Below are 85958 nucleotides of genomic sequence, written 5' to 3' on the forward strand. Positions count from 1 at the left end.
GAATTGGTTGCGGGGGCCGGATTCGAACCGACGACCTTCGGGTTATGAGCCCGACGAGCTACCAGGCTGCTCCACCCCGCGTCCGTGGATGCGCACTATACTCCTGGCGCGCCGCGATGCAACCTCTTTTTGCCATAAGGTCCTAAATTTACAGCCAGTTGATGAATAAAAGCGCCATCGGGCGATTAATTGTACAGATGTGAGCGCGGTAACCTGTGGCGGATTTCATTCTTTCCGTCCGTTTGCTATCGTCGCGGGGCCAACAAGCGATAAAAAGAGAAAGTGATGAAAGGACATTGGGCGAAGTATGCACTGACTGGCGCGTTTCTCGCGCTGTTAGCAGGTTGTAGTTCTAAACCGACCGATCGGGGTCAGCAATATATAGATGGTAAGCTGGAGCAACCGCTCGGGCTGGTCAATGAACCCAATGCCAAAGGGCGTCCGGTCAACGGCAGAGACTTTGGCGTGCAGATTCAGCAGATTCAGAGCGCATCATCAGGCCTCTACAGCCGCAATACCAGTACCTACAGCGCGATTCAAAACTGGCTGCTTTCCGGTGCCGACACCCGTCAGCTCAGTCAGTTCGGTTTAAATGCCTATCAAATGGAAGGCACCGATAATTATGGCAACGTGCAGTTCACCGGTTACTACACCCCGGTGGTAGAAGCGCGTTATACCCGTCAGGGCGAATTCCAGTATCCGATTTATCGCATGCCGCCGCGTCCGCGTGGGCAGAAATTGCCAAGCCGCGCTTCTATATATAGTGGAGCACTTGATGAGCGCTATGTGATTGCCTGGAGCAACTCGCTGATCGATAACTTCATGATGGATGTGCAGGGCAGCGGCTATGTCGATTTCGGCGACGGTCGTCCACTGCGTTTCTTTGGCTACGGCGGCAAAAATGGCTGGGCGTATCATAGCGTAGGTAAAGAGCTGATCGATCGCGGTGAAGTGAAGCGTGAAGATATGTCGATGCAGGCGATTCGCCAGTGGGCGCAGGAGCACTCTCCTGAGGAGGTGCGTAATGTGCTGGAAACCAATCAATCCTTCGTGTTCTTCAAGCCAGAAGATTACGTGCCGGTGCGTGGGGCCAGTGCGGTACCACTGATTGCTAAGGCGTCGGTGGCATCGGATCGTTCATTGATCCCGGCAGGTACCGCGCTGTTGGCGGAAGTGCCGCAGTTGAACGAGAAAGGCAAGTTCAATGGCAAATATGAAATGCGCCTGATGGTGGCGCTGGATGTGGGCGGGGCGATCAAAGGGCAGCACTTCGATATCTATCAGGGTGTAGGGCCTGATGCCGCGCACCTTGCTGGTTTTTATAACCACTATGGCCGTGTCTGGGTGTTAAAAGCTGCGCCTGGTGCAGGACAGCCGCTGTTTAGCAATCCGCAGAATGGCAATAATGGTTCACTGATTATCGGTGCAAATTGATATTGTTGCGTTCGGTGAATGTGTCGAAAAGTGCAACATCACTATTTTTGGTCGCCATAAATGGCGACCCTACATATTCCATGATTTTTTTGTAGGGTACGCATTTACGCGCACCGCAGTACCGTCATTATTTTCCAGGGTGTGTAATCCTGCGCACCGCAATGAAAGGTTTGATATGAAAGTAGTCAGCGATGCCTGGCGGCAGCGTTTTGGTGGCACGGGACGTTTGTACGGGCAGGATGCACTGCAGCGTTTTGCCGATGCCCATTTCTGTGTCATTGGCATTGGCGGCGTGGGATCGTGGTCGGCTGAGGCACTGGCACGCACGGGCATTGGTAAAATCACCCTGATCGATATGGATGATGTCTGTATCACCAACACCAATCGCCAGATCCATGCGCTGCAGGGCAAAGTCGGGCAGGCAAAAACCGAAGTGATGGCTGAGCGTATCCGGGCGATCAATCCTGAATGCGAAGTGATCTGCATTGATGATTTCATCACGCCCGATAATACCGCTGAACTATTGTCGGCTGGCTTCGACTATGTGATTGATGCCATCGACAGCATACGCCCCAAAGCCGCGCTGATTGCGTGGTGTCGTCGCAATAAAATCCCGTTCATCACCACGGGTGGGGCGGGTGGTCAAATCGATCCTACGCAGATCCAGGTCAGCGATCTGGCGAAAACCATCCAGGACCCTTTAGCGGCGAAGCTGCGCGAGCGGCTGAAAAGCGACTTCAAGATTGTGAAGAACAGCAAAGGCAAGTTAGGGATTGATTGCGTCTTCTCGACCGAAGCATTGGTGTATCCGCAGCTGGATGGCAGCGTCTGTACCTCGAAAAGTACCGCTGAAGGTCCAAAACGCATGGATTGTGCGGCGGGGTTCGGTGCGGCGACGATGGTAACCGCGACCTTTGGTTTTATTGCCGTTTCACATGCGCTGAAAAAATTCCTCGCCCGTGCAGCGCGTCAGGCAGATTGATGAGCGCGCGCGGCACGTAGCACGGCGTCCGCCAGCGCTTGTAAACCGCTGCTGCGTGAAGCACTGAGCTGTGCGCGCAAGCCTAAGGTATCAAACAACGCCAGTGGATCCTGTGCTAACAGATCCGCTGGCGTTTTGCCCTCCACTGCGGTTAGCAGAACGGCGAGTAAACCGCGCACGATACGGCCTTCACTGTCACCATAAAAATGCAGCGTGCCGTTGGGCAGCAACTGGCTGCTGAGCCACACGCGGTTTTCGCATCCGCTGAGTTCAATTTCGGCGGTTTTTACCGCTTCTGGCAGCGCGGGCAGCTGGCGGCTGAGTTGAATCAACTGGCGGTAGCGGTCTTCCCACTGGTGAAAATGGGTAAACTTTTCAGTCAGGCTGGCTGCAGTAATCACGTCGCCAAAAGGATGCGAGCCAATCAAGGTTGTCATAGCGTTATTCACTCAGCAATTCCACGGTATGAAGCATAGCGCGCACCAGCGCATCCACGTCCTGCAAATTATTATAGGGGGCGAAGGAGACGCGTAATGTGCCGCTGACACCCAGCGCGGTCATTAGGGGTTGCGCACAATGCTGTCCTGCACGCAGCGCGATGCCCTGTTCTGCCAACAGCGTCACAATATCACTGTGATGGATGCCCTCAATATCAAACGACAGCAGGCTGGCATGACCACAACGGAAACTGCGGAAACCGGGGATCTCGCTCAACTGCTCTTCAGCCAGACTGGCAAGCTGCTGGCTCCACATCTCGGCCTTCTCCGCGTGATGCTGAGAAAGCCACTCTAACGCCGCACTCAATCCGACAACGCCGGCAACATTAGGTGTACCTGCCTCAAAGCGCCAGGGGACCGGTTGTGGAGTGAAGCCATTGAAGTCGACCTGAGTTAACATCTTGCCGCCACCTTGCCAGGCATCCATCTCTTCCAACAGCTCTGCTTTGCCGTACAGCACGCCAATACCCATCGGGCCATAAAGCTTGTGGGCGGAAAAGGCGTAGAAGTCGATATCCAATGCCTGAACATCCGGCGGGGTGTGCACCACGCCCTGTGCGCCATCCACCATCACTTTTGCACCAACGGTATGTGCCAGCGAAATGGCCTGCGCTAAATCGGGGCAGCCGCCGGTTACGTTCGACATCTGCCCAATGGCCAGGAGTTTAGTGCGTGAGTTTAATAGCTCGGGCAACAGATTAATGTCCGGGAGACGATCTTCGCCAATCGGCCACTTCACCACTTTTGCCCCCTTGGCTTGCGCCAGCATTAACCACGGCACCAGGTTCGCGTGATGCTCAGCTTCACTCACGACTATTTCATCACCCGGTTGCAGGCGAGGAGCCAGCCAGCTGTTGGCCACCAGATTGATGGCTTCTGTGGTGCCACGCGTCCAGACAATCTGGCGGTCGTCGGCGGCATGGATCCAGCGGGCCACCAGTCCACGTGCATTTTCGTACTGCTCTGTCAGCACGCGAGCCGCTTTAAACTGGCTACGATGTACGGTGCCTGCACTGAGCGAATAGAACTGAGAGGTGGCGTCAACCACCGCTTGTGGCTTCAGGGCGGTCGCGGCGCTGTCGAGATAGACACCGGCATCACTCAGCGCGGGAAACTGCTGGCGAAAGGCGGTTGGAGAAAAAATGGTCATACTCAGCCCACTGTATTGAATGTTAGGACCAGGCTGAAAGCCGGTCTGTTACCTGGCAAAGCTGGAAAAGCGCGTTATGCTAATTATTGCAAGGTTTGAACCGAAACCCGCATAAAGAATTGACCTTAACCAGTCGATTTCACTTTAGCTGCCTTTGTTCAGCGTGCGGATGGTTTAATGCAATCAATCTGCAAGGAGATAGAAGATGAAAAAACTTACCGCAGTGCTGGCCGTGTGTACGATGGCCTTTACCCTGGCTGCTTGTTCCAGCAATTACGTGATGCATACCAACGATGGTCGCACCATTGTTGCGAGCGGCAAACCGAAAGTTGACGATGAAACCGGTATGATCAGCTATAAAGATGCCAATGGCAACAAGCAGCAGATTAACCGTACAGATGTCAAAGAGATGGCAGAGATGGGACAGTAAATTTTGGGTAAAAAAAAGCACCGCAATTTGCGGTGCTACTTAAAATCACTTGGACAGACAGGGTAAATCTACAGGAATTAAAAGCTTGATCTGCAATCGTCAGATCAAAATGCAAACACAACATCACGACCACAAGCCAAAAGCTCTCCAAAAGTCTGCGATCTCTCGCACGTTTCCAGAAATCTTTTCGTTCCGGCTCAGGAAGTGCGGCAACTATAGGTATTTGCTGGAGCTTCCTCAACGGACAAATTATAATGTCTCGGATTAAAAAAACTAATACGTAGCGACTTTGTATAAGTTGGACTATTACCTTGTAAATCCGTAGACGGAAAACCATGTCAAAACGCCTTCCCCCGCTCAATGCATTGCGTGTTTTCGACGCAGCGGCCCGCCATCTGAGCTTTACTAAAGCGGCTGAAGAGCTGTTTGTTACCCAGGCAGCTGTTAGCCATCAGATTAAATCTCTGGAAGATTTCCTTGGTCTTAAGCTATTTCGGCGGAGGAATCGTTCGCTTTTACTGACTGAAGATGGGCAAAGCTACTATCTGGACATTAAAGAGATTTTCTCTGCCATCAATGATGCCACGCGCAAACTTCAGGCGCGCAGTGCGAAGGGAGCGTTGACCGTCAGCCTGCTGCCCAGTTTTGCTATTCAGTGGCTGGTTCCGCGTCTTTCAAGCTTTAATATGGCTTATCCGGGCATTGATGTGCGGATCCAGGCTGTAGACCGGGATGAAGAGAAACTGGCCGACGATGTCGACGTCGCTATTTTCTATGGTCGTGGCAATTGGCCAGGACTGCGGGTAGAAAAACTGTATGCCGAATATCTGTTGCCGGTCTGTTCTCCGATGTTGCTGACGGGTGAGCATCCGCTTAAAACCCCTGCTGATTTAGCCCATTTTACGTTACTGCATGATGCCTCACGGCGTGACTGGCAATCCTATATTCGCCAGCTAGGCTTGCAGCACATCAACGTGCAGCAGGGACCGATTTTCAGCCACAGTGCCATGGTATTACAGGCGGCGATCCATGGTCAGGGCGTGGCGCTGGCCAACAACGTGATGGCACAGAGTGAGATTGAGGCTGGGCGTTTGGTCTGCCCATTTAATGATGTGTTAGTGAGTAAAAACGCTTTTTATCTGGTTTGTCATGACAGTCAGGCAGAACTGGGTAAAATAGCCGCCTTTCGTCAGTGGATTCTGGAAAAAGCGGCCCATGAACAAGAAAAATTCCGCTTTCGCTACGATCACTAATACGTTGATTACTGCACAGTGATGTGCGGTTTCATCTTTGAGGATTACTGAATGTCCAGTCGTGCCATGTTTGTGTTTGCGGCCATCAGCGGGTTTCTGTTGGTGGCATTTGGTGCTTTTGGGGCGCATGTGCTGAGCAAGTCGCTTGGCCCAGCCGAAATGGCGTGGATTCATACCGGTCTTGAATATCAGGCGTATCATACGCTGGCGGTGATTGGTCTGGGGGCGGCGATGCTGCGTCGCGCCAACATCTGGTTCTACTGGAGCAGCGCGCTACTGGCGCTCGGCACCGTGTTATTCAGCGGCAGTCTCTACTGTTTAGCGCTGTCGCATATGAAGTTTTGGGTTTTTGTCACGCCAGTAGGAGGTTTGTGCTTCCTGATTGGTTGGTTCTTGATGTTGATTGGCGCGCTGCGTCTGAAACGAAAGGCAGATCGCCATGAATAAAGTTTTACTCTATTGCCGTCCAGGATTTGAAAAAGAGTGTGCGGCGGAAATCAGTGCCAAAGCCGCAGAGCGTGAAATCTACGGTTTCCCACGCGTAAAGGATGACTCCGGCTATGTGCTGTTTGAATGTTACCAGCAAGAAGATGCGGAAAAGCTGATTAAAAACTTGCCGTTTGCCGAGCTTATTTTTGCGCGACAAATGCTAGTGGTCGGTGAGTTGCTGCGTGACTTACCGCCGGAAGATCGCATTACGCCGATTGTCGGCATGCTGACAGGTGTGGTGGAGAAGGGCGGCGAGCTGCGTGTTGAAGTACCGGACACCAACGAAGCCAAAGAACTCACTAAGTTCTGCCGCAAGTTGACCGTGCCACTGCGCGCCAGCCTGCGCGAGAGCAAGATTCTGCTGAATTACGAATCGCCGAAGCGCCCGGTGGTGCACGTGTTCTTTATTGCACCGGGCACCTGCTATGTCGGTTATTCGCTGTCTGACAACAACTCACCGTTCTATATGGGTATTCCGCGCCTCAAGTTCCCATCCGATGCACCAAGCCGATCAACCCTGAAGCTGGAAGAGGCGTTTCATGTGTTTATCCCGGCTGATGAGTGGGATGAGCGCCTGGCGAGCGGTATGTATGCGGTGGATCTCGGGGCCTGCCCAGGTGGCTGGACCTATCAGTTAGTGAAGCGCAGCATGTGGGTTTATTCTGTCGATAACGGTCCGATGGCGCCAAGCCTGATGGATACCGGACAGGTTACGCATTGCCGTGAAGATGGCTTCAAATACCGTCCGACACGCAACAACATCAGCTGGTTGGTGTGCGATATGGTAGAGAAACCGGTGCGTGTCGCGAGTCTAATGACCGAGTGGTTGGTCAACGGCTGGTGCCGCGAGGCGATCTTCAACCTCAAGCTGCCGATGAAAAAGCGTTATGAGGAAGTGACGCAGAATCTGGCGATGATCGATGCTGCGCTGAAAGAGAAGGGCGTGAATGCGCAAATTCAGGCGCGCCAGCTGTATCACGATCGCGAAGAGATTACCGTTCACGTAAGAAGGTTGTGGGCGGCGGTCGGTGGCCGTCGCGACGAACGCTAATCCTGCTGCATACTTTGCACTACAGCGGCGTTGGCTACGCTTGCTCACCCCGGTCACATACTTGTGTATGCTCCCGGGGACTCCCAAGCTTGCCGCCTTGCTGTAGCACAAATTATTTGCAGGATAATTTCCCGTCATACTTCGCGCTGCAGGTGCGTTGGCTGCGCCTGCTCGCCACTACAATTCTGTACTTACGCCTTATACCGCAACGTATTCAAATTACCCTGCAACACCAAATCGCGTTTCAATGTCGAGACCTGGCGGCAAATTTCTGCCATGTGTTGATGATCCCGCAACTTCTTCTGCCACTTATCGGGCACCTGATCGAGCTGCTGGTAGAGGGCTTCCAGCGTGCCGAATTGCATCAGTAACTCACGGGCGCTTTTGGGGCCTATGCCTGTCACGCCGGGAATTTTACTGCTACTGATGCCACATAATCCCCAGTAATCAGGCAACTGAAGGGGGGAAACACCAAACTCCTGCTCAATGAAAGGCACATCTAACCAGCGTTTTTGGAAATAATCGCGGATACGGATGTTCGGTGCCAGCAACTGACAATAACCTTTGTCGGTAGACACGATGGTGGCCTGATGTCCGGCATCGGCCATTTTCACTGCCAGGGTGGCGGCGAGATCGTCTGCTTCGTCCAGATTGGCCACCCAACAGCTGACGCCCACGGACTCAAACGCTTGCTGAATGGCGGGCATCTCCAGCTGCAAATCGTCTGGCATCGGTGGGCGACCAGCTTTGTAATCGGGCAACAGCTGATGTCGCCAGCCGGGATGGCGGTCCTGGCTGTCAAATACTGCTACCACATGTGTCGGCTGTGTGTGGCCTAACAGCTGATGCAGTGCCGCGACACAGGTATCGCGGCAAGGCGTGCCTTGCACGGCATGCAGGCGGCGGATCAGGTTTAGCGCATCAATAATGAGAAGATGAAACGACATAATGATAGCGGCAGCCCGCGGGCTGCCTTCCTGATGGGTTATTTAATGATTTCGTAGCACGGGATGTAGGCACTACCTGGCAGCTTCATTCGCTGCTGGGCCACGAAGCCCTGCAGCAGTTCGTCCATGCGATGCATCAAATCGGCATCCCCGTGCAGTTTGTACGGACCTTTCTCGCGAATTTCACGGATGCCCACTTCTTTAACGTTTCCGGCAACGATGCCAGAGAAGGCACGACGCAGGTCAGCAGCCAGTTTCTCTGCTGGTTGGTTCGGGAACAGTTTCAGGTTGGCCATGTTTTCATGGGTTGGCATGAAAGGAACCTGCAGCTCAGGGGCGATACGAATCGACCAGTTAAAGCTGTAAGCATCACCGGTTTCACGACGGTACTCTTTCACCTGCGGCATGGCTTTCTTCATCAGACGCGCCACTTCTGCTGCGTCATCAATGATGATTTTGTAGTGCTTGCGCGCGGTTTCGCCCAAGGTGTTAACGATGAAATCATCCAGTACACGGAAGTAATCTGCGCTCTCTTTTGGCCCGGTCAGGATTAAAGGCAATACCTGATCGATGTTGTGCGGGTTCATCAAAATGCCCAGCAGATACAGTAGCTCTTCCGCAGTACCGACCCCGCCTGGGAAGATCACGATGCCATGTGCAATACGCACAAAGGCTTCGAGGCGCTTTTCGATATCCGGCATGATGATCAGTTCATTGACCAACGGGTTCGGGGGCTCTGCCGCAATAATGGATGGCTCTGTCAGGCCGATAAAACGGCTGTCGTGGTAGCGCTGCTGTGCATGGCCGACGGCGGCCCCTTTCATTGGCGCTTCCATTACGCCAGGCCCGCAACCGGTGCAAATGTTCAGTTCACGCAGACCCATTTGGGTCCCTACGTTACGGCAATACTGATACTCCACTGCATTAATGGAGTGGCCACCCCAACACACCACGGTATTGGGATACTCGCCGATGTGCAGCGCGCGGGCATTACGCAGAATAGAAAACACCTGGTTGGTGATGTGCGCGGAATCATCGGCATTTTGTTGATCGCTGCGCTCAAGTTGGCCATTCACAAACAGAATGTCGCGCAGCACGGCAAACAGGTTGGCTTGCAGCGAGCGGATAATTCGCCCATCGACAAACGCCTCTTCCGGCGGATTAATCAGCTCAAGTTTTACCCCGCGCTCACGGCGTAACACATTGATATCAAAGTTTTCAAAGCGGGAAAGCAGTTCCTGACTACTGTCGGTCTGGCTGCCGGAATTCAGCACCGCCAGCGAGCAGTTACGAAACAGTTGGTAAAGGTCGCTACTGGCGGTTTGCTTCAGCATGTCGACTTCCAACTGGGAGAGCAGATCCATTGAGCCAAGAGGGCTAATATGTGTAATCAAGAGAACTCCTTTACACGCAAAGGCGTGACTGATGACGCTGCGCTTAACTGACTGAACGCAGTGACGAAAATCCTTGGAACGCAGGTTTTACTCCTCGCGCCTTTGACAGAGTAACGTTGTCCGCGGTGAATGCTCAAGTGGATCCGCGCATCCGTGCAGCGGCCTGCGAGGTGCCTCGCAATCTGTTACTGGCGAACCAAGCGGGAGAAAGTGGGAGAGAAGGGCACATTGCTACGCCAGGGATTGATATCCAACCCACCACGGCGCGTGTAACGTGCGTAAACAGTGAGGCATTCTGGCTGGCAAAAGCGCTGAATGTCGTTAAAAATGCGCTCAACGCACTGCTCATGGAATTCATTGTGTTGACGGAAAGAGATCAAATAGCGCAGCAGAGCTTCACGATCAATGCGTGGGCCTTTGTAGCGAATCATCACTGAACCCCAATCGGGCTGATGTGTAATCAGGCAGTTCGATTTCAGCAAATGGCTCACCAGGGTTTCTTCAACCACTTCGCTTCCCGCTGCCCGCGCTAGATAGTCGGCATTGAAAGCATAGTCTTGGATTTCGATATCCTGCTCGTCAATCACTTCGCCGTTGAAATGGCCAATCGGCTGACCTTCGACTTCACTCAGGCGAAAGAGCGCAACGCCAACTTCACCGTTGGCGCAGGCACGTAAGTCGCGTTCCAGCGTTTGGCGCACTTCACCCCAGTCGGCGAAAACCGTCTGGTTAAAACTGTTAAGATAAAGCTTGAAGCTCTTGGACTCGATCAGGTTTTCGCTATCGGCGCGGAGTACGACTTCGCCCACTGCTACCTGCGGCACGCCTTTGCTGTTCAGCCAGGAGAGTTCGTACAGTGTCCAGATATCGGCGCCCTGGAATGGCAAATTATCCGGGTAAAGCCCAAGCGGTTCACGATTCAGGCTGCGCGGCACGGATTGCAACAGCGTGTTATCGTAGCGATCAACATAAGCCGTGGGCTTACCTAAGGTCAGGCCGCTTAATGCCTGATCGCGGTTTTCAGAAGACATATCGGTTACCACTAAATTCCATCAAAGTGGCTAAGTGTAACCGATCATAAGCGAGAAGATGAATGATGCAGCAAACCGCAGACGCCCTGCGTGAATTTACCGCCCGTTATGTTCAGCTATGGCAACAACAATCCGGCCACCTGCCTGCCAGTGCCGATCTGTTAGGTGTGCCTTCACCCTGCATTGTAAGCACACTGGAAGATCGCGTGTTATGGCAGCCACAACCCTTTACGCTGCCAGCGACGCTGGAAGCGGTTGAGCGCGCGCTGGATATTCAGTTGCAACCAGAGATCACTGCCTTCTACACGTCACAATTTGCCGGTGATATGACGGCCAGCTTTGAGCAGCGGCCAATTACGCTATTACAGGTGTGGAGTGAATCAGACTTTACCCGCTTGCAGGAAAACCTGATTGGGCATTTGGTGATGAAGCGCCGCCTGAAACAGAGTCCAACATTGTTTATTGCTACAACTGAATCAGAACAGGATGTGATTGCCGTCTGCAACTTAACCGGCGAAGTTATTCTGGAACAGCCTGGTAGTAAAAATCGTCAGGTTCTGGCGGCGGATGTTCAGATATTTCTTAATGCTTTACAACCGCTTACTGCCTGATTAGCAGAGTTAAGATATCTGTTTTGTAAGAGATCTCTCACATCGTGTGTGAGAGATCGCTAGATCATTTTGCAGCCTTCTGGAAGGCTTCGATGTAAAAATATTGTGAATCATGAGCTTATAGCGTTTCTCCTAAAGAGATAATCTGACTCAATCTATTAACGCCTCTTACTAGCTTGTTATTGCGATGGTTTCTGACAGAATAGTCACCACTGGCAGGAAGCCAGGGATGAAGAGACGTTCAGGAGAATGTCAGCCAGGCGGCAGGAGCGTAACGGAGCTTACGACACACGGAAGGCTTCATGATGAAGCAGGACACTCAGGATTGAGTTAAGGACACCTCCAGGATGGAGAATGAGAGCCACGTTGGATGTGGTGGGCCAGGATGCTAAGGACAAATGTCATGATGACAGGCAATGGAAAGCGCAGGAACAGTTGTCATGGATGAGCAGGGAGCACAGCGGTGGCGGGAATGCTGCAAACGAAACCGGGAGCACTGTAATCACAGTGCTCCCTTTTTTTATGGCTTTTTTGCGCATTGACTGACTAGTGATATGCTTGCCGCCCAATTTTCTCTGGAGGTGGCGTATGTCGTCGCAAATGATTATTCAACGGCTGCAGCAGGTCGAAGCGGTGATGCGCGAACATGACCACTGGCAGACCCAGCCCCCTGAAGCGGAAGCCTTCGCCAGCAGCGAGCCTTTTTGTCTCGATACACTTGAGCCGCTGGAATGGCTGCAGTGGGTGCTTATCCCTCGTTTTCACGCCTTGATTGAAGCGGGTGCACCGCTGCCACAAAATTTCGCCGTCACGCCTTATTATGAAGTTTCACTGGCAGACAGCACGCCAGGTCACGCTGCGCTGCTACTGGCACTGGGCCAGTTTGACGCACTGTTTCAGGACCCGACTGCCTGATGCTGGAAATCCTCTACCAAGATGAATGGCTGGTTGCCGTCAATAAACCGTCCGGTTGGCTGGTGCACCGCAGTTGGCTGGATCGCGACGAAAAAGTGGTGGTGATGCAAACGGTGCGCGATCAAATTGGTCAGCACGTTTTCACCGTTCATCGTCTCGATCGCCCGACCTCAGGTGTGTTGTTGATGGCCTTGTCCAGCGAAGTGGCCCATCTGTTATCACAGCAGTTCGAGCAGCATCAAATGCAGAAAACCTATCACGCGGTGCTGCGCGGCTGGCTCGACGGCAGCGCGACACTCGATTATCCGCTGATGGAAGAGCTGGATAAGATAGCCGATAAGTTTGCCAACCAGGAACGTACTGCTCAGGATGCCGTGACGGATTATCGCTCACTGGCGCAGGTGGAAATGCCCGTCGCCATTAGCCGCTACAACAGTGCCCGCTACACCCTGGTAGAGATGTCTCCGCATACCGGTCGTAAACATCAGCTGCGTCGCCATATGGTGCATTTGCGCCATCCAATCATTGGCGACAGCGCCCACGGCGATCTGCGTCAAAATCGTGGTGCTGCTGAGCATTTCGGGATGAATCGTTTGATGCTGCACGCCAGCAGCCTCAGCCTTACTCATCCGGTTACCGGTGAGCCGCTGGTGATTCGTGCAGGCCTGGATCGCGTCTGGCAGCAAATGCTGCAACACTTTGGCTGGCAGGATCAGATCCCTGAGGTTCCCAGGGTTGAGTTTGCCGACGAGGCAGTCCAGGATAAGCCAACAGAATAAAGGAGCGGCAAGATGGCAAAGATTGGCATTTTTACAGGTACGGTTTACGGCAACGCGCTGCTGGTGGCTGAAGAGTCTCAGCCGGTGCTGGAAGAGCAAGGCCATGAAGTGAAGGTGTTTGAAGATGCAACGCTGGCCGACTGGCAGGCTTACAGCAAAGACGTGATTCTCATCGTGACCTCAACCACCGGTCAGGGGGATTTCCCCGACAATATCGCGCGTTTATATGTGAAAGTTCGCGATGAGTTGGGCTATCAGCCAGAGCTGCGCTATGGCGTGATCGCGCTGGGTGACAGCAGCTATGACAATTTCTGCGGCGCAGGTAAAACCTTCGATGCCACCTTGCAAGAGCAGAGCGCGCAACGTATTGGCGAAGTGCTGCTGGTGGATGCAACAGAAGACCCAGAGCCAGAATCGGTGACCACGCCTTGGGTGGAGAGCTGGGGTAAATTGTTGTAATTGATGAAATAGATGTTGCCCTCTCCCGCAAGCGGGAGAGGGGGCACTCTGTGCGGCTCTGGCAGTAAAGGTGGGACTGTTTTGCTTCAGAATGTTCGGTCGGTTTCCTCTCCCGCTTGCGGGAGAGGGTTAAGGTGAGGGGAAAGGTTACGTCACCGGCGCCGGATTAAACACCGCCAGCTGATTACGAATCCCCCAGCGATCGGACCATGTCTGCTTACGGCCGCTGGCGATCTCCAGAATCAACTCAAACAACCGCCAGCCGACCTGCTCAATGCTCTCTTCGCCGGTCGCTATGGTGCCTGCATTAATATCCATCAAATCATGCCAACGCTCAGCCAGCGCATTACGCGTGGCCATCTTGATCACCGGAATAGCGGCTAAACCATAGGGCGTGCCGCGACCTGTGGTAAACACCTGCAAGGTGATGCCAGAGGCCATCTGTTGAGTGCCGCAGACAAAGTCACTGGCTGGCGTGGCGGCATAGATCAAGCCACGTTGGGTCGGACGCTGACCGGGTGACAGCACTTCCACAATCGGGCTGCGACCCGACTTCGCAATTGAACCGAGCGCTTTTTCCACCACGTTGGCCAGGCCGCCTTTTTTATTGCCCGGTGAAGGGTTAGCGCTGCGATCAGTCTGCCCCTGGCTGAGGTAGTCGTCATACCACGCCATCTCTTCCAGCAGGCGTTTGCCCACGCTTTCATCTACTACTCGGGGTGTCAGCAGATGAATGGCATCACGCACTTCGGTAACCTCGGAAAACATCACCGTTGCCCCACAGCGCACCAGCAAATCCGAGGCGAAACCCACGGCGGGATTGGCAGTCACACCTGAGAAGGCGTCACTGCCACCGCACTGAGTGCCGATCACTAACGCTGACGCCGGGCAGGTTTCACGCTGGCGCTGGTTCAGCTTTTTCAAATGGCGCTCGGCCACCTGTAGAATTTCATCCACCATCGCGCCGAAGCCGACATGCCGTTCGTCTTGCAAACGCACAATGTCATGGTCATCCAGCGAAATTGCCTGCACGTCGGGTGTGCCGGTGAGCAATCGCTCGGGTTGCAGCTTCTCGCAACCGAGGCTGACGATCATCACTTCGCCACCGAAATTAGGATTGAGCGCAAGGTTATGAATGGTGCGGATCGGCACCACAGCCGCAGGGGCGTTGATCGCCACACCACAACCATAGAGATGATTTAAGGCGACAACGCCATCAACGTTGGGATAGCGCGGCAGTAAATCGCGTTCAATCATCTGCACAACGTAATCCACAACCCCAGCGACGCAGTGCACGCTGGTGGTGATGCCTAACAGATTGCGGGTGCCGACACTGCCATCAGCGTTGCGATAGCCTTCAAAAGTGTAGCCTTCCAGCGGGGGCAGTGCCGGAGGCACATTGTTGGCCAATGGCAGGCTGTTTAGCGGTGGCGCTTCGGGTAACGCCACCAGAGATTCTTCAATCCAGCTGCCTTGGGCGATGGGGCGCAGGGCGGTGCCAATCACTTCGCCATAGCGCAGAATCGCACCGTTTTCAGGGATATCAACCAGCGCCACTTTATGCCCTTGCGGGACATGCTCTGTGAGCTGCAGGCCATCGTCAAAGCGCGTGCCAGCAGGTAGACCCTGATTATTAACCACGATCGCCACGTTATCGGCGTCATGTACTTTTATATAAAGCGGTTTTTCTGTAAGCGGTCGGTTCATTGCTCACCTTCCAGTTCGTCGCACTGTACATGGCAGCGCGGTGTAAATGCTTCCATCACGACATCATTTTTTGCCAGCCTCAGTATATGCAGGGGTATTGGGCGGCGCATTGTGCAACTGACTGGCATTAAGCACTTTTATTGGCTGAGTTTGGGACGTTTTGCCAAACGCAAGTGAAGAGACTCACAAAGTGCGCACCCATAGTCTGCTTTTTAATCAATTTGACCATGCGTGATGTGGTTCCGTGAGCCATGCCGCAGCGTTATGTGCAGATGCCATAAATTCTTTGCTAATTGACCTGCATTGTCGGGCGTCCTTCCAGTGTTTCGCCTCCATGCTGTTCCTATACTGATTCTCGTTCTTCAAACGTTTGGTTATTTGTCACGACGCATCATCGTTTTGCCACAATAACAATCGCCGTGTTTAACCCGACATCATTCTGATACCCAACGCGATGTGTATGCAGTCAGAGTGAATGTAGCGTTCGCTATATTTCAGGAGTGCAGCATGAATAGTTTCAGCCAGACAGCGGAAGCCGTGCAAAAACGCACCAATGCCCGTTACTGGATTGTGGTGATGTTATTTATCGTCACGTCGTTCAACTACGGTGACCGCGCAACCATCTCGATTGCCGGTTCTGCCATGTCTAAAGATATCGGCCTCGACTCGGTCGGTCTCGGATATATCTTCTCCGCCTTCTCATGGGCTTACGTGATTGGGCAAATTCCTGGCGGCTGGCTGCTCGACCGCTTTGGTTCAAAACGCGTCTACTTCTGGAGCATTTTCTTGTGGTCGCTGTTTACTTTGCTGCAAGGTTTCGTTGACCTGTTCAGTGGCTTTGGCATCGTCATTTCACTGTTCCTGTTGCGCTTCCTGGTTGGCCTGGCGGAGGCACCTTCGTTCCCCGGCAACAGCCGCATTGTGGCAGCCTGGTTCCCGGCACAAGAGCGCGGCACTGCCGTGGCGATATTCAACTCGGCACAGTATTTCGCCACGGTGATTTTCGCCCCAATCATGGGCTGGCTGGTGGCGGAAGTGGGCTGGGCGCATGTGTTCTGGTTCATGGGCGGACTGGGCATCATCCTCAGCTTCGTCTGGCTGAAGTTTATGCATGATCCGAATAACCACCCTGGCGTGAACAAAGCCGAGTTGGAGTACATGGAGCAAGGCGGCGCACTGATCAATATGGATGCCAAAAAATCAGAGCGCAAAGTGAGCTGGGATGAAAAGTGGTATCAAATCAAGCAGCTACTCTCGACCCGCATGATGTGGGGCATCTATCTCGGCCAGTATTGCGTTAACGCACTGACCTACTTCTTTATCACCTGGTTCCCGGTGTATCTGGTGCAGGCACGCGGCATGTCAATCCTGAAAGCAGGCATGATCGCCTCGATTCCGGCTATCTGTGGCTTCCTGGGCGGGGTGTTGGGAGGTGTGATTTCCGACTACCTGATGCGTAAAACCGGTTCACTGAATATTGCGCGTAAAACCCCGATTGTGGTTGGCATGCTGCTCTCTATCAGCATGGTGATGTGTAACTACACCGAAACAGAGTGGGTCGTGGTGCTGTTTATGGCGCTGGCCTTCTTCGGTAAAGGCATTGGTGCGTTGGGCTGGGCGGTGATGGCGGATACCGCACCGAAAGAGATCAGCGGGTTAAGCGGCGGTTTGTTCAACATGTTTGGCAACTTCTCCGGCATCGTCACGCCGATTGCCATTGGCTACATCATCGCGGCATCCGGTTCTTTCGAGGGTGCGCTGATTTATGTCGGCATTCACGCCTTTGTTGCTGCGTTTAGCTTCCTGTTCATTACGGGCGATATCAAACGCATCGAACTCAAACATCGGGCATAAGGACTGAGTATGAACACGCAAAGTACCCCGGTGATCACCGATATGCAGGTGATCCCGGTTGCCGGTTACGACAGCATGCTGCTGAACATTGGCGGCGCACACAGCGCCAGTTTTACCCGCAATATCGTGGTGTTAACCGATAGCGCTGGCCATACCGGCGTGGGTGAAGCGCCAGGTGGTGAGACCATCTATCAAACGCTGGTCGAAGCGATTCCACAGGTTAAAGGCCAGCAGGTGGCTCGCATGAATCGCCTGGTGCAGCAGGTGCACAAAGGCAACCAGTCTGCGGATTTCGACACCTTTGGCAAAGGTGCCTGGACGTTTGAACTGCGCGTCAATGCCGTGGCTGCGCTGGAAGCAGCACTGCTCGACCTGTTGGGTCAGTGTCTTGGCGTGCCGGTGGCAGAATTGCTTGGCCCCGGTCAACAGCGCGATGAAGTCACGGTGCTGGGCTATCTGTTTTACCTTGGCGATCGTCGCAAAACCGATTTGCCGTATCTGACCGGCGAAGGCGCCAGTCACGACTGGTATCACCTGCGTCATCAGGAAGCGTTGACACCGGAGGAGGTGGTTCGTCTGGCAGAAGCGGCACAGGACAAATACGGCTTCAAAGATTTCAAACTCAAGGGCGGTGTATTGCCGGGCGAGCAGGAAATTGAATCGGCGGCCGCGCTGAAGAAGCGCTTCCCGGATGCTCGTATCACAGTCGATCCCAACGGAGCCTGGACACTCGATGAAGCGATTCGCTTGTGCAAAGGCATGGGTGATGTGCTGACTTACGCCGAAGATCCGTGCGGTGCTGAACAAGGTTATTCCGGGCGTGAAGTGATGGCCGAATTCCGTCGCGCCACCGGGTTGCCGGTCGCCACCAATATGATCGCCACCAACTGGCGTGAGATGAATCATGCGGTGATGCTCAACTCCGTGGATATCCCACTGGCGGATCCACATTTCTGGACGCTAAGTGGCGCGGTGCGAGTCGCGCAGCTGTGTGACGACTGGGGCCTGACCTGGGGTTGCCACTCTAACAACCACTTCGACATTTCTCTGGCAATGTTTACCCACGTTGGCGCTGCTGCACCGGGTAAACCCACGGCGATTGATACCCACTGGATTTGGCAGGAGGGCGATCAGCGCCTGACCAAAGAGCCACTGCAAATCCGCAACGGCAAAATTGCCGTGCCGGACAAACCAGGGCTGGGTGTTGAGCTGGATTGGGACCGTATCCACCAAGCCAATGCCCTCTACAAATCCCTGCCGGCGGGCGCACGTAATGACGCCACGGCAATGCAGTATCTGGTTCCCGGTTGGTCATTCGACCGCAAGCGCCCGGCCTTCGGTCGCAGTCATGCATAAGGAGCAGGAAATGAGTCAGACCCCGAAAATTACCTCGTTGCAGGTCATTCCAGTGGCCGGTCACGACAGTATGTTGCTCAACCTGAGTGGCGCCCATTCGCCGTTCTTCACTCGCAACATCGTCATCATCAAAGATAACGCCGGCCACACCGGCGTGGGTGAAATTCCTGGCGGCGAGAAGATTCGTCAGACGCTGGAAGACGCGGCGGCGCTGGTGGTGCAGAAAACCGTCGGCGAATATAAAAACATTCTCAACCTGGTGCGCAGTACCTTTGCCGATCGCGACTCTGCCGGACGCGGCAACCAGACCTTTGACCTGCGTACCACCATTCATGTGGTCACCGGCATCGAAGCCGCGTTGCTGGATCTGCTCGGCCAGCATCTTGGTGTCAATGTGGCGTCGCTGCTCGGTGATGGTCAGCAGCGTGACCGCGTCGAAATGCTCGGTTACCTGTTCTACGTTGGCGATCGGAAGAAAACCTCGCTGGCGTATCAGAGCCAGGAAAATGATAAATGCGACTGGTATCGCCTGCGCCATGAAGAAGCACTGACGCCGGAAACCGTGGTGCGTCTGGCGGAAGCGGCGTATGAGAAATACGGTTTCAACGATTTCAAACTCAAAGGCGGTGTGCTGCGCGGCGGTGAAGAAGCGGAAGCGGTCACGGCGCTGGCGAAGCGTTTCCCGCAGGCGCGAGTGACACTCGATCCCAACGGCGCATGGTCTTTAAATGAGGCAATTCTGCTCGGTAAGCAACTGAAAGGTGTGCTGGCGTATGCGGAAGATCCTTGTGGTGCAGAGCAGGGCTATTCCGGTCGTGAAGTGATGGCGGAATTCCGCCGTGCTACCGGCCTGCCGACGGCGACAAATATGATTGCCACCGACTGGCGTCAAATGGGCCACACGCTGTCACTGCAGTCCGTGGACATCCCGCTGGCCGATCCTCACTTCTGGACCATGCAAGGTTCGGTGCGGGTGGCGCAGATGTGTCACGACTTTGGCCTGACCTGGGGTTCACACTCTAACAATCACTTCGACATTTCACTGGCGATGTTCACCCATGTTGCCGCTGCCGCGCCGGGCGCCATCACCGCCATCGATACCCACTGGATCTGGCAGGAAGGCAATCAGCGTCTGACCAAAGAGCCGTTCCAGATCAAAGGCGGCATGGTGCAGGTCCCACAAAAACCGGGGCTGGGCGTGGAGCTGGATATGGATCAGGTGATGCAAGCCAACGCGCTGTATCAGAAACACGGTTTAGGTGCGCGCGATGATGCGCAGGCTATGCAGTTCCTCGTACCGAACTGGACCTTTGATAACAAACGTCCGTGCCTGGTGCGCTAACGATTCCGGCACCTCGTGCGGGTGCCTGCTGTAACCGACAGGAGTAACGACAATGAGCAATGCCTGGCCGAACCATTTTCGTCGCCGTTTACTGGCAGGGGAAACTCTGATTGGTAGCTGGTGTGCACTTGCCAGCCCGATTTCAACTGAAGTATTGGGACTGGCGGGCTTTGACTGGCTGGTACTGGATGGCGAACATGCGCCAAACGACATTACCACTTTCATTCCGCAGTTGATGGCGTTGAAAGGCAGCCACAGTGCGCCGGTGGTGCGTCCGCCATGCAATGAACCGATCATTATTAAGCGTTTGCTGGATATCGGTTTCTACAACTTCCTGGTGCCGTTTGTGGAAACCGAGGAAGAGGCGATTCGCGCCGTGGCATCTACACGCTATCCGCCGGTGGGGATCCGCGGCGTATCCGTTTCGCATCGTAGCAATATGTACGGCACGCTGCCGGAATACAACGCTACCATCAATGACAACATCACGGTGCTGGTGCAGATCGAAACGCAGCAGGCAGTCGACAACATCGATGCGATTGCCGCAGTTGAAGGCGTGGATGGCATTTTTGTCGGTCCGGGTGACTTGTCTGCCGCGCTCGGCTATCTCGGTCAGCCTGCGCATCCTGAAGTATTGAAAGTGATTAAGCACATCTTTGAGCGTGCCAAAGCCGCGGGCAAACCGAGCGGCATTCTTGCCCCGGTGGAAGCGGACGCGCGCCGTTATCTGGAATGGGGTGCCACTTTTGTTGCGGTGGGCAGCGATTTGGGTGTGTTCCGTAACGCCACGCAGGCGTTGTGCGACAAATTTAAGAAATAACTGACATAGGGGAAAGGCAATGAAAATTGGATTTATCGGCCTCGGTATTATGGGCAAACCGATGAGTAAAAACCTGGTGAAAGCCGGTTATTCACTGGTAGTACGTGACCACAATGTCAGCAACGAAGCCGAACTGGTGGAGCTGGGTGCAACCGTGGCGAAAACGCCAAAAGAGGTGGCTGAACAGGTGGATGTGGTGATCACCATGGTGCCCAATTCACCTCAGGTTAAAGAAGTCTGCCTGGGCACCAATGGCATTATCGAAGGGGCCAAACCGGGGCTGATCGTCATCGATATGAGTTCCATCGCGCCATTAGCCAGCCGCGAAGTGCACGATGCGTTGGCAGAAAAAGGCATCAAGATGCTTGATGCGCCGGTGAGCGGTGGCGAGCCTAAAGCGATTGAAGGCACCTTGTCAGTGATGGTCGGTGGTGATAAAGCGGTGTTTGACCAGTGCTACGACATCATGAAAGCGATGGCGGGTTCGGTGGTGCATACCGGAGATATCGGTGCAGGCAACGTCACTAAGCTGGCAAACCAGGTGATTGTGGCGCTTAACATCGCTGCCATGTCAGAAGCCCTGTCGCTGGCGACCAAAGCGGGCGTGAATCCTGAACTGGTTTATCAGGCCATTCGCGGCGGACTGGCGGGCAGCACGGTGCTGGACGCCAAAGCGCCAATGGTGCTGGATCGTAACTTCAAGCCAGGTTTCCGCATTGATCTGCATATCAAAGACTTAGCCAATGCACTGGATACTTCACATGGCATTGGCGCCCATCTGCCATTGACTGCCGCGGTGATGGAGATGATGCAGGCGCTGAAGGTGGATGGCAAAGGCACTTCCGACCATAGCGCGCTGGCTTGCTATTATGAAAAATTAGCTCAGGTAGAGATCACCCGGTAGTTTGCACGTCCGGTGTCTGAGGATGCCGGACCGCTTACTGCATTAGCCGGACGGAAAACCGTCATTCACCGCGCTCGGATTGCCTATGAAAATTGTCATCGCACCGGATTCATATAAAGAGAGTTTGTCTGCCCTGGAAGTGGCTTCGGCAATAGAAGCGGGATTTAGCGAAATCTTTCCCGAAGCCGAATACGTAAAAATACCGGTCGCCGACGGGGGGGAAGGCACGGTAGAAGCGATGGTGGCCGCCACACAAGGTAGCCTTGTCAGGTTGAATGTCACTGGACCGTTGGGCGCGCCAGTGGAGGCCTTTTATGGCTTATCCGGCGATGCGCGCACGGCATTTATCGAAATGGCTGCCGCGAGTGGATTGGAGTTGGTGCCGCCCGCACAGCGCGATCCGCTGATGACCAACTCTTTCGGTACCGGCGAGTTGATTAAAAACGCACTCGACCGTGGCGTGGACCATATCATCATCGGCATTGGTGGCAGCGCCACCAACGATGGCGGATCCGGCATGATGCAGGCGCTCGGCGCGCGCTTGCTGGATAAGCAGGGCAATGAGATTGCTTTCGGCGGTGGGGCATTACCGCAGCTGGCACGGATTGAGATCGATCAGCTGGATGCCCGCCTGCAGCGGTGTCGCATTGAAGTCGCCTGCGATGTGACCAACCCCCTAACCGGTGAAGATGGCGCTTCGGCGATTTTCGGCCCGCAAAAGGGCGCCACGCCGGAACTGGTGAAGCAGTTGGATCAGGCGCTGGAACATTACGCGGGCATTATTCATCGCGATCTGGATATTGATGTGCTGCACATTGCTGGTGGGGGTGCCGCCGGTGGCATGGGTGCGGCGCTGCATGCATTTTGCCAGGCTGAGTTGCGCCGAGGCATTGAAATTGTCACCGAAGCGTTGGGGTTAGCCGAGCAGGTGAAAGATGCCGATTTGGTGATCACTGGCGAAGGACGGATTGATAGCCAGACGATTAACGGCAAAGTGCCGATTGGCGTGGCAAAGGTCGCCAAACAATTCAATAAACCGGTGATTGGCATTGCGGGCAGCTTGACGGCGGACGTCGGCGTGGTGCATCAGCACGGGCTGGATGCGGTGTTTAGCGTGCTGTTCAGCATTGGCTCACTGGAAGATGCGCTGGCCAATGCGGCACAGAATGTGCGGCTCACGGCGCGCAATGTCGCCGCGACCATTAAGGCAGGGCAAGGGTTGTAAGACGACGGTAGGGCGTGCTTCGGCGCGCCCGCAGCCCATCACGGGCGGCCTAAATGCCGTGCCCTACGTTTTGATGGCCAACACTTTCCGCGCTTCCCTTGCCACGTTCGCCATCTCGTCACTTAACTCCAGCAGTTCAGGCTCCAGCGCTGCGATATCGCTCTCCTGATGCAAACTCTTCTCCAACTGCTGGCACAGCTGTTTCAGGCGAGGCACGCCGCTGTAGCTGGCGCTGCCGTGCAGCTTATGGATAATTTCGCGCAACCCCGCCACATCATTGCTCGCCATATCATGTTCCACGCGCGCTTCCACTTCAGGCAGAAAATCCAGCAGCATTTGCAGTAAGTCGCGCGCCAAATCCGGCTTGTTGGCTGCCTGGCGCAAGGCCAGCGTCCAGTCGAGTGACGGTGCGACGTTTGGCTGCGTTGGCTGAGCCGGGACGCTATTCGGTGCATAACGTTGCAGCAGTTGGTTCAGCTTGTTTTCATCGATGGGCTTCGCCAGATAGTCGTTCATGCCTGCGCCAATCAGCTGCTCGCGCTCACCATCCAAAGCATGTGCGGTGACGGCCACAATCGGCGTATTGGCGTGCAGCGGCAGGCTACGGATGATTTCACTGGCACGGATCCCATCGATATCGGGCATCTGAATGTCCATCAGGATTACATCCAGCTTGTGCAACCGCGCCTGGCGGATCGCCTGTTCCGCGTTGTCGCACAGTATGATGTGCTGCACCTGCTCCTCCAGCAGTGCGCCAATCAGTTTCAGGTTGGCAGGGTTGTCGTCCACCGCCATCACCGTCAGCGGTTGGCGAGCACTGCGCGCGGGCACATCGCTGTCTCGACTGTGCAAATCCAGCAGCATCGGCAGCAGGCGCGTCAGAGAGATGGGTTTAGCAATGCATCCCGCAATGCCACGCGCACGAAGATCGTCCGCAAACAGCATCATTTCGCTCGGCAGCGCCAGCAGCACCGAATCGGCGCGTGACCGCAGGCGCTCAATCAATGCATCAGACAGGGTCGAGGGATGGGGTTCATTAACCGGTAATCCCATTAGCAGTAGCGGGAAATCTGCGTCGGGCATCTCTTCCAGCGTGGCGAAATGCTGTACCTGCAACGGCGTAATGCTGAGCATCTCCTGCACCGCTTTGGCGACTGCGGCGTGGGGTTCAATGTAGGCGAGCGGGACGGGGCGCAAATCATCCAGCATACGAGGAATTGGCGGTGCATTAGGATTGAGATCGAGATGGATATGCACCCAGAAGGTCGAGCCCTGATTATGACGGCTGTGGAAGGCGATCTCGCCACCCATCTCACTCACCAGTTTCTGGGTAATCACCAGACCTAATCCCGTGCCGCCATGGCGACGCGAGATACTGGCATCCGCCTGACGGAATGCCTGGAAAAGCTGCGACTGCTGCTGCTCTGAGATACCAATGCCAGTGTCATGAACCTGCAGTTCCAGCTCCACCCGTGTTGTGCTGATACTGCGCAGTTCTACGCGTAAATCGATGTGGCCGCGTTCGGTGAACTTGATCGCGTTACCCAGCAGATTGATCAGGATTTGCTGCAAGCGTAACGGGTCACCAATCACATTGTCTGGTACCTGTTTCTCCAGACAAACGGTGATCTCCAGACCTTTTTCATGGGCCGAAGGTGCCAACAGCACCAGGGTTTCATCCAGCGTGGCGCGCAGCGGGAAGGGGATCGACTCCAGCACCAGCTTGCCCGCTTCCAGCTTCGAGAAGTCGAGCACATCATTAATAATGCTCAGTAGGTTGTTGGCGGAACGTTCGATGGTGCTCATGTAATCGCGTTGGTTGGTACTGAGGCCGGTTTTCAGCATCTGACGCGTAAAGCCAATCACGCCATTTAGCGGCGTACGCAACTCGTGGGACATGTTGGCGAGGAATTCTGATTTGATACGCGCCGCTTCCTGGGCGCGCTTTTTCGCCAGATCCAGCTCGACGTTTTGAATCTCCAGCTGTTCCAGCGTTTCGCGTAAATCGTAGGTCGCCTGATCGATATTTTGCTGCATCTCTTCGTGATAGGCGGTCAGCGACATCGCCATCGCGTTGATGCCATTTTTCAGGATACTCAGCTCCCCCAGCATGTACCCATCCACCCGGCTGTCGAGCTGGCCACGGCGGATACGGTCAACCGTGGAGACCATATTGCGAATCGGCCCCGTGACATCGCGCATCAGGCGATAGGCAAACAGCATGGCGATACACAAGCAGAACAGCAGCAGCAGAGTGGCGACGAACACCTCTTTATACTGCTCCAGCCGCACGGATTGCAGATCCAGTTCGATGGCGACATAGCCGAGTGGATTGCCCGCCGGTTTGGCATCTTCGCCCGGCAGCTCATCCACGGAGTAGCGTTCAGAGATAATCGGCGTGCGCAGCACCATTACACTGCCGTGACGCTCAACGGAGACGCCATCCTCCAGCGTCGAGATATCCTCTTTTTGCAGCAGCGCGAGATTTTGATTGTTGTTTGAGGTGACGTAGATGTGATTGTTGTTGTCGAAAATGGTAATGGCACGGACAATATCCGAATGACGACGATGCAACAGGCTGACCAACTCGCGAATCGCATCGCGGTTGTGCCAGGTCATGCCATATTCGCTCGATACCGCCAGCGGCTCGATGATGTTCGAGCCCGCGTCGCGTACCTGATGCTGTAATTCGTTATAGCGGTGAACCACGAAGAAGGTACTGAGCAGCAGGCCAATCATTAGCGTTGGCGCCAGTATCAAAATCATCATTCGCGCCCGCAGGCTGTATTTGGTCATAATTGTGGCCTGGCGACTCCTGGCATTTTTATCCCTGTGCTCGTTCCGGTAGCGGCGGCACACCCAATTAATATAGAGAATTCACAACACTATGGCGCAATTTTACTCCGCAAAACAGCGCGTGACGACTAAGCAACGTATTACCGTCACCATTGAAGACCTTGATCCCTTCGGACAAGGTGTTGCGCGCCATAAAGGTAAGGCGATGTTTGTCAGCGGTGCGCTGCCGGGTGAACAGGCCGAGGTCACGGTGCTGGAGGACAAACGTCAGTACGCGCGAGCCAAAGCCAATAAGATCACCAACCCAAGTGCGCAGCGTGAGAAACCGCGCTGTGTGCATTTCGGCGTGTGCGGCGGCTGCCAGCAGCAACATGCGGCGGTTGAACTGCAGGAGGAAAGTAAAGCGCGCGCGCTCAGCCGCATGCTCAGCCGGGATACGCCCTTGCCGGTGCGTGTGGATGAAATCATCAGCGGTGCCCCTTGGGGCTATCGCCGTCGTGCGCGTTTGGGGTTGCAGTGGCAACCAAAACAGCAACGTTTGCAGATGGGATTCCGTCAGGCGGCGAGTAATGATCTGGTGGCGTTAACTCAGTGCCCCGTTTTGGTGCCCGAGCTTGAGGCATTATTGCAACCCTTGCACCGCTGCCTCAGCAGCTTAAATGCGGTCAGGCGTTTGGGCCACCTGGAGCTGGTACTGGCCGATAATGGGCCGCTGATGGTGCTGCGTCATCTTGATGCATTGTCCGCTGGCGATCGTGCAAAACTGGAACGTTTTTCGCATGAGCACAAGCTGATGTGTTATCTGGCCGACGGCAGTGACAGCTTGCAGCCGCTGGGTGAATACGCACCTTTCTACCAATCTTATGATTTAAAACTGACTTTTAGCCCGCAAGATTTTATTCAGGTTAATGACGGCGTGAATCAGCAGATGGTGGCGAAAGCCATTGAATGGCTGGATCTGCAGCCAGACGATCGGGTGCTGGATCTGTTTTGCGGTATGGGTAACTTCACATTGCCGGTAGGAAAGTTCGTACAAAATGCCGTGGGTGTGGAGGGTGTTGCAGCATTAGTCCGCCAGGCAGCGTATAATGCTGAACTGAATAATCTTAAAAATGTCCGCTTTTTCCAGCACAACCTGGAGGAAGATGTTGCCCACCAGCCTTGGGCAGCGCAGGGTTTCAACAAGGTGTTACTGGATCCAGCACGCGCTGGCGCCGCCGGTGTGATGTCGCATGTGGTTAAACTTGCGCCGCAACGTGTGGTCTATGTTTCCTGTAACCCCACAACACTTGCGCGCGACAGTCAGGCATTACTGTCGGCGGGCTACCATTTGGAAAGGGTCGCGATGCTGGATATGTTCCCACATACCAGCCATCTCGAATCCATGGTGCTGTTTAGCAAAACATAAGCGGCGTTTTCGTCGTTATGGCAGGAGAGGATATGGTTGCGGTTAGAAGTGCGCATTTAAATACGGAAGGGGAATTTGCCCTTGACCAGTGGATCGCCAGTTTAAATATTAATAATCCGCAATCCTGCCAGAAACTGGCGGATGCGTGGCGCTACTGTGAAGCCGAAACGCACGACCATCCAGATCAGGCTCTGCTGCTGTGGCGCGGTATTGAGATGGTGGAAATCCTCACCATGCTCAGTATGGACAACGACAGCTTACGCGCCGCGCTGCTGTTCCCGCTGGCAAATGCCGATGTGGTGAGCGAAGAAGAACTGGAAAAGTCCTTCGGTAAGGGCATTGTGTCGTTGGTTCATGGCGTGCGCGACATGGATGCCATTCGCCAGCTGAAAGCGATCCATAATGATTCCATGGCCTCAGAGCAGGTGGATAACGTCCGCCGTATGTTGCTGGCAATGGTGGAAGACTTCCGCTGCGTGGTCATTAAACTGGCCGAACGTATTGCCCATCTGCGCGAAATGAAAGATGCGCCAGAAGATGAGCGCGTGCTCGCGGCGAAAGAGAGCACCAACATCTATGCGCCGCTGGCCAACCGTCTGGGCATCGGCCAGCTCAAATGGGAGCTGGAAGATTACTGCTTCCGCTACCTGCATCCTGACGAATACAAGCGCATTGCCAAACTGCTGCACGAGCGTCGTATTGATCGCGAAAGTTATATCGATGACTTCGTCGATAATTTGCGTAAAGAGATGCAGAAAGAGGGCGTGCGTGCCGAAGTCTATGGCCGCCCGAAACACATCTACAGCATCTGGCGCAAGATGCAGAAGAAGTCGCTGGCGTTCGATGAACTGTTTGATGTTCGCGCGGTGCGTATCGTGGCGGAACGTTTGCAGGATTGTTACGGCGCTTTAGGAACCGTGCACACGCTGTTCCGCCACCTGCCAAGTGAGTTTGACGATTACGTCGCCAATCCCAAGCCCAACGGCTATCAATCGATTCATACCGTGGTGCTGGGTCCACAAGGCAAAACGGTGGAAATCCAGATTCGTACCCGCCAGATGCATGAAGATGCCGAGCTGGGTGTGGCGGCGCACTGGAAATACAAAGAAGGCCCAACCGCCGCCAATGCGCGTGGCGCAGCGGGTCATGAAGGCCGGATTGCCTGGCTGCGTAAACTGATCACCTGGCAAGAAGAGATGGCTGATTCTGGCGAAATGCTGGAAGAGGTGCGCAGCCAGGTGTTTGATGATCGCGTGTATGTGTTTACGCCTAAAGGCGATGTGGTGGATCTGCCATCCGGGTCGACGCCGCTGGACTTCGCTTACCACATTCACAGCGATATCGGGCATCGTTGTATCGGTGCCAAAATCAGCGGGCGCATTGTGCCCTTTACCTATCAGTTGCAGATGGGCGATCAGATTGAAGTCATCACCCAGAAGCAGCCGAACCCGAGCCGCGACTGGCTGAATCCTAACCTCGGCTACATCACCACCAGCCGTGGGCGTTCAAAGATTCACAACTGGTTCCGTAAGCAGGATCGTGACAAGAACATTCTGGCAGGTCGTCAGATTCTTGAGAGTGAATTGAGCCAGCTGGATATCAGTTTCCGCGAGGCGGAAAAAATTCTGCTGCCGCGCTACAACGTCAGTTCGCAGGACGAGTTGCTGGCGATGATTGGCGGCGGTGATATTCGCCTCAATCAGATGGTGAATTTCCTGCAGGCCAAACTCCACAAGCCGAGCGCCGAAGAGGAAGACCGTGAAGCGCTGCGTCAGCTGACGCAAAAAGCTTATACGCCAGCGCCGCGCAAAGAGGGCGGTCGTGTGGTGGTGGAGGGCGTCGGCAATCTGCTGCATCACATCGCACGCTGCTGCCAGCCGATTCCGGGCGACGATATCGTGGGCTTTATTACCCAAGGCCGGGGTATTTCCATCCACCGCGCTGATTGTGATCAGCTTAATGAGCTGATCTCACACGCCCCGGAACGTATTGTTGATGCGGTATGGGGTGAGGATTATTCCAGTGGTTATTCGCTGGTGGTGCGCGTTACGGCCAACGATCGCAGCGGTTTACTGCGTGATATCACCACCATTCTGGCGAATGAAAAAGTGAACGTACTGGGTGTTTCCAGCCGCAGCGACACCAAAAAACAGCTCGCTACCATTGATATGGATATCGAGATTTACAACCAGCAGGTGCTGGGCCGCGTGCTGGCTCGCCTCAATCAGGTGCCGGATATTATTGACGCGCGCCGCTTGAACTGATGTTTGCCAGGTCGGCATAAATGCCGACCCTACATTCATTCGGTGCGTCGTAGGGTCGCCATTTATGGCGACCTTTTCCATTTTTAACCGCTAAGGATCTCCCTCATGACAGCCCTCAACCGCTTGCTCACTATCATGCAAACCCTGCGCGACCCGAAGCATGGCTGCCCTTGGGATCGTCAACAGACGTTCGCTTCCATTGCCCCATACACGCTGGAAGAAACCTATGAAGTGATCGATGCCATCCAGCGCGAGGATTTTGACGATCTGCGCGGTGAATTAGGCGATCTGCTGTTCCAGGTGGTGTTCTACGCACAAATGGCGGATGAACAGCAGCGTTTCAACTTTGATGACATCTGCAATGCCATCAGCGACAAACTGGAGCGCCGCCATCCGCATATCTTCGCCAATGTGCAGGCAGACACCACTCAGGAAGTACTCAAAAACTGGGAAGCGATTAAGCATCAAGAGCGAGCTGAAAAGTCGCAACATTCGGCGCTGGATGATATTCCAAAAGCACTGCCTGCCCTGATGCGCGCGCATAAAATTCAAAAGCGCTGCAGCACGGTGGGCTTTGACTGGAACACGCTGGGCCCGGTACTCGACAAAGTGTATGAAGAGATTGATGAGGTGATGCACGAAGCGCAGCAGGCGGTCATCGACAGCGACAAACTGGAAGAGGAGATAGGCGATCTGCTGTTCGCGACGGTGAATCTTTCACGCCATTTAGGTAGCAAAGCAGAAACGGCGTTGCAGAAAGCCAACGACAAATTTGAACGTCGCTTCCGCCAGGTTGAAAGCATTATCACGGAACAGGGGCTGGCAATGAACGACGCCACGCTGGAGCAGATGGAAGAGGCCTGGCAACAGGTGAAAGCCTGTGAGAACAAAGACTCAGCGATTATTCCATAAATTGCCGATTATTCCTCCTTTGAGCATAATTTAGCCGCTTAAGCTTACTCGATTCAGCCTTGCGGCAACTTTGTGACGTACGTCAACATTTCACCCGCCTCTATCCGCTATGTTGTCGGCTGCAATGCGCGGGGATGGTGTGATTGATCAATTGTGGCTTAGGACGACTTCGGGTATACTATTTTCCCGTCTTGGTTATTCCATCGTCTTTAAACCTAAACTCTCAGGTTCAGCATGACAACGAATTATATTTTTGTGACCGGCGGGGTTGTTTCCTCTCTGGGCAAAGGCATTGCCGCAGCCTCCCTCGCAGCCATCCTTGAAGCACGTGGTCTGAATGTGACCATCATGAAACTCGATCCGTACATCAACGTCGATCCGGGTACCATGAGCCCGACACAGCACGGTGAAGTGTTCGTCACCGATGATGGGGCCGAAACCGATCTGGATTTAGGTCACTACGAGCGTTTCATTCGCACCAAAATGTCGCGCCGTAACAACTTTACGACCGGTCGTATCTACTCAGAAGTGCTGCGCAAAGAGCGTCGCGGTGACTATCTGGGTGCCACGATTCAGGTCATCCCGCATATCACCAATGCGATCAAAGAACGCATCATTGAAGGTGGCGAAGGCCACGATGTGGTTCTGGTTGAAATTGGCGGTACTGTTGGTGATATCGAGTCACTGCCGTTCCTCGAAGCCATTCGTCAGATGGCGGTTGATGTGGGCCGTGAACACACCATGTATATGCACCTGACGCTGGTGCCGTATATGGCGGCTGCAGGCGAAGTGAAAACCAAGCCAACCCAGCATTCAGTGAAAGAGCTGCTGTCGATCGGTATTCAGCCAGACGTGCTGATCTGCCGTTCAGACCGCGCTGTGCCGGCTAATGAACGCGCTAAAATCGCGCTGTTCTGTAACGTTCCGGAAAAAGCGGTTATTTCCCTGAAAGATGTGGATTCTATCTACAAAATCCCTGGCCTGCTGAAATCGCAGGGCCTGGATGACTATATCTGCAAGCGTTTCAACCTGAGCGCACCGGAAGCGAACCTGGCCGAATGGGAACAGGTTATTTACGAAGAAGCCAATCCGGGCGGCGAAGTCACCATCGGTATGGTCGGCAAATATGTCGAACTGCCCGATGCGTACAAATCAGTGATTGAAGCGCTGAAGCACGGTGGATTGAAAAATCGTGTGACCGTGAACATCAAGCTGATCGACTCGCAGGATGTGGAGTCACGCGGTGTCGAAATTCTGAAAGATCTCGATGCTATCCTGATCCCTGGCGGCTTCGGCTACCGTGGTGTGGAAGGCAAAATGCTCACTGCGCAGTACGCCCGTGAGAACAACATCCCTTATCTGGGCATCTGCCTGGGTATGCAGATTGCGCTGATGGAGTTCGCACGCAATGTGGCCGGGATGGAAGGCGCCAACTCAACTGAATTTGTGCCAGACTGTAAGTATCCGGTGGTTGCGCTGATCACCGAATGGCGTGATGAAGAAGGTAACGTTGAGCAGCGTAGTGAGCAGAGCGATCTGGGCGGCACCATGCGTCTGGGTAGCCAGCAGTGCCAGCTGACGTCAGGAAGCAAAGTGCGCCAGCTGTACGGTTCTGACGTGATTACTGAACGTCACCGCCATCGTTATGAAGTGAACAATCTGCTGTTGAAGCCGATTGAAGCGGCGGGTCTGCATATTGCGGGCCGTTCCGGTGATGACCAGCTGGTGGAGATCATTGAACTCCCGAATCATCCGTGGTTCGTAGCCTGTCAGTTCCACCCGGAATTTACGTCGACCCCGCGTGATGGTCATCCGCTGTTCGCTGGCTTTGTTAAAGCCGCGCAGGAGCACCAGAAGCGGTTAGCGAAGTAAGAGTTTAACGAACAGCGCGCGAACTTTTCGCGCGTTGTTTGTCTTAGGATTGACTAACTTGTACTGAGGAAAATCGAATGTCCAAAATCGTAAAAGTCATCGGTCGCGAAATCATCGACTCCCGTGGCAACCCGACTGTAGAAGCAGAAGTGCATCTGGAAGGCGGTTTCGTTGGTCTGGCTGCTGCGCCATCAGGTGCTTCAACCGGTTCTCGCGAAGCACTGGAGCTGCGTGACGGTGACAAATCTCGTTTCCTGGGCAAAGGTGTAACCAAAGCGGTTGCAGCTGTTAACGGTCCTATCGCTGCTGCGGTAACCGGTAAAGATGCCAAAGACCAGGCGAACATCGATAAGATCATGATCGAGCTGGACGGTACTGAGAACAAATCCAACTTCGGCGCTAACGCCATTCTGGCTGTTTCTCTGGCTGCGGCTAAAGCGGCTGCGGCTTCTAAAGGCCTGCCACTGTATGCGCACATCGCTGAACTGAACGGCACCCCAGGCAAATTCTCTATGCCTCTGCCAATGATGAACATCATCAACGGTGGTGAGCACGCCGACAACAACGTCGACATCCAGGAATTCATGATTCAGCCAGTTGGCGCGAAAAACGTGAAAGAAGCCATCCGTATGGGTTCTGAAGTTTTCCACAACCTGGCAAAAGTACTGAAAGCCAAAGGCATGAGCACTGCAGTGGGTGACGAAGGTGGCTACGCGCCAAACCTGGGTTCAAACGCTGAAGCTCTGGCTGTTATCGCTGAAGCGGTAAAAGCAGCCGGTTACGAGCTGGGCAAAGACATCACCCTGGCGATGGACTGTGCAGCATCTGAATTCTACAAAGACGGCAAATATGTGCTGGCTGGCGAAGGTAACAAAGCCTTCACCTCAGAAGAGTTCACGCACTTCCTGGAAGACCTGACTAAACAGTACCCAATCGTGTCTATCGAAGACGGTCTGGATGAGTCTGACTGGGCGGGCTTCGCTTACCAGACTAAAGTTCTGGGCGACAAAATCCAGCTGGTTGGTGACGACCTGTTCGTGACCAACACCAAGATCCTGAAAGAAGGTATCGATAAAGGCATCGCTAACTCCATCCTGATCAAATTCAACCAGATCGGTTCTCTGACCGAAACTCTGGCTGCAATCAAGATGGCGAAAGACGCAGGCTACACCGCGGTGATTTCACACCGTTCAGGTGAAACTGAAGATGCTACCATCGCTGACCTGGCGGTCGGTACTGCTGCAGGCCAGATCAAAACCGGTTCTATGAGCCGTTCTGACCGTGTTGCTAAGTACAACCAGCTGATTCGTATCGAAGAAGCGCTGGGTGACAAAGCCCCGTTCAACGGTCTGAAAGAAGTTAAAGGCCAGTAATGGTCTGCTGATGTGGCCTGACCGGCTGCATCATCGCTGATAAAGCCCCGCCTCGTGCGGGGCTTTTGCTTTTTGCTGCGAAGCAGCTGTGAACCGACGGCGAAAATCTGCCATAATCTGCGCCTCGAATTTTAGACGTGAGTAAAAAATGTTCTACCCGATTAACGAAATGTTCCAGACCCTGCAGGGTGAAGGTTTTTACACCGGTGTTCCGGCGCTGTTCATCCGCTTGCAAGGATGTCCGGTGGGCTGTAGCTGGTGTGATACCAAACATACCTGGGAAAAGCTGGCCGATCGGGAGACATCGCTGGGCGATATTCTGGTGAAAACCGTGGAGAGCGACGCCTGGGGCAGCGCCGATGCGGCAATGCTGATTGAGACCATTCAGCGCCAGGGTTGGACCGCGCGCCATGTGGTGATCACCGGCGGCGAACCGGCGATTTTCGATTTGCGCCCGTTAACAGAAGCGCTGGAAGCCGCAGGCTTTGACTGCCAGATTGAAACCAGTGGCACCCATGAAGTGCAGTGCTCAGAAGCCACTTGGGTGACGGTTTCACCCAAAGTGAATATGCGTGGCGGTTATGATGTGTTGCCGCAGGCGTTGCAGCGAGCCGATGAAATTAAACATCCGGTGGCGCGTGAGCGTGATGTGGAAGCGTTAGATGCGTTGCTGGCCGGTCTGCACGACGATAAAAATCGTATTGTTGCGCTGCAACCGATCAGCCGTGGTGATGCGGCGACCAAACTGTGCATTGAGACCTGTATTGCCCGCAACTGGCGCCTTTCAATGCAGACACACAAGTATTTGAATATCGCCTGATAAACCAGGTGCGCATCAATGCGCACCCTTTGAAAACTGCGCTGGATTGTCGTAGGGTTGCCATTCATGGCGACCCTGGCCATCACCGCGCTGATTCAGCCATTCATAGCGACCTTATCGCCATTATTGCTTCGCTTTATACGCGTCGAATGCCTGTTTGATTTCTGTTTTGGCTTTCGCCGCATCCTCAAATCCATTTAACTCCACTTTCTTACGACCGTCCGGCAACTGCTTGTAGACGCGGAAGAACGCCTGCAGACGCTCCTGCTCCATCTTCGGCAGATCCTTCATCTCTTTGATGTCGTCGTAAGTGGGGTCGATCTTGCTGGTGGGCACTGCGACGATCTTGTCGTCCACTTAACCCCCATCAATCATCTTCAGCACGCCAATCGGGCGCAGTTTGATCAGCGTACCCGGTTGCAGCGGCGCACGGGTATAGAAGATCACATCCAGCGGATCGCCATCACCACCCAGTGACTGGGTCAGTGAACCGTAGTTCGCTGGATAGGCTACCGGCATCGACTGAAAACGGTCGGCAACGATAAAGCCGGTTCTCGCGTCGGTTTCATATTTGATCATGCCGCCCGCAGGGATCTCAGTCACCGCATAGAACTCATCCGGGACTTTATCGGGTTGTGGGAAATCCAGCACGTTTTGCGCCTGAACGGCGGCAGAGGCGGAAATAAGCAAAGCAATAACAGAAAGGCGTTTTAGCAGGTTCATTGTTGATTCTCTTGATCTTTAATGAAGGAGACAACAACGTAGAGGGCGAGGGTTACAGAGATATGAATAAACGATAAAAAATGGAGAGACCAAATATTCCACGTTGCAGGAAGGCGGCAACTGAGCGCATCCCCAGAAGCTTACATCAGTCAGTGACTGGACTGGGTGAGGGCAGTCAACGCACCTGCAGCATGGAAGATGACGGTCTCAGCCGCGATAGACGCAGCCTGCGGTACAGGTCTCTTTAATCATCACTGCACTCAGTTCTGGCAAGATCGGCTTCATCTGATCCCAAATCCATTTCGCCAGCACTTCGCTGGTCGGGTTTTCCAGGCCAGGAATATCATTGAGATAGTGATGATCGAGACGATCATAAATCGGCTTAAACGCCGCCTTCAGCTCGGCAAAATCCATTACCCAACCGGTATGCGCATCCACTTCACCGGTGATTTCCAACCGTACCAGGAACGAATGGCCATGCAGGCGACCACACTTATGCCCTTCAGGCACATGCGGTAAGCGGTGAGCTGATTCGAACTGGAACTCTTTAAATAGCGTGGTAGACATAATGGCTCTCAGACTTAAAAACCGCCGAATTCTACCTGAATCACAGATTTTTCGCACCCGCTACGAGTGAAAAGGGCATTTTGCGGCATCGATCTCACTATGCCTAATCTAATGCATTGAATAAAAACGGGTTTATTTACCACTTTTGCCGATTAACTTTACCCAAAAAACCACTTAGTCATTTTGGTTATTTAATATGTCGAAGGCTTATTTAATCGTTAATATACAGCCCGGTAACCTACCCACTCTTCCGCCACCGATTGGTCCGGACTTCATACACTGGAATGTTTAACGCGATGACGACTCAGGCACCAGGTTCAATGCTCCCGCTTAATCCCGAGCAACTCGCGCGCTTACAGGCGGCGACCACGGATTTCAACACCACCCAGATGGCCTGGCTCTCCGGCTATTTTTGGGGCATGGTCAACCAGACACCCGGTGCCGCCGCTGCGCCAGCACCGGTTCAGGCTGAGACGCCGACCATTACGCTGATCTCCGCTTCGCAGACCGGTAACGCACGTCGCCTGGCTGAGCAACTGCGCGACGACCTGCTGGCCGCCAAGCTGAACGTCAATCTGGTCAATGCTGGCGACTACAAATTCAAACAGATCGGCCAGGAAAAATTGCTGGTGGTGGTGACCTCGACGCAAGGTGAGGGTGAGCCGCCAGAAGAAGCTGTTGCGCTGCATAAATTCCTGCTGTCGAAGAAAGCGCCGAAATGTGAAGGTACCGCTTTTGCCGTATTCGGCCTCGGCGATACCTCCTACGAATTCTTTAGTAAAGCCGGTAAAGACTTTGATGAGCGTCTGGCCGAGCTGGGCGCAGAACGCCTGCTGGCTCGCGTTGATGCCGACGTGGAATATAAAGAGCAGGCCGCTGCCTGGCGTCAGCAAATCACTGAGATTCTGAAAGCGCGTGTACCCAGTGCGCCCTCTGCCGTAGCGGCAGTGGCCTCGACAGGTGCCGTCAACGAAATCCACAGTAGCCCATACAGCAAAGAAGCGCCGCTCACGGCCAGCTTCGCCGCAAACCAAAAAATCACCGGCCGCGATTCAGATAAAGATGTACGTCATATTGAAATCGACCTTGGTGATTCCGGCCTGCGCTATCAGCCGGGTGATGCGTTGGGTGTGTGGTTTGAAAACGACCCCGAGCTGGTGCAGGAGTTGCTGCAACTGGTTTGGTTGAAAGGTGACGAACCGATTGAAGTGAACGGCGAAACCCTGCCGCTGGCGGAAGCACTGCAAAAGCATTATGAACTGACGGTGAATACTCCGCAGATCGTCGAGCAGTATGCAGCGTTGTCACGTAACGATGCGCTGCTGGCGCTGGCAGGTGATAAACCAAAGCTGCAGAGCTATGCGCAGAGTTTCCCTATTGTCGATATGGTGCGTCAGGCACCGACGGAATTGAATGCGGAACAACTGACTGGGCTGCTGCGTCCGCTCACGCCGCGCCTCTACTCTATCGCCTCGTCGCAAGCGGAAACCGACACCGAAGTGCATATCACGGTGGGGGCGGTGCGCTACGAAATTGATGGTCGTCAGCGCGGTGGTGGTGCATCAACCTGGCTGGCGGATCGCATCGAAGAGGACGGTGATATTCGTGTGTTCATTGAACACAACGACAACTTCCGCCTGCCAGCGAATCCGGAAACGCCGGTGATCATGGTCGGCCCAGGCACGGGCATCGCACCGTTCCGCTCCTTTATGCAGCAGCGTGATAACGACGGCGCGAGCGGTAAAAACTGGCTGTTCTTTGGTAACCCGCACTTCACCGATGATTTCCTGTATCAGGTGGAGTGGCAGAAATACGTTAAAGACGGCTTGCTGACTAACATTGATTTAGCGTGGTCACGCGACCAGGCTGAGAAAATATACGTACAGGATAAAATCCGCGCGAAAGGGGCGGAAGTGTGGCGCTGGATTGAAGAGGGCGCGCACCTTTACGTCTGTGGTGACGCTAATCGCATGGCGAAAGACGTCGAGCAGGCATTACTGGATGTGGTGGTCGAACACGGCGGCATGGATCGTGAAACGGCTGACGAATTTTTGAGTGAGCTGCGCATTGAGCGCCGTTATCAGCGAGACGTTTACTAATGAGCGAAAAACATCCTGGACCGCTGGTCGTTGAAGGCAAGCTAACTGACGCTGAGCGTCTGAAAAAACAGAGCAACTACCTGCGTGGCACCATCCTCGACGATCTTGATGATGGCCTGACAGGCGGCTTTACCGGCGATAACTTCCTGCTGATCCGTTTCCACGGTATGTACCAGCAGGATGACCGCGATATCCGCGCCGAACGTGCCGCACAGAAGCTGGAACCGCGTCATGCCATGATGCTGCGTTGCCGTTTGCCGGGTGGCATCATCACGCCAACTCAGTGGCTGGCGATTGATAAGTTCGCCACTGATAAAACCATTTATGGCAGCATCCGTCTGACTAACCGCCAGACCTTCCAGTTTCACGGCATTCTGAAAAAGAACGTGAAGCCGACGCATCAGATGCTGCATGAAGTCGGTCTTGACGCGCTGGCCACCGCCAACGACGTTAACCGTAACGTGTTGTGTACCTCAAACCCGGTGGAGTCTGAGCTGCATCAGGAAGCCTATGAGTGGGCGAAAAAACTCTCTGAGCATCTGCTGCCGCAAACCCGTGCTTACGCCGAGATTTGGTGGGACAAAGAGAAAGTCGCGACAACGGATAAAGAGCCGATTTTAGGTGAAACCTATCTGCCGCGTAAATTCAAAACCACGGTGGTGGTGCCGCCGCATAACGATGTTGATCTGCACGCCAACGATTTGAATTTCATCGCCATTGCGGAGAAAGGCAAACTGATTGGCTTTAACCTGTTAGTCGGTGGCGGATTGTCAATCGATCACGGTAACAAAGCGACTTATGCGCGTACCGCCAGCGAGTTTGGTTTCCTGCCGGTAGAGAAGATCCTCGATGTGGCCGCAGCCGTTGTGACGACGCAGCGTGACTGGGGCAACCGCACCGATCGTAAGAACGCGAAGACCAAGTACACGCTGGAGCGGGTGGGTGTTGAGACCTTTAAAGCGGAAGTGGAAAAACGTGCCGGTCTGACGTTTGAACCGATTCGCCCCTATGCTTTCACCACGCGCGGCGACCGTGTTGGCTGGGTGAAAGGCATCGACAAAAAATGGCATCTGACGCTGTTTATCGAAAACGGTCGTTTACTGGATTATCCCGGTCGTCCGCTTAAGCGCGGCATTGCCGAGATTGCCAAAATTCACCAGGGCGATTTCCGCCTCACCGCCAACCAGAACCTGATTGTGGCGGGCGTGCCGGAGAAGCAAAAAGCGCAGATCGAAGCCATCGCTCGTGAACACGGTTTGATGGAAGCGGTGACGCCGCAGCGCGAAAACTCCATGGCCTGCGTGGCATTCCCGACTTGCCCACTGGCGATGGCGGAAGCCGAGCGCTTCCTGCCGTCCTTCGTCACTAAAGTCGAAGAGATCATGCATAAGCATGGTGTCGGCGAAGAGCACATCGTGCTACGCGTTACCGGTTGCCCGAACGGTTGCGGCCGTGCTTTGCTGGCAGAGTTAGGTCTGGTGGGGAAAGCACCGGGCCGTTACAACTTACACATTGGCGGCAACCGCATGGGCACGCGCATTCCGCGTATGTACCGCGAGAACATCAACGAAGGCGAAATCCTGGCCAGCATCGACGAACTGGTCGCGCGCTGGGCAACCGAGCGCCAAGCTGATGAAGGCTTCGGTGACTTCGTGATTCGCGTTGGCATTATCAAAGCCGTGGTTGATCCCGCCCGTGATTTTTGGGACTCGGAGGCAGTATGACGGTACTTGATCTCGCAGCACTGAATAGCGGCAGTAAAGTTGATCGCATCATGGCGCTAGCGGAAAGCAACGTGCAGCTGGAGAAGCTCTCCGCTGAGCAGCGCGTCAGCTGGGCGCTGGAAAATCTGCCCGGTGCGTTTGTGCTCTCTTCCAGCTTTGGTATTCAGGCGGCGGTTTTGCTGCACATGGTGACGCAGCAGAAGCCGGATACACCGGTGATCCTGACCGATACCGGCTATCTGTTCCCGGAAACCTATCGCTTTATTGATGAGCTGACCGAAAAGCTCAATCTCAATTTGCAAATCTTCCGTGCTGAGACTTCTCCAGCATGGCAGGAAGCGCGCTACGGCAAACTGTGGGAGCAGGGCGTCGAGGGGATTGAGCAGTACAACCAGATCAACAAGGTCGAACCGATGAATCGCGCGCTGGAAACTTTGGGTGCGCAGACCTGGTTTGCGGGTCTACGCCGTGATCAGTCAGGCAGCCGTGCCAGTTTGCCGGTGCTGGCAGTGCAGCGTGGCGTGTTCAAGATTCTGCCGATCATTGACTGGGATAATCGCCAGGTGCATCAGTATCTGACGCAGCACGGCCTGAAATACCACCCGCTGTGGGATGAAGGCTATTTGTCGGTCGGCGATACGCACACCACGAAGAAGTGGGAACCGGGTATGGCTGAGGAAGAGACGCGCTTCTTCGGCCTGAAGCGCGAGTGCGGGTTGCACGAGGGTTGATTGATGTGGTCGGCATTAATGCCGACCTTTCAGACTCGTCGTAGGGAGCGCATTGATGCGCTCCTTTTTATTAAATCCCTTTCAACCCAGCAAACGCTTCCGCAGCACGCGTCACATTCACTTTTGTCACCTCATAATGCGCGACTGCCACAAACGGATCTTCCGCCAGAATGCTGTCTAAGCGGGCGCGATCCATATCCTTCACCAACACCATGCCGCCGGTGCGCGGATCCTTACGGCCTGCCGCAATAAAATCGCCGCTGTCAAAATAACGATCCAGCCATTCAATATGCGGTGCCAGCAGCGCATCGGCTTCTTCTGCCGGACGGAAATAGTTCAGATACACCACGTACATAGCAAATCCTTAAGTTGTTGGGTTGGCCAGCTCGGTGAGCAGTGGCAGTAAGATCTTCACGCTGTCGCGTGTGCGTTGGGTAATGCGACCCGGTAACCAGCGATCCAGATAAGTGAGATTATCCCGGTCAGTTTGATGTCGTACATTGCCATCCGGGAAGTGGCTGGAGTGCGCCCGCTGCTGTGCGCCATCTTTATTACCCAGTGCCCAGTTCGCCGCGGTGACATCCAGCAACGGCATCCCGGCTTTATCGAACGGGTTGACACCAGGATAGTCACGCGGAGCCAGGGTGTGGCTGGCGGCAGAAATGCCGTAGCGACGAGCCAGCTGCAAGGCGCGTGCACTGGTTTGCTTGCGCACCGCTGAGGGAGTGTTAGTACCACTGTTAAAGTAGAGGTGATCGCCAACGATAAGGCTGTTCAGATCAATCACTAACAGGGTGTTTTTCTTTTCCTGCACGCTCATGCGCGACAGGTAATCGTCCATGCCATGCAGCCCGGCTTCACCGGCACTCAAGGCGACAAAGCGTACGCCGTAATGCAGCGGGGTTTTACTCATCTGCTGCGCCAGTTCCAGCATCACGCCCAAGCCTGAGGCATTGTCATCGACACCTTGCAGACGCAGACCGCCAAGATTGTTATCCGCTTCGTGGCGGCTGAGCGGCGTCCAGGTATCCAGATGAGTGACGATCAGGATTTCCTGCGGCACGCTTCCCGCCCGAGCGGCAATCACCGAGGTGGCGGAGACTTTGCGCGGACGCGTCTCACCTTTGCGCTCTAACCAGTTGTAGCTGGTGTTGAACTGGCGGGTATTGCTCTTGTAGCCCAGCTCGGTGAACTGCTGTTGCAGATAATCGGCGGTCATGAGTTCGGCAGGGCTGCCGCTCATGCGGCCGGGGAAATAGGTGGCAATGTGGCGCAGTTGCTGTTCAGCAAAATGCCCTGGCGTGTAAGTGGCAGCTTGGGCAAAGAAAGGCAAACCGCCCGCGATCAGTGCAGCCAGCACGGTGCGGCGGAGAGTGGCAAACATAGTAATGGTCCTTTACTGACATCCCGTCATGCTAAAAAAATTCTGAGTTAGTATGAAACTGTGACCGCGTTTGCACAATTTGAATTGCTCCGAAACACCAGCAATATCATTTGTTAAGCACAAATTGTTATCAGCAATCCTGGGCCGTTATTCCATTCAGTAACTACTAATGCTAATTCGTAATTTCATCTGCCAGAAGGTGGGAAAGTATAGTCGCGTTAACTTATTGTAAAACTAGCAAGGTTAACGTGGATTATCTGCCTCTCTTTGCCGATCTCAAAAACCGCCCAGTGCTCGTTGTCGGCGGTGGCGAAATCGCTGCGCGTAAAATCGAACTGCTGCGTCGCGCCGGTGCGCGCGTGCGGGTAGCAGCACGCGATCTCGGCCATGAGTTGCAGGCGCTGCTGGATATTAACGCGATTGAGTGGATCGCCTCCAGCTTCGAACCAACACAACTCGACGGCGTATTTTTGGTGATCGCTGCGACCGATGACAATGCGCTTAACGCGCAGGTGTTTGATGCGGCGAATGCGCGTCACAAGCTGGTTAACGTGGTAGACGATCAGCCGAAGTGCAGCTTTATCTTCCCCTCCATTGTCGACCGCTCTCCCTTAGTGGTGGCGATCTCCTCCAGCGGAACAGCCCCGGTTTTGGCTCGCCTGTTGCGTGAAAAAATTGAGGCGCTGTTGCCCGCCAATCTCGGTCAGATGGCTGAAGTGGCAGGGCAGTGGCGCGACAAAGTGAAACAGCGCTATCGCAGCATGTCTGAACGTCGCCGCTTCTGGGAGCGGGCATTCAATGGCCTTTTCGCCAGCCAGATGTCTGCTGGCAACGTCAATGAAGCGCGCCGTACTCTGGATCGTGAGCTGGAAAACAACACCGATAACCAGGGCGAAATCACGCTGGTGGGTGCAGGGCCAGGTGACAGCGGTTTGCTGACCCTGCGCGGTTTGCAAGTGATGCAACTGGCGGATGTGGTGCTGTATGACCATCTGGTGAGTGACGAGGTGCTGGAGCTGGTACGCCGCGATGCCGATCGCATCTGCGTGGGAAAACGTGCCGGGGCGCACTCCGTTTCACAGGAAGAGACCAATGCCATGTTGGTCGAACTGGCACAGCAGGGCAAACGCGTGGTGCGTCTGAAAGGTGGCGATCCCTTTATCTTTGGCCGTGGTGGTGAAGAGTTGCAGGCGGCTAAAGCGGCAGGCATTCCTTTCCAGGTGGTGCCGGGCATTACCGCCGCCGCAGGCGCGACTGCCTATGCGGGTATCCCACTGACTCACCGCGACCACGCGCAGAGCGTGCTGTTTGTTACCGGCCATCTGCGCAGTGACAGCGCAGGCATTGACTGGCCTTCACTGGCGCGTGCGCGTCAGACGCTGGCGATTTATATGGGCACGATGAAAGCAGCGGAAATTGCGGCGGGCCTTATCGAACATGGACGCGCAGCCACCACGCCAGTGGCGGTGATCGGTTGCGGCACGCGTCAGGATCAGCAAGTGCTGACCGGAACATTAGATCAACTTGAGGCGCTGGCTGTTGCCGCGCCCACGCCAGCACTGATCGTGATTGGCGAAGTGGTGAATTTACACGGGCAACTCGCCTGGTTCCAACATTCGGCACAGCAGGGGGCTCGCGAGTCCGCCGTTGTCAATTTGGCTTGAGGAAAAATTATGGACCAAAATCGACTTACTCATCTGCGCCAACTGGAGGCAGAGAGTATCCATATCATCCGCGAGGTAGCGGCCGAGTTCAGTAATCCGGTGATGATGTACTCCATCGGTAAAGACTCTTCGGTGATGCTGCATCTGGCGCGTAAGGCCTTCTATCCGGGCACGCTGCCATTTCCGCTGCTGCATGTTGATACCGGCTGGAAATTCCGTGAAATGTACGAGTTCCGCGATCGCACGGTGAAAAACATGGGTGCCGAGCTGCTGGTTCACCGCAACCCGGAAGGTGTGGCGATGGGCATCAACCCGTTTGTGCACGGCAGCGCCAAGCATACCGATATCATGAAAACCGAAGGTCTGAAGCAGGCGCTGAACAAATACGGTTTTGATGCCGCTTTCGGCGGTGCGCGTCGTGATGAAGAGAAATCACGTGCCAAAGAACGTATCTACTCGTTCCGCGATCGTTTCCACCGCTGGGACCCTAAAAACCAGCGTCCTGAGCTGTGGCACAACTACAACGGCCAGATTAACAAAGGCGAAAGCATCCGCGTGTTCCCGCTCTCCAACTGGACCGAGCTGGATATCTGGCAGTACATCTTCCTCGAAAACATCGAAATTGTGCCGCTCTACCTTGCTGCACCGCGTCCGGTGCTGGAGCGCGACGGCATGTTAATGATGATTGATGACGATCGTATCGATCTGCAGCCAGGTGAAGTGATCAAGCAGCGCATGGTGCGTTTCCGTACCCTCGGCTGCTGGCCGCTGACCGGTGCGGTGGAGTCTGAAGCACAGACGCTGCCGGAAATTATTGAAGAGATGCTGGTCTCCACCACCAGTGAACGCCAGGGACGTGTGATTGACCGTGACCAGGCCGGTTCGATGGAAATGAAGAAACGTCAGGGTTATTTCTAAGGAGACGCAGATGAATACCGTAATTGCACAACAGATTGCCGATCAGGGCGGCGTAGAAGCCTGGCTGACCGCGCAACAACATAAAAGCCTGCTGCGTTTCCTGACCTGCGGTAGCGTGGACGACGGCAAAAGTACCTTGATTGGCCGTCTGCTGCACGATACGCGCCAGATTTATGAAGATCAGCTGTCATCACTGCATAACGACAGCAAACGTCACGGTACGCAAGGTGAGAAGCTGGATCTCGCGCTGCTGGTGGATGGCTTACAAGCCGAGCGCGAGCAGGGCATCACCATTGATGTGGCCTACCGCTACTTCTCCACCGAGAAGCGTAAGTTCATTATCGCCGACACGCCGGGACATGAGCAGTACACCCGTAATATGGCGACCGGTGCTTCGACCTGTGATTTAGCGATTCTGTTGATTGATGCGCGTAAAGGCGTGCTGGATCAAACCCGTCGTCACAGCTTTATCTCCACGCTGCTGGGGATCAAACACCTGGTGGTGGCCATCAATAAGATGGATTTGGTGGATTACAGCCAGGAGACCTACGAGCAGATTAAGCAGTCCTATCTTGATTTCGCGGAACAGCTGCCCGCCGATCTGGATATTCGCTTTGTGCCGATGTCTGCGCTGGAAGGGGATAACGTTGCGACGCCAAGCGTCACTATGCCTTGGTACAGCGGCCCAACGTTGCTTGATGTGCTGGAAACCGTTGAGCTAAACCGCGTGGTGGATCATCAACCGATGCGTTTCCCGGTGCAGTATGTAAACCGTCCGAACCTCGATTTCCGTGGCTATGCCGGGACGTTGGCCTCGGGCACGGTGCAGGTGGGCCAGCGCGTCAAAGTGCTGCCATCTGGCGTGGAATCCACCGTCTCTCGCATCGTTACTTTTGATGGCGATCTGCAGGAAGCGGCGGCTGGTGAAGCGATTACGCTGGTGCTGAAGGATGAAATCGACATTAGCCGTGGCGATCTGCTGGTCGATGCCGGTGCCGACCTGCAAGCGGTGCAATCCGCTACCGTGGATGTGGTGTGGATGGCTGAACAGCCACTGCAGCCGGGCCAGAGCTATGAAGTGAAGATCGCGGGCAAGAAAGCGCGTGGACGTATCGAGAAGATCATTCATCAGGTTGAGATCAACACGCTGGAGAAACGTGCAGTAGAAAGCCTGCCGTTGAACGGTATCGGTCTGGTGGAAATCACCTTTGATGAGCCGATGGTGCTGGATGCCTATCAGCAGAACCCGGTTACCGGTGGCATGATCTTTATCGATCGTCTGAGTAACGTGACCGTGGGGGCGGGGATGATCAACCAACCGCAGACCGAAGCGCGCGCCCAGGCTGGTCAATTCAGTGATTTTGAGCTGGAGTTGAATGCGTTGGTGCGTCGTCACTTCCCGCACTGGAACGCTCGCGACCTGCTGGGTGGCAAGTAATGGCGCAACACGACGAAAACGTGGTGTGGCATGACCATCCTGTCACGCGGGAAGAGCGTGAGCAGCAGCACGGCCATCAAGGGGTGGTGCTGTGGTTCACCGGGCTTTCGGGCTCGGGAAAATCCACGGTGGCGGGTGCGCTGGAGCAGGCGCTGCACCGCGTAGGTGTCAGTACTTATCTGCTGGATGGGGATAACGTGCGCCACGGTCTGTGCCGTGACCTTGGTTTCAGCGATGACGACCGCAAAGAGAACATCCGGCGTGTAGGTGAAGTAGCGAAACTAATGGTGGATGCCGGGTTAGTGGTGTTAACCGCCTTTATTTCGCCCCATCGCGCTGAACGCCAGATGGTGCGTGAACTGCTCGGCGCAGGGCAGTTTGTTGAGGTTTTTGTTGATACCCCGTTGGCGGTGTGCGAAGCGCGCGATCCCAAAGGTTTATACAAAAAGGCCCGCGCCGGTGAATTACGCAATTTCACCGGCATTGACAGCGTTTATGAGGCACCAGACGCGCCAGAAATCCATCTTGATGGGGAACAATTGGTTACAAAACTGACCGCCCAATTGTTAGACCTCCTGCGTCACCGCGATATCATCAGATCCTGAACCGACAGCGGCAAATCTCTTGGGGTTTGCCGCGTTTTAGCGTCAACAGGATCTCTATGCAGAACGTTACCCCCATGCTGACACGCAAAGATGAACGCACCCCGGATGAGCCGATCTCATCGTTGCCGGGTGGCGTGATTGGCTTTCTCTCGTACTGGTGCGCACTGGCGATTCCGTTCATGCTCTACGGCTCCAACACGTTATTCTTCTTCTTGTATACGTGGCCGTTCTTCCTCGCGTTGTTGCCTGTATCTGTTCTGATCGGCATCGTACTTAGCCTGATGATTCGGGGCCGTCTCATCGTGAGTGGCGTGATCACCGCCATCGTCGTCGTGTGCCTTTTCTGGCTGTTGTTCTCATTTCTCTCTGGTTGGTAACGCTCACCTGATGTGTAAACGCATCGGCAGGTTACAAAACTTTACCTGCCGTCCCGTTATTATTTGTACAGGCAACGGTCAATGCGCGGCATTTTCGCTGCGACTGTGGAGTCCTGTGCGAAGTTATGGGATGATTGGGCCGTTTTTCAGGGGGCGGGGATGGGAAAACTGACGCTACTGTTGCTCGTGCTGCTGGGATGGCTTCAATATTCTCTGTGGCTGGGTAAGAACGGTATTCATGATTATACGCGCGTCAATGAAGACGTCGCGTCACAACAGGCGAATAACGCCAAACTCAAAGCGCGTAACGATCAGCTGTTTGCCGAAATTGACGATCTCAATGGCGGTTCTGAAGCGATCGAGGAACGTGCACGCAATGAACTGGGCATGATTAAGCCCGGCGAGACTTTCTATCGCCTGGTGGCAGACCAGAACAAACGTAACGCGCAACAAGCTGCGCAAAATCAACAACGATAAACCATGAACAACCTCTCTTCCCTTGCGGATGTGATTGCCGTGGTGCCTGCCGCGGGCGTCGGCAGCCGCATGCAGGCTGCTTGCCCCAAACAGTATCTGACCATCGGTCAATTTACCCTTCTTGAACACAGCGTTGCGCGCTTACTGGCGCACCCAGCGGTGAAACAAGTGATTGTGCCCATCAGCCCGGATGACGGCTGGTTCGACTCACTACCTCTGGCGCAGGACCCGCGCGTATTGCGCGTGACCGGCGGCGACACGCGCGCTGAATCGGTACTGGCCGGATTACAGGCAATTAAACACCACGAGTGGGTGCTGGTGCATGATGCGGCGCGTCCGTGCCTGCATCCTGATGACCTGGCGCGGCTGCTGGCGATTCGTGAGCACAGTAAAGTCGGTGGAATCCTTGCGGCACCGGTGCGAGACACCATGAAGCGCGCTGAGCCGGGCAAAACAGCCATTGCCCATACCGTTGAGCGCGAAGATTTATGGCACGCGCTGACGCCGCAATTTTTCCCGCATCCACTCCTGACCGCATGCCTGACGCGCGCCCTCGATGAAGGCGCTACCATTACTGATGAAGCCTCGGCGCTGGAATACTGCGGCTATCATCCCGAGTTGGTGAGCGGACGCAGTGACAATATCAAGGTGACGCGGCCAGAAGATCTGGCGCTGGCGGCCTTCTATCTAACCCAGATTGATTTAAAGGAGCGCGCATGATGCGTATCGGTCACGGTTTTGACGTTCACGCTTTTGGCGGCGAAGGTCCGTTGGTGATTGGCGGGGTGCGAATTCCCTTCGAGCACGGTTTTATTGCCCATTCAGATGGTGATGTGGCGCTGCACGCGCTGACCGATGCCCTGCTGGGCGCGGTGGCGATGGGCGATATCGGCAAGCTCTTCCCGGATACCGATCCAGCATTCAAAGGTGCCGATAGCCGTGGCCTGCTGCGCGAAGCCTGGCGTCGTATCCAGCTGAAAGGCTATCGCATCGGCAACGTGGACGTCACCATCATCGCTCAGGCCCCGAAAATGTTGCCACATGTGCCGCAGATGCGCGTCAACATCGCCGAAGATCTGGGTTGCCATATGGATGACGTCAACGTCAAAGCGACCACCACCGAGAAGCTTGGCTTTACCGGTCGCGGTGAAGGCATTGCCTGCGAAGCTGTGGCCCTGCTGGTGAAGGCTGATTAAGGATGAGTGAGCTGCTTTACCTGCATGGCGTACCGAGCGCAACTGGCGTCATCAAAGCCAATCCCGAAGATTTTGTGGTGATTGAGGATCTCGGCTATCCCTATGATGGCGAAGGTGAGCAGGTGTTGGTGCGCATCCGTAAAATCGGCTGCAACACTCGCTTTGTGGCGGAAGCCATCGCCAAATTTCTGGGTGTGCATCAGCGCGACATGAGCTATGCCGGCATGAAAGATCGTCATGCGGTGACGGAGCAGACGCTGTGTTTCCGGGTGCCGGGCAATGGCATGCCAAATCTGGCAGGCTTCCAGTTGGAAGGTGTCGAGATCCTGCAGGTGATCCGCCACAAGCGCAAACTGCGTACGGGCGCGCTGGCGGGAAATGCATTCCGTTTGGTGGTCAGGCAGGTCTCTGACCGCGCCGAGGTGGAAGGGCGACTGCAACGTATCCAGCAAGGCGGTGTGCCTAATTATTTTGGCGAACAGCGCTTTGGGCGCGGCGGTAATAACCTGACGCAGGCCAGGCTGTGGGGGGAAGAAAAATTCCGTCCACGCGATCGCAGCATGAAAGGTATTTTGTTATCTGCGGCGCGCAGCCACTTGTTCAATCAGGTGACCAGTGTACGTTTGCAACGTGATGGCGCGCTGGATCGCGTGCAAGTGGGTGACGCACTGCAACTGGCCGGGCGTGGCAGCTGGTTTGTGGCGCAGGCAGAAGAGCTGCCTGACTTACAGCAACGCGTGGATAATCATGGGTTGCGTATTACCGCACCGTTGCCGGGTCGCGGTGATTTAGGACCTCAGGGCGAGGCGCTGGCTTTTGAACAACAAGAGCTGGCTGCGGCCACGGATCTGCTGACATTGCTCGATCGCGAAAAAGTGGATGCTGCACGCCGCGCGATGCTGGTGGTGCCGAAAGATCTGAGCTGGAACTGGTGGGATGATGTGACGCTGGAAATGCAGTTCTGGTTGCCTGCCGGGAGTTTTGCCACCAGCGTGGTGCGTGAACTGCTGAGCAATGGTGCCGCTGCGCCTATCAGTGACGAATAAGCTTTTCATCTGTTCAATAGCCCGGCTTCAACGCCGGGTTTTTTCACGCTCCAGCTGCGCATTGTTGCGGCAAACGCCGTAAGTTCCGTGATTTACGTCTACCACTTCCCGCGCCTCACCGCTAGAATGCAAACATCCTTGCCTCTCATTTAGGGCGTCAGAACGATGACGATCTGGAGAGTCAGGGACCCGTTGAATGAACAAAGGTCAGGAACCGATGCGGATATTGCTCAGCAACGACGATGGTATTCATGCTCCCGGCATTCAGACGCTGGCTCGCGCTCTGCGTGAGTTTGCGGAAGTGCAGGTTGTCGCGCCCGATCGCAATCGTAGCGGCGCATCAAATTCCCTGACGCTGGAAACACCATTGCGCACCTTCACCCATGAAAACGGGGATATCGCGGTGCAGATGGGTACACCGACTGACTGCGTGTTTCTCGGGGTCAACAAACTGATGCAACCGCGCCCGGATATTGTGGTTTCGGGGATCAATGCCGGCCCCAATCTGGGTGATGACGTGATCTATTCCGGTACCGTAGCGGCGGCGATGGAAGGCCGTCATCTCGGATTGCCCGCGCTGGCTGTCTCACTGAATGGACATCAGCATTATGCTACCGCTGCCGCCGTGACCTGTACGCTGTTGCGTGCCTTGTCGCACACGCCGCTGCGTACTGGGCGTATCCTGAATATCAATGTGCCTGACGTGCCGTTAGCCGACATTAAAGGTTTTCGCGTCACGCGCTGCGGCAGTCGCCATCCTGCCGATCAGGTGATCTGTACTGAAGACCCGCGCGGCCACACGCTTTACTGGATTGGCCCACCAGGGGAAAAGCTTGATGCAGGCCCCGATACCGATTTCGCGGCGGTGGATGCGGGTTATGTCTCACTGACTGCACTGCATGTGGATTTGACGGCACACGCGGCGCAAGAGGTATTAAGTGACTGGCTGATCCAGGCTGAGGACACTCTGGCATGGTGAACCGGCGCATCGAAACGCTGTTAGAGCAACTGCGTGCACAAGGGATTCTCGATGAGCATTTGCTGAAAGCCATCGCAGATGTCCCGCGTGAACGCTTTATCGATGAGGCGTTTGAACACAAAGCCTGGGAAAACGTTGCGCTACCGATTGGTAACGGACAGACAATTTCACAGCCCTACATGGTCGCGCGCATGACGGCCTTGTTGGAACTGAACCCGGAATCGCGCGTGTTGGAAATTGGCACCGGTTCTGGCTATCAAACTGCCATTCTGGCACATCTGGTTAATCACGTTTATTCCGTGGAACGGATCAAAGGGTTGCAGTGGCAGGCCAAGCGTCGCCTCAAACAACTCGACCTGCATAATATCTCCACGCGACACGGCGACGGCTGGCAAGGCTGGGCGGCACGTGGGCCCTTTGACGCCATTATCGTCACGGCGGCGCCCCCTGAAATTCCGACTGCGCTGATAGCGCAATTAGGTGAGGGTGGCAGAATGGTGCTGCCAGTGGGCGAAGATCAGCAGGTGTTAAAGCGTTTACGTCGTCAGGGTGATGAATTTGTTGAAGAAATCATCGAGCCCGTCCGCTTTGTGCCGTTAGTTCAAGGCGATCTGGCCTGAGCCGTCGCTACGTAATTCTTCACAACTGTTACATGGCACGGCGCAGTTGATATTGTTACTATCCTTGTTAATCAATGCGAAAGACCGTTTTCAACCTACTCAGTAGTGAAAAATGTGGTCGTCGCGGTCATACAGTTTTATCCAGGATTGCCATAACGGGGGATCAATGAGCACGGGAAGCACAGTATTTCAATTACGCCGTTTGGCGGCACTTTCACTGGTCGGTTTTTGGTTGGCGGGCTGTAGCTCTGGCGACAATACCCAGGCACCGATTAGCCAGGTTGGCGGCGGTGGTGCGGACAGCGGTATGTCTTCTGCGCCGAGTGGTGGCATGCTCTCATCCCAGAACAGCACGGTGCCTGCCATGCCACACGGAGGAATGTTAAGCGGTGGTACACCATCGGCTGCGCCCTCAGGTGGAATGGTTAGTGGCAATAATAATGTTGTCACGCAAAATGGTCGCATCGTGTACAACCGAAATTATGGGAATATTCCTAAAGGCAGTTACGGTGGTGAGACTTACACCGTTAAACGCGGTGATACCCTCTTCTACATTGCCTGGATTACCGGCAATGACTTCCGCGACCTCGCACAACGCAATAACGTCCCGGCCCCGTATGGCCTGGAAGCTGGGCAAGTTCTACAGGTTGGCAACGGTAATGGCCAGACTATCACCGGTGGTAACGCGATAACCGCAGCGGACGCCACGCAAGGCGGAGTGCCGGTTGCATCCAACCAGACGCAAATTAAATCTGCCCCTGTTGCACAGCAACCTGTTATTACGTATTCTGATGATTCGGGTTCGACAGGCGGTAAAATGCTGCCGTCGAAAGGGGCAAATAATGTGGCAACGACCACAGCTCCGGTTACCGCACCGCCCACAGTCAGCAGCACGACTAACAGCACAACGCCAGTGGGAAGCTGGCGTTGGCCGACTGATGGGAAGATCATCGATAACTTCTCCGCTGCGGAAGGCGGAAACAAAGGGATCGATATCGCCGGTTCGCGTGGACAACCTGTCGTCGCCACTGCATCGGGAAGGGTGGTATACGCAGGCAACGCGCTCCGTGGGTACGGTAATTTAATCATCATCAAACACAATGATGATTACCTGAGCGCCTACGCCCACAACGACTCTATGCTGGTCCGGGAACAACAGGAAGTTAAGGCGGGGCAAAAAATAGCTACCATGGGTAGCACCGGAACCAGTTCGGTAAGATTACATTTTGAAATTCGTTACAAGGGGAAATCCGTAAACCCGTTGCGTTATTTACCGCAGCGATAATCCGGCAGAACCTTGGTGTTCTGCCCTTGGATCACGGGTAGGAGCCGCTTATGAACCAGAATACGCTGAAAGTTAACGAGTTACATGAAGATGCGGAATTCGAGGAGAACGGAGCTGAGGTTTTTGATGAGAAGGCTCTCGTTGAGAACGAACCTGGTGATAGCGAAGTAGCTGAAGAAGAGCTGTTGTCACAGGGTGCGACGCAACGCGTTTTGGATGCGACGCAGCTTTACCTCGGTGAGATTGGTTACTCTCCTTTGTTAACGGCGGAAGAAGAAGTGTTCTTCGCTCGTCGTGCATTGCGAGGTGACATTCCTTCTCGCCGCCGCATGATAGAAAGTAATTTACGCCTGGTGGTGAAGATTGCCCGTCGTTATAGCAATCGTGGTCTGGCGCTGCTGGATCTGATTGAAGAGGGTAATCTCGGCCTCATCCGTGCCGTGGAGAAGTTTGACCCAGAACGTGGGTTCCGTTTCTCGACATACGCCACCTGGTGGATTCGTCAGACTATTGAACGGGCGATCATGAATCAAACCCGTACCATCCGTCTGCCGATCCACATCGTTAAAGAGTTAAATGTTTACCTGCGTACCGCGCGTGAACTTTCGCACAAGCTTGATCATGAGCCGAGTGCAGAAGAGATTGCTGAGCAGTTAGACAAGCCGGTTGATGACGTAAGCCGTATGCTGCGTCTCAATGAGCGTATTACCTCGGTTGACACACCGCTGGGTGGAGATTCCGAAAAAGCGCTGCTGGATATCCTGGCCGATGAGAAAGACAACGGTCCAGAAGACACCACGCAGGACGATGATATGAAACAAAGCATCGTTAAGTGGTTGTTTGAATTGAATGCCAAGCAGCGTGAAGTGCTGGCACGTCGTTTCGGCCTGTTAGGCTATGAAGCGGCGACGCTGGAAGATGTAGGCCGTGAAATCGGGTTGACCCGTGAGCGTGTCCGTCAGATTCAGGTTGAAGGTCTGCGTCGTCTGCGTGAAATCTTGCAGACTCAGGGCCTCAACATTGAAGCACTGTTTCGTGAATAAGCCGTAACCGGTAATAAAAACGGTGACCCTTGGGTCACCGTTTTTTTATGCGCGTTAGTTGGCAGGCGATTAGGCGGGTTAGCGGCGTCATAGCCTGCCGAAACCCGCTATCCACTAGACCAGGGTCTTGAGACGGTAGATCCACTCCAATGCCTGTTTCGGTGTCAGGCTATCGGGATCCAACGCTTCGAGTGCATCCACAGCAGGTGATGTCTCGGCGACCAACAACTGCATCTGCGACCCTTCCACCGTAGAAGCTGCCGAGTGACCGGACAACGCTTCCAGCTCTTTCAGTTTATTGCGCGCACGTTTAATCACGTCCTTTGGCACACCGGCCAATGCAGCCACGGCCAAACCGTAACTTTTACTGGCTGCGCCATCTTGCACGCTGTGCATAAAGGCAATGGTATCGCCGTGCTCCACCGCATCCAGATGGACGTTGACCACGCCTTCCATTTTCTCCGGTAACGTGGTGAGTTCGAAATAATGTGTGGCAAACAGCGTCATCGCTTTGATGCGATTCGCCAGGCTTTCTGCACAGGCCCACGCCAGCGAGAGGCCATCATAAGTAGAGGTGCCGCGCCCAATTTCGTCCATCAACACCAGACTGTTTTCAGTGGCGTTATGCAAGATATTGGCGGTTTCTGTCATCTCTACCATAAAGGTGGAACGCCCAGAAGCCAGGTCATCGGCAGCACCGACGCGGGTGAAGATGCGGTCAATTGGGCCAATCACGGTTTCTTCAGCAGGCACATAGCTGCCAATCCACGCCATTAGGGCGATCAAGGCAGTTTGACGCATGTAGGTACTTTTACCGCCCATATTCGGGCCGGTAATGATCAACATGCGACGCTGGGCCGATAACGATAATGGGTTGGCGATGAACGGCTCTTTGAGCACCTGTTCTACCACCGGATGACGTCCAGCGGTAATACGAATGCCAGCTTTTTCCTGCAACACCGGGCGGCAGTAATTGAGTGTCCATGCGCGTTCTGCCAGGTTCGCCAACACATCCAACTCTGCCAACGCTGCAGCGCTGAGTTGCAGTGCTTCCAGATGCGGCATTAAGCGATCCAGTAATTCCTCATAAAGCCCTTTTTCCAGCGCCAGCGCTTTTCCTTTTGAAGTGAGGACTTTGTCTTCATACTCTTTCAGTTCAGGAATGATGTAACGCTCGGCATTTTTCAATGTCTGGCGGCGCACATAGTGAATCGGTACCTGGTGACTTTGACCGCGGCTGACCTGGATGTAATAGCCATGAATAGCATTGAAGCCGACTTTCAGCGTATCCAGCCCCAGTTTTTCACGTTCCCGAATCTCAAGACGATCAAGATAATCAGTGGCACCATCCGCCAGCGCACGCCACTCATCCAGCTCGGCATTGTAACCGGGCGCGATTACGCCACCGTCACGCACCAGCACTGGCGGTGATTCAATTACAGCCTGTTCGAGCAATTCGCGAAGCTCAGCAAAATCCCCCATCTGATTACGCAGCATCGCGAGTTGCGTCGATTCAACGCCCTCAAGCAGCTGGTTGAGTTCGGGAAGTTGCTGGAATGCATGGCGCATGCGGGCCAAATCACGTGGACGGGCGGTACGAAGTGCCAGACGCGCCAGAATACGCTCCAGGTCACCCACCTGACGCAACACCGGCTGCAGTTCCTGGCTCAGTGATTGCAGTTCTGCGATCGACTCCTGACGGCAGCTAATCGTGGTGACATCCCGTAGCGGCATATGCAGCCAGCGCTTCAGCATACGGCTGCCCATGGGGGTAACGGTTTTATCTAACACTGCCGCCAGCGTATTTTCGATGCCGCCTGCCAGGTTCTGGGTAATCTCGAGATTACGACGTGTGGCGGCATCCATGATCACGCTATCCTGCTGGCGTTCCATACTGGCCGAGCGGATGTGTGGCAAAGCCGTGCGCTGGGTGTCTTTCACATACTGCAGCAAACAGCCCGCTGCACGTAGCGCTAAATGCGCCTGTTCAACACCAAAACCGCTGAGATCGCGCGTACCAAATTGCAGATTCAACTGCTGACGAGCGGTATCAATCTCATATTCCCACAGAGGACGACGGCGCAGGCCACGACGCTGATCAATCAGCATCATGGCCTGGAAATCTTCAGGGTAGAGCAGTTCGGCCGGATTGGTACGCTGCAGTTCAGCGGCCATGGTCTCCTGATCTGCGGGTTCACTCAGGCGAAAACGCCCTGAACTGATATCCAGCGTGGCATAGCCAAAACCGCGTGGGCTCTGGAATATGGCTGCCAACAGATTGTCCTGGCGCTCCTGCAACAACGCTTCATCACTGATGGTGCCTGGCGTGACAATACGTACTACTTTACGCTCAACCGGGCCTTTGCTCAGTGCCGGATCGCCAATCTGCTCACAGATCGCCACGGATTCACCGAGTTGTACCAGTTTTGCCAGATAACCTTCGACAGCATGGTAGGGCACGCCGGCCATGGGGATAGGTTCACCCGCTGATGCACCGCGTTTAGTGAGTGAGATCTCCAGTAGCTGCGATGCGCGTTTGGCATCGTCATAGAACAGCTCGTAGAAATCGCCCATCCGATAGAACAGCAGGATCTCAGGATGGTCGGCCTTCAGGCGCAGATATTGCTGCATCATGGGCGTGTGGCCAGTAAAGTCCATTTGCGCTGCTCCTTTCATCTCGTTTTCACTCAAAATTAACTCTTTTGATGTTGGCAGCTGAGTCATGTCAGCCAGGGTAACGCGTTGTCCGGTGGGCGGACAACCAAAGCGCAGATACTAGCATTTTTGCCCGGTCGCCTTCATCAGCAAGCAACGGTTTCTGGCTGCCGACCTTAACAAATTGCGCTAAGGGATAAAAAGCAAAATCGGGAGATAAAGCGAAAGTGCAGAGCGGTTTCGCAAATTTACATTGCAACCCACTGAAATGGGCGGAAAGCAGCGTAAATTTAAGATATTGCTCTGTATCCCGCATGGCTGAACGATTACCATGTGGGCTTCCGGTTTCATCTGGCTTATGGATATCTAATGCGTTTTAAGGTTGCTTTTCTTCCGCTTATTGCCTTGCTTGCTGCCTGTAGTAGTAAGCCTGCACCCCAGCAGCAATCCGCCGTTGTGCCTGCACCTAAAGGTGGTTTTTTACTGGAACCTTCACACGCCGTTCAGCCGATGTTTGGTGATTTCGCTGGCAATCCGGCGGCTGAGCAGTTTATAGATCAAATGGTGGCAAAACACGGTTTCAACCGTGACCAGTTGCATGCCGTGATTGGCCAGGCGAAGCGTCTCGACTATGTGCTGCGCCTGATGGACCAACAGGCACCGAGCTATACGCCACCGACCGGGCCAAACGGCGCCTGGATCCGTTATCGCAACAAATTCATCACGCCGGATAATGTGCAGAATGGAGTGGCGTTCTGGAATCAATATCAGGACGCATTACAGCGTGCCCAGCAGGTTTATGGTGTGCCACCTGAAATCATTGTGGGGATCATTGGGGTCGAAACGCGTTGGGGCCGGGTGATGGGTAAAACGCGTTTGCTGGATGCGCTGGCCACCTTATCCTTTAGCTATCCTCGCCGCGCGGCCTATTTCAGTAGCGAGCTGGAAACCTTCCTGCTGATGGCGCGCACGGAGCAGGATGATCCGCTGGATCTGCGTGGCTCATTTGCCGGTGCAATGGGGTATGGCCAGTTTATGCCATCTTCTTATAAACAGTATGCGGTCGACTTCAATGGTGATGGTCACATTAATCTGTGGGACCCGGTAGATGCCATCGGCAGCGTTGCGAACTACTTTAAAGAGCACGGCTGGCGTGCCGGTCAGAATGTTGCTGTTCCGGCCAGTGGCCAGGCACCTGCGTTGGAAAATGGCTTCAAAACCCTTTATCCGGTGAACACATTGATGGCAAGCGGCCTGACACCGCAGGGATCGTTGGATGGCAATAATCAGGCTAGTCTGCTGCGCCTCGATCTCGGTACCAGCTATCAATACTGGTTCGGTCTGCCAAACTTCTATGTCATTACGCGTTACAACCACAGTACGCACTATGCAATGGCCGTATGGCAACTGGGCGAAGCAGTAGCAAAAGCGCGGCAAGGCAATATGTTTTAATACTGTCCTTGTAAAGTGTAAGGGTATAAGATGGCGCCCCTTTTTGCGGTGCCATCTTCACTGCATGCTTATTTCCAAGGAACAATTATGACGACTTTACCCGCCTGCCCTGCGTGTCAGGCTGATTATACCTGGCAAGACGGTGACAACCTGAACTGCCCATCCTGTGGCCATATCTGGTCTATGTCCTCTGATGCTGCCGCGGAAGGCTTAGTGGTGCGAGATGCCAATGGCAATCTACTGGCTGATGGCGACAGTGTGACCGTGGTGAAAGATCTTAAAGTGAAAGGCAGCTCTTCAACGCTGAAGATTGGCACCAAAATCAAAAGCATTCGCCTCGTCGAGGGCGACCACAACATCGATTGCAAGATTGATGGTTTTGGTCCAATGAAGCTCAAATCAGAATTCGTGAAAAAGAATTGATAGCAGGACGGCGGATGGCCGTCCTGTGCTGTCCTCACATCAGTAAACGATCGATAGCTTCACATTGCTCAGCCGTCAGTTCACCGCCAAAATTGCGTGAGTGACTGCTCATTGAATCAAACTTGCGGGCGACTGCGGTTTTGATGGTAGTCACGAAGTCATCGCCAATGGTGTAAATCGCCATCAGTTCTCCGATACGTTGCTGGATCTGCGTCAGTTTATTTAACTCCCCCGCGCGCCAGGCTTGCATCGCCTCAGCAAATAACTCCGGCACGATATTGTTCAGCCCGGAGATCACACCTGCGCCGCCTGCCAGCAGATTAGGCAGCAAATATTCGTCATAACCCGACAGTACGGTGAAATCACTGCGCACCTTTTTAGTTTCTTCAATTAATGCCCGGTTATGAGACAAGCAATCCATTGTGTCTTTAATACCGATAAACTGCGGCAGCTCTGAAGCTAACTCTGCCACTAACGCCGGTGTCAGATCACAGCCGGTTCGGGCTGGAAAATTATAGGCAAACCACTTGCCACCCAACTGTTTATCCAGCGATTTAAAGTAACTCAGCAGCTGCTTTGGCGTCTGGCCATAATAGTAGGGCGGCAATACCATCACGGCATCATAGCCGTTTTGCCAGGCTGCCTCGGCCAGTTGTAACATATCGGGAATGCAGGTACTGGAGACATTCGCCACCATGCTCAGTGGAGACAGCGAGCGAGCCTCGCGAATCAGCTGGAGCCTTTCCTGTTGGGTCAGTGAAGCAAATTCACCGATGCTGCCCATCAGCAGCAGGGTGTCAATTCCCGATGTGCTCAGACGCGCGAAGTGGCGGCCTAACGCATCAATATCCAGTTTATTGTGTTGATCAAAAGGGGTCACTGACGGACACCAGACGCCCGCGAGTTCAGGTTGTGCAGCCATAGCGCTCTCCTTTAATTAAAAATGAAACATTGTTTTAACTTAGGGGGCCTGAACTATTTGTACCAGTGCTAAAACGTAAAAAGGTGAGACATCGCACTTTTCTCTTCTTGTTCTCAAAGGAAATAAAGCTAGTGTGAGGCACTTCAGCCTGACAGGAGCGTTGACATGCAAGACTGGAATCCACAGCTGTACCGCCAATTTGAATCGGAGCGCACGCGTCCCGCGCGTGAACTGTTAGATCGTATCCCTGATATTCACGTGCATTATGCCACCGACCTCGGTTGTGGCCCCGGCAATAGCACTGAACTGCTGGCGCAGAAATGGCCGGATGCGCAGATCACGGGCATCGATAGTTCCGCTGCAATGCTGGAACAGGCGCAGGCGCGTCTGCCCTCCAGCACTTTTTTGCAGGCGGATATTCGCACCTGGGAGGCCGCACAGCCTCAGCAAGTCATTTATGCCAATGCTTCTCTACAATGGCTGACTGACCATCAGACGCTACTGCCGCACCTGGTTAATCAACTGGATGTGGGCGGAGCATTAGCCGTACAGATGCCAGACAACCTGGAAGAGCCGTCACACCGCTTTATGCGTGAGGTTGCCGCCCGCGAACGCTGGCAGGATCTCATTTCTCCTCAGGCGGCAGATCGGAAACGCCTGTTGTCGACCGAAAACTACTTTGATTTGCTGGGAGATGCAGGTTGCCGGGTGGATATTTGGCGCACGACCTATTACCACCCGATGGCCGATGCGCAAGGCATTATCACCTGGCTAAAAGCGACCGGTTTGCGTCCTTTCCTCGCCGGGCTGGATGAAAAACAACAGGCAGATTTTCTTGATGACTATCATCAAGCGTTAATTCCTGCCTATCCCGCTCGCAGTAACGGCCAGGTTTTGCTGGCGTTCCCGCGATTGTTTATGGTTGCGGTGAAAACGCGCTGAGCAAGCTGAGATCTTCGCTGTAAAATGGCGTGGTAGTGGTTGAAAAGAGCTTCCTGCCACACCATTTATTGCTAACGTGAAGCGCCATAACAGGAGAGGGCGATGAACGACCAACAGTTACAGCAGTTGAGCCAGCGCATTGGTGAACAGCTAAAAGCGCGCCAGGCAACAGTAACAGCCGCGGAATCTTGTACCGGTGGCTGGATTGCCAAAGTCTTTACTGACATTAGCGGTAGCTCTGCCTGGTTTGAGCGTGGCTTTGTGACTTACAGCAATGAAGCCAAACAACAGATGGTGGCGGTGCAAGCCACTACGCTGGCACAGTTTGGCGCGGTGAGCGAGCAAACGGTACGCGAAATGGCGCGAGGGGCCTGCAATGCGGCCGCTGCTGAATATGGCATCGCCGTCAGTGGTATTGCCGGACCAGATGGCGGCTCGGAGGAGAAGCCAGTGGGCACGGTTTGGTTTGCGATTGCAGGGCCGGATGGCCGCGTACTGACGCAGCGGCAGAACTTTTCCGGAGACCGAGATGCAGTGCGCCGTCAGTCCGTCTGCTGGGCACTGCAAACGCTGCTTGATGAATTTCTGACAAATTAAACTTGATACTGTATGGTCATACAGTATAATTACCGGCAACAGAACGAGCAGGCACACAATGATGTCGGCTTACCCAGCATGATTAGGAGTGGAAATGGCGATTGACGAGAACAAACAGAAAGCTTTAGCAGCCGCGCTGGGCCAGATTGAGAAACAATTTGGTAAAGGCTCGATCATGCGCCTGGGTGAAGACCGCTCGATGGATGTTGAAACCATCTCAACCGGTTCACTTTCACTCGATATCGCATTGGGTGCCGGCGGTTTGCCAATGGGCCGTATCGTTGAGATTTATGGACCAGAATCTTCCGGTAAAACCACGCTGACGCTGCAGGTTATTGCCGCGGCACAGCGCAAAGGTAAAACCTGTGCCTTTATTGATGCCGAGCACGCCCTTGACCCGGTGTACGCCAAGAAACTGGGCGTAGATATCGATAACCTGCTGTGTTCACAGCCGGATACCGGTGAGCAGGCGCTGGAAATCTGTGATGCGCTGGCACGCTCGGGTGCAGTAGACGTCATCATTGTTGACTCCGTTGCTGCATTGACGCCAAAAGCTGAAATCGAAGGCGAAATCGGTGATTCGCACATGGGTCTGGCAGCTCGTATGATGAGCCAGGCGATGCGTAAACTGGCCGGTAACCTGAAACAATCCAATACGTTACTGATCTTCATCAACCAGATTCGTATGAAGATTGGTGTGATGTTCGGTAACCCAGAAACCACCACCGGTGGTAACGCGCTGAAATTCTATGCTTCTGTTCGTCTTGATATCCGCCGTATCGGTGCGATCAAAGAGGGCGATGAAGTGGTGGGGAGCGAAACCCGTGTGAAAGTGGTGAAGAATAAAATTGCTGCACCCTTTAAGCAGGCTGAATTCCAGATCATGTACGGCGAAGGCATCAACACCTTTGGTGAGTTGGTTGACCTCGGCGTAAAACACAAGCTGGTTGAGAAAGCCGGTGCATGGTACAGCTACAACGGTGAGAAGATTGGTCAAGGTAAAGCAAACTCGACTAACTTCCTGAAAGAGAATCCAGCGATTGCCAACGAGATCGACAAAAAGCTGCGTGATTTGCTGCTGACCGGTGCCACAGCAGACGCGGGTGCTGCGGACATCCCGACAGGGGATTACGAAGAAGCCAGCGAAACCAACGAAGATTTCTAACATACCGACGGGAGCAGCCATGCTCCCGTTTTGCTTTTCCCCGCTTGTGCTTCCCCTCGACTCCTTCTTGCTTTACCCTGCGCCACAGATAAACCAAGGTAAGACATATGCCATCATCATCTCCTGCGGCATCTGAGCCGACATTCTCTCGTTTACTGGATCGCGCAATGCGTATATTGGCGCAACGCGACCATAGCCGTGACGAACTGAAACGCAAGCTGCAGCTCTCTTCACAACGCGCGGCATATATGCAACAACAGGATCATGTGCCCATCGCCGATGAGTTGCTGGAGAAAGTGCTCGATTGGTGTCAGGAGAGCGGTTGGCTCAACGACCAACGCTTTACCGAACGCTTTATTCAGAGCCGTGCCCGTAAAGGCTATGGGCCACAGCGTGTACGCATGGAACTACAGCAAAAAGGCATCAGTCGCGAGGAGATCGACCAGGCATTATTTGCTACCGAAATCGACTGGAGCCAATGTGCAGCCGATCTGGCCAAGCGTAAGTTCGGTGATCCATTACCGCAAACCTGGGCTGAGAAGGGCAAAGTACAGCGCTTTTTGATGTCAAAAGGCTTTATGATGGAAGATATTCAGGCCGTTTTCAGAAATTTTGACAGCTGAAAGGCAATGGGATTTTACTTCCCACTGAAGAAAATTTATCTTATTCCCACTTTTTGTTCCTCAATCAGCGGTGAGCCTGCAGTTGCAGTTTGCCAGCGAAAGGGAACGTTCGTTAGCGTGATTCCAGGAATTATATGAGCAAGAGCACTGCTGAGATCCGTCAAGCGTTTCTCGACTTTTTTCATAGCAAGGGACATCAGGTTGTAGCCAGCAGCTCCCTCGTACCGAACAACGACCCGACGTTACTGTTTACCAACGCCGGGATGGTGCAGTTTAAAGACGTTTTCCTCGGTCAGGATAAGCGCGACTATGCACGCGCGACCACGTCTCAGCGTTGTGTACGTGCCGGTGGCAAGCACAATGACCTGGAGAACGTAGGTTACACTGCACGTCACCATACCTTCTTTGAAATGTTGGGCAATTTCAGCTTTGGCGATTACTTCAAGAAAGAAGCGATTGCTTATGCCTGGGAACTGCTGACGGGTGAGCAGTGGTTCAATCTGCCAAAAGATCGTCTGTGGGTGACCGTTTACGAAACCGACGATGAAGCCTTTGAAATCTGGGCTAACGACGTCGGCGTACCGCGCGAACGTATTATTCGCATTGGCGATAATAAAGGCAGTGCCTACGCTTCTGATAACTTCTGGCAGATGGGTGATACCGGTCCATGCGGCCCGTGCACCGAAATTTTCTACGATCATGGCGATCATATCTGGGGCGGTCCTCCGGGCAGCCCGGAAGAGGATGGCGATCGCTATATTGAGATCTGGAACATCGTCTTCATGCAGTTCAACCGTCAGGCTGACGGCACCATGCAACCCTTGCCAAAACCGTCAGTGGACACCGGCATGGGTCTGGAACGTATCGCCGCGGTACTGCAGCACGTTAACTCCAACTATGAAATCGATCTGTTTGCCAAGCTGATTAAATCTGTTGCGCAGGTAACAGGTGCAACAGATCTGAATAACAAATCGCTGCGCGTTATCGCCGACCATATTCGTTCCTGTGCTTTCCTGATTGCTGATGGTGTGATCCCATCTAATGAAAACCGTGGCTACGTGTTGCGTCGTATCATTCGTCGCGCGGTGCGTCACGGCAACATGTTAGGCGCCAAAGAAGCCTTCTTCTATAAACTGGTTGCGCCACTGATTGACGTGATGGGTGATGCAGGTGAAGACCTGAAACGCCAGCAGAAGCACGTTGAAAATGCGCTGAAAAATGAAGAAGAGCAGTTTGCTAAGACGCTGGAACGTGGTCTGGCATTGCTGGATGACGAGCTGGCCAAGCTGCAAGGCGATACGCTGGATGGCGAAACCGTGTTCCGTCTGTATGACACCTTTGGTTTCCCTGCAGACTTAACCGCAGACGTTTGCCGCGAGCGCAATCTGAAGATTGATGAAGCCGGTTTTGAAACTGCCATGGAACAGCAGCGCCAGCGTGCGCGTGAAGCCAGTGGCTTTGGTGCCGACTACAACAGCGTTATCCGTTTTGATACGGCCACCGAGTTCAAAGGCTATGATCAACTGCAGTTGGACGCGACCGTACAGGCGTTGTTCGTTGACGGCCAACAGGTTGAAGAAATCACTGCAGGTCAGGATGCGGTAGTGATTCTGAACGAAACGCCATTCTATGGTGAATCCGGCGGCCAAGTGGGCGACACCGGTGTCCTCGCTGGGCAGAATGCTGAATTTAGCGTCCAGGATACCCAGAAGTATGGCAAAGCCTTCGGTCATATCGGTAAGCTGAAACAAGGTCAATTGCGCGTGGGCGATCGCTTAAATGCGCAGGTGGATGAAGAGCGTCGTGCTCGCATCATTCTGAACCACTCAGCAACCCACCTGATGCATTCCGCGTTGCGTGAAGTGTTAGGCGATCATGTTGGGCAGAAAGGCTCACTGAATAACGACAAATATCTGCGTTTCGATTTCTCGCATACTGAAGCGATGAAGCCTGAGCAGATTCGTGCTGTTGAGGATATTGTTAACACGCAGATTCGCCGCAACCTGCTGATTCAGACCGATGTTATGGATCTGGATGAGGCGAAAACGCGCGGTGCAACAGCGCTGTTTGGCGAGAAGTATGAGCAGCGTGTTCGTGTAGTGAGCATGGGTGAATTCTCCGTCGAGTTGTGTGGTGGTACACACGCGGCACGTACCGGTGATATCGGCTTGTTCCGTATCCAATCTGAGTCAGGTACCGCTGCAGGCGTTCGTCGCATCGAAGCGCTGACCGGTGAGGGTGCGATTGCACAGCTACATGCGCAGAGTGACCAGTTGTCTGATATTGCTAATGTGGTGAAAGCCAACAGCAGTAATCTGAATGAAAAAGTTCGCGGTCTGGTTGATAACGTGCGTGCGCTTGAGAAAGAGCTGCAACAGCTGCGTGATCAGCAAGCTGCGCAGGAAAGTGCATCACTAAGCAGCAAAGCCGTGGATGTGAAAGGGACGAAGCTGCTGGTCAGTGAGCTCAGCAATGTCGAACCGAAAATGCTGCGCATCATGATGGACGATCTGAAGAATCAGCTGGGTTCTGCCATCATTGTGCTGGCTACCGTCGCAGAAGGTAAAGTTTCGCTGATTGCTGGCGTCACAAAAGACCTGACCGATCGTGTTAAGGCGGGTGAGTTGGTGGGCGAACTGGCTGCACAGGTCGGGGGTAAAGGCGGTGGGCGTCCAGATATGGCTCAGGCTGGGGGCACCAATCCTCAGGCGCTGGCTGGGGCGCTGGCTGGCGTGCCGGACTGGGTGAGTAACCGACTGTAACGAAATAAAGCGAAGCATCGTGAAGAGCGCCAGCACCCCGAGTACTGGCGCTTTTTATCGCGATGTGCACCCGTAAATGACAAAGTCCGGTTGATGTGGTGTATTTCGGCTAAACTAACTATCAGCAGAATGTATTGGCGTGGCGATGCACAATGGTGTATTTGTCATAGGCATTGTTCAGCGTTATATGATGGATATGGCCGGGAGATCGAACAGGCCCGACTCTTTTAATCTTTCAAGGAGCAAAGAATGCTTATTCTAACTCGTCGAGTTGGTGAAACCCTCATGATTGGCGATGAGGTGACTGTAACGGTGCTGGGTGTCAAAGGTAACCAGGTACGTATTGGCGTCAACGCGCCTAAAGAAGTTTCGGTGCATCGCGAAGAGATCTATCAGCGCATTCAGGCCGAAAAAACTCAGCAAACGAGTTACTAACGGATTCAGCGCCTCGCCATCGTGCGAGGCGCTACCGCTTTTCTTCACTTCCACCTCTTTTATTCCCCCTTTGTTCTCAATTTCTTTCTTCCCATTTTGTTAACTGCAGCGTGCTTTCGCTGTTGATAAATCAATCTTTTTGTTGGCAAAACATCCTAATTGCGCGTCATTTGTGCAAACAAACAGTTATCAAGAAAAAGTCGGGAAAAATTGTTTGACTTATAAGTGCGGGAAAGTAATATGTGCGCCACGCAGTGCCGATGAGCAGAAACAAAGTTCAAAAGCACAGGCAGTAAGAAAGCGTAAGGTGAGGTGGCCGAGAGGCTGAAGGCGCTCCCCTGCTAAGGGAGTATGCGGTCAAAAGCTGCATCCGGGGTTCGAATCCCCGCCTCACCGCCATTTCCGATGCATCCATAGCTCAGCTGGATAGAGTACTCGGCTACGAACCGAGCGGTCGGAGGTTCGAATCCTCCTGGATGCACCATTCGGAAAGATGAAGTAAGAGTGAACGAGCAGTTCCTTTCATGGTGAGTTGTTAGCACCCTGCGTTATACAAGAATTATTTCAATGCATCCATAGCTCAGCTGGATAGAGTACTCGGCTACGAACCGAGCGGTCGGAGGTTCGAATCCTCCTGGATGCACCATTCTTCGTATCATTCCCAGGTTGATTGCAGTAATTCCATCGTAAGAAAATATCTCAATGCATCCATAGCTCAGCTGGATAGAGTACTCGGCTACGAACCGAGCGGTCGGAGGTTCGAATCCTCCTGGATGCACCATTCTGTTTTATTCATACTTCTCTCAGTATGTTTCATCAGTAATATCAGTTAGACCCCTAATGCATCCATAGCTCAGCTGGATAGAGTACTCGGCTACGAACCGAGCGGTCGGAGGTTCGAATCCTCCTGGATGCACCATATTCTCTGTAAAATATTCAACGCCTGCTTTCTGAATTCTTCTCCGTAATCTACAGCACCAACAAAAATCCCTGATTTAACCGCCATTTATCCCCGGCATCGCATCCTGACCTTTTTCCGAAAACAAAAAATGCTAATGCTTTCAAAGCATTTGCTGTTAAGCACACCTGGCGACAACCTAAGCGCATTACGCTAAAGTAATGGCTCATTTAGTGGTACTCGATGGAGTGACAATGTACGACCAATATGACGCCCTGATTTTCGATATGGACGGCACGATTCTGGACACTGAGCCGACACATCGAAAAGCCTGGCAGCAGGTGCTGAGCCGCTATGGATTCACCATGGATGAAGCAAAAATGGTGGCATTCAATGGCGCACCCACCTGGCAACTGGCGCAGTACATTCTTGAGCACAACAATGCCACGCAGGACCCTCATCTGCTGGCCGCAGAGAAAACGGTGGCGTTGAAGGCGATGTTACTCGATGACGTGCGTCCTTTGCCGCTCATGGAGGTGGTAAAGGCCTATCATGGCCGTCGTCCTATGGCGGTGGGCACCGGCAGCGAACACAGCCTGGCGAAAGCGCTGCTTGAAGCATTAGGCGTTTACCATCTGTTTGATGCTGTGGTAGGCGCTGATGATGTTCAACGTCATAAACCGCAACCCGATACCTTTTTACGCTGCGCCGAGTTAATGGGCGTAGCGCCTGAACGTTGTGTGGTGTTTGAAGATGCTGACTTTGGCGTTCAGGCGGCACAAGCCGCGGGCATGGATGTGGTTGATGTCCGCTTACTGTGAATGAGTTTCTGACTTATGGATCGTTATTCGGCAGTAGCTTTCTAAGCGCGACCCTGCTTCCGGGAAGCTCAGAGGCTGTGCTGGTTGCTTTGCTGATCGCCCAAAAGGGGTCGGTCTACGGATTGTTATTGGCTGCATCAGTGGGAAACACCCTGGGTGGCCTGACCAACATTCTTCTTGGTCGTCTTATGCCGCCAAAAGGGCAGGGGCGATGGCACGACACAGCAATGACGTGGTTACATCGATTGGGACCTGCAGCGCTACTTTTTAGCTGGCTGCCGGTAGTGGGCGACCTGCTTTGCGTGTTAGCAGGGTGGTTGCGCTTTGCCTGGCTACCAGCGGTGCTGTTCCTCGCCATTGGTAAAACGCTGCGTTATATCGTTATCGCGACTGCCACATTACAAACAATGCAATGGTGGCATTGATTCGCACAGATTCGAGGCTACGGTTAACATTATGCTGAACAAAAATAAATTATTCGCACAGCGGGAGGTTAATGTGATCCCGGACGTATCTAAAGCGCTCTCTTGGTTGGAAGCGCATCCCGACGCGTTGAAGGGTATCGGCCGTGGCATTGAACGCGAAACATTGCGCGTCAATCCGAATGGCCACCTGGCAACCACCGGACATCCTGAATCGCTCGGTTCAGCGCTTAAGCATGATTGGATCACCACCGATTTTGCTGAAACGCTGTTGGAATTCATCACGCCTGTCGATCAGAGCATTGATCGATCGCTGGCTTTCCTGCGTGACATTCACCGCCATGTGGCGCGTGAGTTGGGGCAGGAGCGGATGTGGCCGTTCAGTATGCCGGGCTACGTCGAAGATGTGGAGAGTATTGAGCTGGCTCAATACGGCAGCTCCAACATCGGCAAAATGAAAACCCTGTATCGTCAGGGCCTGAAAAATCGCTATAGCGCGCTGATGCAGATTATTTCTGGCGTGCATTACAACTTCTCGTTGCCGTTGTCATTCTGGCAAGAGTGGGCGGATGTCAAAGATGCCGAGAGTGGCAAAGAGACGATCTCTGCCGGCTATCTGCGTTTGATCCGCAACTACTATCGTTTTGGCTGGGTGATCCCATATCTGTTTGGTTCATCACCGGCGATCTGCTCTTCCTTCCTGCAGGGACGTGAAAGCAAATTGCCGTTTGAAACCGACGGTAAAGGTACGCTATGGCTGCCGTATGCCACCTCGCTGCGTTTGAGCGATCTGGGGTATACCAACAAATCGCAAAGCGGTTTGGGTATCACCTTTAACTCCCTCGATGGTTATGTTGCTGCGCTGAAAGCAGCGATCAAAACGCCGTCGGAAGAGTATGCCGCCATGGGCACTAAAGACGCGGATGGCAACTGGCTACAGTTGAATACCAACGTGTTGCAGATTGAAAACGAGCTGTATGCACCGATTCGTCCTAAACGTGTTACTCGTTCTGGCGAAGCGCCTTCAGATGCACTGCTGCGCGGCGGGATCGAATATATCGAAGTGCGATCGTTAGATATTAACCCGTTCTCCGCAATTGGTGTCGACGCCAACCAGGCGCGTTTCCTTGATCTGTTCTTGATTTGGTGTACGTTGGCGGATGCGCCGGAGATGAGCTCCGACGAATTGCTGTGTAGCCGTAAGAACTGGAATCGCGTGGTGATGGAAGGGCGTAAGCCAGGCCAGGTAATTGGTGTCGGCTGCAGTGACACAGAACACCCACTGGTAGACGTGGGCAAAGCGCTGTTTGCTGACCTGAGTCGTGTGGCGGAAGTGCTCGACAGCAATCACGGCAGCACGCAATATCAACAGGTTTGCGATCAACTGGTAGCATCGTTTGATGATCCTGAGCTAACCTATTCGGCGCGCATTCTTCATGCGATCAAAGAAAATGGTTTAACCGGAGCAGGTGTGGCGTTAGCTGAACAGTACCGTCATCTGCTGTGTGAAGAGCCATTAGAGATTTTGACGGAAGATGACTTTAGTCGTCAGGCGTTGGAGTCGGTGCAGTCGCAGAAGAAATTAGAACAGAGTGATACGCTGGATTTCGAGAGCTATCTGGCGGGTCGCGAAGGCTAAAAAAGAAAATGGCCACATCACTGTGGCCGAAATAAACATCTCTGTTGTCAGGGATGATGATAACAAATGCGCGTCTTTCATATATTCAGACGTTGGGCGAACGGAAAAGTTTCATCGTTTTAAAAAAATTCTCAAAACAGGAGGTGACGTATGCCACTACTGGATAGTTTTACTGTTGATCACACCATCATGGGCGCACCTGCCGTGCGCGTTGCAAAAACCATGAACACTCCGCATGGCGATACCATCACCGTCTTTGATCTGCGTTTCTGCCGTCCGAATATCGATATTCTGACTGAGCGCGGCATCCACACGCTGGAGCACCTGTTTGCAGGATTCATGCGTAACCACCTTAACGGTGACGGTGTGGAAATTGTGGATATTTCCCCGATGGGCTGCCGCACGGGCTTTTACATGAGCCTGATTGGTGAACCTGATGAGCAGCGTGTGGCCAAAGCCTGGAAAGGGGCGATGGAAGACGTTCTGAAGGTGAAAGAGCAGAGCCAGATTCCAGAATTGAACGAATATCAGTGTGGTAGCTACAAGCTGCACTCACTGGATGAAGCGCAACAGATTGCACGTAACGTGTTGGCGCATGACATTGGCGTGAACCGCAATGAAGATCTGAAGCTGCCAGCAGAGAAGCTAAAAGAGCTGCACATCTAGTTGTTGCCTGATACTGATAAAAACGCCGCGATGATCGCGGCGTTTTTTTTGGCTTCAGGAACCAATGGACGATTTTAACGGATGGTGTGGGGTAATGCGTACTTGCTTCACCATGTTGTCCTGCACATCGAGAATATCAACATCGTACTTGTCGATTTTGACGCGAGTCGCCACCTGCGGAATCTCTTCCAGCGCTTCCAATAACATGCCGTTAATGGTGCGCGCCTCATCTTCAGGGAGCGTCCAGTTGAAGGCTTTATTGATTTCACGCACGTTGGCGCTGCCTTCAATCAGTACGGAACCGTCATTTTGCGGCATCACTTCTTCTGCCAGGGATGGGGACATTGAGGTGGTGAAGTCGCCGACAATCTCTTCCAGAATATCTTCGATAGTCACTAGACCTTTGATGTCACCATACTCATCCACTACTAAACCGACTTTCTTCTTATTGCGTTGGAATTTGACCAACTGCACATTGAGCGGCGTGCCTTCTGGCACATAGTAGATTTCATCGGCGGCGCGCAGCAGACGATCTTTATTAAACTCTTTCTTCTCGGTCATCATGCGCCAGGCTTCACGCACGCGCAGCATGCCAACACAGTCGTCCAGCGAATCGCGGAACAGCACGATACGACCGTGTGGCGAGTTGCTGAGCTGACGAACAATCGATTTCCAGTCGTCATTGACGTTGATACCGACGATCTCATTGCGCGGCACCATGATGTCGTCAACGCTGACTTTTTCCAGATCCAGCACGGAGAGCAGCATGTCCTGGTTACGGCGCGACATCAGCGAACGTGACTCGTACACAATGGTGCGCAGCTCTTCTTTACTCAGCGCCGAGCTGATAGAACCTTCCGTTTTAATCCCGACCATACGCATCAGAATGCGAGTAATGGTGTTAAGCAGCCACACCAATGGCAACATCACATATTGCAACGGCGCCAGCAGCACACTGCTGGGGTAGGCCACTTTTTCCGGATACAGGGCGGCGATGGTTTTCGGCAGGACTTCGGCAAACACCAACACTACGAAGGTCAGAATACCGGTGGCAATCGCCACGCCCGCATCGCCATACAGACGCATCCCGACGATAGTCCCTAATGCGGAAGCGAGAATATTAACGAGGTTATTGCCAATCAGCACCAGGCTTATGAGACGGTCTGGACGACGTAAAAGCTTTTCAACGCGACGAGCGGCACGGTTTCCGCTTTTGGCTTTGTGACGCAGTTTGTAACGGTTGAGCGTCATCATGCCGGTCTCTGAACCGGAGAAATACGCAGAGACCAGCACCATGATGACCAGCGTAATGATCAGCGTGGTGGTTGAAACATGTTCCAACGCAAAAATTCCTTTAGTGAGAAGTGAGCAGATGCTGCAGCACGCGGCTGCCGAAGTAGGCCATGGTCAGCAGCAGCGCACCGCCGCAGTTGAACCAGACGACACGGCGTCCGCGCCAGCCTTCGTGATAGTGTCCCCAGAGCAGAACGATATAGACAAACCAGGCAATGATAGAAAGGACAGCCTTGTCGACATTTTCCGCGCTAAACAGGTTGTGCATAAAGAACAAACCGGTGCACAGAACCAGCGTCAGTAACACCACACCAATTTGCGTGATGTGGAACATCTTACGTTCGATGCTCAACAGCGGCGGCATATCCTGAGTGAAAGCCAGTTTCTTATTTTTTAATTGATAGTCGATCCACGCCAGCTGCAGCGCATACAGTGCGGCAATAATCAGCGTTGCATAGGCAAACAGCGACAGGCCGATGTGAATCATCATGCCTGGCGTGGTTTCCAGATGGGTAATAAAGGCATTCGGTACAAAGGTGGCGAAAGCCAGATTGATCAGCGCAAAGCCGTAAACAATCGGCAGCAACAGCCAGCCGCGGTTACGCGACGCCACGATGGTCATGATGGCGCAAATCAGCAGACTGACCAATGAACCAATGTTCAGCAGACTGAGATTTTGTCCGTTATCGACGGCAAAAATACGTTGTTGCAGCGCCACAGCATGGGCAATCAATGCCACGCAGGCTGAAAGCACGGCAAAACGCCGCCAGCCACCGTTGCGTTTCAGCAGGCTGGGAATGATCAATGCAAGGCTGAGGGAGTAGGCGAACAGCGCCACAATCGCGAAAACGAACATAGATCCTTTCAGGTGTCGGTCAGATAAGGAAAAAACCAGTATAGCGCCAGCCGCATCAGGCTCCAAACGATCTCAAGGTCAATTGCAGAGATCGCTGTAGCTTCGTGCTATAATCCGCCGCATTGTGCCGCCTAGGCGGCCTCGCTACGGTCCTAAGTGAGAGAGCATGTTTGATAATTTAACCGATCGTTTGTCGCAATCCCTGCGCAACATCAGCGGCCGCGGAAGGCTGACCGAAGACAACATTAAAGACACCCTGCGCGAAGTGCGCATGGCATTGCTGGAAGCTGACGTTGCGCTGCCGGTGGTGCGTGAGTTTATCAACCGCGTTAAAGAAGCCGCGGTCGGGCAGGATGTCAACAAAAGCCTGACACCGGGTCAGGAGTTCATCAAAATTGTGCGCAACGAGTTGGTTGCGGCAATGGGTGCCGAAAATAATGCGCTGAACCTGAATGCTCAGCCGCCAGCCGTGGTGCTGATGGCCGGTCTGCAAGGTGCGGGTAAAACCACTAGCGTAGCGAAGTTAGGTAAATTCCTGCGCGAGAAGCACAAGAAGAAAGTGCTGGTTGTCTCTGCTGACGTGTATCGCCCTGCGGCGATCAAACAGCTGGAAACCCTGGCGGAACAAGTCGGTGTCGATTTCTGTCCTTCTGACCTGACTCAGAAACCGGTCGATATCGTGCAGAACGCGCTTAAAGAAGCCAAATTGAAATTCTACGATGTGCTGCTGGTGGATACCGCCGGCCGTTTGCACGTCGATGAAGCCATGATGGACGAAATCAAACAGGTGCACGCCGCGATCAACCCGGTGGAAACCCTGTTTGTGGTCGATGCCATGACCGGTCAGGATGCCGCGAACACGGCGAAGGCCTTCAACGAAGCGCTGCCATTAACCGGTGTGATTCTGACCAAAGTGGATGGTGATGCCCGCGGTGGTGCGGCACTGTCGATTCGTCACATTACCGGCAAGCCGATTAAATTCATGGGTATGGGTGAGAAGACAGAAGCTCTGGAAGCGTTTTATCCAGATCGTATCGCCTCACGCATTCTCGGTATGGGCGACGTACTGTCGCTGATCGAAGATATCGAAAGCAAAGTTGACCGTGAGCAAGCGGAAAAACTGGCGAAGAAACTGAAGACCGGCGATGGATTCGATCTCAACGATTTCCTTGAGCAGTTGAAGCAAATGCGCAACATGGGCGGCATGGCAAGCCTGATGGGTAAACTGCCGGGCATGGGCCAGTTGCCAGACAACGTGAAGTCGCAGATGGATGACAAAGTGCTGGTGCGTATGGAGGCCATCATTAATTCGATGACCACCAAAGAGCGGCAGAAGCCTGAAATCATCAAAGGCTCACGCAAGCGCCGCATCGCAACCGGTTCTGGCATGCAGGTGCAGGACGTCAACCGTTTACTGAAACAGTTCGACGACATGCAGCGCATGATGAAGAAAATGAAGAAGGGTGGCATGGCCAAAATGATGCGTGGCATGAAAGGCATGATGCCGCCTGGATTCCCCGGCCGCTAAGGCGACCGGCTAACAGCCAGATAATTGACACTCTCAGGTTGCTTTTTTCGCCAAAATGAGTAAAATTTTCGGGCTTTTTATATTGCGCTCGGGTTCCATCCCTCGATGGAGCCCGAGCGCTTTATTAACTAATGAGGATGTTATGGTTACAATTCGTTTGGCACGTCACGGCGCGAAAAAGCGTCCGTTCTATCAGGTCGTCGTTACTGACAGCCGCAATGCGCGTAATGGTCGTTTCATCGAGCGCGTAGGTTTCTTCAACCCGATCGCTTCTGGTCAGGCTGAAGGTCTGCGTCTGGATATGGACCGTATTGAGCACTGGGTTGGCCAGGGCGCAACGCTTTCTGATCGCGTTAACGCGCTGATCAAAGAAGCAAAGAAAGCAGCTTAATCTGTCACGGTGGTGAGCATGAGCATTAAACCTGCCGCACAGCTTCCCGTTAATCCAATTGTATTGGGTAAAATGGGTGCCGCTTACGGGATTCGGGGTTGGCTCAAAGTGTTTTCCTCCACTGAAGACGCTGAAAGTATCTTCGACTACCAACCTTGGTTTATTCAGCGCGCCGGTAAATGGCAGCATGTTGAACTGGAAGGTTGGAAGCACCACAATCAGGACCTGATCATCAAAGTCAAAGGCATTGACGATCGGGACGCTGCGGCCCAGTTAACCAATTGCGAAATTCAGGTTGACTCCACGCAGCTGCCAGCGCTGGAAGCAGGTGATTACTACTGGAAAGACCTTATGGGTTGCAAAGTAGTGAACCTCGACGGCTACGAGATGGGAAAAGTCATTGATATGATGGAAACCGGCTCGAACGACGTGCTCGTCGTTAAGGCAAACCTGAAAGATGCATTCGGTGCACAAGAGCGGTTAATTCCGTTTCTTGATGAACAGGTTATCAAGAAAGTCGATCTCTCTACTGGCACTATTGAAGTAGATTGGGATCCTGGTTTTTGATCTCCGGACAATCCGGTAACGTAACGGCGAACGCGATGTGGATTGGTGTTATTAGCCTGTTTCCAGAGATGTTTCGCGCTATTACCGAGTACGGGGTAACTGGCCGGGCAGTAAAAAATGGCCTGCTCAACATTGAAAGCTGGAGTCCTCGTGACTTCACGCATGACCGGCACCGTACCGTGGACGATCGTCCTTACGGCGGCGGACCGGGGATGTTGATGATGGTGCAACCCTTACGGGATGCTATCCACGCAGCGAAAGCAGCGGCGGGAGATGGCGCTAAGGTGATTTATCTTTCACCTCAGGGTCGCAAACTTGACCAACAAGGCGTTTGCGAACTGGCGACCAATCAGAAGTTGATTCTGGTATGCGGTCGTTATGAAGGGATTGATGAGCGCGTGATTCACACTGAGATTGATGAAGAATGGTCAATCGGTGATTACGTTCTCAGCGGTGGTGAGCTACCCGCAATGACGTTGATTGACTCAGTTGCCCGGTTTATACCCGGCGTATTGGGGAAACAAGCGTCAGCCGATGAGGATTCGTTCTCGGATGGTTTGCTGGATTGCCCACACTATACCCGACCTGAAGTGTTAGAAGGCATGGAGGTTCCGTCAGTTTTACTGTCGGGCAATCACGCTGATATTCGCCGTTGGCGCCTGAAACAGTCGCTAGGCCGTACCTGGCTAAGAAGACCTGAACTTCTGGAAAACCTGGCTCTGACTGAAGAGCAAGCACGGTTGCTAAATGAGTTCCAACGGGAACATCAGCAGCAACAAAACGATCAGGTGGAAGAGTAATCTTCCCTGACTATCAGTTTACCCAGGATATAGAGATTTAATTATGAGCAACATTATCAAGCAACTTGAACAAGAGCAGATGAAGCAGGACGTACCTTCATTCCGTCCGGGTGATTCCGTGGAAGTGAAAGTATGGGTCGTTGAAGGTTCTAAGAAGCGTCTGCAGGCATTCGAGGGCGTGGTTATCGCTATTCGTAACCGCGGTCTGCATTCTGCATTCACTGTTCGTAAGATTTCAAACGGCGAAGGCGTTGAGCGTGTCTTCCAGACTCACTCTCCGGTAATTGACAGCATCTCTGTCAAACGTCGTGGTGCTGTGCGTAAAGCCAAACTGTACTACCTGCGTGAGCGCACCGGTAAGTCAGCTCGTATCAAAGAGCGTCTTGGCGCGTAAGCGACATCTCAAAGTTAATAGCAAACAAGGGGTTGGCCTACGGGCCAGCCCCTTTTTTTATGGGCGTTTCAGGTGATAAATCGCCGAGTTAACCGGCCCACTGTCGAGCACGATTAAACCATAGCGGTAATCGATAAACTCGAATCCACTGCGCAAGGCAACCGCTCGGCTGGCGTGGTTCTCTTCTGCTGCGACAATTTCCAGCAACGGAATATCCAGATGCTGGAAGCCAAAGTTGACTAACAGTGCAACTGCTCGCGTCGCGACACCTAGCCGTTGTGCATCACTCCGCACCCAATAGCCAATGGCGTTGAAATCCCCGGGTTGCTGTGCGAAACGAATACCCGCACCGCCAAGCAGACGGCCCTCCCCATCAACGATGGCAAACTCCTCCGCTTCGCCTTTATCACGCTGCATGTGGGTGAAATTGATCCAACTTGTGGCTTCTTCTGCACGATAATCTTCATGTGCCCACGCCATCCACGGCTTCAGGCTGTTCAGCGATTGATTAACGGCCTCGGTAAAGGCTGCGGCATCCTGCAAGACAAAGGGGCGTAACGCAACGTTGGAAGTGGCCACTGAATGATCCCTAAAAAGTTAACCAAATACAGAATGTTAGTGGATCTGTCCGCATAAGGCATTTCTTTTCAAATTACCAAGTGTAAACAAATTGGTACGTTTAAGTGGTCATGCTCTTTTGGTGATTTATATTTAAATTATTGTTTTATAAAGTTTTTGTTTTTAAATTTCGCATGTCGTAATTTGCATGGTAATAAAACTGTACACTCGTGGATTGCAACCTATACATTTTGTGGTAAAGTAAGCGCCATCCTCAGTGAGGATCCAAAAACCGCATAAACGAGTAAAAAGGATCGCTATCATGCAGAAAGACGCGCTGAACAATGTGCATATCGCCGACGAACAAATTTTAATTACCCCGCAAGAGCTGAAAGCGAAGTTCCCGCTCACTGCGGCGCAGGAAGCGCAAATTGCCGCTTCTCGCCAGACCATTGCCGATATTATTGCCGGGCGCGATCCGCGCTTGCTGGTGGTCTGTGGCCCTTGTTCGATTCACGATACCGAAGCAGCGCTCGAGTATGCTCGTCAGTTACAAACTCTTTCTGCACAGTTGAAGGATCAGCTGTACATCGTTATGCGTGTTTATTTTGAAAAACCTCGTACCACCGTCGGCTGGAAAGGGTTAATCAACGATCCTTACATGAACAACTCGTTTGATATGGAAGCCGGGCTACACATTGCGCGTCAGCTGCTGGTCAACCTGGTGGAAATGGGCTTGCCGCTGGCAACGGAAGCGCTGGATCCTAACAGCCCACAATATCTCGGCGATCTATTCAGCTGGTCTGCTATTGGTGCGCGTACCACTGAATCTCAGACACACCGTGAAATGGCTTCTGGTCTGTCAATGCCTGTTGGTTTCAAAAACGGCACAGATGGCAGCTTGGGTACTGCGATTAATGCGATGCGAGCTGCTGCGATGCCACACCGCTTCGTGGGCATCAACCAGGCGGGTCAGGTTTGCCTGCTGCAAACCCAGGGTAACCCGGATGGTCACGTGATTCTGCGCGGTGGTAAAGCGCCAAACTACGGCCCAGAAGATGTTGCGCAGTGTGAAAAAGAGATGCTGAAAGCGGGACTGCGCCCAGCCTTAATGATAGATTGCAGCCATGGTAATTCTAACAAAGACTATCGTCGTCAGCCTGGCGTAGCCGAATCGGCTATCGCGCAGATTAAAGATGGAAACCGCTCCATCATTGGCCTGATGCTGGAAAGCAACATTCATGAAGGCAACCAGTCTTCTGAACAGCCGCGTAGCGAAATGAAATACGGTGTTTCTGTCACTGATGCCTGCATCAACTGGGAAACCACGGAAACCTTGCTGCGTGAAATCCATCAGGATCTGCAGGGAGTGCTGTCGGCGCGTCTGTCACACGAGGTGTAATGAGTCATGGTGGCTGAACTGACCGCGCTACGCGATCAAATTGATGAAGTAGATAAAGCTTTGCTGGGGCTCTTAGCTAAACGCCTTGAGCTGGTAGCCGAGGTGGGGGAAGTCAAAAGCCGTTACGGCTTGCCGATTTACGTGCCAGAACGTGAAGCCAGCATGTTGGCTTCACGCCGACAGGAAGCGGAAGCGTTGGGCGTGTCTCCCGATCTGATCGAAGATGTCTTGCGTCGTTTGATGCGTGAATCCTACGCGCACGAAAACGATAAAGGCTTTAAAACGCTGTGCCCGACGTTGCGTCCAGTGGTTATTGTGGGTGGCCGTGGTCAGATGGGGCGTCTGTTTGAAAAGATGCTCACGCTGTCTGGCTATCAAGTGCGCATCCTCGATAAAGGTGACTGGGATCGTTCCGAGGAGTTGCTCAAAGATGCGGGTATGGTGATGATCAGTGTGCCGATCCACCTGACTGAACAGATTATCTCTGAGCTACCAAAGTTACCGGAAGACTGCATTTTGGTCGATCTGGCATCGGTGAAGAACCGTCCGCTACAAGCGATGCTGGCTGCACATGCTGGGCCTGTACTGGGTCTGCACCCGATGTTTGGGCCAGATAGCGGCAGCCTCGCGAAGCAGGTAGTGGTCTGGTGTGATGGTCGTCAGCCGGAAGCTTACCAATGGTTCCTTGAGCAGATTCAGGTGTGGGGCGCGCGTTTGCATCGTATCAGCGCGGTTGAACACGATCAGAATATGGCCTTTATTCAGGCATTGCGCCACTTTGCCACTTTCGCCTATGGCCTGCATCTGGCGGAAGAGAATGTGAATCTGGATCAGCTATTGGCATTGTCGTCGCCTATCTATCGTCTTGAACTGGCGATGGTGGGGCGTCTGTTTGCGCAGGATCCACAGTTGTACGCAGACATTATTATGTCATCGGAGAGCAATCTGGCGTTGATTAAGCGCTACTACCAACGCTTTGGTGATGCGATTACCTTGCTGGAGCAGGGCGACAAGCAGGCATTTATCCAAAGCTTTGAGCGAGTTGCGCATTGGTTTGGTGATTACGCCCAACGTTTCCTGGTCGAGAGCCGCAGTATGCTGCGCTCGGCAAATGACAGCCGGCAATAAAAGAAAAGGCATCCGCAAGGATGCCTTTTTACTTTTACAGGCGTGGTTCCACAGGCACAACATTTTCACCTGGATAGCATCCCAACACTTTCAGTGAAAGGGTCATTTCACGCAATTCCTTCAGGGCGAGCTGCATACTTTCTGATTGCAGATTGCCCTGCACATCAATGTAAAACATCTCTTCCCACGGATTGCCGTTAATCGGACGGTTCTCCAGCTTACTCATGATCAGATTATGGTTCCGCAGTACCAGCAACGCGTCGACCAACGCACCGGCTTGCTGGCCCGTTGCCATGATCAATGTGGTTTTGGCTGGTACCTGGCTGGAGACTTCAATTGGCTTACGAGCCAGAACGATAAAGCGCGTGTGATTTTGCTGTTGATTTGCCAAATCACGTTCCAGCACCTGCAAGCCATACAATTCCCCGCCCGCTTCACTCCCCAACGCTGCAACTTTCGGTGAGTTCATGGCTGCCACTTTTTCCATGGCGGCAGCGGTGCTTTCGGTGTACTCAATTTTCCACTGCGGGAAGCGATTAATGAACTGGCTGCACTGCTGGAAAGGTTGTGGATGGCTATAAACCGTCTCAATTTGCTGCAGATCGGTATTACCGTTGATTAACACACAGTGTTCGATGGGGATGGTCAGTTCACCCACGATGGAGAGTGAGGTTTGTTGCAGCAGGTCATAAACATCATTGATTGAACCTGAGCTGGTGTTCTCAATCGGCATCACTGCGTAATCGGCCTGGCCAATCTCCACCTGATGAATGATGTCATGGAATTTCAGACAACCGATTTCAACCATTGAATCAAAATGGCGCGCCGAGTACTTACGTGCAGCAAGGTGAGAGTAAGAACCTTTCGGGCCGAGGAAGGCGATACGTGGTGCGTGTGCATGTGGATGATTGAGATTCTTTTGCAGTAGCGCTTGTTGGGTGAGAACCGAATCTTCAATGACGAGTTGGAACAAACGTGTAATGTAGTGTGCATCCAGCTGATGTTTCTTGCCCAATGTAATCAGCGTTTCCAGCAGTGCGCGCTCGCGTTCAACGTCACGAATGGGGCGATGTGTGGCCAGTTTGGCTTGGGCCACTTCAACCGCCAGCGAACGACGTTCAGCCAACAGCGTTAACAGCTTTTCATCAACGGCGCTGATTTTATCGCGTAATGCCAGCAGCGGATTTTCGGGGTTCATAGGGCTCACCTGTAAAATGTCCAATAAAAAAGCCTCCCGGTTGGGAGGCTTTGTTGTTCGTCTTCGCATTCATTTTCACATGACGAATCGCCTCCCAATCAGGGGAAGGTAAAAAAGAATGCGAAGAAGAACGGTAAATGTTTCATGTGTGTTTCCTGTAAGAAGTGAAGTGAGATTAACCGCAGTGCTCAAAAGCTGTCAATAAAAAACGCGCCCGTAGGCGCGTTACTGGAAAATGGGGGGTTATCCTGCAGGGGTGAAATCTTTCATACTGCTGGTAGCACGACGTGCTTCGGGTTTGTGTTGCGCTTTATTGAGTTGTCGTTCCAGCTTGGCAATCAGGTCATTGATGGCCGTATACATGTCTTCGTGTTTCGCGCTGGCGACCAGCGTGCCGTTTGGCGTATTGATTGTGGCATCAGCCACAAATTCTTTTGGCTCTTTCGATAACACGATATGCGGGTTAATCAGGTCAGTTTGCCATTTTTCCAGCTTGGCGAGACGGTCTTCGACATGGTTGCGGATTGCCGCAGTGATATCCATTTGTTTGCTGGTAATGTTCAGAATCATAGTTAAACCTCTCTGTCATTTCCGTCTGGGTAGGTCCAGCATACCGCGGATATTAAGAAAATATGTGATCTAGATCACATTAGGATGTCACTTTTTGTCAAGGCCAGTGAATTGTGAGAAAGGCTGAGAAAGTCACGGAAAAAGCTTGAAGCACAAAGGTGAACGGAGCAAGATTGATGAGTTAACCGCAGCGGAAAATCAGTAAGTTGGCTGATTTTTCAGCAAAAAAAAGCAGCCATTACGGCTGCTTTTTTTATGGGCAGTAAATCAAGACTGGCTATTCGCCGCGATGATTTTTGCCACCTTATCGGCTTCTGCTGTCAACTGCAGCTGGCGATAGGCATTTTCCATCAATGGCAGTGCTTTATGTGTGGCTTCGGTGTCCGGGAAATCTTTCATCATCCCTTCAACGCGGTTAACAACGGCGACATAGGCACCACGCTTGGTATAGAATTGCGCCACCGAGAGTTCATACTTCGCCAGACGCTCTTTCAGGTAGGCTAAACGTTTCTGCGCATCATCAGCATATTGGCTGTTAGGATAACTGCGCAGTAACTGAGAGAAGTCACGGAAAGCATCACGAGCGTGCGTCGGATCACGATCAGAACGATCGATACCGAAGAAGCCCTGCAGTGCAGAATCATCCAACGCCATATCCGTCAGACCTTTCATATAGATGACGTAGTCGATGTTTGGATGAGTCGGATTGAGACGCATAAAGCGTGCGATAGCGGCTTGCGCCAGTGGCAGATCGGCATTTTTGTAATACGCGTAGATCAAATCCAGCTGTACTTGCTGCGAATAAGGACCAAATGGATAGCGGTTATCCAGTGCTTCCAGTTGCTTAATCGCCGCTTTAAAGTTACCGTCCTGCAGCTTTTGCTGGGCTGTGGCGTAAATTTCAGATGGCGGGCTGTCCGGGACCGGATCCGATGAGCCGGAACAACCCACCAGAGCCAGGCTCAGGCTCAATGTGGCAGCAGCCACCAGATGTTTCATACGCGTCATGACGAAATGATTATCCTCAAAGTGTTGTAGCGGAAGCTGTCCGTTAAGCTCCCGGTTATGACCTGGTACGATAGCACATTATATTAAACGGCATCGCCGTGAAAACCCAACGTTAACGAAGAAGCTGTATATGGCACAACAAGTTCAACTCACCGCAACGGTGTCCGAAGCACAGCTTGGACAACGCTTAGATCAGACTTTGGCGGAATTGTTCCCTGATTATTCACGTTCTCGCATAAAAGAGTGGATCCTCGAGCGTCGCGTCAGCGTCAACGGCACCATCATCGACAAACCGAAAGAGAAAGTTTTCGGCGGTGAGCTGGTGTCAATCGATGCTGAAATCGAAGAAGCACAACGCTGGGAAGCGCAAGATATTCCCTTGAACATCGTCTATGAAGATGACGATATCCTGGTCATCAACAAGCCGCGTGGCCTGGTGGTGCATCCGGGGGCCGGTAACCCAGATGGTACCGTGCTGAATGCGCTGCTTTATCATTACCCGCCCATCGCCGACGTTCCGCGTGCAGGCATTGTGCACCGTCTCGATAAAGACACCACGGGATTGATGGTGGTGGCGAAGACAGTTCCGGCACAAACACACTTAGTGGAAACACTGCAACTGCGTGAAATCACCCGTGAGTATGAAGCGGTGGCGATTGGCACCATGACGGCAGGTGGCACAGTCAACGAGCCGATGGCACGTCACTCGACTAAGCGCACTCATATGGCTGTTCATCCAATGGGGAAACCCGCTACGACGCACTACCGAATCATGGAACATTTCCGTGCGCACACGCGTTTGCGTCTGCGTCTGGAAACCGGGCGTACCCACCAGATTCGTGTGCATATGGCTCATATCAACCATCCTCTGGTTGGTGATCCGCTGTACGGCGGTCGTCCGCGTCCACCTAAAGGGGCATCGGATGAATTCATCGCCGCACTGCGCGGATTCGATCGTCAGGCTCTGCATGCCACGATGCTGCGTCTCTATCATCCCATCACTGGGATTGAAATGGAGTGGCATGCGCCATTACCGCAGGACATGGTCGATCTGATCGACGCACTTAAAGCGGATACTCACGAGTTCCGCGATCAGATGGACTGGCTGTGAGTGAGTGGATCATCCCGGACTGGCCTGCTCCGCAGCGTGTCCAGGCATGTTCTACCACGCGCCACGGCGGAGTCAGCGTGGCACCCTGGGATTCTTTGAATCTTGGGGTACACGTTGGCGATAATGAAATGCATGTGCTGCAAAATCGCCAACGCTTAACCGAGGGTGTGTTACCTGCCATGCCGCAGTGGCTTAACCAGGTTCACGGACACGCGGTGGCTCGTCTACCTGCAGATGAAGCGTTGCCGAATGCTGATGCCGCTATTACGCGGGAATCGGGCGTCGTCTGTGCGGTGATGACGGCTGATTGCCTGCCAGTGCTGTTTTGTAGCAATGATGGCAGTGAAGTGGCGGCCGCGCATGCAGGCTGGCGTGGGCTGTGTAATGGTGTGCTCGAGCAGACTCTGGCGCAATTTCATTGTCCCGCCAGCGCGATTCACGCCTGGCTTGGTCCGGCAATCGGTCCTGATGCTTTTGAAGTGGGTCCAGAGGTCCGCACCGCTTTTATGGCCCATGATGCGCAAGCCGATGTGGCTTTTCGTCCGGTGGGTGATAAATATTTTGCTGATATCTGGCAATTGGCACGCCAGCGCTTACAGGCCGCAGACGTGCGTTCTGTCAGTGGTTCGCAGCGTTGCACGTTCACTGAGTCTGCTGATTTTTTCTCCTTCCGACGCAACGGAATCACCGGGCGTATGGCAACTTTGATTTGGCTGAGATAACCTTACGCCGCAAGACGATCCAGTAGCGTATTTTTTACTCACAATGCAGGTCATTAACCTTGAAAATTTGAGGGATGACCTCATTTAATCTCCAGTAGCATTTTGACCTGTATTGGAGGAATCATGCGTCTGGATCGTCTTACTAACAAATTCCAGTTGGCCCTTGCCGATGCTCAGTCCCTTGCTCTGGGACACGACAATCAATTTATTGAACCCCTTCATTTGATGAGCGCTTTGCTCAATCAGGAAGGTGGATCGGTGCGTCCATTGCTCAGTGCAGCAGGGACCGACGTCGCTGGACTTCGCTCCAGCATCGAACAAGCCATTAACCGTCTGCCTCAGGTAGAAGGCACCGATGGCGACGTGCAACCATCAGCCGATTTAATTCGCGTGCTGAACTTGTGCGACAAGCTGGCGCAAAAGCGCGGCGACAACTTTATATCATCTGAATTATTTGTTCTGGCGGCCCTCGACTCTCGCGGTTCGCTGGCGGACATCCTTAAGTCTGCTGGCGCAACCTCTGAAAAACTCGCTAAGGCCATCGAGCAATTGCGGGGAGGAGAGAACGTGAACGATCAAGGAGCTGAAGATCAGCGCCAGGCTTTGAAAAAATACACCATTGATTTAACCGAGCGCGCCGAACTCGGCAAGTTAGATCCGGTTATTGGTCGTGATGAAGAGATTCGTCGCACCATTCAGGTGTTGCAACGTCGTACCAAGAATAACCCAGTATTAATTGGTGAACCGGGTGTAGGTAAAACCGCCATTGCCGAAGGTTTAGCACAACGCATTATCAATGGTGAAGTGCCGGAAGGGCTGAAAGGCCGTCGGGTGCTGGCACTGGATATGGGCGCGCTGGTGGCGGGTGCAAAATATCGCGGCGAATTTGAAGAGCGTCTGAAAGGTGTGCTGAGCGATTTAGCGAAACAGGAAGGTAACGTCATTCTGTTTATCGACGAATTGCATACCATGGTCGGCGCCGGTAAGGCGGATGGTGCCATGGATGCCGGTAATATGCTGAAACCCGCTCTGGCTCGCGGTGAGTTGCATTGCGTGGGTGCCACGACGTTAAACGAATATCGTCAGTTCATCGAAAAAGATGCTGCGCTGGAACGTCGCTTCCAGAAAGTTTTTGTGGCAGAGCCGAGTGTGGAAGACACCATCGCTATTCTGCGTGGTTTGAAAGAGCGCTATGAGCTTCACCACCATGTGCAGATCACCGATCCAGCGATTGTGGCAGCGGCAACCCTGTCGCATCGTTATATCGCTGATCGTCAGTTGCCGGATAAGGCCATTGATCTAATTGATGAGGCTGCATCCAGCATTCGTCTGCAGATGGATTCCAAGCCCGAGTCGCTTGACCGTCTCGATCGTCGCATCATCCAGTTAAAGCTCGAACAGCAGGCGCTGAAGAAAGAGTCGGATGATGCCAGCATCAAGCGTCTGGAGATGCTGGAAACCGAACTCGATCAGAAAGAGCGTGAATACGCCGAGCTGGAAGAAGAGTGGAAAGCAGAAAAAGCCTCTTTAACCGGCACGCAAAACATTAAGGCGGAGTTGGAGCAAGCACGTTTGTCGCTTGAGCAAGCGCGACGTGTGGGCGACCTTGGCCAAATGTCGGAACTGCAATACGGCAAAATTCCTGAACTGGAAAAACAGCTAGCCGCTGCGACCCAGTCAGAAGGCAAAACCATGAAGCTGTTACGCAACCGCGTGACGGATGTGGAGATTGCCGATGTGCTGGCGCGTTGGACGGGTATTCCAGTGGCGCGCATGATGGAAGGTGAGCGTGAAAAATTACTGCGTATGGAGCAGGAACTTCATGCCCGTGTGATTGGGCAAAATGAGGCGGTGGAAGCCGTATCCAATGCTATTCGCCGTAGCCGTGCAGGTTTATCCGATCCTAATCGTCCGATTGGTTCGTTCCTGTTCCTGGGGCCAACCGGTGTCGGTAAAACCGAACTGTGTAAAGCATTGGCCAATTTCCTGTTCGACAGCGACGACGCCATGGTGCGTATTGATATGTCGGAGTTCATGGAGAAACACTCTGTCTCACGTTTAGTGGGGGCACCTCCGGGCTATGTGGGTTATGAAGAGGGGGGATATCTGACGGAAGCGGTACGTCGTCGCCCTTATTCCGTCATTTTACTGGACGAAGTTGAGAAAGCGCACCCTGACGTGTTCAACATTTTGTTGCAGGTATTGGATGATGGACGCTTAACCGATGGTCAAGGCCGGACTGTTGATTTCCGTAATACGGTGGTAATCATGACATCTAACCTTGGATCGGACTTGATTCAGGAGCGCTTCGGGTCACTGGATTATCCTGAAATGAAAGATATGGTGATGTCTGTGGTTGGGGCGCATTTCCGTCCAGAGTTCATTAACCGTATTGATGAGGTGGTGGTGTTCCATCCACTGGGAGAAAAACACATTGCCTCAATCGCGCAGATTCAGCTCCAGCGTTTGTATAAACGTCTGGAAGAACGTGGCTACCAGTTACATATCACCGATGCCGCGCTGAAGCTGCTGGGCGAGAATGGTTACGATCCAGTGTACGGTGCGCGTCCATTGAAACGTGCGATTCAACAGCAAATTGAAAACCCGTTGGCGCAGAAGATTCTTTCTGGTGCTTTCGTTCCGGGCAAAACCATTGAAATGGATGTTAAAGACGATGCCATCGTCGCACATCAGTAATTTGAACTGACCAAAACGGGCCTTCGGGCCCGTTTTTTTATGGCGCATCACAAGAAACAGGTCGGTTTTACATCGTTTGGGTTAAAAGTTGAGCTGTCGTGCAAAAACTTTAAATTAGCGCTTGTCAGCCCAAAAGAAATCCCTATACTGCGCCACCACTGAGACGGCAAAGCGGCAACGCAGACGGCTCAGCAGGGAGTGAAGTGATTCACCCCGCCGGAGAAAAGCGCTGAAAAAAGTGTTTGACTCTGAAGGAGGAAGGCGTAACATACGCCACCTCGCAACAGCAGCTTAAGGCGCTGATTGCACCGCTCTTTAACAATTTATCAGACAATCTGTGTGGGCACTCGCAGGATTGATAT

Annotated in this window: 79 protein-coding genes, 6 tRNA genes, 1 pseudogene and 1 other annotated feature; of the genes and pseudogenes, 65 read left to right on the top strand and 21 right to left on the bottom strand. The window is 53.5% G+C overall.

The window, feature by feature from the left end; all coding sequences use genetic code 11:
• Positions 1-4: 4 nt before the first annotated feature.
• Positions 5-81 (bottom strand) — tRNA-Met (locus ACPUC8_RS17560).
• A gap of 204 nt (positions 82-285) precedes the next feature.
• On the opposite strand from ACPUC8_RS17560, the gene mltA reads away from it, so the two are divergent.
• Together mltA and tcdA are read left to right on the top strand one after the other, a co-directional pair.
• Entirely contained in the window at positions 286-1434 is a 1149-nt protein-coding gene (gene mltA, locus ACPUC8_RS17565; RefSeq protein ID WP_039330682.1) for a murein transglycosylase A, read from the top strand.
• 175 nt (positions 1435-1609) lie between these two features.
• Positions 1610-2416, top strand: coding sequence for a tRNA cyclic N6-threonylcarbamoyladenosine(37) synthase TcdA (gene tcdA / locus ACPUC8_RS17570; protein ID WP_494926913.1), 807 nt, complete (start codon positions 1610-1612; stop codon positions 2414-2416).
• Here tcdA and csdE read toward each other — a convergent pair.
• Together csdE and csdA are read right to left on the bottom strand one after the other, a co-directional pair.
• Positions 2404-2853 (bottom strand): cysteine desulfurase sulfur acceptor subunit CsdE, encoded by a 450-nt coding sequence (gene csdE, locus ACPUC8_RS17575; RefSeq protein ID WP_039330830.1) that lies wholly within the window; start codon positions 2851-2853, stop codon positions 2404-2406. The genes tcdA and csdE overlap by 13 nt on opposite strands.
• A gap of 4 nt (positions 2854-2857) precedes the next feature.
• Positions 2858-4063: a cysteine desulfurase CsdA gene (csdA, locus tag ACPUC8_RS17580; RefSeq protein ID WP_494926914.1), complete on the bottom strand. Its 1206-nt coding sequence runs from the start codon at positions 4061-4063 to the stop codon at positions 2858-2860.
• Positions 4064-4268: 205 nt separating this feature from the next.
• Between csdA and ACPUC8_RS17585 the strand changes: the two genes are divergently transcribed.
• From ACPUC8_RS17585 to rlmM, 4 genes are all read left to right on the top strand, one after another.
• On the top strand, positions 4269-4493 hold the full coding sequence (locus ACPUC8_RS17585; protein WP_039330686.1) for a YgdI/YgdR family lipoprotein: 225 nt from the start codon (positions 4269-4271) through the stop codon (positions 4491-4493).
• A gap of 335 nt (positions 4494-4828) precedes the next feature.
• Positions 4829-5746, top strand: coding sequence for a transcriptional regulator GcvA (locus tag ACPUC8_RS17590; protein ID WP_058969873.1), 918 nt, complete (start codon positions 4829-4831; stop codon positions 5744-5746).
• Positions 5747-5797: 51 nt separating this feature from the next.
• Positions 5798-6193: a DUF423 domain-containing protein gene (locus ACPUC8_RS17595; protein WP_039330690.1), complete on the top strand. Its 396-nt coding sequence runs from the start codon at positions 5798-5800 to the stop codon at positions 6191-6193.
• Positions 6186-7286 (top strand): 23S rRNA (cytidine(2498)-2'-O)-methyltransferase RlmM, encoded by a 1101-nt coding sequence (gene rlmM / locus ACPUC8_RS17600; RefSeq protein ID WP_039330692.1) that lies wholly within the window; start codon positions 6186-6188, stop codon positions 7284-7286. Before ACPUC8_RS17595 ends, rlmM begins: the two co-directional genes overlap by 8 nt.
• A 191-nt stretch (positions 7287-7477) precedes the next feature.
• On the opposite strand, the gene xni is transcribed toward rlmM, so the two are convergent.
• The 3 genes from xni to queF all read right to left on the bottom strand — a co-directional run bounded on the left by xni (position 7478) and on the right by queF (position 10658).
• Positions 7478-8233: a flap endonuclease Xni gene (xni, locus tag ACPUC8_RS17605; RefSeq protein ID WP_494926915.1), complete on the bottom strand. Its 756-nt coding sequence runs from the start codon at positions 8231-8233 to the stop codon at positions 7478-7480.
• Between the two features lie 38 nt (positions 8234-8271).
• Entirely contained in the window at positions 8272-9627 is a 1356-nt protein-coding gene (ppnN, locus tag ACPUC8_RS17610; protein WP_494926916.1) for a nucleotide 5'-monophosphate nucleosidase PpnN, read from the bottom strand.
• Positions 9628-9812: 185 nt separating this feature from the next.
• Positions 9813-10658 (bottom strand): NADPH-dependent 7-cyano-7-deazaguanine reductase QueF, encoded by an 846-nt coding sequence (gene queF, locus ACPUC8_RS17615; protein WP_494926917.1) that lies wholly within the window; start codon positions 10656-10658, stop codon positions 9813-9815.
• Positions 10659-10720: 62 nt separating this feature from the next.
• On the opposite strand from queF, the gene syd reads away from it, so the two are divergent.
• The 4 genes from syd to ACPUC8_RS17635 all read left to right on the top strand — a co-directional run bounded on the left by syd (position 10721) and on the right by ACPUC8_RS17635 (position 13422).
• Entirely contained in the window at positions 10721-11269 is a 549-nt protein-coding gene (syd, locus tag ACPUC8_RS17620) for a SecY-interacting protein (RefSeq protein ID WP_494926918.1), read from the top strand.
• 588 nt (positions 11270-11857) lie between these two features.
• Positions 11858-12184: a YqcC family protein gene (locus ACPUC8_RS17625; protein ID WP_039330703.1), complete on the top strand. Its 327-nt coding sequence runs from the start codon at positions 11858-11860 to the stop codon at positions 12182-12184.
• The gene (gene truC, locus ACPUC8_RS17630; protein WP_039330705.1) at positions 12184-12963 is read left to right on the top strand and encodes a tRNA pseudouridine(65) synthase TruC; all 780 of its coding nucleotides are present in this window, start codon (positions 12184-12186) and stop codon (positions 12961-12963) included. Before ACPUC8_RS17625 ends, truC begins: the two co-directional genes overlap by 1 nt.
• 12 nt (positions 12964-12975) lie before the next feature.
• Entirely contained in the window at positions 12976-13422 is a 447-nt protein-coding gene (locus tag ACPUC8_RS17635; protein ID WP_039330706.1) for a flavodoxin, read from the top strand.
• Between the two features lie 147 nt (positions 13423-13569).
• Here the strand turns inward: ACPUC8_RS17635 and garD are convergent, their stop codons facing one another.
• Positions 13570-15129, bottom strand: coding sequence for a galactarate dehydratase (garD, locus tag ACPUC8_RS17640; RefSeq protein WP_039330709.1), 1560 nt, complete (start codon positions 15127-15129; stop codon positions 13570-13572).
• A 507-nt stretch (positions 15130-15636) separates the two neighbouring features.
• On the opposite strand from garD, the gene ACPUC8_RS17645 reads away from it, so the two are divergent.
• The 6 genes from ACPUC8_RS17645 (at position 15637) to ACPUC8_RS17670 (ending at position 22630) form a co-directional block, all read left to right on the top strand.
• Positions 15637-16983, top strand: a complete 1347-nt coding sequence (locus tag ACPUC8_RS17645; protein ID WP_039330711.1) for an MFS transporter — start codon at positions 15637-15639, stop codon at positions 16981-16983.
• 9 nt (positions 16984-16992) lie between these two features.
• Complete coding sequence (locus tag ACPUC8_RS17650) at positions 16993-18339, top strand: enolase C-terminal domain-like protein (protein WP_494926919.1); 1347 nt, start codon at positions 16993-16995, stop codon at positions 18337-18339.
• 10 nt (positions 18340-18349) lie between these two features.
• Entirely contained in the window at positions 18350-19681 is a 1332-nt protein-coding gene (gene gudD / locus ACPUC8_RS17655; RefSeq protein ID WP_039330715.1) for a glucarate dehydratase, read from the top strand.
• Between the two features lie 52 nt (positions 19682-19733).
• On the top strand, positions 19734-20501 hold the full coding sequence (garL, locus tag ACPUC8_RS17660; RefSeq protein ID WP_058969866.1) for a 2-dehydro-3-deoxyglucarate aldolase: 768 nt from the start codon (positions 19734-19736) through the stop codon (positions 20499-20501).
• A 19-nt stretch (positions 20502-20520) separates the two neighbouring features.
• Positions 20521-21405, top strand: a complete 885-nt coding sequence (gene garR / locus ACPUC8_RS17665) for a 2-hydroxy-3-oxopropionate reductase (RefSeq protein WP_039330718.1) — start codon at positions 20521-20523, stop codon at positions 21403-21405.
• An 85-nt stretch (positions 21406-21490) separates the two neighbouring features.
• Positions 21491-22630 carry a glycerate kinase gene (locus ACPUC8_RS17670; RefSeq protein WP_494926920.1) on the top strand — a complete coding sequence of 380 codons (1140 nt, stop codon included), beginning with the start codon at positions 21491-21493 and terminating at the stop codon, positions 22628-22630.
• A 63-nt stretch (positions 22631-22693) separates the two neighbouring features.
• Here ACPUC8_RS17670 and barA read toward each other — a convergent pair whose 3' ends face one another.
• A complete protein-coding gene (gene barA / locus ACPUC8_RS17675; protein ID WP_494926921.1) occupies positions 22694-25426 on the bottom strand; it encodes a two-component sensor histidine kinase BarA in 2733 nt (910 codons plus the stop codon).
• A gap of 91 nt (positions 25427-25517) precedes the next feature.
• Between barA and rlmD the strand changes: the two genes are divergently transcribed.
• From rlmD to queE, 6 genes are all read left to right on the top strand, one after another.
• Entirely contained in the window at positions 25518-26834 is a 1317-nt protein-coding gene (gene rlmD / locus ACPUC8_RS17680; protein ID WP_058973989.1) for a 23S rRNA (uracil(1939)-C(5))-methyltransferase RlmD, read from the top strand.
• A gap of 32 nt (positions 26835-26866) precedes the next feature.
• Positions 26867-29098, top strand: a complete 2232-nt coding sequence (gene relA, locus ACPUC8_RS17685) for a GTP diphosphokinase (RefSeq protein WP_039330725.1) — start codon at positions 26867-26869, stop codon at positions 29096-29098.
• Positions 29099-29203: 105 nt separating this feature from the next.
• Entirely contained in the window at positions 29204-30010 is an 807-nt protein-coding gene (mazG, locus tag ACPUC8_RS17690; protein WP_039330727.1) for a nucleoside triphosphate pyrophosphohydrolase, read from the top strand.
• A 234-nt stretch (positions 30011-30244) separates the two neighbouring features.
• Positions 30245-31882, top strand: a complete 1638-nt coding sequence (gene pyrG / locus ACPUC8_RS17695; protein WP_039330729.1) for a glutamine hydrolyzing CTP synthase — start codon at positions 30245-30247, stop codon at positions 31880-31882.
• 77 nt (positions 31883-31959) lie between these two features.
• Complete coding sequence (gene eno / locus ACPUC8_RS17700; protein ID WP_034823037.1) at positions 31960-33255, top strand: phosphopyruvate hydratase; 1296 nt, start codon at positions 31960-31962, stop codon at positions 33253-33255.
• Positions 33256-33403: 148 nt separating this feature from the next.
• A complete protein-coding gene (queE, locus tag ACPUC8_RS17705) occupies positions 33404-34075 on the top strand; it encodes a 7-carboxy-7-deazaguanine synthase QueE (RefSeq protein WP_039330731.1) in 672 nt (223 codons plus the stop codon).
• A 123-nt stretch (positions 34076-34198) separates the two neighbouring features.
• Here the strand turns inward: queE and ACPUC8_RS17710 are convergent.
• A pseudogene (locus ACPUC8_RS17710) lies at positions 34199-34798 on the bottom strand (inorganic diphosphatase).
• 207 nt (positions 34799-35005) lie between these two features.
• Positions 35006-35365, bottom strand: coding sequence for a 6-carboxytetrahydropterin synthase QueD (queD, locus tag ACPUC8_RS17715; RefSeq protein ID WP_039330734.1), 360 nt, complete (start codon positions 35363-35365; stop codon positions 35006-35008).
• Positions 35366-35661: 296 nt separating this feature from the next.
• On the opposite strand from queD, the gene cysJ reads away from it, so the two are divergent.
• From cysJ to ACPUC8_RS17730, 3 genes are read left to right on the top strand one after another with little or no spacing between them, the layout of a single operon-like run.
• Positions 35662-37464 carry an NADPH-dependent assimilatory sulfite reductase flavoprotein subunit gene (gene cysJ / locus ACPUC8_RS17720; RefSeq protein WP_494926922.1) on the top strand — a complete coding sequence of 601 codons (1803 nt, stop codon included), beginning with the start codon at positions 35662-35664 and terminating at the stop codon, positions 37462-37464.
• Positions 37464-39188, top strand: coding sequence for an assimilatory sulfite reductase (NADPH) hemoprotein subunit (cysI, locus tag ACPUC8_RS17725; RefSeq protein WP_494926923.1), 1725 nt, complete (start codon positions 37464-37466; stop codon positions 39186-39188). The genes cysJ and cysI overlap by 1 nt, the downstream gene beginning before the upstream one ends.
• Positions 39185-39919, top strand: a complete 735-nt coding sequence (locus ACPUC8_RS17730; protein WP_039330741.1) for a phosphoadenylyl-sulfate reductase — start codon at positions 39185-39187, stop codon at positions 39917-39919. The genes cysI and ACPUC8_RS17730 overlap by 4 nt, the downstream gene beginning before the upstream one ends.
• A 70-nt stretch (positions 39920-39989) precedes the next feature.
• Here ACPUC8_RS17730 and ACPUC8_RS17735 read toward each other — a convergent pair whose 3' ends face one another.
• Both ACPUC8_RS17735 and ACPUC8_RS17740 read right to left on the bottom strand, forming a co-directional pair.
• On the bottom strand, positions 39990-40274 hold the full coding sequence (locus ACPUC8_RS17735) for a YciI family protein (protein ID WP_494926924.1): 285 nt from the start codon (positions 40272-40274) through the stop codon (positions 39990-39992).
• Positions 40275-40283: 9 nt separating this feature from the next.
• On the bottom strand, positions 40284-41303 hold the full coding sequence (locus ACPUC8_RS17740) for an aminopeptidase (RefSeq protein ID WP_494926925.1): 1020 nt from the start codon (positions 41301-41303) through the stop codon (positions 40284-40286).
• Between the two features lie 248 nt (positions 41304-41551).
• On the opposite strand from ACPUC8_RS17740, the gene cysG reads away from it, so the two are divergent.
• The 13 genes from cysG to rpoS all read left to right on the top strand — a co-directional run bounded on the left by cysG (position 41552) and on the right by rpoS (position 52951).
• Complete coding sequence (gene cysG, locus ACPUC8_RS17745) at positions 41552-42967, top strand: siroheme synthase CysG (protein ID WP_039330747.1); 1416 nt, start codon at positions 41552-41554, stop codon at positions 42965-42967.
• A gap of 9 nt (positions 42968-42976) precedes the next feature.
• Positions 42977-43885: a sulfate adenylyltransferase subunit CysD gene (gene cysD, locus ACPUC8_RS17750; protein WP_034823008.1), complete on the top strand. Its 909-nt coding sequence runs from the start codon at positions 42977-42979 to the stop codon at positions 43883-43885.
• A 10-nt stretch (positions 43886-43895) separates the two neighbouring features.
• Positions 43896-45323, top strand: coding sequence for a sulfate adenylyltransferase subunit CysN (cysN, locus tag ACPUC8_RS17755; protein ID WP_058973651.1), 1428 nt, complete (start codon positions 43896-43898; stop codon positions 45321-45323).
• The gene (gene cysC, locus ACPUC8_RS17760) at positions 45323-45928 is read left to right on the top strand and encodes an adenylyl-sulfate kinase (RefSeq protein ID WP_058973650.1); all 606 of its coding nucleotides are present in this window, start codon (positions 45323-45325) and stop codon (positions 45926-45928) included. Before cysN ends, cysC begins: the two co-directional genes overlap by 1 nt.
• A gap of 56 nt (positions 45929-45984) precedes the next feature.
• Positions 45985-46305: a DUF3561 family protein gene (locus ACPUC8_RS17765; RefSeq protein WP_039330753.1), complete on the top strand. Its 321-nt coding sequence runs from the start codon at positions 45985-45987 to the stop codon at positions 46303-46305.
• Between the two features lie 159 nt (positions 46306-46464).
• A complete protein-coding gene (ftsB, locus tag ACPUC8_RS17770) occupies positions 46465-46782 on the top strand; it encodes a cell division protein FtsB (protein ID WP_039330755.1) in 318 nt (105 codons plus the stop codon).
• 3 nt (positions 46783-46785) lie between these two features.
• Positions 46786-47502, top strand: coding sequence for a 2-C-methyl-D-erythritol 4-phosphate cytidylyltransferase (ispD, locus tag ACPUC8_RS17775; RefSeq protein WP_494926926.1), 717 nt, complete (start codon positions 46786-46788; stop codon positions 47500-47502).
• Complete coding sequence (gene ispF / locus ACPUC8_RS17780) at positions 47502-47978, top strand: 2-C-methyl-D-erythritol 2,4-cyclodiphosphate synthase (RefSeq protein WP_039330832.1); 477 nt, start codon at positions 47502-47504, stop codon at positions 47976-47978. The genes ispD and ispF overlap by 1 nt, the downstream gene beginning before the upstream one ends.
• A gap of 2 nt (positions 47979-47980) precedes the next feature.
• Complete coding sequence (gene truD, locus ACPUC8_RS17785; RefSeq protein WP_494926927.1) at positions 47981-49024, top strand: tRNA pseudouridine(13) synthase TruD; 1044 nt, start codon at positions 47981-47983, stop codon at positions 49022-49024.
• A 217-nt stretch (positions 49025-49241) separates the two neighbouring features.
• Entirely contained in the window at positions 49242-50003 is a 762-nt protein-coding gene (surE, locus tag ACPUC8_RS17790) for a 5'/3'-nucleotidase SurE (protein WP_039330834.1), read from the top strand.
• Entirely contained in the window at positions 49997-50623 is a 627-nt protein-coding gene (locus ACPUC8_RS17795) for a protein-L-isoaspartate(D-aspartate) O-methyltransferase (RefSeq protein WP_039330762.1), read from the top strand. The genes surE and ACPUC8_RS17795 overlap by 7 nt, the downstream gene beginning before the upstream one ends.
• Positions 50624-50789: 166 nt before the next feature.
• Positions 50790-51908, top strand: a complete 1119-nt coding sequence (gene nlpD, locus ACPUC8_RS17800; RefSeq protein ID WP_039330764.1) for a murein hydrolase activator NlpD — start codon at positions 50790-50792, stop codon at positions 51906-51908.
• A gap of 50 nt (positions 51909-51958) precedes the next feature.
• On the top strand, positions 51959-52951 hold the full coding sequence (gene rpoS, locus ACPUC8_RS17805; RefSeq protein ID WP_039330767.1) for an RNA polymerase sigma factor RpoS: 993 nt from the start codon (positions 51959-51961) through the stop codon (positions 52949-52951).
• Between the two features lie 114 nt (positions 52952-53065).
• Here the strand turns inward: rpoS and mutS are convergent, their stop codons facing one another.
• The gene (mutS, locus tag ACPUC8_RS17810) at positions 53066-55627 is read right to left on the bottom strand and encodes a DNA mismatch repair protein MutS (RefSeq protein WP_494926928.1); all 2562 of its coding nucleotides are present in this window, start codon (positions 55625-55627) and stop codon (positions 53066-53068) included.
• A gap of 348 nt (positions 55628-55975) precedes the next feature.
• Between mutS and mltB the strand changes: the two genes are divergently transcribed.
• Positions 55976-57058 carry a lytic murein transglycosylase B gene (mltB, locus tag ACPUC8_RS17815; RefSeq protein WP_058973645.1) on the top strand — a complete coding sequence of 361 codons (1083 nt, stop codon included), beginning with the start codon at positions 55976-55978 and terminating at the stop codon, positions 57056-57058.
• Positions 57059-57145: 87 nt separating this feature from the next.
• A complete protein-coding gene (locus tag ACPUC8_RS17820; RefSeq protein WP_494926929.1) occupies positions 57146-57481 on the top strand; it encodes a zinc ribbon domain-containing protein YjdM in 336 nt (111 codons plus the stop codon).
• A 34-nt stretch (positions 57482-57515) separates the two neighbouring features.
• Here the strand turns inward: ACPUC8_RS17820 and ACPUC8_RS17825 are convergent, their stop codons facing one another.
• A complete protein-coding gene (locus tag ACPUC8_RS17825; RefSeq protein ID WP_039330777.1) occupies positions 57516-58403 on the bottom strand; it encodes a dihydrodipicolinate synthase family protein in 888 nt (295 codons plus the stop codon).
• Positions 58404-58568: 165 nt separating this feature from the next.
• On the opposite strand from ACPUC8_RS17825, the gene tam reads away from it, so the two are divergent.
• From tam to luxS, 15 genes are all read left to right on the top strand, one after another.
• The gene (gene tam / locus ACPUC8_RS17830; protein WP_039330779.1) at positions 58569-59345 is read left to right on the top strand and encodes a trans-aconitate 2-methyltransferase; all 777 of its coding nucleotides are present in this window, start codon (positions 58569-58571) and stop codon (positions 59343-59345) included.
• Between the two features lie 102 nt (positions 59346-59447).
• On the top strand, positions 59448-59942 hold the full coding sequence (gene pncC, locus ACPUC8_RS17835) for a nicotinamide-nucleotide amidase (protein WP_039330780.1): 495 nt from the start codon (positions 59448-59450) through the stop codon (positions 59940-59942).
• A 94-nt stretch (positions 59943-60036) separates the two neighbouring features.
• A complete protein-coding gene (gene recA, locus ACPUC8_RS17840; protein WP_039330782.1) occupies positions 60037-61107 on the top strand; it encodes a recombinase RecA in 1071 nt (356 codons plus the stop codon).
• 107 nt (positions 61108-61214) lie between these two features.
• Positions 61215-61730: a regulatory protein RecX gene (locus ACPUC8_RS17845; RefSeq protein ID WP_231568853.1), complete on the top strand. Its 516-nt coding sequence runs from the start codon at positions 61215-61217 to the stop codon at positions 61728-61730.
• A gap of 134 nt (positions 61731-61864) precedes the next feature.
• On the top strand, positions 61865-64492 hold the full coding sequence (gene alaS / locus ACPUC8_RS17850; protein ID WP_494926930.1) for an alanine--tRNA ligase: 2628 nt from the start codon (positions 61865-61867) through the stop codon (positions 64490-64492).
• Between the two features lie 249 nt (positions 64493-64741).
• Positions 64742-64927 (top strand): carbon storage regulator CsrA, encoded by a 186-nt coding sequence (gene csrA / locus ACPUC8_RS17855; protein WP_004155916.1) that lies wholly within the window; start codon positions 64742-64744, stop codon positions 64925-64927.
• A gap of 306 nt (positions 64928-65233) precedes the next feature.
• Positions 65234-65326, top strand: a tRNA-Ser gene (locus ACPUC8_RS17860).
• An 8-nt stretch (positions 65327-65334) separates the two neighbouring features.
• Positions 65335-65411, top strand: a tRNA-Arg gene (locus ACPUC8_RS17865).
• 85 nt (positions 65412-65496) lie between these two features.
• Positions 65497-65573: transfer RNA gene (locus ACPUC8_RS17870), tRNA-Arg, on the top strand.
• A gap of 58 nt (positions 65574-65631) precedes the next feature.
• Positions 65632-65708, top strand: a tRNA-Arg gene (locus tag ACPUC8_RS17875).
• 61 nt (positions 65709-65769) lie between these two features.
• Positions 65770-65846 (top strand) — tRNA-Arg (locus ACPUC8_RS17880).
• A gap of 233 nt (positions 65847-66079) precedes the next feature.
• Positions 66080-66646, top strand: coding sequence for a fructose-1-phosphate/6-phosphogluconate phosphatase (gene yqaB, locus ACPUC8_RS17885; RefSeq protein WP_494926931.1), 567 nt, complete (start codon positions 66080-66082; stop codon positions 66644-66646).
• On the top strand, positions 66643-67071 hold the full coding sequence (locus tag ACPUC8_RS17890) for a YqaA family protein (RefSeq protein WP_039330796.1): 429 nt from the start codon (positions 66643-66645) through the stop codon (positions 67069-67071). The genes yqaB and ACPUC8_RS17890 overlap by 4 nt, the downstream gene beginning before the upstream one ends.
• Before the next feature lie 31 nt (positions 67072-67102).
• Positions 67103-68707, top strand: coding sequence for a glutamate--cysteine ligase (gene gshA / locus ACPUC8_RS17895; protein ID WP_039330798.1), 1605 nt, complete (start codon positions 67103-67105; stop codon positions 68705-68707).
• Positions 68708-68857: 150 nt separating this feature from the next.
• Complete coding sequence (luxS, locus tag ACPUC8_RS17900; protein WP_039330800.1) at positions 68858-69373, top strand: S-ribosylhomocysteine lyase; 516 nt, start codon at positions 68858-68860, stop codon at positions 69371-69373.
• Positions 69374-69427: 54 nt separating this feature from the next.
• On the opposite strand, the gene ACPUC8_RS17905 is transcribed toward luxS, so the two are convergent.
• On the bottom strand, positions 69428-70714 hold the full coding sequence (locus ACPUC8_RS17905) for an HlyC/CorC family transporter (RefSeq protein ID WP_039330802.1): 1287 nt from the start codon (positions 70712-70714) through the stop codon (positions 69428-69430).
• A gap of 13 nt (positions 70715-70727) precedes the next feature.
• Positions 70728-71522 carry a cytochrome C assembly family protein gene (locus tag ACPUC8_RS17910; RefSeq protein WP_039330804.1) on the bottom strand — a complete coding sequence of 265 codons (795 nt, stop codon included), beginning with the start codon at positions 71520-71522 and terminating at the stop codon, positions 70728-70730.
• A 166-nt stretch (positions 71523-71688) separates the two neighbouring features.
• On the opposite strand from ACPUC8_RS17910, the gene ffh reads away from it, so the two are divergent.
• The 5 genes from ffh to rplS all read left to right on the top strand — a co-directional run bounded on the left by ffh (position 71689) and on the right by rplS (position 75202).
• Positions 71689-73050, top strand: a complete 1362-nt coding sequence (gene ffh / locus ACPUC8_RS17915; RefSeq protein WP_058973731.1) for a signal recognition particle protein — start codon at positions 71689-71691, stop codon at positions 73048-73050.
• 142 nt (positions 73051-73192) lie between these two features.
• Positions 73193-73441 (top strand): 30S ribosomal protein S16, encoded by a 249-nt coding sequence (gene rpsP, locus ACPUC8_RS17920; RefSeq protein ID WP_039330808.1) that lies wholly within the window; start codon positions 73193-73195, stop codon positions 73439-73441.
• Between the two features lie 18 nt (positions 73442-73459).
• Positions 73460-74008: a ribosome maturation factor RimM gene (rimM, locus tag ACPUC8_RS17925; protein ID WP_039330810.1), complete on the top strand. Its 549-nt coding sequence runs from the start codon at positions 73460-73462 to the stop codon at positions 74006-74008.
• 35 nt (positions 74009-74043) lie between these two features.
• Positions 74044-74808 (top strand): tRNA (guanosine(37)-N1)-methyltransferase TrmD, encoded by a 765-nt coding sequence (trmD, locus tag ACPUC8_RS17930; RefSeq protein WP_052206034.1) that lies wholly within the window; start codon positions 74044-74046, stop codon positions 74806-74808.
• Positions 74809-74851: 43 nt separating this feature from the next.
• Positions 74852-75202: a 50S ribosomal protein L19 gene (gene rplS / locus ACPUC8_RS17935; RefSeq protein ID WP_034822234.1), complete on the top strand. Its 351-nt coding sequence runs from the start codon at positions 74852-74854 to the stop codon at positions 75200-75202.
• Positions 75203-75259: 57 nt separating this feature from the next.
• Here rplS and ACPUC8_RS17940 read toward each other — a convergent pair whose 3' ends face one another.
• Positions 75260-75781 carry a GNAT family N-acetyltransferase gene (locus tag ACPUC8_RS17940; protein ID WP_039330812.1) on the bottom strand — a complete coding sequence of 174 codons (522 nt, stop codon included), beginning with the start codon at positions 75779-75781 and terminating at the stop codon, positions 75260-75262.
• Between the two features lie 301 nt (positions 75782-76082).
• Between ACPUC8_RS17940 and ACPUC8_RS17945 the strand changes: the two genes are divergently transcribed.
• Entirely contained in the window at positions 76083-77162 is a 1080-nt protein-coding gene (locus ACPUC8_RS17945; RefSeq protein WP_039330814.1) for a 3-deoxy-7-phosphoheptulonate synthase, read from the top strand.
• Between the two features lie 6 nt (positions 77163-77168).
• The gene (gene tyrA / locus ACPUC8_RS17950; RefSeq protein WP_039330816.1) at positions 77169-78290 is read left to right on the top strand and encodes a bifunctional chorismate mutase/prephenate dehydrogenase; all 1122 of its coding nucleotides are present in this window, start codon (positions 77169-77171) and stop codon (positions 78288-78290) included.
• A 34-nt stretch (positions 78291-78324) separates the two neighbouring features.
• On the opposite strand, the gene pheA is transcribed toward tyrA, so the two are convergent.
• The 4 genes from pheA to bamD all read right to left on the bottom strand — a co-directional run bounded on the left by pheA (position 78325) and on the right by bamD (position 81066).
• Positions 78325-79488: a bifunctional chorismate mutase/prephenate dehydratase gene (pheA, locus tag ACPUC8_RS17955; protein ID WP_494926932.1), complete on the bottom strand. Its 1164-nt coding sequence runs from the start codon at positions 79486-79488 to the stop codon at positions 78325-78327.
• Between the two features lie 22 nt (positions 79489-79510).
• Positions 79511-79635: a sequence feature (Phe leader region), on the bottom strand.
• Positions 79587-79634 carry a pheA operon leader peptide PheL gene (gene pheL, locus ACPUC8_RS17960; protein ID WP_100703679.1) on the bottom strand — a complete coding sequence of 16 codons (48 nt, stop codon included), beginning with the start codon at positions 79632-79634 and terminating at the stop codon, positions 79587-79589. Its footprint overlaps the feature before it by 48 nt.
• Before the next feature lie 96 nt (positions 79636-79731).
• Positions 79732-80058 carry a ribosome-associated translation inhibitor RaiA gene (gene raiA / locus ACPUC8_RS17965; RefSeq protein ID WP_039330820.1) on the bottom strand — a complete coding sequence of 109 codons (327 nt, stop codon included), beginning with the start codon at positions 80056-80058 and terminating at the stop codon, positions 79732-79734.
• A gap of 267 nt (positions 80059-80325) precedes the next feature.
• Positions 80326-81066, bottom strand: coding sequence for an outer membrane protein assembly factor BamD (gene bamD / locus ACPUC8_RS17970; RefSeq protein WP_058973725.1), 741 nt, complete (start codon positions 81064-81066; stop codon positions 80326-80328).
• Positions 81067-81196: 130 nt separating this feature from the next.
• Between bamD and rluD the strand changes: the two genes are divergently transcribed.
• The 3 genes from rluD (at position 81197) to clpB (ending at position 85596) form a co-directional block, all read left to right on the top strand.
• Complete coding sequence (gene rluD, locus ACPUC8_RS17975) at positions 81197-82177, top strand: 23S rRNA pseudouridine(1911/1915/1917) synthase RluD (protein WP_039330824.1); 981 nt, start codon at positions 81197-81199, stop codon at positions 82175-82177.
• Positions 82174-82899 carry a purine nucleoside phosphorylase YfiH gene (yfiH, locus tag ACPUC8_RS17980; protein ID WP_494926933.1) on the top strand — a complete coding sequence of 242 codons (726 nt, stop codon included), beginning with the start codon at positions 82174-82176 and terminating at the stop codon, positions 82897-82899. Before rluD ends, yfiH begins: the two co-directional genes overlap by 4 nt.
• Before the next feature lie 123 nt (positions 82900-83022).
• Positions 83023-85596 carry an ATP-dependent chaperone ClpB gene (gene clpB / locus ACPUC8_RS17985; protein ID WP_058973722.1) on the top strand — a complete coding sequence of 858 codons (2574 nt, stop codon included), beginning with the start codon at positions 83023-83025 and terminating at the stop codon, positions 85594-85596.
• The last annotated feature ends 362 nt before the right edge of the window (positions 85597-85958 follow it).

The organism is Pantoea sp. CFCC18177, from assembly GCF_059412425.1.

Coding starts and splice junctions, on each gene's coding strand:
- ispF (WP_039330832.1), top strand. CDS start 47,502: ATGCGTATCGGTCACGGTTTTGACGTTCACGCTTTTGGCGGCGAAGGT.
- clpB (WP_058973722.1), top strand. CDS start 83,023: ATGCGTCTGGATCGTCTTACTAACAAATTCCAGTTGGCCCTTGCCGAT.
- luxS (WP_039330800.1), top strand. CDS start 68,858: ATGCCACTACTGGATAGTTTTACTGTTGATCACACCATCATGGGCGCA.
- ACPUC8_RS17845 (WP_231568853.1), top strand. CDS start 61,215: ATGCCATCATCATCTCCTGCGGCATCTGAGCCGACATTCTCTCGTTTA.
- xni (WP_494926915.1), bottom strand. CDS start 8,233: ATGTCGTTTCATCTTCTCATTATTGATGCGCTAAACCTGATCCGCCGC.
- ACPUC8_RS17825 (WP_039330777.1), bottom strand. CDS start 58,403: ATGGCTGCACAACCTGAACTCGCGGGCGTCTGGTGTCCGTCAGTGACC.
- ACPUC8_RS17820 (WP_494926929.1), top strand. CDS start 57,146: ATGACGACTTTACCCGCCTGCCCTGCGTGTCAGGCTGATTATACCTGG.
- pheA (WP_494926932.1), bottom strand. CDS start 79,488: ATGAACCCCGAAAATCCGCTGCTGGCATTACGCGATAAAATCAGCGCC.
- truD (WP_494926927.1), top strand. CDS start 47,981: ATGAGTGAGCTGCTTTACCTGCATGGCGTACCGAGCGCAACTGGCGTC.
- pncC (WP_039330780.1), top strand. CDS start 59,448: ATGAACGACCAACAGTTACAGCAGTTGAGCCAGCGCATTGGTGAACAG.
- ACPUC8_RS17635 (WP_039330706.1), top strand. CDS start 12,976: ATGGCAAAGATTGGCATTTTTACAGGTACGGTTTACGGCAACGCGCTG.
- ACPUC8_RS17735 (WP_494926924.1), bottom strand. CDS start 40,274: ATGTACGTGGTGTATCTGAACTATTTCCGTCCGGCAGAAGAAGCCGAT.
- ACPUC8_RS17590 (WP_058969873.1), top strand. CDS start 4,829: ATGTCAAAACGCCTTCCCCCGCTCAATGCATTGCGTGTTTTCGACGCA.
- syd (WP_494926918.1), top strand. CDS start 10,721: ATGATGCAGCAAACCGCAGACGCCCTGCGTGAATTTACCGCCCGTTAT.
- cysI (WP_494926923.1), top strand. CDS start 37,464: ATGAGCGAAAAACATCCTGGACCGCTGGTCGTTGAAGGCAAGCTAACT.
- ACPUC8_RS17795 (WP_039330762.1), top strand. CDS start 49,997: ATGGTGAACCGGCGCATCGAAACGCTGTTAGAGCAACTGCGTGCACAA.
- cysD (WP_034823008.1), top strand. CDS start 42,977: ATGGACCAAAATCGACTTACTCATCTGCGCCAACTGGAGGCAGAGAGT.
- ACPUC8_RS17645 (WP_039330711.1), top strand. CDS start 15,637: ATGAATAGTTTCAGCCAGACAGCGGAAGCCGTGCAAAAACGCACCAAT.
- garR (WP_039330718.1), top strand. CDS start 20,521: ATGAAAATTGGATTTATCGGCCTCGGTATTATGGGCAAACCGATGAGT.
- ffh (WP_058973731.1), top strand. CDS start 71,689: ATGTTTGATAATTTAACCGATCGTTTGTCGCAATCCCTGCGCAACATC.
- ftsB (WP_039330755.1), top strand. CDS start 46,465: ATGGGAAAACTGACGCTACTGTTGCTCGTGCTGCTGGGATGGCTTCAA.
- tam (WP_039330779.1), top strand. CDS start 58,569: ATGCAAGACTGGAATCCACAGCTGTACCGCCAATTTGAATCGGAGCGC.
- mazG (WP_039330727.1), top strand. CDS start 29,204: ATGACAGCCCTCAACCGCTTGCTCACTATCATGCAAACCCTGCGCGAC.
- queE (WP_039330731.1), top strand. CDS start 33,404: ATGTTCTACCCGATTAACGAAATGTTCCAGACCCTGCAGGGTGAAGGT.
- rluD (WP_039330824.1), top strand. CDS start 81,197: ATGGCACAACAAGTTCAACTCACCGCAACGGTGTCCGAAGCACAGCTT.
- cysN (WP_058973651.1), top strand. CDS start 43,896: ATGAATACCGTAATTGCACAACAGATTGCCGATCAGGGCGGCGTAGAA.
- alaS (WP_494926930.1), top strand. CDS start 61,865: ATGAGCAAGAGCACTGCTGAGATCCGTCAAGCGTTTCTCGACTTTTTT.
- mutS (WP_494926928.1), bottom strand. CDS start 55,627: ATGAAAGGAGCAGCGCAAATGGACTTTACTGGCCACACGCCCATGATG.
- cysC (WP_058973650.1), top strand. CDS start 45,323: ATGGCGCAACACGACGAAAACGTGGTGTGGCATGACCATCCTGTCACG.
- ACPUC8_RS17650 (WP_494926919.1), top strand. CDS start 16,993: ATGAACACGCAAAGTACCCCGGTGATCACCGATATGCAGGTGATCCCG.
- ACPUC8_RS17730 (WP_039330741.1), top strand. CDS start 39,185: ATGACGGTACTTGATCTCGCAGCACTGAATAGCGGCAGTAAAGTTGAT.
- rpsP (WP_039330808.1), top strand. CDS start 73,193: ATGGTTACAATTCGTTTGGCACGTCACGGCGCGAAAAAGCGTCCGTTC.
- nlpD (WP_039330764.1), top strand. CDS start 50,790: ATGAGCACGGGAAGCACAGTATTTCAATTACGCCGTTTGGCGGCACTT.
- mltB (WP_058973645.1), top strand. CDS start 55,976: ATGCGTTTTAAGGTTGCTTTTCTTCCGCTTATTGCCTTGCTTGCTGCC.
- garL (WP_058969866.1), top strand. CDS start 19,734: ATGAGCAATGCCTGGCCGAACCATTTTCGTCGCCGTTTACTGGCAGGG.
- queF (WP_494926917.1), bottom strand. CDS start 10,658: ATGTCTTCTGAAAACCGCGATCAGGCATTAAGCGGCCTGACCTTAGGT.
- recA (WP_039330782.1), top strand. CDS start 60,037: ATGGCGATTGACGAGAACAAACAGAAAGCTTTAGCAGCCGCGCTGGGC.
- tcdA (WP_494926913.1), top strand. CDS start 1,610: ATGAAAGTAGTCAGCGATGCCTGGCGGCAGCGTTTTGGTGGCACGGGA.
- pyrG (WP_039330729.1), top strand. CDS start 30,245: ATGACAACGAATTATATTTTTGTGACCGGCGGGGTTGTTTCCTCTCTG.
- gshA (WP_039330798.1), top strand. CDS start 67,103: ATGCTGAACAAAAATAAATTATTCGCACAGCGGGAGGTTAATGTGATC.
- mltA (WP_039330682.1), top strand. CDS start 286: ATGAAAGGACATTGGGCGAAGTATGCACTGACTGGCGCGTTTCTCGCG.
- queD (WP_039330734.1), bottom strand. CDS start 35,365: ATGTCTACCACGCTATTTAAAGAGTTCCAGTTCGAATCAGCTCACCGC.
- bamD (WP_058973725.1), bottom strand. CDS start 81,066: ATGACGCGTATGAAACATCTGGTGGCTGCTGCCACATTGAGCCTGAGC.
- rlmD (WP_058973989.1), top strand. CDS start 25,518: ATGGCGCAATTTTACTCCGCAAAACAGCGCGTGACGACTAAGCAACGT.
- csdE (WP_039330830.1), bottom strand. CDS start 2,853: ATGACAACCTTGATTGGCTCGCATCCTTTTGGCGACGTGATTACTGCA.
- ACPUC8_RS17945 (WP_039330814.1), top strand. CDS start 76,083: ATGCAGAAAGACGCGCTGAACAATGTGCATATCGCCGACGAACAAATT.
- ACPUC8_RS17740 (WP_494926925.1), bottom strand. CDS start 41,303: ATGTTTGCCACTCTCCGCCGCACCGTGCTGGCTGCACTGATCGCGGGC.
- raiA (WP_039330820.1), bottom strand. CDS start 80,058: ATGATTCTGAACATTACCAGCAAACAAATGGATATCACTGCGGCAATC.
- eno (WP_034823037.1), top strand. CDS start 31,960: ATGTCCAAAATCGTAAAAGTCATCGGTCGCGAAATCATCGACTCCCGT.
- tyrA (WP_039330816.1), top strand. CDS start 77,169: ATGGTGGCTGAACTGACCGCGCTACGCGATCAAATTGATGAAGTAGAT.
- rplS (WP_034822234.1), top strand. CDS start 74,852: ATGAGCAACATTATCAAGCAACTTGAACAAGAGCAGATGAAGCAGGAC.
- rimM (WP_039330810.1), top strand. CDS start 73,460: ATGAGCATTAAACCTGCCGCACAGCTTCCCGTTAATCCAATTGTATTG.
- csrA (WP_004155916.1), top strand. CDS start 64,742: ATGCTTATTCTAACTCGTCGAGTTGGTGAAACCCTCATGATTGGCGAT.
- gudD (WP_039330715.1), top strand. CDS start 18,350: ATGAGTCAGACCCCGAAAATTACCTCGTTGCAGGTCATTCCAGTGGCC.
- ACPUC8_RS17625 (WP_039330703.1), top strand. CDS start 11,858: ATGTCGTCGCAAATGATTATTCAACGGCTGCAGCAGGTCGAAGCGGTG.
- ACPUC8_RS17595 (WP_039330690.1), top strand. CDS start 5,798: ATGTCCAGTCGTGCCATGTTTGTGTTTGCGGCCATCAGCGGGTTTCTG.
- csdA (WP_494926914.1), bottom strand. CDS start 4,063: ATGACCATTTTTTCTCCAACCGCCTTTCGCCAGCAGTTTCCCGCGCTG.
- cysJ (WP_494926922.1), top strand. CDS start 35,662: ATGACGACTCAGGCACCAGGTTCAATGCTCCCGCTTAATCCCGAGCAA.
- rpoS (WP_039330767.1), top strand. CDS start 51,959: ATGAACCAGAATACGCTGAAAGTTAACGAGTTACATGAAGATGCGGAA.
- ACPUC8_RS17670 (WP_494926920.1), top strand. CDS start 21,491: ATGAAAATTGTCATCGCACCGGATTCATATAAAGAGAGTTTGTCTGCC.
- ACPUC8_RS17765 (WP_039330753.1), top strand. CDS start 45,985: ATGCAGAACGTTACCCCCATGCTGACACGCAAAGATGAACGCACCCCG.
- garD (WP_039330709.1), bottom strand. CDS start 15,129: ATGAACCGACCGCTTACAGAAAAACCGCTTTATATAAAAGTACATGAC.
- ACPUC8_RS17910 (WP_039330804.1), bottom strand. CDS start 71,522: ATGTTCGTTTTCGCGATTGTGGCGCTGTTCGCCTACTCCCTCAGCCTT.
- relA (WP_039330725.1), top strand. CDS start 26,867: ATGGTTGCGGTTAGAAGTGCGCATTTAAATACGGAAGGGGAATTTGCC.
- yqaB (WP_494926931.1), top strand. CDS start 66,080: ATGTACGACCAATATGACGCCCTGATTTTCGATATGGACGGCACGATT.
- barA (WP_494926921.1), bottom strand. CDS start 25,426: ATGACCAAATACAGCCTGCGGGCGCGAATGATGATTTTGATACTGGCG.
- ispD (WP_494926926.1), top strand. CDS start 46,786: ATGAACAACCTCTCTTCCCTTGCGGATGTGATTGCCGTGGTGCCTGCC.
- trmD (WP_052206034.1), top strand. CDS start 74,044: ATGTGGATTGGTGTTATTAGCCTGTTTCCAGAGATGTTTCGCGCTATT.
- rlmM (WP_039330692.1), top strand. CDS start 6,186: ATGAATAAAGTTTTACTCTATTGCCGTCCAGGATTTGAAAAAGAGTGT.
- ACPUC8_RS17585 (WP_039330686.1), top strand. CDS start 4,269: ATGAAAAAACTTACCGCAGTGCTGGCCGTGTGTACGATGGCCTTTACC.
- surE (WP_039330834.1), top strand. CDS start 49,242: ATGCGGATATTGCTCAGCAACGACGATGGTATTCATGCTCCCGGCATT.
- truC (WP_039330705.1), top strand. CDS start 12,184: ATGCTGGAAATCCTCTACCAAGATGAATGGCTGGTTGCCGTCAATAAA.